The organism is Mesorhizobium sp. WSM4847 (assembly GCF_055811335.1).
This window is the reverse complement of sequence record NZ_JBVVPY010000013.1, coordinates 90928-201519: the sequence shown is the minus strand read 5'-3', so window position 1 is coordinate 201519 and position 110592 is coordinate 90928. Positions and strand designations below refer to the sequence as shown.

Below are 110592 nucleotides of genomic sequence, written 5' to 3'. Positions count from 1 at the left end.
CGGCGACAGCGATTTTTCCAACCAGATCGTTGCCGAAGGCGCAGCCTCGCCGGCCGACGTGTTCCTGACGGAAAACTCGCCCGCCATGGTGCTGGTCGAGTCATCAGGCCTGTTCGCGCCGGTCGACGCCGACACGCTGGCGCAGATTCCCAAGGAGTACCAGCCGGCCAGCGGCAAGTGGGTGGGCATCGCCGCGCGCAGCACCGTCTTTGCTTACAACAAGACCAAGCTGACTGCCGAGCAGTTGCCCAAGTCGCTGCTTGAACTCGCCGATCCGAGCTGGAAGGGACGCTGGGCCGCTTCGCCGTCCGGCGCCGATTTCCAGGCGATCGTCAGCGCGCTTTTGCAGCTCAAGGGTGAGACCGCAACGGCCGACTGGCTGAAGGCGATGAAGGAAAACTTCACCGCCTACAAAGGCAACAGCACGGTGATGAAGGCGGTCAATGCCGGCGAGGTCGATGGCGGCGTGATCTATCACTATTATTACTACGGCGACCAGGCCAAGACCGGCGAGAACAGCAAGAACGTCGGGCTGCACTATTTCAAGAACCAGGATCCGGGCGCCTTCGTCTCGGCTTCCGGCGGTGGCGTGCTGGCCTCCAGCAAGCACCCGAAGGAAGCCCAGGCCTTCCTGAAATGGGTGACCGGCAAGGGTGGTCAGGATGTGCTGAAAACCGGCAATTCCTTCGAATACGCGGTCGGCAAGGGCGCGCAGTCCAATCCGGCGCTGGTGCCGCTGGCCGATCTGCAGGCGCCGAAGGTCGACGCGACGACGCTGAACTCCAGGAAGGTGACCGACCTGATGACGGCAGCCGGCTTGCTTTAGTTCGCGTTCGTCCTAAAACGGCAGCCGACTGCGCTCCTGCGGGAATTCGCTTCCGCAGGAGCGCTCTGTTTTTCGAGGTGGCATTCGTCCATGACGACAAGCTGCATTTTTGGCCGTGTTTGCGGCTGTGCGACCGTTTCCGCCAGCGGGCGGCAACGGCTCGGCGTCTGAGCTGATGCTGCCTGCGGCCGACCTTGCACGTTCAGGCTTGCCGACCGGCATGGTGGCTGCGCATTGGAGGCGCCAGCGGCCGATATCCTGGATTTCGCTCGCCGCCCTCCTGGTCTCACTTTTCTCGCTGCTGCCGCTCGCCTTCATCATCTGGATTGCCCTGCAGACCGGCTGGGACACCGTATCGGCACTGGTCTTCCGGCCGCGCGTAGGCGAGCTCCTGGTCAACACCCTGCTTTTGGTGGTGCTGGCGGTACCGATCTGCATCGTGCTCTCGGTGGCGCTGGCCTGGCTGACCGAACGCAGCAGCCTTCCCGGTGCCCGGCTGTGGGCCTGGCTGTCAGTGGCGCCGCTCGCCATCCCCGCCTTCGTCCACAGCTACGCCTGGATTACCCTGGTGCCGGGACTGCACGGGCTGTGGGCCGGCGTACTGGTTTCCGTCGTCGCCTATTTCCCGTTCCTCTATCTGCCGGTGGCGGCAGCCTTGCGCCGGCTCGATCCTGCTCTCGAAGATGCCGCTGCAGCCGTCGGCCTCGGGCCATGGCGCGTGTTCCGGCGGGTGGTGCTGCCGCAGCTCAGGCTCGCCATTTGCGGCGGCTCGCTGCTGGTCGGCCTGCATCTCCTGGCCGAGTACGGCCTCTACGTGTTCATCCGCTTCGAAACCTTCACCACGGCGATCGTCGACCAGTTCCAGTCGACCTTCAACGGCCCCGCCGCCAACATGCTGGCTGCGGTGCTGGTGACATGCTGTTTCGTGCTGCTCGGGATCGAAGTGCTGGTGCGCGGCGAGGAGCGCTATGCCCGCGTCGGCTCGGGCGCCGCACGGCAGCAGCAACGCACAAGGCTCGGCCGCGCCACCATCCCGTGCTTGGCTCTGCCCGTTGTCACCGCGCTGCTGGCGCTCGGCGTGCCGTTAGTCACCATCGGCCGCTGGCTTGTGGCCGGCGGCGCCGATGTCTGGCGCCTCGATGAGATCGGCCTGGCGCTCGGCCAGACCCTGTTCCTGGCGCTCGCCGGCGCCCTGCTCGCTACTATCGCCGCCATGCCGATGGCCTGGATCTCGATCCGCGCGCCGGGGCCGCTGCAGCGCCTTCTGGAGGGCTGCAACTACATCGTCGGCTCGCTGCCAGGCGTCGTCGTGGCGCTGGCACTGGTCACCATCACGGTTCGCATCGCTCTGCCGCTCTATCAGACCCTGTTCACGATCCTCGTTGCCTATACGCTGATGTTCCTGCCGCGCGCCCTGATCAGCCTGCGAGCGTCGATCGCGCAGGCGCCGGTCGAGCTCGAGCGCGCCGCCGCCAGTCTCGGCCGGTCACCGCTCAGGGCGCTGTGGTCGACGACGATCCGCCTGTCGGCGCCGGGTGCCGCGGCGGGCATGGCGCTGGTGGCGCTCGGCATCATGAACGAATTGACCGCCACCCAGATGCTGGCGCCCAACGGCACCCGCACGCTGGCGATGGCGTTCTGGGCCCACAGCGGCGAGATCGACTATGCGTCCGCCGCACCTTACGCGCTCATCATGGTGGCGATGTCGATGCCGCTGACCTGGCTGCTCTACATCCAGTCGAAGCGGATGGCCGGACGATGAGCTTCCTCGAACTCACCGATGTGCACAAGCACTACGGCCCGGTGGCCGCACTGGCCGGCGTCGACCTCAGCGTGGCCAGCGGCAGCCGCACGGCGATCGTCGGACCGTCAGGCTGCGGCAAGACGACCCTGCTGCGGTTGATCGCCGGCTTCGAAGCGCCAGACCAGGGTCGCATCGTGCTCGACGGCGAGGTGCTGGCCAATGGCGACGCCGCGGTGCCGGCATATCGGCGCGGCATCGGCGTGGTGGCGCAGGACGGCGCCCTGTTCCCGCATCTGAGCATCGCCGCCAATATCGGTTTCGGCATGCGGCATCACGAGGACAAGCGCAGCGAGCGTATCGCCGAGCTCGCCTATATCGTCGGGCTCGACAAGGCGATCCTGAAACGGCGGCCGCACGAGCTCTCAGGCGGCCAGCAGCAGCGTGTGGCGTTGGCCCGCGCCATGGCCATGAAGCCGCGGCTGATGCTGCTCGACGAGCCGTTCTCGGCGCTCGACACCGGCCTGCGCGCCTCGATGCGCAAGGCGGTGGCCGAGCTTCTGGAGACCGCCGGCATCACCACGATCCTGGTCACGCACGACCAGGCCGAGGCGCTGTCCTTTGCCAGCCAGGTCGCGGTGATGCGCGACGGCAAATTCTCGCAGGTCGGCACGCCGCGCGAGCTTTATCTCAAGCCGAAGGACCGGATGGTCGCCGAATTCCTCGGCGACGCCATCATCCTGCCGGCCAGGATCGCGGACGGCTTCGCCAGCTCGCCGCTCGGCCGCATCGCCGTCGACAGCACCGAGCGGCGCGATCTCGTCCGCATCATGCTGCGGCCGGAACAGGTGCTTTTGAAACGGACATCGCGCGAAGGCATGTCGGGCACGCCGGACATGCTGTTCGGCGAGGTCACGGAATCCGAATTCGCCGGCTCGATGTGCACCATCGCGGTGCGGCTCTTGAACAGTCCCGATCCGCCGGACGCAGCCGCGATCGGCAACACGCCACTGGTCCTGCGCAAGCCGGGCATGGACACACCGACGGTTGGCGAGATCGTCCGGCTGACGGTGTCGGGCAAGGCGCATGTGTTCGCCTGAACGGTCTTGCGTCTGGCGCGGTTCGCCGGTCAGGCCGACAGGCCAGCTTCAATCGACCCGCTTGCCGGCCTGATCGAACCAGTGCAGCTTTTCGGACTTGGCCACGACACGCAACTGGTCGCCAGGCTTTGCGGTGGCGCGCCCTGAGACGCGCACGATGATACGGCTGCCGGCTGCGGCGCAGTGAAGAAAGCTTTCGGCCCCGACCGGCTCGACCGCTTCGACTGCCGCCGGCAGGACGAGCGCACCGGGCAGCGCCTCCGCATTGAAGGTGACGTCGGCATCTTCAGGGCGAAACCCCAGCGTCACGGCTTGCGTTCCGGGAGCCGCAAAGCCGATCGCGGTGCCGTCGGCCAGTATCGGGCCTGAGGAACTTCCGGTCAGCGCCAGAAGATTCATCGGCGGCGCGCCGATGAAGGAAGCGACGAAGATCGACGCCGGCTTTTCGTAGATGTCGAGCGGCGCGCCCGTTTGCTCGACCAGCCCGGCGTTCATGACAACAAGGATGTCGGCCAGCGTCATCGCCTCGAGCTGGTCGTGAGTGACATAGACCGAGGTGACGCCAAGCGTGCGCTGCAGGTTCTTGATCTCGACCCGCATCTGCGCGCGCAATTTGGCATCGAGATTGCTGAGCGGCTCGTCGAACAGGAAGACTTTCGGATTGCGCACGATGGCGCGGCCCATGGCGACACGCTGGCGCTGGCCGCCGGAAAGCTCGCGCGGCCGCCGGTCGAGCAGCGCCGAAAGCTCCAGCACCTTGGCGGTCGAACGCACCCTGCTGTCGATCTCGTCCTTCGGCGTGCCGCGATTGCGCAGGCCATAGGCCATGTTGTCATAGACTTTCATATGCGGGTAAAGCGCGTAGTTCTGGAACACCATGGCGATGTCGCGCTCGGTCGGGCCGATGGCGTTGACCACTTTGCCGTCGATGGCGACCGTACCGGCGGAAATGGTCTCCAACCCGGCGATCATCCTCAGCAGCGTCGACTTGCCGCAGCCGGATGGGCCGACCAGCACGCAAAGCTCCTTGTCGGGAATGGCGATGGAGACCCCCTTCACGGCTTCGACGCCGCTCGGATAGACCTTCTTCACGTCCTTCAGATCGACGGTCGCCATCAGCTTCTCACTTTTCGGATTCGACCAGGCCGCGCACGAACCAGCGTTGCATCAGCACCACCACCAGGATCGGCGGCACGATGGCCAGCATCGCGGTGACCATGACCAGGTGCCATTCGGTATCGGCATCGGCAAAGGAAACCATCTTTCTCAACGCGATGACGATGGTGTTCATGTCGTTGCTGTTGGTGACCAGCAGCGGCCAAAGATACTGCGTCCAGCCGTAGATGAAGAGGATCACGAACAGCGCCGCGATGTTGGTGCGCGACAATGGCAACAGGATATCGAAGAAGAAGCGCCATGGCCCGGCACCGTCGACGCGCGCCGCCTCGACCAATTCGCCCGGTATGGTCATGAAGAACTGGCGGAACAGCAGCGTCGCGGTGGCCGAGGCGATCAGCGGGATGATCAGGCCGGCATAGGTGTCGATCATGCCGAGATCGACCATCACCTTGTAGGTCGGCAGGATGCGCACCTCGACGGGAAGCATCAAGGTGATGAAGATCAGCCAGAAGAAGGTCATGCGCAGGGGAAAGCGGAAGAAAACGATCGCATAGGCCGACAACATCGAAATGCAGATCTTTCCCACCGCAACACCGAGCGCCATGATCGTGGTGTTGAGGAGCAGTTGGCCGACGCTGACACCGCCGATGCGGCCAATGCCGCCGAACAGCGCCTCGCTGTAGTTGTTCCACAGCTGGCCGCCGGGCAAGAGCGGCAGCGGCGGCCTGAGGATGGTTTGCAGCGTGTGTGTCGAGGCAACGAACGTGTAGTAGATCGGGAAAGCCACGATCAATATGCCGAGGATAAGCACGGCATGGGCGATGAATGTGCGGAGCGGGGACTGGCCGATCATCGCTGCCCTCAGCCGTAATGGACTTTGCGTTCCACGTAGCGGAACTGGATAGCGGTGAGCGCAATGACGATTGCCATCAAGATGACCGACTGCGCCGCCGAGTCGCCCAGGATCAGATTGACGAAGCCGTCATTGTAGACCTTGTAGACCAGCGTCTCGGTCGCCTTGCCCGGCCCGCCGCCGGTGACGGCATGAACGATCCCGAACGTATCGAACAGGGCATAGACGGTGTTGACGACCAGCAGGAAAAAGGTGGTCGGCGCGAGCAGCGGGAAGACTATGGTCCAGAAGCGCTTGGTCTCGCCGGCGCCGTCCATGGCCGCCGCCTCGATCAGCGTTTTCGGCACTGCCTGCAGACCGGCGACGAAGAACAGGAAATTGTAGCTGATCTGCTTCCAGGCAGCCGCCGACACCAGCAGGATCATGGCGTGGGTGCCGTTGAGCAGCGGGTCCCAGGCGATGCCGAGGCTTCGCAGCAAATAGGCCAACGAGCCGATTGAAGGATTGAACAGAAAAAGCCACAGCATGCCGGCAATCGCCGGCGCCACGGCATAGGGCCAAATCAACAGGGTGCGGTAGAGGCCTTTGCCGCGCACCGCCTTCTCGGCCATGACCGCAAGCAGCAGGGCCACGCACATCGCGACGATCGCGGTCGCAAGCGAGAACACCACGGTGACCTTGATCGAATTGAGGTACGCCGGATCGGCCAGCACCTTGCGGAAATTGGCAAACCAGACAAACCTGGTCCTCAGCCCGAACGGATCCTGTCTGAGCATCGACTGGTAAAGCGCCTGACCGGCCGGCCAGTAGAAGAAAACCAGTGTTATGGCGAGTTGTGGCGCCACCAGAAGGTAGGGCAGGATCTTGTTGGGAAAGACGACGCGGGGAGACAGGCTGATTTCCTTCGCTATCTCGGGGACGCCCACGCGAACTCGCGTGGGCGATATTCAAACAGACACCAACCGAGATAAACTCGTCAGTTCTCCAGCGCTTCCTTGATTGCGGCGTTGCCGCGCGTAACCGCGTTGTCAAGCGCCTGCTGAGCGGTTTGCTGGCCGGCCAGCATCTTCTCGAACTCCTCGTTCTGGATATCGCGCACCTGCGGCAGGTTCGGCAGGCGCACGCCCTTCGAGTTGTCGGTCGGCGCCTTGCCAGTCATTTGCAGGATGGGTGTCTCACGGCCGGGGTTCTTGTCATAGAAGCCCGATTTCTTGGTCGCCTCGTAGGCAGCAAGCGTCACGGGCAGGTATCCTGACTTCTGGTGCAGATATTCCTGCACATCGGTCTTGGACAAATAGGCGAAGAACGCCGCGACACCCTTGTATTGCTCGTCCGACTTGGCGCCGAACACCCACAGGCTGGCGCCGCCCGGCGTGGTGTTCTGCGGCGCGCCCTTGGCGTCGCTGTCGTAGGGAAGCTGGCCGATGCCATAGTTCATGCCGGACTTGACGATGTCGCCGAGGCCGCCCGACGATTCGGTGAAGATGCCGCATTCGCCGGCAAGGAAGATCTGCTTGGCCTCGGAGGTGCGCCCGCCATATTTGAAGGTGCCGTCCTTGGCGAGATCCGCGAGCGCCTGGAAGTGGTTGACAAAAATCGGCGCGTTGATCTTGAGTTCGACATCGCCGCCGGCCAGGCCGTTTTGCTGGGTCGCCCACGACACATCATTCCACGCCGCAAAATTCTCCAGATGGATCCAGGTCAGCCAGGTCGAGGTATAGCCACAAGGGGCGGCGCCGCTCGTCTTGATCTTCTTGGCGGCTTCCCACACCTCATTCCAGGTCTTGGGCGGATTGTTCACGTCGAGGCCGGCCTTCTGGAAGATATCCTTGTTGTAGTAGAGGATCGGCGAGGAGGAGTTGTAGGGGAAGGACAGCATGGTGCCGTCCGGCTTCGAATAATAGCCGACGATACCGGGCAGGTACTGGCTCTTGTCGAAGGTCATACCGGCACCGGTCATCACCTCGGCAACCGGCTTGATCGCACCCTCGGCCGCCATCATCACGCCGGTGCCGACGTCGAACACCTGGAGGATGTCGGGCGCCTGGCCAGCGCGGAAAGCGGCGATGCCGGCGTTCAGCGTCTCCGGATAGGTGCCCTTGAACACCGGAACCAGTTCATAGTCGCTCTGGCTGGCGTTGAAATCCTTGGAGATCTTGCCGACGACCTCGGCGTTGGCGCCGGTCATGGCGTGCCACCAGCTGATCTGCGTGACGGCGAAGGCGGAGGTGGTGGAAAGCAGGGTCAAGGTGGCGGCGACACCGGCCGCGAAGCCGAAGAACTTCATGTTTCATCTCCCGTTTGTCATTGGCGAAAGGGGCACTCTCGCAAAGCCAATATGTGCCGCCCATGACAATTGGACAACGGTTTTGTTGCGGACCGATGAACTTGATTTCCACTTAAAGTAGCGCACGCTTCCGAATAGGAGCCGGTGGAAAGGAATTGCCAAGCCGGCTTACGAACAAACCGGCAATAATCGCCGGCGCCTAAAAGCGCGTCGCCCTTTGCGCGAAATACATTAGTCCGACTTGCCGAGCGCCGTCTCGACCAGCCGCTTGGCGTCCGGGCTCGACCATTCTGCCGGGCCGTTCATGTGGGCAATCAGGCAGCCTTCACCGTCGATCAGCATGGTGACCGGCAGGCCGAGCGCCAGGCCGCGTGTCTTGAGATCGTTGAACAGCGCCATCGTCGAATCGCGGAAGTAGCCGAGCGCCTTGACGCCGGTCTCCTCGAGGAACTTCTTCGGCTTGCTGTCGTCGCCGGCATCGACATTGACCGCGACGACCTCGAAGGCATCGCTGCCCATTTCGTTCTGCAGCGCGTCGAGCGCCGGCATTTCGGCGCGGCAGGGCGCGCACCATGTCGCCCACAGATTGAGCAGCACCGTCTTGCCGGCATGGTCGGCGAGCGTCATCGGCTTGCCGTCGGGGCTGTTGAAGGCAAGGCCCTTCAGCGATTGCGGCGGATCGGCCGGCAAAAGTGCGGCAACCTGACCGGTGGCAGCCGCCGCGACCGCCTTGGCGCGGTCGGCCTTGGCGGCGCAGGCGACATCGTCCTTGCTGTCGCCAACCGCGACTTGAGCGGGGGCGTTGTTGCCAGAACCGCTTTCGCTGACATATACCGCGACCGCGCCGGCAAGCACGCCTGCCACCAAAGCGGCGAGGATGAGGCGCGGGGCCGGGAAAAATCGATTGCCGTCTGCCATTTTTTAAAACTGCTCCGGAGCACGGGTTATAGCGATGAGCGACAAGAAGGCCAGCAACCAGATGTGGGGCGGACGTTTTGCCTCGGGTCCGGCCGCGATCATGGAAGCGATCAACGCGTCGATCTCGTTCGACCGCAAACTCTACGCGCAGGACATCCGAGGCTCGATCGCCCATAGCGAGATGCTAGCGCAAACCGGCATTATTTCGGCGGCCGACCAAGAAAAAATCGCTCACGGGCTGAACACGATCCTGGCAGAGATCGAAGCCGGCGCGTTCGAGTTCTCGACCAGGCTGGAAGACATCCACATGAATGTCGAGGCCCGCCTTGCCGAGCTGATCGGCCCGGCTGCCGGCCGCCTGCATACCGCCCGTTCGCGCAACGACCAGGTGGCGGTCGATCTCAGGCTATGGGTCAAGGACGAGTGCTTTCGCGTCGCCGAGGCGCTGAAGGGCCTGATCACGGCGTTCCTGGAGCGGGCCGAGGAGCATGCGGCAACGGTGATGCCGGGCTTCACCCACATGCAGGCGGCGCAGCCGGTAACCTTCGGCCATCACTGCATGGCCTATGTCGAGATGTTCTCGCGCGACCTGTCGCGTGTTCGCGACGCTATCGAACGGATGGACGAAAGCCCGCTCGGTGCGGCCGCGCTTGCCGGCACCAGCTTTCCGATCGACCGGCACCAGACGGCCAGGGCGCTCGGCTTCCGTGAGCCGATGCGCAATTCCCTCGACAGCGTTTCGGACCGCGATTTCGCGCTCGAGTTTTTGGGGCTGGCGGCGATCTGCGCGACGCATCTGTCGCGGCTGGCCGAAGAAATCATCATCTGGTCGACGCCGCAATTCGGCTTCGTCAGGCTGTCGGACTCATTCTCCACCGGCTCCTCGATCATGCCGCAGAAGAAGAACCCCGACGCCGCCGAGCTGGTGCGCGGCAAGACCGGCCGCGTCACCGGCCATCTGGTCGGCCTGCTGACTGTGATGAAGGGCATGCCGCTGACCTACGGCAAGGACATGCAGGAAGACAAGGAATCCGTGTTCGACGTCGCCGAGACGCTCGACCTGATGCTGGCTGCGATGACCGGCATGGTGCGCGACATGACGGTGAATGCCGCCGCCATGAAGAAGGCCGCCGGGTCAGGCTATGCGACCGCGACCGATCTTGCCGACTGGCTGGTGCGCAGCCTTGGCTTGCCGTTCCGCGAGGCGCACCACGTCACCGGCCGCGCCGTGGCGCTGGCCGAAGAGAGGAAGATCGGGCTCGACAAGCTGCCGCTGGAAGACTTGCAGTCCATTCACCCCGGCATCACGGCGGACGTGTTTTCGGTGCTTGCCGTGCAGAACTCGGTGAAGAGCCGCACCAGCTTCGGCGGCACCGCGCCGTCGGAAGTGAGGAAGCAGATCCGCTACTGGAAAAAGCACATCGGCAGGGCGTGATTGCCGGGGTGCAATGCCGGATAAACTCGGCTAAAAGCGGCGGGCAAAAGTTTCGGACGGATGGATCAATGACCGCAAGCAGGATTTTGGTGACGCTGACGCTGCTGGCGGCGCTGGCAACCGTAACGGCCTGCGGCAGGAAAGCCGGGCTCGATACGCCCTATGAGGCGGCCGTGCAGGCGCGCAAGGACGCACAAAAGGCAGAGCAGCCCGTGCCGCCGGAGCCGGAAAAACCGGTCGAGGACAAGAAGTTCATTCTCGATCCGTTGATCTAGAGCCGATGAGATCGGCCGATCTCATCGTGCTCCAACTTCCGGAACCACTCTCGTGAACCATTTCGACTACCGCGACGGCGTGCTGCATGCCGAGGACGTGGCGATATCAGAGATCGCCGCAAGCATCGGCACGCCGTTCTATTGCTATTCGACGGCGACGCTGACCAGGCATTTCCGCGTGTTTGCGCAGGCCTTTGCCGGGCTCGACGCGCTGGTCTGCTACGCCATGAAGGCGAATTCCAACCAGGCTGTGCTAAAAATCCTGGCAAAACTCGGTGCCGGCGCCGACGTGGTCTCGGAAGGCGAACTGCGCCGCGCGCTGGCCGCCGGCATTCCGGCCAACAAGATCCTGTTTTCCGGCGTCGGCAAGACCGCGCGCGAAATGGATCTTGCGCTCTCGGCCGGCATTCTGTGCTTCAACGTCGAATCCGAGCCGGAACTGGAATTGCTGTCGGCCCGCGCCACGGCGCTGGGCAAGGTGGCGCCGATCTCGCTGCGCATCAACCCGGATGTCGATGCCAAGACCCACAAGAAGATCTCCACCGGCAGGGCCGAGAACAAGTTCGGCATTCCCTGGCAGAAGGCGCGAAAGGTCTATGCCCGCGCAGCTGAGTTGACTGGCATCAAGGTCACCGGCATCGACACTCATATCGGCAGCCAGATCACCGAGTTGCAGCCCTTCGACGACGCCTTCGCGCTGCTGGTGGAACTGGTCGGCGTGCTGCGCGCCGACGGGCACGCCATCGAGCATATCGACCTCGGCGGCGGCCTTGGTATTCCCTACCGTGTCGACAACAGCCCGCCTCCCCTGCCGGACGCTTATGCCCAGATCGTCAAGAAGCACGTCGCCAAGCTCGGGCTGAAGGTGATGTTCGAGCCGGGCCGGCTGATATCAGGCAATGCCGGCATCCTGGTCTCGCAGGTGATCTTCGTGAAGGAGGGCGACGCCAAGAACTTCCTGGTCGTCGACGCCGCGATGAACGATCTGATCCGGCCGACGCTCTACGACGCCTTCCATGACATCAAGCCGGTGGTGCAGCAGCCGGCAGCGGCGCCACGCATGATAGTCGACGTCGTCGGCCCGGTCTGCGAGACCGGCGATTATCTCGGCCTCGACCGCGACCTGCCGCGGCTCAAGGCCGGAGACCTGATCGCCGTCGCCACCGCCGGCGCCTATGGCGCCGTGCAGGCCGGCACCTACAACACCCGCCTGTTGGTGCCTGAAGTGCTGGTCGACGGCGACCGTTTCCATGTCGTGCGCCGGCGCCAGACCTATGACGAGCTGATCGGCCTGGATTCGCTGCCTGATTGGCTGGAATAGACCCATGATCCCGAAAAAGGCGATTTCGGAAAGGATCATGGTCAAACAAGAATGGATCGTCTGCAGCGCTACAGCCGGTGCTGAATCAGCGCCCTGGTCTCGGCGATCCTGCCCTCGTCGCGGCGATAGAACGTCCACTGCTTGATACGTTTGCTGCGCAGAAGGCCGGCCTGGGTCAGCACCCGCATATGCTCGCTGAGCGTCGCCTGGGTAATCCCCAGCTTTTCGGCGATCAGCAGCGCGCAGACGCCGTCCTCGACCAGATCGCCATCGGTCTGCGGCGGAAAATGCGCGCGCGGATCCTTCAGCCAATCGAGGATTTGCAGCCTGCGCTCGTTGGCGATCGCCTTGAAGACATCAATCTCTTGCATTTAGCCATTTTGCTAAGTTACTAAGTGATGTCAACCCTTGGGAGCAGACCATGCTGAACGGCAATAGCATCACCCGCGAACGCATCGCCGCAATGGAGCCGCGCATCCGGCCCTTCGTGCGCCACACGCCGGTGCTGCGCGTCGACATGGCCGATTTCGGCCGTCCGCCTCTTGGCGTCGACCTGAAGCTCGAATGCCTGCAGCATTCTGGCTCGTTCAAGGCGCGCGGCGCCTTCACCAATCTTCTCGAGCGGCCGGTTCCCAAGGCTGGCGTCGTCGCCGCATCGGGCGGCAATCATGGTGCCGCGGTCGCCTACGCTGCCATGCGGCTCGGCCACAAGGCGACCATCTTCGTTCCCGAAGTCAGCCCGCCGGCCAAGCTCGAACGCATCCGCGGCTATGGCGCCGAGTTGGTCGTCGGTGGCGCGCGCTATGCCGAAGCGCTGGCCGCCAGCGAAGACTTTGCCGAAAGGTCCGGCGCGCTGCAGATCCATGCGTTCAACCAGGAGGAAACGCTGATCGGGCAAGGCACGCTCGGCCTTGAGATCGAGACCGACCTGCCTGAACTCGACACGCTGCTGGTCGCCGTAGGCGGCGGCGGCCTGATCGGCGGCATCGCCGCCTGGTTTGCCGGCCGCATCACGATCATCGCCGTCGAGCCGGAGGGCGCGCCGACGCTTCATCGCGCCTTCGAGGCCGGCCGGCCCGTCGATGCGCCGACTGAGGGCATCGCCGCCGATTCGCTGGCGCCGAAGCGCGTCGGCGAAATGATGTTTCCGATCGCCGAGGCCTTCGTCGAGCGTTCCATACTGGTCAGCGACGACGAGATCATCGCCGCGCAGGCGGCGCTTTGGGACCGGGTGCGAATCATCTCCGAGCCGGGCGGCGCCGCGGCCTTCGCGGCGCTCCTGTCCGGCCGCTATGTGCCGGCTGCGGGCGAGCGTGTCGCCGTGCTGGTCTGCGGCGCAAACGCCAATCCGGCTAAATTCTGACGATAGCGGGGGCAGTCCTGTTCACGTTTTAGGGAACTGCCTCGCCTTCGCCGTGTTTCTTGGTATGTTTGGAGCGACGTGCATCTAAGACTTTGAGTCCTTCGCATCCGATTTTCGGGCCGGTGCGATAGATTTGTGAGGTTCGGGTTATCCCGCCCGAACAGGAAGGGCCGATGACGCAACGACCCACCATCACCAGCGATCGCAGCCTGGCCGGGCGCCTTGCCGTGAGCCGGCTGGCGACGCGGGTCTCGATGACGGTCGAGCGTGGCTGGCCGTTGCTGCTTCCACTCGTCATCGTCGCCAGCCTGTTCCTCAGCGTCTCGTGGCTCGGCCTCTTCCTTTTGCTGCCCGACATGGCGCGCATCGGTCTTGTGGCTGTGTTCGCCATCGCAGCCCTTGTCGCGCTCTATCCCCTGCGTTTCTTCCGGGTGCCGTCCAGTGCCGAGATCGATCGGCGCATCGAGGCCGCCAACCTATTGCTGCACAGCCCGGTGCTGGTGCAGACCGACCGGCCGAGCGGCAGGGAAAGCATTTTTTCGCAAGCGCTGTGGCGCGAGCACCAGAAACGCATGGCCGAAAAACTCGGCAACCTCGGTGGCGACCTGCCACGCACCCGGGTGCCGGAGCGCGACCCGTGGGGGCTGCGCGCCGTGGCGGCGCTTGTGTTGGTCACCGCTTTCGCCTTCTCGTTCGGACCGTCGGGCGGCCGCATCGCGGACGGGTTCAGTGCCCACGCGGCGCGCGACGCCGTGCCGCCGCGCATCGACGCCTGGGTGACGCCGCCGGCCTACACCGGCAGGGCACCGGTCTTCCTCACTTCCCCAGCCTACGCCAACCCGGCCCTCGCCAGAAATGACAATCAGGCTGCGTCCACCTTCACCGTTCCGGAAGGCAGCGACGTCTCGCTGCGCGTCACCGGCGGCTCGGGCGAGGAAACGCTGAGCTATGCCGACGCCGACGGCAACGCCCGCACTATCGAGCCAGCCGGGCAGCAGGCCGACGCGGCCAAGCCGGCGGCGGCAACGCCCTCCACGGCAACGCCCTCCACGGTGCGCCAGTTCACCGGCAAGCTGACGGCCAACGGCACGCTGACGCTGAACTCGGGCGGCGACGAACTTGGCAGCTGGGCCTTCGCGGTGATCCCGGACAAGCCGCCACAAATCCGCTTCGTCGGCGAGCCGAAACGCGCCGTCAACGGCTCCTTCGAACTCAACTACCAGATCGACGACGACTATGGCGCGGCCTCCGCCAAGGCGGATTTCGTATTGGCCGACCCACCGGCGCCGAATGCGCATCCGCTCTATGGCCCGCCCGAAATGCCGCTGACGCTGCCGCGCCGCGGCGTCAAGGGGAATGCCGCCAAGACCACGAAGGACCTGACCGAGCATGTCTGGGCCGGCGGCGACATCAAGCTCAGGCTTGTCGCCACCGACGATGCCGGACATACCGCAACCAGCGAAACCAGGACCCTGGTGATGCCGGAGCGGCCATTCTCCAATCCGCTGGCCAGGGCCGTGATCGAGCAGCGCCGCGCGCTGGCGCTCGACGCCAACGCCAAGAGCCGCGTGCTCGACCTGATGGATGCGATCACGCTCAGGCCCGAAGACACGTTCGACAATATGGCGCACTACCTCGCCATCATGAGCGCCCGCACCCGGCTGAAGATGGCCGACAACGACGACAAATTGCGCGACGAAGTCGCCTATCTCTGGGAGATCGCGCTCGGCATCGAGGAAGGCAATCTTTCGGACGCCGAGCGGCGGCTGCGCCAGGCGCAGCAGGCGTTGCAGGACGCCATCAAGAACGGCGCCAGCGACGAGGAAATCGACAAGGCGATGAAGGAACTGCGCGAGGCGATGAACCAGTTCCTGCAGGAATTCGCCCAGCGTGCGCAGCAGAATCCGAACGCGCCGCAGATGCAGCAGAACGGCCAGGAACTGCGCCAGAGTGATATCGAACGGATGATGGACCAGATCGAGAATCTGGCGAAGTCCGGCGATCGCGACAGCGCGCAGCAATTGCTTTCGCAACTGCAGGACATGATGAACAACCTGCAGGCCGGACGTCAGCAGCAGGGCGGCCAGCAGAACAGCGAGATGCGCCAGCAGATGGACAAGCTCGGCGAGATCATGCGGCGCCAGCAGGAGATGATGAACGAAACCTTCCGCATGGACCAGATGCAGCGCGGCCAGCAACAGCGTGGGCAGAACCGAGACGAGCAGCTCGGCGAGAACGGCGAGCAGGGCCAAATGGGCGAACAGGGCGAGCAGCCCGGCCCAGGCGAGGACCGCGATCCGCTCGGCCGGCCGAAGCCGATGACGCCGGAGGAATTCGCCGACGCGCTGAAGCAGTTGCAGGAAGGCCAGGGCAAACTGCAAAGCGAGCTCGACCAGTTGAGAAAGGGTCTCGAAGGTATGGGGCTCGAGCCCAATGAGGGATTTGGCGAGGCCGGCAAATCCATGGGCGATGCCGAACAGGCGCTTGGCGACAGCGATGGCGATCAGGCGGTCGGTCACCAGGGCCGCGCGCTGGAGGCGTTGCGCAAGGGCGCCAAGGACATGATGAAGCAATTGCAGGCCATGCAAGGCGACGAGGGCGACGGCCAGCGCGGCGGCCGCCAGCAGAATGCCGACCGCGATCCGCTCGGTCGGCCACGCGCCACCGAGGGTCCAGATTTCGGCGATTCGGTGAAGGTGCCGGACGAGATCGACGTGCAGCGCGCCCGCCAGATCCTCGACGCGATCCGCAAGCGGCTCGGCAACGCGCTCAGCCCCGATATCGAGCGCAGCTATCTGGAGCGGCTGCTGGAGTTGAAGTAAAGCCGGCCTGCTCTAACGGTTGGTGAACGCCTCGCGGATCGCCTCTTCCATGCTGACGATGGCCTCGCCGGAAGCGTTCGGATTGCGCCGCAGCACCACATTCGAGGAATCGATGTCGCCGAATCCATCGGCGGCGGTAAGCTCGCGGCAGCCGGCCGGGATGTTGCTGCGCGAGATCGGCGCAATCGCCAGCCCGGAGGTGACGGCAAGCCGTAGGCCGCCATTGGTATCGCTGGTATAGGCGACACGATAGGCGAGACCACGCTGTTCCAGCGACTTGATCGCAAAATCCTTGCACCAGCCGGCGCGATTGTAGAGCGCGATCGGCACCGGCCGCTCCTCATGCATATGGTGCAGCTCCGACGTCACCCACACGGTCGGATCATGCATCAGCACCTCACCGCCGGAGAGGTCCTGCCATTCGAACACCACCGCCAGATCGAGCTCGCCGGCGGCGAGCGCCGCGATCTGCGCGCCGGAATGCGCGTAGCGGACGGTGATGTCGACCTGAGGATGGCGCTTGGCAAAGGCGCCGAGAGCGCGCGACAGGATCGCGTGGCCATATTCCTCCGGAATGCCGATGCGCACCGGTCCGCCAAGCGGCGCCGCGACCATCGATGCCGCCGTCTCGTCCAGCAGCGACACGATGCGGCGGGCGTTGACGATGAGTTCGCCGCCGCGGCGCGTCAGCGCCACACCCCGCGAGCCGCGCTCGAACAGGCTGTCGCCGACCATATCCTCGAGCTTCTTCATCTGCATCGAAACCGCCGACTGGGTACGGCCGGCCTGCACCGCAGCCTTGGTGAAATTGCCGGCGTCGGCGACCGCGACGAAGGTGCGCAGCAGATCGCTGTCGAGCGTGGGCTTCATTTGTCCGCCATAAGAAAATCTGATCGCTGGCATCATTCCAATTCGTTTGCAACATGTCAAACGGCGGATAATAGTCGCTTCACCCATTGGATATGCGGCTGCGAAATCGGCTGCGGACCAAAAAAGTCCTCACTCGTACCCGCTGCCCGAAATGGTGGCGGGTTCTTTTTGATGTAGGTCGCCCAAAAGCATGTCCTCGGGCCTGACCCTGGGCCTGACCCGAGGGTGCGAAGCGGTTTTGGGCGATCTGCATAAAACAAAGTTACGCGGGCCCGGCTCTCGGGCCGCGCACGCAAGGAGCCGTCGAACGACATGCAGAACCGGATCGTCCTCGGCATGGCAAGCCTTTGCCTCGGCGTTCTGGTGTTCTCGCTCCAGGATCCGCTGATCAAGGCCGTATCGGGCACCTATCCGGTGACCGAGGTGATGGCGATCCGCTCGATCGTCGCCCTGCCCATTCTTCTCGTGCTGGTTCATGCCGATGTCGGGCTCAGGGCGATCTTTTCGAAGCGGTTTCGCATGCTGACGATGCGCGCCTTGATCCTGTTCACCTCCTACACGCTCTACTACCTGGCGATCGCCGCCCTGCCGCTTGCCGACGCGGTGGCGCTCTATTTCATGGCACCGCTGTTCATCATGGCGCTTGCCGGCCCCTATCTCGGCGAACGGGTAGCGGGGCAGACGCTGGTCACCGTCATGGTCGGCATGCTCGGCGTGCTGGTGATGCTGCGACCCGGCGCCGGGCTGTTCGACTGGGCGGCGCTGCTGTCGCTGGCCTCGGCGGTGCTGTACGGTTTTTCGCAGTTGATGGCCCGCAAGATCGGCGACACCGAATCATCCACGGTCATGGCGTTCTATCAAAACGGCGTCTATCTCCTGGGCGCTGCAGCGGTCGCCGGGCTGTTCTGGCTGGCAGGAATAGCTCATGCCACGCATCCGAGCCTCGAATTCCTGGTGAGGCCATGGATCTGGCCGACGTCAATCGACTTCCTGACGATGGCCGCCTGCGGCGTCGTGGCTTCGGCCGGGATGATCTTGTTGTCGCAGGCCTACCGGCTGGCGCCGGCCAACGGCGTCGCCACCTTCGAATACACCGGCATCATCTGGTCGCCGCTGTGGGGCTTCCTGTTCTTTGCGGAAGTGCCGCGATCGACCACCGTCATCGGCGCCGCCCTCATCATCGGCGCCGGTCTGTTCGCGCTCAACGCCAGCCGGCGCCGGAGCAGCGCGCCGGCAATCGCAGCGACCTGCGATCCGGCCTGACCGCGCGGAATCTTAAGCAAAACAGGCGAGCGCCTGTTCGACGCGCGCGCGGATTTCGGCCAGCGTGAACGGCTTCTGCACGACGTCCACAATGACGCCGTTCAATTCCTCGGCGCGCTCGCGCTGGTCGGCATAGCCGGTCATCAGCAAGATCTTCATCGCCGGGAAAAGCGATGCAGCCGCCTTGGCCATTTGGATGCCGTCCATCTCCGGCATCCGGATATCCGAGACGACAAGGTCGTAGCCGCCACGTGCAGCGCGGATCAGGGCAAGCCCTTGCGCGCCGTCGGCGGCGATGTCGATCATATGCCCGGCGCGTTCGAGCGCGCGAGCGGCGAGGGTGCGGACGGACTCATCGTCCTCAACGATCAGGAGCTTTGCCATAGCCGAATGTTGGCGTGGAAAAGTTGACTTTTCCTGAACCGCAACCGCATCGAAGATAAATCTAGGCGTCGCCCTTTACGACGCCGACAAACGGCAGTTCGCGAAAGGCGTGGGCCACATCCATGCCGTAGCCGACGACGAAATAGTCGGGGCAGTCGAAGCCGACATAGTCGGCGTTGAGCGTGGTCTGGCGGCGCATGCGCTTGTCGAGCAGCACGGCGATGGCGCAGCTTTTGGCGCCGCGCGACAGCATCAGGTCGCGGGTGAAGGACAGCGTCTTGCCGGATTCGAGGATGTCGTCGATCAACAGCACGTCTCGGCCGGCGACCTCATTGTCGATGTCGCGCAGCACCCTCACCTCGCCGCTGGTGGTGCCGGCGCCGTAGCTGGAGATGAAGATGAACTCGACCTCCGGCGACAGGCCGACATCGTGCATGGCGCGGATGAGGTCGGCGGCGAAGATGAACGATCCCTTCAGCACCGAAATCACCAGAAGGTCGTGATAGTCGTGCCCGGCGATCTCCTTGGCGAGCTCCAGATTGCGGCGGGCGATCGCCGACGCCGAAAACAGGACCTCGATATCCTTGCCGCGCACAATTGGCATTGGCTGCCCTTCCAGAAATGATCGCCGCTAATTGGCGAAGGTGACCGAGACGGTCTTGACCCCGTTTCTAGGCACGTCGAGCCGGCTGGAAAAGCCAAATCTTTCGCCGGGCGCCAGCGAACGGTTAAATGTCGCCAGCCTATAACGGGTTGTGCGCCTGTCATTGCCGGTGACCCGGACTTCCAGCGGTGGCAATGGCGACGGGCTGGCGCCGTCATTCGCGGCCTCGCCACCGACGAACAGGACAGGTTGCGGCCCGGACGCATCGATACGCGACGTAACGCCTGAAATGGTCAGGGCAGCGCCCGCTTGTCGCGCCGCCAGAAGAAGCGGCGTCTGGCGCACCAGCGCGTGCCCGCCCGAGATCCAGAAGGCTGCAAACGCGGCACTGAGGCCGGCGATCCAGAAGATCGGCCCGCCGCGCGACGCCCGCAGCCGTTCCATCGCCGCTACCGGCTTGCGCAGCATGTCCATGCCTTTGAGCGATGGCGTGGTGATCACGCGCAAAAGCGGCGGTGAAACGCCCGTGCTGGCGGTTAAACGCGGCAGCACCTCGTAGTCGGCGTCGACGATGTCACCAGGCGGATCACGCATGATGCGTTCCGGCGCAGGATTTGCGGCCGTATCGGTCATGATTTCGCCGGAAACCGGGCGCGCGGTTCGATCGTCAGCCATCGCGGCCTCAGCACTTCGCACTTGTTCGCTCTTCGTTTCTTATGCGTAAACGGAAATGGTTAACGTTTCCCCCGGAAACCCCTTGTGACGCGCCCAAAAAACCCCAAAATTAACCGCCGGTTAACCATGCCGGCCGATGGTCTTTTCTCAGAGAAGGCTGCCTCGTCGCCGCCGCAAGTTTCAGGTCGTCGAACGTGATCCGCTTCGAAAATGTCGGCCTCCGCTATGGCATGGGTCCGGAAATCCTCCGCGACATTTCCTTGCACATACCGGAGCGCTCCTTCCAGTTCCTGAGCGGCCCTTCGGGCGCCGGCAAGACGACGCTGCTGCGGCTTTTGTTCATGTCGCTCAAGCCGACGCGTGGGCTGATCACCATCTTCGGCAAAGACCGCTCGCGCATCTCGCGCGCCGAGCTGCCGCATCTGCGGCGGCGCATCGGCGTGGTGTTCCAGGACTTTCGCCTGCTCGACCACATGACGACCTATGAGAATGTGGCCTTGCCGCTGCGCGTGCGCGGGCGCGAGGAGGCCAGCTACCGCACCGATGTGACCGAGCTCTTGAAATGGGTCGGCCTTGGCGAGCGCATGCATGTGCTGCCGCCGGTGCTGTCGGGTGGCGAGAAGCAGCGCGCCGCAATCGCCAGGGCGCTGATCGAGCAGCCCGAAATCCTGCTTGCCGATGAGCCAACCGGGAATGTCGACCCGCCGCTGGCGCGACGCCTGTTGCGGCTGTTCATCGAACTCAACCGGCTGGGCACCGCCGTGGTGATCGCAACGCACGACCTCGGCCTGATGGAACAGGTCGACGCACGCCGCATGATCCTGTCCGGCGGAAGGCTGGATATCTATGACTGACCTTTCCGCTCGCCATGTCGAAGACCAACACGCTGACAGGGCTGGGACGCAGCGCGTTCAGCGCAAGATGGCGCCGATCGTGCCCGCCCAGAACATCGCCGGCCGGGCGCTGGTCCTGGTGATCGCCATCATGACATTCCTCTCCTGCCTGACCTTCGGCGCGGTGACGCTGGTGCGCGACACCGCCTCGGTCTGGGAGAACCAGATCTCACGCGAGGCGACGATCCAGATCAAGCCGATGGACGGCCTCGACATCGAGGCAGCACTTGCCCAGGCCTCGCAGATCGCCGGCGAATTCCCTGGCGTGAAGAGCGCCAGGATCGTCGACCGCGATGCCACGGCGCGGCTTTTGGAACCCTGGCTGGGTTCGGGTCTCAACATCGACGAGCTGCCGGTGCCGCGTCTGATCATCGTCACCATAGACGAGACCAACCCTCCCGATTTCGCCGCAATGCGCGCCGCGATCACGCCGAAACTGCCCAGTGCCTCGCTTGACGACCATCGCACCTGGGTCGACCGGCTGGTCGCCATGGCCCGCACCACGGTGACCATCGGCATCGCCGTGTTGGCGCTGATGCTGGCGGCAACCGTGCTGACCGTGGTGTTCGCGACGCGCGGCGCCATGGCCGGCAACGGCCACATCATCGAGGTGCTGCATTTCGTCGGCGCCGAAGCGCGCTTTATCGCGCGCGAATTCCGCCACCACTTTCTCGTCACCGGCATGAAGGGCGCCGCCGCCGGGGGTGCGGCGGCGGTGTTCGTCTTCATCGTCTTCTCGTGGTGGTCGTCGCGAAACATGGCGACGCCGCAGGCCGATCAGGCGACCGCCCTGTTCGGCAATTTCGCCATCGGTTCGGCGGGCTATCTCGGCGTTGTTCTCATGGTGCTGGTCATCGGTGCGCTGACGGCGGCAACCTCCCATGTCACCGTCGTCACCTATCTCAGCGACATCGATGTCCGCCAGCCGGACGCAGGGTGATCACGAATAGAGAATTAGCGTAACGAAATTTGTGCTTTCCGACCTACTAAACGCCGTATTTCGGAGTTAACGATAAGGACGATGGACGCGCGCGACTCGACCGGAATGGCTGGACAGTTGCCCTTGGTGATCACGCGTTCTAGCGAGCGCGTCAAGCCCCGCCGATTGGCGAGCGCGCTACGCATCTCAGCTTTCTTTCTGCTCGTGCTGGCAACGTTGTTTGCCGGCGGCTTTGGCTGGTTCGCCAGCACCGTCAGCCGTCTCGCGACGCCCGCCAATCCGGCAAGGGCCGATGCCATCATCGTGCTGACCGGCGGCCATTCGCGTCTCGACGCGGCCATGGGCCTGCTGGCGTCCGGCAAGGGCGAGCGGCTGCTGATCAGTGGCGTGCATCCTTCCGCCAGCCGCCGCCAGCTTCAGGTCGCGACCCGCGGCGACAAGGAATTGTTTTCCTGCTGCGTCGACATCGACCGTGCCGCGCTCGACACGATCGGCAATGCCGAGGAAAGTGCCAAGTGGGTGGAAGACCACGCCTATGGCACCGTGATTCTCGTCACCAACAACTATCACATGCCGCGCAGCCTGCTGGAAATGGGCCGGCTGCTGCACAAGGCCAAGCTCGAGCCCTATCCGGTGGTCAACAGCAATCTTGGCAATGGCGGCTGGCTGACCAAGCCGAGAGCCTTGCGCGTGCTGTTCACCGAATACAACAAATATCTGCTGGCGCTGGCGCGCGGCATCGTGCCGGTCAAGCCAACGCCAACCGGCATCGCGCTGGCCGAGGTTGTTGCGCCGAACTGAGCCGATCTGGAACCGGCAGCGCTATCATTCCTTGAGCGTGGCGCTTGAGACGCTGCGCAGCCGCGCGATCTCGTGTTCGAGACGTTCGATACGCTTGTCCCGCTCAGCCAGCGCCGCCGCCGCATCGGCCGCTTCGAAACGCTGTGGAATGTGCTGCGGGCAATTGGAATCCCAGGCCGAAACCGTGAACAGGATGATCTGCTCCGGGCGCGCCTTGTAGCCTTCCGGCATCAGCTTCGCCATCAGTTCGGCGTCCTGCTCGACGACCCGCGCGGTGCCCCAAATCTTGATGCGCTGCCGATGCGCATAGTCGATCAGGAACAGGAAAGCGCGCGGGTTGTCGTCCAGATTGCCCTGGGTGATGAATTGCCTGTTGCCAGAGAAATCGACGAAGCCGATCGTCCGCTCGTCAAGCACCTTGAGGAAGCCGGCCGGCCCGCCGCGATGCTGGATGTAGGGCTGGCCCTCACCATTGGCCGTCGACAGGAAGACGCTGGTCTGCGCCTCGATGAAGGCGGCGAGATCGGGCGTGATATCAGCTTGCCAGCTGCCGCGCTGTTCGACGCGGGCATAGGCCTCGCGTGAGCCTTTGCGGGCCTGGATCGCCTTGACGGTTGGCGTAAAGGCGACATCGCTGGTGAAGACTTGAGCATTCATCGAAAGCCTCCTTCAAAGGCCGAGTTCCGATAGAGAGGGATGACCGTCCGGCCGGCGGCCAAGCGGCCAATGATATTTGCGGTCGGCCTCGAGGATCGGCAGGTCGTTGATGCTGGCGATGCGCAGGCGCATCAATCCAAGCTCATCGAACTCCCAGTTCTCATTGCCGTAGCTGCGAAACCACGAGCCGCTGTGGTCGTGCCATTCATAAGCGAAACGCACGGCGATACGGTTGTCGCGGAAGGCCCAGACCTCCTTGATGAGCCGGTAGTCGCGTTCGCGACCCCATTTGCGTGTGAGGAATGTCTGGATAGCCTCGCGCCCTTGCAGGAACTCGGCCCGGTTGCGCCAGCGGCTGTCGATTGTGTAGGCAAGCGCGACCCGTGCCGGATCACGGGAGTTCCAGGCATCCTCAGCCATGCGTGCCTTCTGTGCGGCGGTCTCGGCGGTGAATGGCGGGAGCGGCGGGCGGCTTTCAGACATGGGAACTCCTTGCGACTGACTCAGGCTGCCCTGCGGGCAGAAACGACCGGAAAGTCGATTTCCGTCCTGGCGACCTCATTGACATAGTTGGTCCAGACATTGAGAGCGACATGCTGGACGATCTCGATGATCTGCGCATCGTCGTAGCCTGCGAGCCTGACGGCGCTGAGATCCTCGTCACCGATATGGCCGCGGTCGCGCGCAATCTTGGTGGCGAAACGCACGGCTGCGGCGGCCTTGGGATCGTTGGAACTGCCCGCGCGATTGGCGACCATTTCGGCATCATCAAGCTTGGCGAGATTCTTGCCGAGATAGGTGTGAGCGGAAAGGCAGTAGTTGCAGCCATTGACCTCGGCAACCGCCAGAGCAATGCGCTCGCGCGTCGGCGCGGGCAGTCGGCCTTTGGCAAGCGCTCCAGACAGGCTGAGATAGCCTTCAAGCGCAGCCGGGCTATTGGAAACAAGCCTGAAGAGGTTAGGCACGACGCCGAGTTGCTTCTCGACGGCATGTAACATCGGCTGCGACGCAGCAGGCGCGGCCTCTATGGACGCTGGTGTAGGGATACGGGGCATCGGCATTCCTTCTCGTTGATCAGCTCGCCGCCAAAACATGGCCCCTTCCATCGCTCGGATGTAGATGCCATATTTGCAACCTATCCTTCCATTTTCCGTGAGAAATATGGATCGCCTCGAGGCCATGTCGCTTTTTGTCGCCGCGGCGGAGGCCGGCAGCCTTTCGGCCGCCGGACGCCGTTTCGGCATCCCGCTTGCAACGGTCAGCCGCAAGGTCTCCGACCTGGAGCGGCATCTGAAGACGCGTCTTCTGAATCGCTCGACGCGGCAGCTGACGCTGACCGACACAGGTCACGCCTACCTCGCTGCCTGCCGTCGCATTCTCGACGAGGTCGGCGAGGCCGAGCGGACTGCCGCCGGCGAATACAGCGCCCCGACAGGCGAACTGATCATCACCGCACCGATCGTCTTTGGCCGCCTGCATGTGCTGCCGGTCGTCACCGGCTTTCTCGCTGCCTACCCCGACGTGGCTATTCGGCTGATGCTTGCGGACCGGATAACCCAGTTGACCGAGGAGCACATCGATCTCGCCGTCCGCATCGGCCAGCTTCCCGACTCCAGCCTTGTGGCCACCCGCATCGGCTCGATCCGGCGCGTTGTTTGCGCGAGCCCGGCCTATCTGGCCGAGCACGGCACGCCGGAGGCGCCGAAAGACCTCGCAGCACACAACTGCGTCACCTTCGAGGGGCTCACCGCTCCCGCCGCATGGACTTTTGCCACGGGCAAGACCGACCTCACCGTTCCGATCCGCTCACGACTTCGGGTCAACACCGCGGAAGCGGCGATCGATGCCGCGATTGCCGGCATCGGGTTAACAAGGGTGCTTTCCTACCAGATCGCAGCTGCAGTGCGGTCGGGCACCCTCCGCACCATGCTGGAGGCATTCGAGCCGCAGCCATGGCCGGTCAGCCTGGTGCATGCCGGCAATGGCCTGCTGCCGGTGAAACTGCGTGCGTTTCTCGATTTCGCCGCCCCACGCCTGAAGAAACGGCTGGTGCAAGAGACGTGGCAGGCCTGACGAACGGGCCGCGGCTTCATCAAGGCGGATCGATCTCCGGCCATCGCACGGTTTCCTTTTTGCCCGCGCTTGGTGTAACCAACGCACACCTCCTCACCGGGCTCTTCCTGCATGCTTTATGTCCGCTCGCTGGCGTTCAACTTCGTCTTCTACGTCAATCTGATCGTCCAGATGATCCTCTGGACCCCGTACTATTTCCTGTCTCCGCGCCACCGTGCCTGGTTCGTGCCGAAATTCTGGTCACACACCAGCATGTGGCTCTATGACAAGATCGCCGGCACCAAAAGTGAGATCACCGGCCAGGAAAACCTGCCCGAGGGTTCCTTCATCCTGGCGCCGAAGCACCAGTCCTTCTGGGACGCGATCGCCTTTTTCCCGTTCCTGCAGGATCCGATCTACATCCTCAAGCGGGAACTGACCTGGATCCCGTTCTTCGGCTGGTACATCCTGAAAATGCGGATGATCCCGGTCGACCGCGGCAGCCGCTCGAAGGCGCTGAAAGCGGTGGTCGCCGCGACCAGGCAGGAGCTGGCGCGCAATCCCCGCCAGCTGATCATCTATCCCGAGGGCACGCGCCGGGCGCCGGGCGACGAGCCGGCCTATAAATACGGCATCGTCGAGCTCTATACCCAGCTTGGCATTCCGGTGGTGCCGGTCGCCCATGTCGCCGGCCTCTACTGGCCGCGGCGGAAATTCCTGCGCTATCCCGGCACGATCAAGGCCCGCTTCCTGCCGCCGATCCCGGCGGGTTTGGGCAAGCAAGAATTCATGGAACGGCTGATCGGCGAGACGGAAGCCGCCTGCGACCAGCTGCTCATCGAGGCGTCCCAGGCGCCAAACCCGCCGCCAATGCCGCCGACGGCGGTGAAGCGGCTGGGGGAACTTGGCTCCGATACCCCGACCTGACCATCTAAGCTTGCGGCACTGTCCCCTAGCGAATCACAGCCAGCGCCGTGGTCAACACCAGTGTTGCCGCGAACGTCAGATTAATGATCCGCGAGGCCAGCGGCTTGCGCAGGAACCGCGCAAACGCTGCCCCGGCGAGAAGCCACAGGACATGGATGGCGACGATCATCGAAGCGAGGACCGCCAACCTGAGCCCTGCATCGAGCTCACCGGCGGACGACGTGCCGGCAAATACGGCGGCAATCGCCACATAGGCTTTCGGGTTGGCGACGGCCAGAAGAAACCCGCCGAGGAATGTGGGACGCGCCGCCCCGCCGCTACGCACGGCCAGAGGCGGGGCCGTTGCTATCTTGAAGGCGAGGTAGAGGATGTAGGCTGCGGATGCCACTGCCAGGAGCGGTGTGAGCGTCGGCACAGAGGCGAGCATGGTCGTAATGCCCGTCGCCACGACCAAAAGCACGGCGACCGTACCAAGAATGATGCCCGAGGCATAGCGGAGCGCATCGCGCAGGCCGAAGGCGGCGCCGACGGCGGTGACGCTTATCGTCGCCGGCCCCGGACTGCCCATCACAACCGCCGATGCCAGCACAAGCGCGAGCAATTGCTGCCATAGTTCCGGATGGGAAAAGACCTGTTCGGCCATCTGTATACCAGTATCCAGGCGCGATGCCGGCAAGGGTATGGCAGGGCACACCAGGGCGTCTTGAACGATCGTGCAGGGAGCCTTCCGGCGCAGGCCACGCAGGGTTCTTGGCTGCTGTTTGATCAAGCCGCCGCTTCGCGCTGGCGTCTATGCGCTCGCGCTGTCGAGCTCGGCGATATCGTCCGGACTGAGCACCAATGATGCGGCGCGGACGAGGCTGTCGACCTGGTCCAGCGTCGTGGCGCTGGCGATAGGCGCGGTGACTGCGGGCCGCGCAGTCACCCAGGCGAGCGCCACTTCCGCCGGCTTGGCCGAGTGACGCGCCGACACAGCGTCGAGTGCCGCCAGGACGCGCGTGCCGCGCGCGTTGAGATAGTTCTTCACGTCGTCGCCACGCGCGCTTTTGCCGAGATCGGCTTCGCTGCGGTACTTGCCACTCAAAAACCCCTTGGCGAGGCTGAAATAGGTGATGACGCCGATATCCTCGGCCATGCACAGATCGCGCAGCGGTCCATCGAAAGAGGCGCGATCGTAGAGATTGTATTCCGGCTGCAGCACCGAATAGCGCGGCAGGCCCCGCAAGCTTGCCACGTCGAGCGCGGCGCGCAACTGGCCGGCATCGAGATTGGAGGCGCCGACGTGGCGGATCTTGCCCTTGTCGAGCAGCTTCTGATAGGCGCCAAGCGTTTCCTCGTAAGGGGTGGCCGGGTCGGGCCAGTGCGACAGATAGAGATCGACGACATCGGTCTGCAGCCGCTTCAGCGACGCATCGATGGCCTTTTCGATATAGGCCGCGGAGAGATCTTTCCTGCCCTGCCCCATGTCCGACCCGACCTTGGTGATCACCACAACCTTGTCGCGATTGCCGCGGCTTTTCATCCATTTGCCGATGATCGTTTCGGATTCGCCGCCTTTGTTGCCGGGAACCCAGCGCGAATAGGCATCGGCGGTGTCGATGGCGTTGAGGCCGGCGCCGACGAACCGGTCGAGCAGGTCGAAAGAGGTTTTCTCGTCGGCGGTCCAGCCGAAGACGTTGCCACCCAGAACCAGCGGCGCGAGGGACAGGTCGGTTTGACCGAGACGACGTTTCTGCAAGACTGATCTCCGTGGGGAATGGAAAGAAGCGGGCGAAAAGCCCCGTGACCGGCTTAACCTATGGCGGGCCGCACCAACGTCAAAGGGCCGGCCGACTTTTCCACCGACCAGCGCTTCACAAAGGCGCGATCCGTTTCGCCACCTCTTCCAGCCAATGGTCGCGGATCCCCAGCGCCTCGAGGTGCTCCAGCGTGCTGGACACATAGTCCTCATTCTTTCCCGACTGGCCGACGGCGCCGCGAACGACGCTCGCCGCATCGGCCGCATCGAGCGCACCGGCATATTGCTCGTGGGTACGGTCGACGACATAGGCGACAGCCTCGACCGTCTCGCCTCCGTCCGTCTCGCCGCCATTCTCGCCCCAACCCTTGTCGGCCTCACGCGTGCCCCCCTTGTCGAGGCGAATGCTAAGCATGCGCTCAAGATAGACATTGGTGACCAGTTCGCGCTCGCGCAGATAGGTGATGACCTCGTTGCGCAGATCGCCGGGGACGCGGAAAGCCAGCCCGATGCAGGAGCCGCCACGGTCGAGGCCGAGCACCAGGCCGGGCCGTTCGCGCGTGCCGCGATGCACGAAGGAGTAGACGCACAGCGAGCGGCGATAGCCATGGAGGCGGGCCCGCCGCGTCTCGACATGCGCAAATCCCGGCCGCCAGATCAGCGAGCCGTAGCCAAAAACCCAAAAATCGCCCATATCGCCAAGCCTGGTTGCAGCACCGCACTGGAATCGGTGTTTTTTCAATCCGTCTCCGTCTACCCGATCTTGCCGGAAACGACACCTCTGCAACACGCGCCAACGAGAGCCGCAGCATGACGTCAAATGACGAACGCCCGCCGAATTTTCTCCGCCGGCTGTTCTGGCTCGGCGTTTTCATCGTCGTGCTGTTTGGCCTCTACAGCGCCGGCTGGTTCTACCTGGCAGACAAGGTCAAGAGCGAAGCCGGCAAAGCGGTGGCCGAGTTCAACGGCAATGGCATCGAGGCTGACTGCGTCAATCTCACGGTCAGCGGCTACCCCTTAAGCTTCGCCGTTACCTGCGACAGCCTGGCTTATCAGGACGACAGCAGGAACGTCGCCGCCTCGCTCGGCAGCCTCAAGGCAGTCACGCACATCACCCAGATCCTGTCCCCTGGCGCCGACCTGCAGGGGCCGCTCAGGACCGCCGTGCCGGGGATGGCGCCGCTGTGGATCGACTGGGATAATCTGCGAGCGAACGTCAAACTGTCCTGGCCCCTGCCCCGGCGCGTTTCACTGGAGGCAGAGGCTCTGTCAGCCCAGACCGATCCCGCCGATGGCACAGACCCGGTCGAGCTGTTCAGCGCTGGGACAGCGGTCGGAGAATTGCGTCCGAACGGCCAGGACATCGACTATGCCGGGGGTTTTACCGATCTCGAAATCGATCCGGGCGCGATCGATGGCCGCGTGCTGCCGCCGCTCGACGGCAGCGGCGACGTGACGCTGAAGAACGGCGTGGCGCTGATCAAGACACAAACAGAGAGCCTGCGCGGCCAGGCGGTGGATATCGGCAAGCTCGATCTGTCGTCGGGAAGCGCGCGCGTCACCGTTTCCGGGCCGGTCTCGGTCGATGCCGACGGGCTGATCGACGCCGATTTGATGATCAGGCTCAGCGATCCGAAGGCGGTGGCGGAAATCCTCGGCAAAGCCATTCCCGAGCAGAAGAGCCAGATCAAAACCGGCTTTGCCGGGCTGGCGCTGCTTGGCAACGAACCGTCGATGCCGCTCAAGATCGTCAAGGGCAAGGCCTCGCTCGGTTTTATCCCTCTGGGCAGCATCAAGCCGGTCGATTAGGCGATGATTGCGAACCTCCAGTTCGGAAAGACTATGGCCAAACAGGAAGATAGATGAACCGCCCGGTGAAGCTCCTGAGTGTTGGCGCGCTGACGCTCGATACGATCCTTCGCGTCGACACGCTTCCGGCGCGTCAGGGCAAGTTCATCGCGTCCGACGGCGTCCAGATCGCCTCGGGCATGGCTTCGAGTGCGGCCTGCGCCGCACGCCGCCTCGGCGCGGAGGTATCGCTGTGGGCGAGCGCGGGAGACGACCTCGTCGGCGATCAGCTGGTCGCAGGCATTGAGGCCGAAGGCGTCGATTGCAGCTTTGTCCGGCGCGTCGCCGGGGCGCGGTCGGCACTGTCGGCCATCCTGGTCGACACGCATGGCGAGCGCATTATTGTTCCGTTCTATGACAAGCTCGCGCAGGCCGACCCCGAAGCGCCCCCCACTGAGGATCTCACCGCATTCGACGCCGTCCTGGTCGACGTGCGCTGGCCGGGCGCGGCAGCTCTGGCCCTGACGGCGGCGCGCGCAAACGGCCGTCCAGCCATACTCGATGCCGACACCGCGCCACGGGCCGTGCTGGAACGGCTGTTTCCGCTCGCCTCGCACATCGTCGCGTCGGAGCCGGCGGCGTTCATCCTCTGCGGCGAGGAGCAAGGCCCGCAGGAGGCCTGTGAAGCGCTGGCCAGACGCACCGATGCATTCGTAGCGGTGACCGGCGGCGCAGCGGGAAGCTGGTGGTTCGACCACTCGGTGGCGTCGGTGCGCCATGTCGCGGCGCCAAGGATCAAGGCAGTGGATACACTTGCCGCCGGCGACGTGTTCCACGGCGCCTTTGCCGTCGGGCTGGCCGAGGCGATGCCGATCGAACGGACATTGCGGTTTGCCAGCACCGCCGCCGCGCTCAAATGCCTGCGCTTCGGCGGCAGGCTGGGCGCGCCGGACAGGGCCGAGACACTGGCGATGATGGCAGCTCACTGGCCGGATTGAGCGCGAGGCGGCCTTCAAATCGGATGGTACCGCCCTCTATCTTTTGCTTGAGCATCGGATTTCACCTAAAACCGGTACGGGGTCCGATGCTCTATCCCTTGGCCGGATGCTCGACTGCCTGCCGGCCAAAGTCCGGCACGTCGATGTCCTGGCCGGCCTCGATGATCGAGCGGCGCACGGCGCGGGTGCGGGTGAACAGGTCGAACAGCTTTTCGCCGTCGCCCCAGCGGATCGCCCGCTGCAGCGAGGCCAGATCCTCCGAGAACCGCGCCAGCATTTCGAGGATGGCATCCTTGTTGTGCAGGCAGACGTCCCGCCACATCGTCGGGTCGGAAGCGGCAAGGCGCGTGAAGTCGCGAAAGCCGGAGGCCGAATATTTGATGACCTCGGACTTGGTCACCGACTCCAGGTCGTCGGCGGTGCCGACGATGTTATAGGCGATGATGTGCGGCAGGTGCGAGACGATGGCCAATGTCATGTCGTGATGCTGGGGATCCATCGTATCGATGTTGGAGCCGCAACGGCGCCAGAATTCCGAGAGCTTTTCCAAGGCGGCCGGATCGGTGCCGGGCAACGGCGTGAAGATGCACCAGCGGTTTTCGAACAGTTCGGCAAAGCCGGCGTCCGGACCCGATTTTTCAGTGCCGGCCAGCGGATGGCCGGGAATGAAATGCACGCCGGCAGGCACATGCGGCTGCATCTGCGCGATGACGGACGCCTTGGTCGAGCCGACATCGGTGAGGATGGCGCCCGGCTTCAGCGCCGGCGCGATTTCCTCGGCGACCTCGCCTGAAGAACCGACCGGCACCGAAACGATGACCAGGTCGGCATCGCCGACCGCCTCTTTCGCATCAGTCGTGTAGGAGGAGCCGAGGCCGAGTTGCTTCGCCCGCGCCAGCGTCGTTTCGCTGCGCGTCGAGATGGCGACGTGACCGGCAAGGCCTCCCCGATGGATGACGCGGGCCAGCGACGAGCCGATCAGGCCGATGCCGACCAGCGCGATCTTTTCGAACATCGGTGATGTCATGGTGTTCTAGCTTTTCAGAAATGTCGCGAGGGCGGCGACAACGCCGCGATTGGCCTCTTCGGTGCCGATGCTCATGCGCAGCGCATTTGGGAAGCCGTAACCGGAAACGCGCCGCAATATGTAGCCGCGCGCACAGAGGTAATCGTCCGCGGCTGCCGCAGAATGTTTTTTGTCCTCGGGAAAGTGGATGAGGACGAAATTGCCGACGCTCGGCGTCACCCGCAGTCCGAGCCTGGTCAATTCCTCGCTGACCCAGGTCAGCCAGGTCTCGTTATGCGCCACGCTTCGCTCGACATGGGCGCGGTCGCGGATCGCGGCAATGCCGGCCTCGATTGCCGTCGCGTTGACGTTGAAGGGACCCCGCACCCGGTTGATCGCATCGATGACATGCATCGGCGCGTACATCCAGCCGATCCGCGCACCGCCAAGGCCGAGCTTGGAGAAGGTGCGGGTCATAACCACGTTTTCCGCACCAGCCACCAGTTCGACGCCGGCTTCATAATCGTTGCGGCGGACATATTCGGCATAGGCTGCATCCAGCACCAGAAGCACGTTTCGAGGCAGGCCAGCATGCAGGCGGCGCACCTCCTGGAACGGCAAATAGGTGCCGGTTGGGTTGTTGGGATTGGCGAGGAAAATGATCCGCGTACGCGGCGTCACCGCAGCGAGGATCGCATCGACGTCGGCGCGCTCCTTGGTTTCCTTGACCGAGACCGGGACAGCACCTGCCGACTGGATGTAGATCTTGTAGACCATGAATCCGTGTTCGGTGATCACAGCCTCGTCGCCCGGCGCGAGATAGGTCTGCGCAAGCAGGCCCAGAATCTCGTCGGAACCATTGGAACAAACTATGTTCGCCGGGTTGAGGCCATGCACCTCGGCGATCGCCTCCCGCAGGCGCCTGGCGGTGCCGTCGGGATATATGTCGAGCTTGGCCGCGACGTCGCGCGCGGCTTCTATTGCTTTCGGCGAGGGGCCGAGCGGGTTCTCGTTCGACGACAATTTGTGGACCTTGGCAACGCCGGCCGGCGCCGTGCTTTTGCCCGGCACATAGGCTTCGATGTCCATGATCCCCGCGCGGGGCGTTGGACGTGCCTGATCCGATACTTGGTTCATATTGCAAAAATCCGTCGAGAACGCTTCCGCTGCTCCAACGCGATGCGAATTTCGGATCCGCCACACTGGAAGCCGCCGCGGAAATACAAGCCGTGGCCTGGAATGTCGAGAGGCGGCAATGATCGGTGCGTGGCTGGCCGTTGACGGCGAGGCGCGCCGGTCCTAGAAGAAGGCGAAATCCCGTGGTGATTTGGCCGGTCGGCTTGCAGCCACGTTAAACAACTCGCTAAAGGGCCGTTTGCATCTTGTAACCGGCTTTGCGAAGGCAATGCCGGTTTTTTTGTTGTCCGCAGCCGGCCGGACAGTCGCATCGACCCGAAAATCTTAATCGACTTTCGGAAAACACGATGGGTTAATGTAAGAGGATGCGATGGTCGCGCTGCGCACGAAAAGAACCAACAACGAGGCCGACGAGCCGTCGAGCCCGGTGTTGCGGTTCGGCGCCGACAAGCCGCTCAAGCTCGATGCCGGCACGCTGCTGTCGCCGTTCCAGATCGCCTACAAGACCTACGGCACGCTCAACGACGCCCGCTCCAACGCCATCCTCGTCTGCCATGCACTGACCGGCGACCAGCATGTCGCCAGCACCAATCCAGTGACCGGCAAGCCGGGCTGGTGGGAAGTGCTGATCGGCCCCGGCAAGATCATCGACACCAGCCGCTTCTTCGTCATCTGCTCGAACGTCATCGGCGGCTGCCTCGGCTCGACCGGCCCCGCCTCGACCAATCCCGCCACCGGCAAGCCGTACGGGCTCGACCTGCCGATCATCACCATCCGCGACATGGTGCGGGCGCAGTTGATGCTGGTCGACCATTTCGGCATCGAAAAGCTGTTCTCGGTGCTCGGCGGCTCGATGGGCGGCATGCAGGTGCTGCAATGGGCGTCGAGCTATCCGGAGCGCGTTTTCTCGGCGCTGCCGATCGCCACCGGCGCGCGTCATTCCTCGCAGAACATCGCCTTCCATGAGGTCGGCCGGCAGGCGGTGATGGCCGATCCCGACTGGCATGGCGGCAAATATTTCGAGCAGGGCAAGCGTCCAGAAAAGGGGCTGGCCGTGGCGCGGATGGCCGCTCACATCACCTATCTGTCGGAGGCGGCCCTGCACCGGAAGTTTGGCCGCAACCTGCAGGATCGTGAAGCACTCACCTTCGGTTTCGACGCCGATTTCCAGATCGAGAGCTATCTGCGCCATCAGGGCATGACCTTCGTCGACCGCTTCGACGCCAACTCCTATCTCTACATGACCAGGGCGATGGACTATTTCGACCTTGCCGCCGACCATGGCGGCCGGCTCGCCGACGCCTTTGCCGGCACCAAGACCCGTTTCTGCCTGGTCTCCTTCACCAGCGACTGGCTGTTCCCGACCGAGGAGAGCCGCTCGGTCGTTCATGCGCTGAACGCGGCCGGCGCCTCGGTGTCTTTCGTCGAGATCGAGACCGATCGCGGCCACGACGCCTTCCTGCTCGACGAGCCGGAGCTGTTCGCGGCCATCAACGGCTTCATCGCGTCGGCGGCCCGCGCCAGAGGGCTCAGCGCATGACCCCGAAAAGTTGCAGACTTTTCGGGTCAAGGTCATGCGCCAGTCAAGAGGCACGATCATGAGTGTCAACCACGCCCAGCGCGTCGACCTCGAAGTCGTCGCCGATCTCATCCCGCCGCAGTCGCGGGTGCTGGACGTCGGCTCCGGTGATGGCCTGCTGCTCGAATTGCTGCAGGCAACGAAGCAGGTCGACGGCCGTGGGATGGAACTGTCGCAGCGCGGCGTCAACGAATGCGTGGCGCGCGGCCTGTCCGTCATCCAGGGCGACGCCGACAAGGACCTCAAATTCTATCCCGACAAGGGTTTTGATTTCGTCGTCCTGTCGCAGACCTTGCAGGCGACCCGCAACCCGAAGCTGGTGCTTGACGAGTTGCTCAGGATCGGCAAGCACGCCATCGTCTCCTTCCCCAATTTCGGCCACTGGCGGGTACGCCTTTCGCTGTTCATCGAAGGGCGGATGCCGGTGACCAAGGACCTGCCCTATTCCTGGTACGACACGCCCAACATCCATTTCTGCACCATCCGCGACTTCGTCAATCTCTGCGAAGAGCTCGGCGCAACGGTGGAAAAGGCAACCGCGCTCGACGCCAATGGCCAGAAAATCGGCCTGTCGATGCCATGGTGGTTCTGGAATTTCTTTGGCCAGCAGGCGGTGTTCCTGCTGAAGCGATAACGGCGACCCGTCGCTTCGGCCAGCCGGCCCGAGTCCGGAGACATCTGGGACTGATCGCCATTCGTTGAGGTCTAACGATCAAGTTCCGGAAAATACGGATCGGAGAAAAACCGCCGACCGCGCTCGCCTTGCAAACAGTCGACCGGTGCTGCCGCGTCGACCGGGACGGACCCGGGATCGGCCCCGGGACCGGCATTAGGATCGGTAACACCGCTGACCTCGAGGACCAGCTTGCGGCGTATGGCGGTCACGAATTCCGAAGCGGCATAGACCGGCAGCACGAAGGAGCCTGGCCCGCCTGTGACGCACTCCGCATAGTATTGGTCGAGATGGCTGAAGCTGGGCGACGGGCTGATCAGGATCGGCAGGCCATTGATGACGATGCCCTTTGCTATCGCGGCGTCGCGTGTCGTGGCGACGGGCATCCCGATATTGTTGGGGCCATCGCCTGAGATGTCGATGACGCTGCGCGTCGCGTCGAAGGCGGCTCCATCCAAAAGCTTCGCGCCGAAGGCGAGCGCACTGGAAATCGAGGTGCCGCGAAAGCTCCTGAACGGGCGCGCCTCGATCTTGCCGGCGAATACCTCGGCGCTCTCGGCATCGTCGATGACCTGCCAGGCAATGACGGCGTCGTCGCGGACGGTGCCTGCCCATTCGAAATAGGCCAGCGCAATGCGGCCGTTCACGCCCGAACGCACCGCATTGATGAAGTCGGGGTGGCGCAGCGCCTTGACATAGCCGGCGCGCTGCAGGGCGAATTCCTTTTCGTCCATCGAGTGCGAGATGTCGACCGCCAGCACCAGTTCGACGTCCACGGCAATGGTGTCGGCAGGCGCGGCCAAAGGTGCTGCCTGGGCACGGGCAAGGCAGGCAAGCAGGCTGACGCAGGTCGCCCAAAAGCGCGCAGCGGTTTTGGGGTAACGACAAGCATCGAAGCAAAGACTCAAAGCGTGTCGCATGAATCCAACGCCGCAGGCTTCCGAACGATGCCGGCAATCTTTCGCCGCGATCACGGCAAAATAAAGCTTGCGGCCGGCTATGCCTGTTGGCGGGCTTTGGCGACGGCCGGGGGTGGTTCGATCGCGCCGGCCCTGACACGGACTGGCTTGAGAGCCGGTCGCTCGAAATCTTTCACGATCGCCAATGAGCGCGGGAAGAATTCAATGTTGTGCTGGCCACGGCCGATATTGAGGATCGCGGCGTCGGCAAGACGCGCCTCCAGCATCGACAGCACCCGCCGCAGCGTCGCGCCGTCGAACGTGTCCAAAGCCTCGTCGATGATCACCCATTTCGGCTGCCGCAAGACCAGCCGGGCAAAGGCAAGCAGGCGCTGCTCGTCATCGCTCAATTCGCGCTCCCAGCGCGCCGACCGGTCGAGCGAGGATGACAGCCGCCCGAGACCGACCTCGGCAAGCACCGCCGAGATCTCGGCGTCGCTGACCGCGGCATCGGCGTGGTCGAGCACCTCGCGCAGCGTGCCGAGCGGGAAATAGGGTTTTCGGGGAACGAAGGCCGGCACCTCTCCGGCCGGCATGCCGATCCGCCCGCTTCCCCACGGCCACAGACCGGCAATGGCGCGGAAGAACAGCGTCTTGCCGGCGCGCGGATCTCCGGTGATCATGACGCGCTCGCCGGCGCGGATCTCGACTTGGGGCTCGGCGAGCTTGGTGCATCCATCCCGCGACGCAATTTCGAGCTTGTCGAATGTCAGCCTGCCGTCCGGATTTTCACCGAACTCGATGCGCCTCTCGCTGTGGTGGAGCACATCCGTTTCAGCAAGCGCGATGCGGAAATCGGCGACGCGCATCAGCGTGGCGCGCCAATCGGCGATGCCGCCGATATTGTTGATGAACCAGCGCAACGAGGAATGCACCTGGTTGAAGGCGCCGACAGCCATCATCAGCCCGCCGAAGCTGATGTCACCGGCGAAATAGACCGGCGCGGCGACGAGGATCGGCGCGACGACAGTGATCCAGCCATAGGTGTCGGTCACCCAGGAAAGATTGATCTGGGCGCTGTAGATGCGCCGTATCGCGCCCAGCACCGTGCCGAGGTCGAGCTCAAGCCGCCGTCGCGCGTCGGCCTCGCCGTGCGCAAGCGCGATGGCATCGACATTCTCGTTGACGCGGACCACCGAGGAGCGCAGCTCCGCCTCGCGCGTATAGCGGTCGCTGTTGAAGCGGATGAGCGGCCGTCCGACCAGCCAGCTCAGCCAGGAGGCGGTGCCGGCATAGAGGATTGCGGCCCACACCATGTAGCCCGGAATCGCCAGCGAATAGCCGCCGACATGGAAGACGAAGCCGGAAGACAGCGACCAAAGGACGCCGACGAACGAAACAAGCAGAATGAACGACTGCAATAGCCCTATGCCGAGACCTGTCGAAAGATCGGAGAGATGCCCGGCATCCTGCTGCAGGCGCTGGTCGGGGTTGACGCCGATGGCGCCGGCGTTGGCGAGCCGGAAAGCCCGCGCCGGCCGCATCCATTCACCGATCAGATCGACGGTCAACGCCTCACGCAGCTTCAGCCGGATCGTCTGGTCGAGCCAGGTCTGGCCGACATTGAGCACCACAAGCCCGCCGGCGATGGCGGAAAACACCAGCAGCTGGTGCAGGAAACCCTGCATGTCGCGCCGAGCCAGCGCGTCGTAAAAGGGCTCGTTCCAGCGATTGAGCAGAACCTGCCCGATCGAGGTTGCCACAATGACGGCGACTATGCCGAGGCAGGCCCAGAGCAGTTGTTTGCGGATCGGCGACTTCGCCAGCGCCAGCCTGATTGTCGCCAGCTGGTCGCGCAGGCTGCTGGCTTCGACCGACGCGGCAATCGGCTTGGCGCTGGCCTCGAAATCCGGATGATCAGCCATTGATGAAGACCCTTCGCAAGCGGTGCTGAAACCGGTGAGCAAGTCGAATCAATCGGGTAGCAAACCCGCCCACGACAGATAGGTGGGAAAAAGCGTGATTCCGATCACGAAAACGTCATCGACGGCCCGGCGACGGCGCGTTCCCGGTCGGCGATATCCGGCCGAGCCTTGTGGCGCCATGCGGCGAGAAAACCGGCACGAAGACGCGGCGAGAGGCGCGCTGGACGACCGGCACACCCTGATAGAGCCGCTTCTGCGCCTCGACGACGATGACGCCGGAAAAGATCGGCCAGAACCTGCGGCCGGCGCGCTCCAGCACATTGTGGAACCGCATCATGAAGCGTCGCCGCGATGGCGGGAAGAACAGGGCGTCGGACCAGGCCGCGGGCGTGAAATTCGCTTCGCGCAGCAATTCGGTGAGCTGGCCGCGCGAGAAAGGCCGGCCGCTGCCGAACGGCGTATGCTCGAAACGGGCCCAGACACCGCGCCGGTTGGGCACGACGATGACGACGCGGCCTGCGGGCGACAGCACCCGCCAGATTTCGTTCAGCGTCTCGCGCGGGTTCTCGGCATGTTCGAGTGAATGGACGAGCAGCATGCGGTCGATGGAGGCATCGACCAACGGCAATTCCTCATCGAAGACCAGCGCGGTCGCGGTCGGCCCGGTGGCCGGCCAGACCACCGCGCCTTGTGTCGCCGGCATGAAGGCAAAGACACGTTCGGCATCGGTGCCGAACCGCTCCAGCCACGGCAAGGTGTAGCCGAGGCCGACCAGCCGCTCATTGGGCACGACAGCCCATATCGAGGACAACGCCATGGTGATCGAGCGTTCGGCCAATCGCCCGAGCGTGGTCGAATAAAAGGAGCGAAGGTCGACGATATCGGAATGCATGCGCGGCACGCTATCTTCGATGCTGTCCAAGTTCAACAAAGGCGCCCAGTTCTACAAAGACGGATGACATCCGCGGGCAAGCGCCCTATGTCTGCGGCGACTGCTGCATCGGCCAGAAATCGGTTTCGATTTCGGATGACACGATGCAGCAGGTAAAAAGTGTCAGAAGCGTCCTTTGTGCGTCCAACTGGACGCGCGGCGCTCTCGTGGAGAGATGCGATGCCGGTTGAAATCGAACAATTCATGTGCCGCAGCGACAATTTCGGTGTGCTGGTGCATGACCCGAAAAGCGGCCAGACCGCGATCATCGACGCGCCCGAGGAGGCGTCGATTCTGGCCGCGATCGAGCGTACCGGCTGGACGCCGACGATGATCCTGACCACCCATCACCATGTCGACCATGTCGAGGCCAATCTGGCGCTGAAGGAGCGCTTCAAGCTGCGCATCGTCGGACCGGAAGCGGAAAAGGCAAAAATCCCCGGCATCGACGAAACCGTCGAGCAGGGTTCGGTCATCCACCTCGGCGAGGAGAGGATAGACGTGATCGCCACGCCCGGCCACACGGCGGGCCATGTCTCCTATCATCTGCCGGCGTCCAAAGTGGCGTTCACCGCCGACACGCTGTTCGCACTTGGCTGCGGCCGGCTGTTCGAATGCAAGCCGCCGGTGATGTACGATTCGTTGAAGAAGCTCGCGGCGCTTCCGGCCGAGACGGTCGTCTATTGCGGCCATGAATACACGCTTTCCAACGCCCGCTTCGCGCTGACCGTCGACCCGACCAATTCGGCATTGAAGGAGCGCGCCGCGAAAATCGAAGCGCTGCGCGCCGACGGCAAGCCGACGCTGCCGACCACGATCGGTGAGGAACTGTCGACCAATCCGTTCCTGCGCTGGCACGATCCGGCAATCCGCAAGCATCTCGGCATGGAGAACGCCTCCGACGCCGAAGTGTTCGCCGAAATACGCAAGCGCAAGGATAATTTCTGAGCACCGTTGATGGTCTGGCATCCATGAAGGTCTGAGGAAAATGACCAGTTCCGCCGAAATCATCGCGGCGCTCGGCCTGAAACCGCATCCGGAAGGCGGCTGGTATGCCGAGACCTTTCGCGATGGCGCGGAAGGCGCTCGCGGCCATTCGACCGCGATCTATTTCCTTTTGGAGCAGGAGCAAGTGTCGGCCTGGCACCGCGTCAAGGACGCCGCCGAGGTCTGGCATTTCTATGCCGGCGCCCCGCTGGCACTGTCGATGCATCGGGAAAACGGGCCGGTGATCGAGCAGGTGCTCGGCACGGCATTGGCGGCGGGCGAGCGGCCGCAGATCGTTGTGCCGGCAGGCTGGTGGCAGTCGGCGCGCAGCCTGGGCGAGTGGACGCTGGCCGGCTGCACCGTGGCGCCGGGCTTCGATTTCGCCACCTTCGAGCTGGCCGAACCGGGCTGGAGTCCTAGCCCAGCAGGAAACCCATCGTGATCGCCAGCTGGGCGGCATAATACAGCACCCAGACCGCGCGGCGCGTCCAGTCGCGGTGCGGCGAGATGGCGCTCAGCAGGAACTTTTCCGAGGCGAGCAGCCCGTCGGACGCCATGAACAGCACGGCGCCGCCGACGACCCAGAAATTGCTCAGGGTCAGCGCCGAAATGCCCATGGCAAAAATTGTCGCGATATAGACGCTGATGGGAAGGCGCAGGGCGGGGCCGACACGGCGCCAGAGCGCAAAAAGCATGGCGAGCGCCAACACGGCCATTGCCACGGCAATCGCCGCGCGCCACGGCTCGGCCGAGAGCAGCCCGACCCCCTCGCCGGAGCGCAGGAACAACGCGATGTAAAGCCCATGCGCCACGAGAAAACTGGCCAGCCCGCCGACAAAAACCTTTTCACCGTCGCGCGACAGCAATGCGTCGCCGATGGCGCTGAGCGCCAGCGCAGCGATGAGCAGCCACGGACCGCCCTGCAGCGATGCCAGCACCGCAAGCATTGCCACGGCCAGCGTCTTGACCGCGGAACACGCAAGCTTCGGCGGCATGTCGATGGTGAAGGCGTAGATCACCGCGGCGGCCAGCGAAAACAGCAGCGTCGCATTGGCGTTGGCGTCGATGCCGCCGGGAAACGGCATCACGCCCCTGCCTCGCTCGCAGCCTGCTTGCGCAAGAACAGCGATTTCGCCGCAAGGGCTGCGCCGCCGGTGATCAGCACGCAGGCGGCGAGGATGCGCAGGGACGGTTCGGCGAAACCGGCTGATGTCAGCACCAGCGTCGACAGCAGCGGCGCGGCATAGCTTGCCGCGCCCAGCACCTGGATGTTGCCGCGCTTGACGCCGATATCCCAGGCATAGAAGGCAGCGCCCACCGGCATTAGCCCGAGGCCGAGCACGGCCAGCCATTGGCCGGCGCCGACAGGCAGCACCGTTTCTTCCAGCATCAGATGGCAGACAAGCGAAAGCGCTGCCGTGGCCGCACAGAACCAGGTGACAATGCTGGTCGGCACCGACGGAAAGCGGCGCGACAACAGCGAATAGGACGACCACAGCACGGCGCAGACGCCGGCCATCGCATAGCCGAAGGCATAGCGCGCGTCGAAGGCAAGCCCGCCGCCCTTGGTGACGATCAGAAAAGTGCCGGCAAGGCCGAGCAGTGCGCCGACGACATGGTTCCAGGCCAGCCGCTCGCCCGGCATCAGCGCCGATCCGAGCACGATCAGCAGCGGCCACAGATAGGCGATGAGGCTCGCCTCCACCGCCGGCGCGTTGCGCAGCGCAGTGAAATAGAAGAAGTGATAGCCGAACAGGCCGGCAATGCCGATCAGCCACACTTGCGGCGGTATTCTCTCGCTCCCGGCGGTGGCCGGCATGAACAGCCGCGCGACGAGCCCGACGCCGGTGCCGATCGTGAAGGTGATCGCCGAAAGCAGGAATGGCGGCACCGCGCCGGAAGCGTCCGTAAGCAGCGCCAGCAGCGCCCACATGGCGACCGCCGAGAAGCCGATCAGTGTTGCGCGCCCCATGTCCGTCTCCGGCGGCGCGCGATCGCGCCTATTCTGTCGCTTCGAACCGCTCCGCGCTGACGGTGAGAGTGCCGATTTTCGTGCCGACCGTGGCGTGGATCGGCGCATATACGCCGGTTTGGCCGACCGGTGCAAACGTCACCATGATGCGGCTGCGCTTTCTCAGGTAATCCAGGGATTTGCGGTTCTTGCGATAACCCGCCACCGGCTCAAAATCCAGCCGGCAAGTGACGGTATCGCCCTCGTAGCCGCGCACCGACGTCGAGCCTTTCGACTCGTAGGTCAGCCTCAGATCGGCGCGCATCTCGCCGTCATAGAGCTTCACCGTGCGGCCGCAGACCTTGTCGAGGCTATCGGCATGGATGACGGTGGCGGCCATTGGATCGAGCACCGAGGCGAGATGGCTGGCGGCCAGCGGTATCCATTTCTTGGAATTGCGCTTCTTCGGCGCAGGCACGACCTTGGTCGCGGTAACAGTGCCGTTGGCGAACTGGATATCGATCATCGATGCCTTGTCGCCCGATTTGTAGTCGGCGCGGAACGCCTGCGGCTGCAATTGCTTGCCCAAAATCTTGCCCTTCGACGAGACCGTGCCACGCGTGTCGTCGAATATTGTGGCGAGGCCGGCGCTGGAGACGCTGCCTTCGATCGAATAGGTATCGCCTTCGTAACTGCTGGAAAAGCTTGCCTTGGCCACCGAGAAGCCGTGGACCGAAACCGTATACTCGCCCTTGAAGGATTGTTGCGTGGCGGCAGAAATTGTCGTCGGCAGCGCCACGGCGAGCGATGCAAGGAGAGCATGAGACGAACGAAGCATGGCGGGAACGATCCTCGATTTCAGCAGAAGCGCGCAACTCCAGCCTGGCATCTCCTTGTGCGACCGCTTATAGACTGAATTTCGGCCTTTATGTGAAAGACGTCGTCACACCCGGGCGCAAGCCGGAGCTTGACGCATCGCCGAAATGCAACTATGGAACGCCAACTTTTTCCATAAGGCCGCCTGACCGAAACCGCGCGCCACCCGGCGCGGGTTGAATGTTTGGCCAGACCGAGAACTGAAGGTTTAGAACCATGTCCCGCACCTGCGAACTCACTGCCAAGGCAGTCATGTCCGGCAACAATGTGAGCCACGCCAACAACAAGAGCAAGCGTCGCTTTCTGCCCAATCTCGTCAATGTGACGCTGATCTCGGAAGCGCTGAACCAGAATGTGCGCCTGCGCATTTCGGCCAACGCGCTGCGTTCGGTCGAGCATCGCGGCGGCCTTGATGCGTTCCTGGCCAAGGCCGACGCCAAGGAGCTGTCGCAGCGCGCGCGGCTGCTGAAGAAGCAGATCGCCAAGAAGCTCGCCGAACAGCCAGCCGCTTGATTTCTCAGGCAGCCGCCTTCGGCATCGGACCGAAAAGTGCGAAGCGGTTTTCGGAGAAATCCGATGGCCAAACAGCAATGGAGTGTCGTCCGAACTCGGCATGACGCCCCGCTGGTTCCATTACCCAGGATAAAAAAATGAGCTTTTTCTCCCGATATCTGCCCTTTGTTGCGGCCATGGCGCTTGTCGTGGTGGCGTCGAACGTCCTCGTGCAGTTCCCGCTGCAGGGTGCAATCGGCGGCCTCTCGCTGGCCGACATTCTGACCTGGGGCGCCTTCACCTACCCGTTCTCCTTCCTGGTCACCGACCTTGCCAATCGCCGCTACGGCCCGGCTGTGGCGCGCCGGATCGTGTTTGTCGGCTTCACGGCGGCAGTGATCTGCTCGGTCGTCATCCCGCCCTTGCTGTTCCGCTGCGGCCTGATCGAATTCGAAACGGCTGCCGACCGGCTGGTGCGCATTGCGGCGGCTTCCGGCACCGCGTTCCTGATCGCGCAGCTGCTCGACGTGACCGTGTTCAACCGGTTGCGCCGGCAGAGCTGGTGGCGGGCACCGATCGTCGGCACGCTGGTCGGCTCGGTGTTCGACACCGCGGTGTTCTTCACGATCGCCTTTTCGGCGGCTTTCGCCTTCGCTGGGCCGAACGATGGCTTTGCGCTCGAAACCGCGCCGCTGATCGGCGTGCTGCCGGTCGAGGCCATGCGCTGGGTGTCATGGGCGTTCGGCGACCTCGGCGTGAAGCTGATCATCGCCGTGGTGGCGCTGATCCCCTACCGGCTGCTTGCCGCCCGCTGGAGCCAACCGGCGCTGGCGGCATAGCATGATCCCTGAAAGTGGGAACCGGTTTTCGGAAAAGATCATGCTCACAGGCTCTCAAGCATGATCCCATGGGTCCAACTCGATACCGCGAAAGCGACTGACGGCGGACATGAGCTGCGCCTGAAACAACGCGGCGCTGAATTCTCGATCATGCTCGGCTCGAACGAGCTGATGAACAGTCGCCTCAGCGGTTCCGAGGAAGCGCTGGCGAGGCTGTCCTGCCAAAGGATTGCCGGCCGCAGGCAGCCGAAAATCCTGATCGGCGGGCTGGGCATGGGTTTCACGCTGCGCGCCGCGCTCGCCGAGCTTGGCGCCGATGCCGGTATCGTTGTCGCCGAGTTGGTGCCCGCCGTGGTGGCGTGGGCGCGCGGCCCGATGGCGGCGGTGTTCGGCGGCTGTCTCGACGATCCGCGCGTGACTGTTCGCGAGGCGGATGTCGGGCAGATCATACGATCGGAAGCCTCGGCCTGGGATGCCATCCTGCTCGACGTCGACAATGGGCCGGAAGGGATCGTCCACAAGGCCAACGATGCTCTTTACAGCATAGCCGGGCTGATCAGCGCAAGAGCAGCGCTCAAGCCCGGCGGCGTGCTGGCGGTGTGGTCGCAGGGATCCGACAGCGGTTTCACCCGCAGGCTCAAGCAGGCGGGCTTCGCCGTCGACGAAGTCAAAGTCCGCGCCAATGGCAAGCGCGGCGCACGCCAAATCATCTGGATCGCGACCAACGGACCCCGGCCTGCCGCAACCGGCGCCAAGCTGTAGCCTGTTATCGACCGTCCTTGGCCGACCGCCTCTCAATCCTCGTGCAGCAGAAATTCCAGATACAGATTACGCTGTAGCATCGAGTGGTTGTCGTCCGAGACCAGCGACACCATCAGCGCGCCGTCGTCGCGGGTCCAGACGTCGAGCCCCTCCATATTGTCGATCTGGTAGCCCATGTCGGCTTCCATCAGCACCGGCCCGTCGGCAACGGCGCCCTTCTCGACGCTTTCGCCATAGATGCGCCGCAGCCGCATCTTGACGCCGCCGGCCATCGAAAAGCTGCGCTCCAAAAGCAAGAGGTCGCCGTCCGGCAGGAAGGCGCCGTCGGCTATGTCGAAATTGCCGTTGCGCTTGACGGTGAAGACGCCCTTGTGCGGCCCTTCGATAACAGCCGCATAGATGTTGCCTGCCTTGTCGAGGCTCTTTTCCGACACCACGACCAGCCCGCCTTGGTGCTGGCCGTCAGGATTGGCGTGGGTGACGGTCTCAAAGCCGCGATTGCGGCGAAGTTCCCAGGCTGGAACCAGGAAGTCCAATTGCCTGAACGGCGGCTTCATGTCGTCCGGGTCTATTCTGAACTGGGCGACGCGGTGGTTGCGCTCGAAGCCGACCGTGGCAATGCCGTCCTTGAGCGCAAGGCCTTCGGCGTCGACCTCCCATTTCTCGTCGATCAGCTGGCCCGCCTCGTCGGCCATCTGCTGCATACGGAAATTCCGGATGCCGGATGGGCGCTTGTCGGCATCACGGGTGACGGTACCGAAGAACCAGAAACCGGTATCGGCGACGCCGATGAAATCACTGCCGGGCTTGCGGAAGCGAAACGCCGACAGCGCGCCGAAATCGCGTGACGGCGAGGTCATTTCCAGCCCGCCGACGAATTCGAGCGGGCCGAACCGCTTTTCGTCACCGCCGATATGAAACCGGTTTATCAGCCGTGCCGAGATTTCGATCGGCTCGACCGCAACGGTGCCGGCAGCGATGGGAGGCGACAAGGCGATGCCGGCAACGAACAGGGCTGTGGCGGCGAAAAGCGTCTGCCGAAAGCCGCCCCGCGAAAAAATCATCCGGCGCGCCGCATGCCGCCGCGTCGCGTGTCGCGCGTACTTTCCTCGCCAAACAGCGAGGCCAGTTGCTCGGTCATGGCGCCGGCCAGTTCCTCGGCATCGACGATGGTGACGGCGCGGCGATAGTAGCGGGTCACGTCGTGGCCGATGCCGATGGCCAGGAGCTCGACCGGCGAGCGCGTCTCGATCAATTCGATCACCGCGCGCAGATGCCGTTCGAGATAGTTGCCCGGATTGACCGACAGCGTCGAATCGTCGACCGGCGCACCGTCCGAGATCATCATCAGGATCTTGCGCTGCTCCGGCCGGGCGATCAGGCGGTTGTGCGCCCACAGCAGCGCCTCACCGTCGATGTTTTCCTTGAGCAGGCCCTCGCGCATCATCAGGCCGAGATTGCGCCGCGCCCGCCGCCATGGATGGTCGGCGGATTTGTAGATGATGTGGCGCAGATCGTTGAGCCGCCCAGGATTTGGCGGCTTGCCTTCCTTCAGCCATTTCTCGCGTGCCTGCCCGCCCTTCCAGGCGCGGGTGGTGAAGCCGAGGATCTCGACCGAGACGCCGCAGCGTTCCAGCGTGCGCGCCAGAATGTCGGCGCAGGTGGCGGCGACGGTGATCGGCCGGCCGCGCATCGAGCCCGAATTGTCGAGCACCAGCGTCACCACCGTGTCGCGGAATTTGGTGTCGCGCTCCTGCTTGAAGGACAGCGGCTGCATCGGGTCGATGACGACGCGCACCAGCCGCGCCGGATCGAGATAACCCTCTTCGAGATCGAAATCCCAGGACCGGTTCTGCTGCGCCATCAGGCGGCGCTGCAGCCGGTTGGCCAGCCGGCCGACGACGCCGGACAGGTTGGCAAGCTGCTTGTCGAGGAAGGCGCGCAGCCGATCCAGCTCTTCCTCTTCGCACAGATCCTCCGCACCCACCGTCTCGTCGAAGGCGGTGGTGAAGACCTTGTAATCGATCTCCTTCGACAGATTGGAGAAGGGATTGTCGTTGCGGCGCGCCTCGCCGGGCGTCTCGGCATCGGCATCGTCATCGTCGGACAGCTCATCGGCGGTAGCATCGGATGCCTCCGTCTCGGCCGATTGCTCGTCGTCGGACGACGCCTCGGTATCGTCCGACTGCGACTGCTCGGAGCCGGAATCGTCCTCGCCGCCCTCCTCGCTCTGCTCCTCGCCTTGCGGCTGGTTTTCATCGTTGTCTTCGGAGTCTTCGGTCTCCTGGTCGTCGCCGAGTTCCTCGGCCATTTCCATGGAAGCCAGCATCTCGCGCACGACACGGGCGAAGGCCTGCTGGTCGTCGAGCTTTGCCGACAGTCCGTCGAGATCGGCACTTGCCTTCTCCTCGACCCAAGGGCGCCAGAGGTCGACCAGCCGCTCGCCACTCTTCGGCACGGCGCGGCCGGTCAGCTTTTCGCGCACCATCAGGGCCAGCGCCTCCTCGATCGGCGCATCGGCCTTGTCCTTGACGTCGATGAGGTTGGCCCTGGCGTATTTGTCCTCGAGCATCGAGCCGATATTGTCGGCCACACCCTGCATGGCGCGGGAGCCGATCGCCTCGACGCGGGCCTGCTCGACCGCATCGTAGATGGCGCGGGCCTGCTTGCCCTCCGGCGCCAGCCTGGTGTGGATGCGCGTGTCGTGGCAGGCGCGCTTCAGCGCCATGGAATCGCCGAGCCCGCGGGTGATGGCGATGTCAGCCTTCGAGGCTTTCTTCGGCAGTTCAGGCAACCGGGCGCGGCTGCCGGCGAGCGCCGGCCGATCCTTGGCGAAACCGACTTCGAGGTCCTTGTCGCCGGCAATCGCGCGCATGCAGACGGTGACGGCGCGCTTGAAGCTGTCGGCTTCAGACCCCGTCTTCGACTTGTTGCGCGTGTTGTCGCCCGGACCCGCCACTTACAGTACCTCTTCTCCTGCCGCTAGTATCAGCTTCTTCACCGCAGCCTGCTGAATATCTTTGAGCCGCGCTGGATCGCCCGCACAGTCTTCCTGATCTAGCGCTCCTGGACTAGCGCCTTTCGGCGTCGAGATGGTCCCGGTCCGGATATCGATCTGCCAGGCACTCGACCACGCACCGCCATTGTGACAAATTGAGTAGACGCAAACCACTCGAACCGTTTTACCGCTGTTACGTGCATCCCCGCAGGACGCGCCGCGCTCGGTCATCTCGCGGGTGAAGAAACTCTGCGATTGGCTTAGCTGTTTAAGACGCGCGCTCCCGTCAGCAGCGTCAAGGTTCCGAAAAAAATCTCGATCAGTACCGGGTCGGATCGTCTCAATCGAACAACCAACCAGGGTTGCGAGAAAGATGCCTGCAATCAGGGACGATCGAGCACGCCCGTCCAAATCGTTAGCCCAGAACCACGTTGGCGGCGCTCTCCGGCAAATCCTGGCCGAAGGCGCGTTGGTAGAACTCGGCCACGAGCGAGCGCTCCAGCTCGTCGCACTTGTTGAGGAAGGTCAGCCTGAACGCCATGCCGATATCGCCGAAGATCTCGGCATTCTCGGCCCAAGTGATGACCGTGCGCGGGCTCATGACGGTCGAAAGGTCGCCATTGATAAAGGCCGAACGCGTCATGTCGGCGACACGCACCATCTTGTTGACGATCTCCTTGCCCTTGGCATCGCGATAGTGCTTGGCCTTGGCCAGCACGATGTTCACCTCATTGTCGTGCGGCAGATAGTTCAGCGTGGTGACGATCGACCAGCGATCCATCTGCGCCTGATTGATCTGCTGGGTGCCGTGATAGAGGCCGGTGGTATCGCCGAGACCGACGGTGTTGGCGGTCGAGAACAGCCGGAACGCCGGATGCGGGCGGATGACCCGGCTCTGGTCGAGCAGCGTCAGCCGGCCGGACGATTCCAGCACGCGCTGGATGACGAACATCACGTCCGGACGGCCGGCATCGTACTCGTCGAAGCACAGCGCGACATTGTGCTGGTAGGCCCAGGGCAGGATGCCGTCGCGGAATTCGGTGATCTGCAGCCCTTCCTTGACGACGATGGCGTCCTTGCCGACGAGGTCGATGCGGCTGACATGACTGTCGAGATTGACGCGCACCATGGGCCAGTTGAGGCGGGCGGCGACCTGCTCGATATGTGTCGACTTGCCGGTGCCGTGATAGCCCGACACCATGACGCGGCGGTTGTAGGCAAAGCCGGCGAGGATCGCCATCGTCGTGTTCTTGTCGAACAGATAGTCGGGATCGATGTCGGGCACATGCTCGCTCGACACCGAATAGGCCGGCACCACCATCTTGGACTCGAAGCCGAATTTCTCCTTCACCGGCACGGTGGTGTCGGGCAGGTTGGCGATGTCGCGATCGACCTTGTTCATCTTTATCAACGTCTCCACGGGCGAAGCGCCTGATTTCGCCGGCAATCGATTTTGTCCGGGGGCGGTCTTAGAGCCTTTTCCAACCTTATGAAAGTTGGAAAACGACACGGACCGTAAGGTCGCTCAGCACAATCCTGCCTGCTTGAGCACGCGATAGGCCTGGAGCACATCGCGGAACCGGTCTTCCGAACCTCTGTCGCCGCCATTCGCATCCGGGTGGTGGCGTTTCACCAGTTCCTTATAACGCGCCTTGATGTCCTTGCCAGTCGCCTTTGTATCAAGACCAAGCGTTTCCAGCGCCTTGGCCTCAAGCGGCTTGGCCTTGCGCTCACGCGCCTCGCGCGGATCCTTCGGGCCTTTGAACAGGTCGAACGGATCGCGCATGCGGTTGTAGTAGCCGGCGCGGCCGGAACGCTGCTGGGCGAAATCGGGCGAGGAGTGCGTCGAGGCGCCGTTGACGCCCATCTTCCATGTCGGCCGGTGGCCGGTCATCGCTTCCTTCTGGAAGCGGGCGATCTCGGTATCGGGGACACCGGAGAAATAATTGAAGCCCTTGTTGTACTCGCGCACATGATCGAAGCAGAACTGAAAATACTCGCCCTCCTTCATGCGCCCGACCGGCGCGCGATGGGTGCCGGCCTCCTTGCAACCGTCCCACTGGCAGATCGGCGAACGAGACTTCAGCTCCGCATCCTTCTCCGGGCGGATGCGAATTTTCTCGAAATATTTGGGGTACGGTTTCATCTCACCCATTTATGGGCTGTTCGCCGGTGCGAAACAAGAATTGACATTTTCGCGATGATCGCCCTAACCGCTGAATCGCGGCATAAAGCGGGCGATCGGCGAATTTTGTCGCGACGGCGGCGCCGCGCGTCCTTCCGGACGCGCAAACGGCACCGATTTTCGGGGGTCATGCGCCAGCCATATGTGGTGAAGGGAAGTACGAATGTCCATACAGTCGACGATGGAAGGCAAGTTGAAGAAGGCGTTTTTGCCGGAGCGACTGGTCATCATCAACGAAAGCCATCTGCATGCCGGTCATCACCATCAGGACTCCGATCATCACGGCACCTATGACGGCACCGGTGAGACGCATTTCCGCGTCCGCATCGTCTCCTCAGCCTTTGCCGGCATGAGTCGCATCGAGCGCCACCGCGCGGTCAATGCATTGCTGGCCGACGAATTGAAGGCTGGTGTCCATGCGCTGGCGATCGAGCCGGCCGCGCCGGACGAAAAGACCAGGTGGTAGATCTCAGACGAGCGCTGCCTTCAGGAAAATCATCACCGCACGGGTCAAGGCGTCGCCTTCGTCGCCGAAATCGCGGTTGATCGACATGTGCGAATAGGCGCTGCCATCGAACAGTGTCACCTCCGTTCCAGTCGCCCGCAGGCGCTCGGCGAAGGCCCGTGAGGCTGCCGCACGACCCGCTGCGCGCGAATAGGCGATGAAGGTCGCCGGATGTTTGCGGCTCCCGACATGGGTGGCGGGCGACAGCGCTCGCCACTGCGCCGGGTCGGGAAAGGCCTTTGCATAGGCCCGTGTCATGCCGCCGCTCCGCGCAAGCGCTTCCAGGTCATAAGCCCTGGTATCGTTCAGAACCAGCGCCGCGACGCCGGGCAGACCGCCGCGCAGCCCGGTCAGTGCGGCGAGATGGCTGCCGGCCGAATGGCCCATCACCGCTATCCGGTTCGGATCGCCGCCGTATCCGGCGATGTTGGCGCGCACATAGCGATAGGCCTGCTCGACATCGTTGGCCTGGGTGGCGACATCAGCCTCAGGCAGCATCCGGTAGTCGATCGAGACGAAGCAGAAGCCATTGTCGAGCAGGAAGTCCGGCTTGACGTCGACGTTGGTGCGATTGCCGGCTCGCCAGGCACCGCCATGGATGAAAAGGATCACAGGCAGGGAACTGGCGCCGGCACGCGCGTGGATGTCGAGCCTGGCCGGACCGTAGTCGACAGTTTGCGGAGAGGGCGAAAGCCGGCGCGACGCCGCCGCAGCGCTGGCCGTCGACAAAGCCATCGACATCAAAAGCAGGGTTCGCCGATCGATCACCGTCACCTCCAGACAGCCCGGTCGAAAGTGCACGCCGGCGCGGCGAACGTCCAGGATTGATTAGCCGCGAAAGAACCTATCAGAACTAAATCTCGCCGGCCGGCCTGATCCTCAGCCTTGCAATCCGGTTCTTGTCGCGCTTCATGACGACGAAGCGCTTGCCGTGAAAGGTGAAAGCCTGCTTCTCGTCCGGGATCAATTGCGTCTCGTGGATGACGAGACCGGCAATGGTGGTGGCTTCTTCGTCCGGCAGGTCCCAGTCGAGCGCGCGGTTCAGGTCGCGGATCGACACAGTGCCGTCGACGACGACGGAGCCGTCGGCTTCCTGCTTGACGCCCTGCATGTCGATATCGTGCTCGTCGGCGATCTCGCCGACGATCTCCTCGATGATGTCCTCCAGCGTCACCAGCCCCTCGACCTCGCCATACTCGTCGACGACGATAGCGAAATGCGCCTTGCGCCGCAGGAAGGCGTTGAGCTGTTCCTGCAGCGTCGTGGTATCGGGCACGAACCACGGTTTTGAAGCGATCTTCATCACATCGATCTTGGAAAAGTCGTTGCCGACATCGTTCAACGCGCGCAGCAGGTCCTTGGCGTGCAGCACGCCGACGATGTTGTCGAGCGAGCCCTTCCACAAGGGCATGCGGGTATGCGGGCTCTGCAGGATCTCACGGACCACCGCTTCCGGCGGATTGTCGGCATTGACCGAGCGCATGTTGGTGCGATGGACCATGACATCGGACACTTCGAGCTCATCGAGATCGGACAGGCGACCGATGCGGGCGCGATCCTCGCGCACCACCTGTCCGTCGCGACGAAAATCGTCGACGGCGCCCCGCGATTCATCATGGTTCGAATGCTGCGGCTCGATGCGCTGCAATTCATAGCCGAAGGCGGCGAGCAGGCGCGCGCGAAAGGCAAAGGCAAGCAGGCCGAGCCCGGCAAGGACAGCAGCGACAATCCAGCCGGCCTCGCTCATCCCGGTCGGCCTCTCGGCTGACCCGGTCGGCCTCTCGGCTGACCCGGTCGGCCTCCCGGCCGACTCGGGCGGCTGTTCTGCTGACCCGGATGGTTCTCCCTCAGAAACGACAGCACTTCCGACGCCGGCACATCCTTGGCGATGAAGGCCTGGCCGATGCCGCGCGTCAGGATGAAGTTCAGCGCGCCGCGCGACACCTTCTTGTCCTGGGCGATAAAGGCAAGCAGCGCCTCGGCGTCAGGCAATTCACCCGGAATATCGGCCATGCGCCAGGGCAGGCCAACGGTGCGAAGATGCGCCTCGACGCGCGCCGCATCGTCGGGACTTGCCAGGTTGAGGCGTGACGAAAAGCGATAGGCCAGCGCCATGCCGATGGCGACGCCCTCGCCGTGGACGAGACGGGCGCTGTCATACCGGGTGGCAGCCTCGAGCGCGTGGCCGAACGTGTGGCCGAGATTGAGCAGCGCGCGGTCGCCGGTCTCGAACTCGTCGCGGCCGACGACATCGGCCTTGGCGCGGCAGGCCTCGGCGATGGCCTCGGTCCGCTGCGGGCCGCCGGCGAACACCTTGCCCCAGTTTTCCTCCAGCCACGCGAAGAAGTCGGGGCGATCGATGAGCCCGTACTTGGCGAGTTCGGCGTAACCCGCCCGGAATTCCCGGATCGGCAGCGTGTCGAGCACTTCGGTGTCGGCCAGCACCAGTTTCGGCTGATGGAAGACGCCGACGAGGTTCTTGCCGCGCGCACTGTTGATGCCGGTCTTGCCGCCGACGGAAGAGTCGACCTGCGCCAGCAGCGAGGTCGGGATCTGCACGAAATTCATGCCGCGGCGCACGATGCCGGCGGCAAATCCGGCCAGATCGCCGATGACGCCGCCACCGAGCGCGACGACGACATCGCCGCGTTCCAGTCTTGCGGCGAGCACGCCGTCCACCACCTCTTCGAGATGCGCGAAACTCTTGGTCTTTTCCCCTGCCGGCAGCGCGATGACGGCGGGCCGAATGCCGCCCTTTTCAAGGCCGGCCCTCAACGTCTCAAGGTGGGCGGCGGCGACATTGACGTCGGTGATCACCGCGGCGCGCGTGCCGGGCAGGCGGCGCGAAATCTCGGTGCCGGCGCGCAACAGCAGGCCGGAGCCAATCAATATGTCATAGGCGCGATCGCCGAGCCCGACTTCGACGGTGACTGTCGCATTGCTGCTCACGAGCCCACCTCGCCTGTCGCGGCTGCCACGCCGAAATACCCGCAAAGCGCGTTCACCACCTCGGCGGCGATGACCTCCTTGCGATCGTCGCGGGTCGGCACGGTAACATCGGCGCTTGCGTAGACCGGATAACGCTCGGCCATCAACCGCTCGATCACTGCACGGGGATCGGCGCTTTTCAGGAGCGGCCGGTTCTGCTTCTTGGAAACGCGGTCCATCAACAGGTCGATCTCGGCCTTCAGCCATACCGACACGCCATGGCCGGCGATGGCCTCCCGCGTCGGCGCGCTCATGAAGGCGCCGCCGCCCGTCGACAGCACCTGCGGGCCGTGTTCCAATATGCGCAGGATGACGCGCTGCTCCAGCGCCCGGAACTCGGGCTCGCCATAGCGTTCGAACAGTTCCGGGACGCTCATCCGCGACACGCTTTCAATTTCCTGATCACTGTCCATGAAAGGCAGTCCCAGCATCCCCGCCACCTTGCGGCCGATTGCCGTCTTGCCGGCGCCCATAAGACCGACAAAGACGATGGAACGGCTGCCCAGCCGGCCGAGCAGCGCGGCATGGCTCTCATCGGGAGGATTGGCTGGCAACGCGTTCATGACACCATGATGTTTCTAAGCAGGTTCAGCAAAGCTATCCCAGGTTTTGCGACAGAACCTGCGACAAGCCAAAGAATCCAGGCAGGCATTTTCGGGCTAGCCCACGAATGCCTGCTTAGACCCCTCTTTGCCGGCGTATCGACATCAAAAGCCTGATTGCGTCAAGCGTGGCGCCGCCGCACGTCGTCCGCGCTTCGCCCTTGAATTGGCCGGATTGGCGTCTCATAAGGGCACTGGGTTTGGAAACGCAGAACAACAAGACGGGCGAGAATTGATGCCGACACTGTTCCGCTTTGTCGTGACGCTCACGATTCTGGCCGGCATTGTCTATGGCGCGATGTTCGCTCTGGCGATGTTCGTCGAGCCGAGAAAGGCCGAAATGAGCGTGCGCATCCCTCCCGAAAAGCTGAATCCCAAAAAAACTGACCCGAAGCAATGAACAGCGCGGCCCGCATCGAAGCCTTTCTGGAAATGATGAGCGCCGAGCGCGGCGCTGCCGAAAACACGCTTTCCAGCTATCGCCGCGACCTCGAAGACGCGTCAGCCGAGATCGACGGCGGGCTCGCTGGTGCCGCCGCTGCCGATATCCGCAACTATCTCGACGAGATAGCCGCACGTGGTTTTGCCGCCACCTCGCAGGCACGCAAGCTGTCGGCGATGCGCCAGTTCTTCAAGTTCCTCTACGCCGAGGGTCTGCGCGGCGACGACCCGACCGGAACCCTAGACAGTCCGAAGAAGGGCCGGCCGCTACCGAAGACGATGAGCGAGGCCGACACCGGCCGGCTGATCGACCGTGCGGCGCAAGAGGCAGCTGGCGCCTCGCTGAACGATGGCGACGGCCTGGCGGCGCTGCGCCTGCATGCGCTGGTCGAGGTGCTCTACGCCACCGGCCTGCGGGTTTCCGAACTGGTCGGCCTGCCGGTGACGGTGGCGCTGCGCGACGATCGTTTCTTCATGGTGCGCGGCAAGGGTGACAAGGAACGCATGGTGCCGCTGTCGGCAAAGGCGCGCATCGCCATGCGGGCCTGGCTCGCTGCCCGGGCCACGGTGCCGGCTTTGGCGGATAGCCCGTTCCTGTTTCCGGCGGCAAGCGACAGCGGCTATCTCTCCAGGCAGGTCTTCGCCCGCGACCTGAAGGGCCTTGCCGCACGGGCCGGCATCGCCTCGGCGAAAATATCGCCGCATGTGCTGCGCCATGCTTTTGCCAGCCATCTCCTGCAGAACGGCGCCGATCTCAGGGCCGTGCAGCAGTTGCTTGGCCATGCCGATATTTCAACGACGCAGATTTACACACATGTGCTGGAGGAGCGGCTGGTGCGGCTGGTCAACGATCATCATCCGCTTGCCGACTAGGCGTCATATCGCTATGTGAGGACGACGTTCCACCGCCCGGAGCCTCTGTTTCCCAGGTTCCGTCAGTCATTGCCTCCCGGCTTATCGGTCCGCTCAAGAATGTACAATTACCTCGATTTCGAAAAGCCGGTCGCCGATCTCGAAGGCAAAATCCTCGAGTTGAAGAAGCTCGCCGAGAATGGCGAGGCGGTCGATGTCGGCGATGAGATCGGCCGTCTCGAGAAACGCGTGCGCGACGCATTGCGCGACACTTACAAGGCACTGACCCCGTGGCAGAAGGTGCAGGTGGCGCGCCATCCGGACAGGCCGCATTGCGTCGACTACATCAAGGGGCTGTTCAACGATTTCACGCCGCTTGCCGGTGATCGCAATTTCGGCGAGGACCAGGCGATCGTCGGCGGCTTCGCCCGCTTCCGCGGCGAGCCGGTGGCGATCATCGGCCAGGAAAAGGGCTCGGACACGGCCAGCCGGCTGAGGCATAATTTCGGCTCGGTGCGGCCGGAGGGCTATCGCAAGGCGGTGCGGCTGATGGAACTCGCCGACCGCTTCAATATCCCGTTGCTGACGCTGGTCGACACGGCCGGCGCCTATCCCGGCGTCAATGCCGAGGAGCGCGGCCAGGCCGAAGCCATCGCCCGCTCGACCTCGGCCTGTCTTCGCCTGAAGGTGCCGTCGATCTCGGTGGTCATCGGCGAAGGCGGCTCGGGCGGTGCCATCGCGATCGCCACCGCCAACCGCGTCTACATGCTCGAACACGCCATCTATTCGGTGATCTCGCCGGAGGGCGCCGCCTCGATCCTGTGGCGCGACACCACCCGCTCGAAGGATGCGGCGACCAACATGAAGATCACCGCTCAGGATCTGCTGGAGCTCAAGATCATCGACGCCATCGTTCCCGAACCGCTCGGCGGCGCCCATCGTGGCCCGGATACGGTGATTGCCGCCACCGGCGATCTCATCGCCAAAACGATGAAGGAATTCTCCGGCGCCAACACCGATTTTCGGGAGCAGCGCCGCGAGAAATATCTGACTATGGGGAGAAACCTCTAGACTATGATCCCGAACCGAGGCTCAGCGCAGCAAAAAGTGGGTACCGGTTTTCGCAAAAGGCGTGGTCGAACAAGAGGATTCAGGCCGGCCGATTTCAGTCGGACGGACCGCAAGACGGTTGTCAGTGCCGCAATGTGGCGAGATTAAGCACCTTCGCCACAAAAATGCCGCTGCGCTCGTTTCAATCGGATTGCCGTAAGGCCCGGCGCTGCGGTAAGGAATTTTCAAGGTTAACGGGCTTAGGGTTGGGCCTGTCGGCCCTGATGCCTGCGGTCCGAAAGAAAAGACATAGCCATGTTTGCCAAGCTTGCCCGCACCGCACTTGTGATTGCCGCGATAGGCGTCGCTGGCTGCAATGATTCTTCGATGAAGGATTTTGCCCCCCACGCCAACAAGCCGTTGCCCGAAAAAATCCTGGCCAGCATGAAGGCCAAGGGCATGACCCGCACCTCGCCGGTGATGGCCCGCATCTTCAAGGAAGAGGGCAAGCTCGAAATCTGGAAGGCCAAGACCAACGGTCGCTATGACTTGGTGGCCAGCTACGACATCTGCAAATGGTCGGGCAAGCTGGGCCCCAAATACACCGAAGGCGACCGCCAGGCGCCGGAGGGCTTCTATACGGTCCGTCCGGCCCAGATGAATCCGCGGTCGAGCTACCACCTTGCCTTCAACATCGGCTATCCCAACGTCTACGACCGCGCCAATGGCCGCACCGGTTCCCATCTGATGGTCCATGGCGCCTGCTCGTCGTCGGGCTGTTATTCGATGACCGACGCGCAGATCGAGCAGATCTACGCCTTCGGCCGCGACGCTTTCCAGGGCGGGCAGACCGAGTTCCAGATCCAGGCCTTTCCGTTCCGCATGACCGCCGCCAACATGGCGCGCTATCGCAAAGATCCGAACTACGAATTCTGGAAGATGCTGAAGGTCGGCTACGACAATTTCGAGATCACGAAAGTGCCGCCGAAGGTCGATGTCTGCGAGAAGCGCTATGTCTTCAATCAGGTCGCGCCTGACGGCGAGAGCTTCGATCCGACCGGCGCCTGCCCCGCGACGACGCAGCCGGATTCGCTGAAGAGCGCCTTCAATGCCTACCAGAGCACCTACGAGGCGGCTTTCAACGGCGCGGTCAAGGCCAGCGTGCCGGCGCCCAAGCCGACCATCGGCGGGATCAAGGAAGCCAGCATCGTTTCCGAATGGTCGAAGAAACGCGCCCGTGGCGAACGCGTACCGATCGATCCGCCTTCGTTCAACGCCGACGGCTCGGTGACCGAGACGGCGCGCATGGGCCGCATCGATTCGCCGGCGGGCCGCAAGATGGCCGCGCTCGACGCGGAGAAGGCCGCCAAGCAGAAGGCCGAGGAGCAAAGGCTTGCCGCGCTAGAAGCGGCCAAGGCCGAGAAAGCGGCGGCCAAGGCTCAGGCTCTGGCCGAAAAGCAAACCGCCAGGATCAATTCGCTGGCCGAAGAGGAGGAGGCCAGGGCCGCTGCCGAAGCGCCTGTCGCTACCGCGACAATCGCGTCGTCCCCCGATGCCGCCCCGGCCGCAACGCAGGCGGCGAATACCGGTGAAAGCAGGACGACAAGGCTGAAGAAGAAGCTGCTCGGCATGTTCGGCGGCTGAGCTTCATGCCTGAACACGGAGATGGGGGCCAGGAAGACAGGCCCTCAACCAGCCCCGCCCCTGTCTACGACCTCAAAGGCCTGAACTGCCCGTTGCCCGTGCTCAAGGCAAAAAAGCGGTTGGCCACAATGCGGCCGGGCAGCCGCCTGTGGCTCGAAACCACTGACCCCCTCGCCGTCATCGACATTCCCGCCTTCTGCACCGAGAGCGGCCATCGATTGATCGAAACGGCAGCGGTTTCCGGCGGCCATCGCTTTCTGGTCGAGCGCGGCGGCGGCTGAGCACAATTCCGCGCTGTCTGCGCTGCCCCTCATTGTCCTGCCGGACATTTCTCCCCGTAAACGGGGAGAAAGAAGCTGGCCGCAACCTTGGCGCTCTTTCTGCAATGTTGCTGAGTGGCGAAAGCGTCGATGAGGGCGCCCCCTCTCCCCGTCACTATACGGGGAGAGGATGCCGGCAGGCAGGTGAGGGGCAGCGCTACGTCTGCAAGACGAGAAGCCTACCGCCCGGCGATGGCCAGCGGATTGTTTTCCAGCGCTGCGCGGTCCGGTGTGTCGATCGACGGCCGGTTGGTGAAAGCGGCAAACAGCCGGCGGACGTAGTCTTCCGGCATGTCGAGCGTGATCAGCACCAGCCTTGTGCCGCGTTGGCCATCCGGCCAGGACGGCAGCCGCGCCGGCGGATGCAGGATCTTCTGCACACCGTGGACGACGAGCGGCCGCGACGGGTCTTCCAGCAATTCGATGACGCCCTTCATGCGCAACAGGCGCTCGCCATGTGCTGATCGCAACAGGTCGAGGAACATCTCGATCGCCGAAAACGGCACCGGCCCCTCATGAACGAGCGAGTAGGAGCGCACGCGGGAATCGTGCCGATGGTCGTGGTCGTGGTCATGGTCGCCGTGGTCACCATGGTGGTGGTGGTGATCATGGGCGGCTTCCTCGCCCAGCCAGCGCCGCACGTCGGCGGACTTGGTGGCTGGGTTGTAGAGGCCGCAATCGAACAGCGCCGCTGCATCGGTCCTTCTGTCACCCGCATAGAGCAGCTCGGCACCCGGATTGATCTGCTGCAGCCGCGCCCGCAAGGCCTCGACATCGCGCGGATCGGTGGCCAGATCGGCTTTCGTCAGCACGATGCGGTCGGCGACCGCCGCCTGCTTCACGGCCTCGACATGGCCGTTTAGCGTCGCATCGCCGTTGACCGCGTCGACCAGCGTGATGACCCCGTCGAGCCGGAAGGCCTCGACCAGCGCCGGATGCGCCATGATCGACTGCAGCACCGGCGCCGGATCGGCGAGGCCGGTGGTTTCGATGACGACGCGGCCAAGCCGGGCGATGCGGCCGGTCTGCAGCCGGTCGACGAGATCGGCAAGCGTGTCGACCAGTTCGCCGCGCACCGTACAGCAGAGACAGCCGTCGGAAAGCTGGATGATGCCGTCGGAGGCCTGTTCGACCAGGAGATGGTCGATCGCCACCTCGCCGAACTCGTTGATGATGACCGCGGTGTCGGCGAGCGCGGGATCCCTGAGCAGCCGGTTGAGTAGCGTCGTCTTGCCGGCGCCGAGAAAACCGGTCAGCACCGAGACGGCGATGGGAAAGCCGCTGCTCATCAGACTAGTTCACCGCCTTGGCGGGCTCCTGGGCCGCAGTGGCGGAACCGATCACTGCCGGCTCGGCGCCGGGCGGCGGCGGCAGGTCGGGCCGCCAGCTCGGCAGCGGCACGTCGGCATATTCCCGGCCCATTGCGTCGAGCATGGCTTTCGGTACCGGCCCGGTGGCGCCGCCAAGGCCGACTGCGACCAATGTCGGCGCGTGATCGAGCTTTTCCCGATAGCGCGATTTTGCCGCATTTTTATCGCCGACGGGGGGAGCTTCCGACTGCTCTTTAGCCGGCTTCTTCCTGCAAATCTCGTCATTCAGATTGTTGACCGATGTGGTGTCGCCATAGGAAGGCAACGCCGCCACCGTCAGCCAGCCCGGTGTCGGCGTGGCAAAGCCGTGGTCGAGCAGCCTGGCGACGGTCTCGGCGCGGGTGATGGCCGACTTCTCGCCAAGCACCACCGCCACCAGCGTGCGCCCGTCGCGTGTTGCCGAGCCGATCATGTTGAAGCCCGAGGGACAGACGAAACCGGTCTTCATGCCGTCGGCGCCGGGATAGCGGCCGATCAGGAGATTGTAATTCGAGATCTGCTGCTTGCCGATGGCCAGGCCCTCAATCGAGAACCATGAGGCATATTGTGGAAACTCCGTGCGGATCGCCATCACCAGCAAGCCGAGATCGCGCGCCGTCGTATACTGGTCCGGCGAGAACAGCCCGTTCGGGTTGACGAAATGCGATCCGCTCATGCCGAGCCGGCGCGCCTCGGCGTTCATGCGTTCGGCGAAAGCTGCCTGCGAACCGGCGATGTTCTCGCCGACGGCCATGGCGACGTCGTTGGCCGATTTGACCAGCATCATCTTCAGCGCGTTATCGAGCCGCATCACCGAGCCCGGCTTGAAGCCCATCTTGCTCGGCGGCTCGCTGGCGGAACGCTTGGTGACCTTGATCGGCGAATCGAGCCGGGCCTCGCCGGCGGCAATCGCGCGGAACGCCACATAGGCGGTCATCAGCTTGGTCAGCGAGGCAGGATACCAGCGCTTGAAAGCGTCCTGGTGCTGGAGGATCTTGCCATTCTCCAGGTCGAACACGATCGTCGGATTGGCGAGAGCCGGACCGGCCAGCGCCGGCAGCGCCACAGCGCCCGCCAGCAATGCATGTCGCGCAAAAGTGCGCAGCGGTTTTGCGATAACGACATGCATAAAAACAACAACGCTAAAGCGCGTCGCATGAGGCCGGTCAAACGCGACGCGCTTTAGTTTGAGGAAATGCCTGTACCGCATGGTGGAATCCGAAATCGCCTCTTGCCGCAGTCGCCTCTGGCTCCGTAAGATTTGTTACGCGATCGCCAGCGTGGTGATCCGGTCCCTCTATCCGGATCACTATCTTGCGGTGCTATTTAGCCTATGTGACGTCAAGATGGCAAAGTGCCTGAATGACAATTCTAAAACAGCAGGCACAATTGCAAAGCAGCAGGCTGAGCCCGTCTGCTCCAACAGCGAGATGGAACATCATGCCGATCCTGAACCGCGCCGCCGAAATGCAAGACGAGGTCGCCGGCTGGCGACGCCATCTGCACCAGACGCCAGAGCTGAATTTCGACGTCTTCGAGACCGCCGCCTTCGTCACCGAGAAGCTGCAGGCCTTCGGTTGCGACGACGTGGTGACCGGGCTCGGCAAGACCGGTGTCGTCGGCATCATCCGCGGCCGCCTGGGCGAAGGCACGAGCATCGGCCTGCGCGCCGACATGGATGCGCTGCCGCTCAACGAGATCACCGGGAAACCCTACGCCTCGACCATTCCTGGCAAGATGCACGCCTGCGGCCATGACGGCCACACCGCGATGCTGCTCGGTGCCGCCAAATACCTTGCCGAGACGCGCAATTTCGCCGGCTCAGTCGCAGTGATCTTCCAGCCGGCCGAAGAAGGCGGCGGCGGCGGCAACGAGATGGTCAAGGACGGCATGATGGAGCGCTTCGGCATCTCCAAGGTGTTCGGCATGCACAACATGCCGGGCCTGCCAGTCGGACAATTCGCCATCAAGCCGGGCCCGATCATGGCGGCGACAGCCGAATTCACCATCACCGTCAAGGGCAAGGGCGGGCATGCGGCGATGCCGCACGGCACCATCGACCCGATCGTCATCACCAGCCAGCTCGTCGGCGCTCTGCAGACGATCGCCTCGCGCAGCACCGATCCGGTCGAGGCTGTCGTGGTGTCGGTGACGAAATTCCACGCCGGCGACGCCTACAATGTCATTCCCGAGAGCGCCGAGATCGCCGGCACCGTGCGCACGCTGAAGAAGGAGGTCGCCAGGAAGGCTGAGCAGCGTGTGCGCGCCATCTGCGAGGGCGTGGGCGCGGCCTTCGGCGCAACGATCGAGGTCGATTACAAAGCCAATTATCCCGTCACCTTCAACCATCCGGAGGAGACGGTCTTTGCCAGCGATGTCGCCGCTGAAATCGCCGGCGAGGCACAGGTGCAACGCGCCATCCAGCCGGTGATGGGCGGCGAGGATTTCTCCTACATGCTGGAAGCGCGGCCGGGCGCCTTCATCTTCATCGGCAATGGCGACACCGCCGGTCTCCACAACCCTGCCTACGACTTCAACGACGAGGTCATCCCGCACGGCATGAGCTATTGGGTGAAGCTCGCGGAGACGGCGCTGGCCGCTTGATGCGTCGGCCATAAAACCGCCCTGCGGCTTGATCCGAGGGGTGCGCTGCGATTGGGATGGCTACAAGGCGGTCGGGCGCGGGACGTGGCGATGCTCCGATCGTCACTTCCGACCGGACCGCCTCCGCGCAAGACCCAAGGCAATGCCCAGGGCGATACCGATTCCGATACCCGCAATGATATTGTCCAACGCGACGCCGATAGCCACGCCGATCACAACGCCGAGTGTGATGTGTTTGGCATCTATCATGCCGGGTCATGTAGATTGGAAGGGGAGAGCTGCAACCGCTGGTCGGCTACCATCCGATGTTGCCTGGGATCGCTACGGCCCGCTCTTCGGGTCGTCGACCTCCAGCGCCTCCATGACGGGCGCCAGATCACTCTCTTCGGCCGGATCGGCAGCCTGCGGCTGTTCGCCTGTCCTGGCCTTCCTCAGAGCTTTCTCAATGGCCTCTTCGATGTCGCCGATCTCGTCTTCGCGCACCTCGTGACCATAGCCGGCCGCGTCGGCATCCTGCTCGAATTGCTGAACCAGGACGGCCACGCTCACTTCGCTTTCCGCGGGCAGGTTACCGACGTTCTCCTGCAGCCAGGTTTCAAAGAACTCTTTCGTGGCACTCATGCGGCATCTCCTTCGGCACACTAAAGCGCGGCGGTGGTCCGAAGTTCCGCTATTTCTGGCTCATCTTTGCGGTCCACTCGCGACCGGCCGATTGTGTCAAGCTTGCTGCAACCTTGCCTCTTGGCGAAACGATCCGAAGCGGTTATGTGTCGGCCGCGTGGTCCCGTAGCTCAGTAGGATAGAGCGGCAGATTCCTAATCTGTAGGTCACAGGTTCGATTCCTGTCGGGATCACCACGTTTTTCAATTACTTAGCGAGCCATCGCCGTAACCGGGGCAAAACCGGTGGCGGACGCGGCGTTATAACTCGGGTGTATCGGGTTAGAGCGGGTGGCGGTTTGGCGGGCGGCGTGATTCTGTCGGGCTACGGCGAAGCCACCGCGGGCAGCATGAGCGGATTTTTCACGACCATAGCCGTGGCAAGAGCGAAAACCAGCAGCAGCACTGAAATTAGGACGAGGCCGCTGCCACCGATCAGCAACGGCACCACCGCCACCGGCGCCTGCGGCATCGGAGAGACGCTTTCGCGGACGTTGCAATAGGCCCGAGCAGTGCAATTCGGACGCTTGCGACCGATGTGGCGGGCGCTCCGACCGGCCGGCTATCTGTGGCCATCACAAGATTGCCGCGGCAAGTGACTAGCGGAACAGATATTTTGATACCTCTGGATTGCCTCGTCTCCACATAACGTTATCCAGAAAGTAGTGGTGCACGTTGATGAATATCCACGCTATGAAGAGGAACAGCGACGAGCCGAGTACCTCTTTATTATAAGGAATCAAAGCAGACAACGCGATCGGGACCAGCCAGAAACCGAGAATCCCAAGAATACTGCCAATGATGATAAAGCCCAGCACTCGCAACCTATACATCGGGCCAAGAATGGACAGAACCTTGAATTCGGGTTCTGTAGCAGCATCTGAACGGTCGCGCTCAACATTGGTCTGATAACGCCAGACCACCGCCAGGTACTGCAACGAATGGAGCGCCGGCACCACAAGCAACCAAAGCGGGTTTATCCTCACAAATAGAATCCAGGCGTATAGAGACACGACGTAGGCGACGACGCCGTTGTACGGCAGCGTGCCACCATGCTTGTGCCAGCGATTGATCAACATCACGGCCGTGGCCGCGGTGGAAGCAGCGGCGGCAAAGACGGCAATGTTGGTGACCCACGAGGGGGCGGCAAATGTGTAGTAGTCCAAGCCCCAGTATTGCCTTTCGGTGATCACCGCATTTGTCTGAAGCCATGCGAACAGCCATACGGCATAGCCGTTGAACAACAGCACTTTCTTGTCTTGCTCGTTGAAGAATTTGCGCTTCAATACGGCGTCCACCATCAGCATGCCGTAGCCTTGCTTGACATAGTGCCAGCCCACAAAAAAGGCCATCGCATTGCCAGCATACCCCAGCAGGCGCGCATTCCCCGCTATTGAACCGTAAGCAAAAAAACCGCCCATGATCAGCGGGACGACAATGCCCGCGAAGATGTAACGGACCTGAAGGTTCTTGTCATATCCGTCTCCGCGCACCTTCCGCCCAAAATTGCGATAGAAAAGTTGATACGAGTGAGCAAAGTGCGGATGGTTTATCAGATGAGCCAGCAACAACATCGTTGCGCCCACGAAACCTTCGTACTTAAGAGGGACAAAAAACAAGACCGGCAGGATGAGGAAGGCGCTCCCGCCAAGCATGAGAAAGTCGGCGACTGGACCAAAAAGATACTTCTGTGGGGCCGCCGCCACAGGAACCGCATCCGCCGAAAGGTGAAGTGCCATATTTATGCCCCCTTGGGGAGACTCATTTAACAAGCCCGTCGTTTCCTAACGGTTAACGTGAAACGGTTGTGATCACGATAATTGTTGGTCGTTCCATCGCTGCGGCATTTCTTCATCTTATGCCCGTCGCGATAGCGTTCCAGGCAAAGCGCATTGTGGGATTCGCAATCGCGTGCTTGCCGACGATCTCGTCGGCATGCGCCAACCCGAATGCGATGGCGATCTCGTCACGATAGTCCTGGATTGGTGCCGCGGCCCGACGGAGTAAGTCGGCGCGCTCCACAGGCTCAGGGGTACGGCAACGGTGACAACTGCCCTGACGCCACGGTCGCCATGATCCTATACCCAAATGGGTCATGCGCGGCCCATGGAACCACTCTATTATCGATGAGGGGTAGCTTGCTGCGAGAAAAATCGCACTTGGCAATTGGTGGGGCAGGGGGAAACTACGATCATTCCTACGACGGCGCTGATGTCAAAGCTCAGTGGGTGGCGAGCGAATGCCTCAGGGGCCTTGCTTCATGCTGGAGGGCAACATGCGCGCCTCTTTTCGACGTATGTTCATCAATCTGGATCGAGTACTCCTTAAGCTCGCGTCAGCTGTACTTCTCTTTTGCGCGTGGAGCGGGGATATCCATGCCGGAGAGTTCAAGAAAACGAATTGCTGGTTCGAGGTTCCGCGCGACCGTGGAATGACGTGCGGGACTCTCAATGTCCCTGAAAACCGCAAAAAAGCTTCTGAGACTGAAATCACTCTATCGGTGGTGGTCTTCGAGCCCGACCGCGAGCGGCATGAGCCCATTGTGTTTCTCACGGGCGGGCCTGGCCAGCCCACTGATATCGGCGACAGGGAAGACATAGCGGCATGGTGGCAGTTCATAAGCGATCAAAATTGGATGATCGGGCGCCGAGTGGTCGTGGTCGACCAACGAGGGATAGGAAAGTCAATTCCCAGGCTCAGCTGTTCGCGATACTTCAAGGCCGATCATTGGAACTCCATTTCGCTAAGCGTCGATGCTGAAATCAGCTTTGACAAGCTCATGAGAGATGAGGTGGTCGCGTGCCGAAGCGCGCTGATAGCAAAGGGCATTGACCTCTTCGCCTACAACACCGCCGAAAATGCAGCAGACGTCAACGACGTTCGCATGGCTCTTGGCATAAAGAAGTGGGTACTCTACGGCGTCTCTTACGGCACAAGAGTTGCCTTGGAAGTGATGAACGAGCATCCAGAGGGCGTCTCGGCGAGCATTCTGGATTCCGTTCTTCCCCTTGATATCGACTACCTCAAGGAAGATGGGCGAAATCTGGATCGTTCTTTGCGACTGCTGGAACGAGATTGCCAAAAATCAAAAAATTGCATGCGCGGGCTGGGAGACGCGGTGCGAGCGATCGTAAAGCAGCTGGACAAACAGCCGGTGCTTTTGCGGAGCGATGACGGAGAAAACGCTCCCGCTCAGTACAGATATGTCTCCGGCGCAGATTTTCTTGAGCTTATATTCGGGCTGCTATATGATCGTTACGCTATCGAAGATCTCCCAAAGCTAGTCGAGAAAACATACCAAAACGATTTCAGACCGCTTGCGGATATGATCTTTGAGCATGACGATACCGAGATTGCGCAGGGCATGGATTTTCGGTCACTTGCTCTGAGACCAACAGATCCGAGTTGCCTGACAAGCGCCTCGAATACTGGACGAAGTGGATCGGAGAGGCCGACTATACCTGGGTTTGCCCGCTTTGGTTTCCCCAGGGAATGACGGTTTCGCAAAAGCATCCTCGCCGCCTGGATATCCCGACCCTGCTGTTGTCGGGCGAGTATGATCCGGCAACACCAACTCACTGGCATATCGTGCGGCCAAAAGCCTTCCTTTTGGGCAGGTCGTCGTGCTTCGCGGGATTGGCCATGATGTGATCGATTCCGACCCTTGCGGATCTGAGGTTGTCGCCGATTTCCTGGCGAACCCCAGACGCAAGCTGAAGACTGGGTGCATTGGGCGGATGCAGGCCCCGCAGTTCACCGCCGCGGCGGAGGAGCAGTGGCAGGAGCCAGCAACACAGCGGCCTGCGGCGATAAGGTCGCCAAAGCAGATGAGGTCGCCGTTCCGGTTCAGGCATCGCTCTTCAACATTGCCCAGAAAACACTAGTTCTCCTGGCGGCAAGCACCGCCAAGCTGCATCACGATCGCGGGCGGCCCTGAGGGCGGCCCGACTCGCTACTCGAGATTCGGTGTGTTTAGATAGGTGCCTACCAAGGGGCTAGCGGTGGGCGCTGCTTTCGATTTTGACGCGATCGGTGTTGCCTTTGTCGAGGCAGCCCTCGATCCATCACGCTGGGATGCCGCGATGGAGGTGGCCGAAAAGGCCACCGGGAGCGCCGGAGCGCTTCTCTTCGACATAAAAGGGCATCTGCCACTCGTGCCTTGCAGCCGCACTATGGCCCCTGCTCTCGACACCTATGTCCGCGACGGCTGGATAAACCGCGACGAGCGGTATCGCCTCGTCAACTTCCTCGATCGGAAAGGCGTCACCTCGGAGTTCGACCTCCTGACTTCAGACGATATCGCCAAGCATCCATACTACCAGGAATTCCTCGCGCCTTTCGGCCTGCGATGGTGCGCGGCCGTCAAGATCGCTGCAGGAGACGACTTCTGGGCACTGTCGCTGCAGAGGTCGATCCAACAGGGTCCGTTCACGCCAGACGAAATGAGACAGCTGGCGGACCTTTCGAAACAGCTGGGCTCTGTGGCCGCAGTTGCGCGGGCAATAGGTTTCGGGAGGGCCGACGCGGCACTGGATGCGTTTAGCGCCACCGAAACGCCTGCCGTCATGTTGGATAGGAGCGGCAATGTCCTCTGGTCCAATGCTCCGGCGGAAAGGCTTCTGGGGCGAGGCCTGCAGATTACGCGCCGGCGTCTGGTCTCCTTTGACCGAACCGCGACAGATGCTCTCGACCGATCGCTGAAAGCGCTGCTGTGTTCGCCGGACACGGCCGCATCGATGCCACCCGTGCCGCTGCCCAGACTGCAAGGGCGGCCGCTCCTTGCCTATCCGTTGCGACTGCCGAAAGTCTCCTACAACGCGCTGGCGCCGTGCCAGGCAATCGTCATCCTCATTGATCCTGACGCGAGACCTCCTGCTGCCGAAGCCGTGCTGCAGTCCTGCTTCAGGCTGACAGCGTCCGAAGCGAGGCTGGCGAGAAAGATTTGCTCGGGACACGGCGTTGAAGCGGCAGCCGACGAACTTGGCGTTTCCTATGAGACCGGGCGCAACCAGCTGAAATCGGTCTTCGCGAAGACGCAGACGCATCGGCAGTCGGAGCTGGTCGCGCTTCTCACAAGGCTCTCGAGCGGCCGATAGTTCGGGCATGACCGTTCTGTCCAGTGCCATCGGGCACGTTATTGTCGGTGGAAACGCGTTTGGCGACAGGCGCCGCAATTGGTACTGCGGCGCTTTTGCGTGAGTATCGTCTTGGCGTCGGCGAACCCGCCGCGCAGGCCACGCCAATCACATACGCCGGCCGGTTTTCGCTTCGAACAGGTGGGCGCAGGCGCGATCGACTTCGATCCGTATCGGCGCGCCCTGCTTGAGCGGCAGCCGCTCGCGGAACAGGCAGGCGATTTCCTCGCCGGCGCAGTCGACCTTGGCGAAGATTTCCGAACCCGTGGCTTCCAGAAGCGTGACCGTGCCCGGCATGCCCTGGGCAGTTGCGCGGATGTGCTCGGGACGGATGCCGTAGACAAGTTCGCGTCCTGCAGCGTCGGTCGGACGGGCGCCTTCCGGCAGCGGCAGGATCAGCCCGCCGGCGCTGCGGAACACGCCTTCCTCGATGCGGCCGGCAATAAAATTCATGGCGGGCGAGCCGATAAAGCCGGCAACGAAGAGGTTGGCCGGCTGGTCGTAGAGGTCGAGCGGCGCGCCGATCTGCTCGACCAGGCCGTCGTGCAGCACGACGATCTTGTCGGCCATCGTCATGGCTTCGATCTGGTCATGCGTGACGTAGATGGTTGTGGTGCCGAGCCGCTGGTGCAGCGCCTTGATCTCGCCGCGCATCTGGACGCGCAGCTTGGCGTCGAGATTAGAGAGCGGCTCGTCGAACAGGAAAACCTGCGGGTCGCGCACGATGGCGCGGCCCATGGCAACGCGCTGGCGCTGGCCGCCGGAGAGCTGACGCGGGTAGCGCTCAAGCAGTTTTTCCAGGCCGAGGATGCTGGCGGCATTCCTGACGCGGCCAGCGGTATCGGCCGGATCGGCTTTCTTGATCTTGAGGGCAAAGCCCATATTGTCGGCCACGGTCATATGCGGATAGAGCGCGTAATTCTGGAACACCATGGCGATGTTGCGGTCCCGCGCCCGCAGATTGTTGACCATGCGTTCGCCAATGGTGATCTTCCCGCCCGAGATCGTTTCAAGTCCGGCGATCATGCGCAGCAGCGTCGACTTTCCGCATCCCGACGGGCCGACCAGGATGACGAATTCGCCGTCGGCGATATCGACGCTGACGTCGTGAATGATCTTGGTGGCTCCGAAAGCCTTCTGCACGTTATTGATGGTTACCGATGCCATTGGATTTCTCCGGGAGAAAAATTGATGTCGAGCTGGAGTGCGTCTTCAGCCGCCCTTGACCGCGCCGGCGGTCAGTCCCGCGACGATCTGCTTTTGCGCGAACATGGTCAGCACCAGCACCGGCAGCGTCACCACCAGTGCGGCGGCGGCGAGCGGCCCCCAGCTCACCTGCTCGTAGGAAAGCATGTTGTAGACGGCGACCGGCAGCGTCCGCGTCTCACGGCTGGCGAGCACCACGCCGAAGACGAAATTGTTCCACGAAAAGATGACCGACAGGATGAAGGCGACAACGATGCCCGGCTTGGCGATGGGCAGGGCGACCAGCCGGAACACCTGCCAGGAGCTGGCGCCGTCGATATTGGCCGCCTCTTCCAGTTCCATCGGCGTGGTTTCGAAATAGCCGATCATCACCCAGACCACGATCGGCACCGTCACCACCAGGTGAATGATGATCTGCGGCCAGAGCGTGCCGAGGATCCCGATCCATTGGAACAGCAAAAACAGTGGGATGAGATAGGACAGTCCCGGCGTCATGCGGGCGATCATGATGACGACCGCCGATTTTTCGGCCTTGAGCCGCGCTATGCCATAGCCGGCCGGTACGCCGATCAGCAGCGCCAGCAGTGTCGCCGTGCCGGTCACCAGAACCGAATTCCAGAGATAGAGCAGGAAATTGTTCTCCTCGAACACTTTTATATAGTTCGACCAGGCGAAGCGTTCGGGGATCAGGATCGGCGGATAGGCGCCGTTGTCGATCTCGAATTTCAGCGAAAGCGAGATCATCCAGAGAAAGAAAAGAATCGCCGGCGAGACGATGACCAGAGCCGCGAAAAACAGGCCGATCTGGTTGAGCAATCGTGAGCTCATCTATTTGCCCTCCGCGTCGTTCCACTGCGAGCGCTGGCGCAGCATCAGGAGGATGAAGGACAGCGCCACGATGACAATGAAGAACACCACGGCCATGGCTGAGCCATAGCCGATGTCGTATTAGGAGAAGGCGGTGTTGTAGAGATAGATGTTGATGGTTTCCGACGCCGTGCCCGGCCCGCCCTGCGTCATCGCATAGATGATGTCGAAGCTCTTCAGCGCATCGATGGTGCGGATGATCAACGCAATCATCAGGAACGGCGCGATCATCGGCAAAGTGAGGTAGCGGAATTGCTGCCAGGCATTGGCGCCGTCGATCTCGGCGCTCTCGAACGGCTCGCGCGGTACCGAGGCCAGCCCGCCCAGCACGATCAGCATCACCAGCGGCGTCCACTGCCAGGTCTCGACCGCGACCAGCGAAGGGATGACCGTGTTGGCGTTGAATATCCATTCCTGCGCCGGGATGCCGACCAGCGACAGAAGGTAGTTGAGCACGCCGAGCTGGGGATGGAACATCATGGTCCAGACCAGCGCCACGGCAACCGGCGTTGCCATCATCGGCATGACGAAGACGCCGCGCAGCAGGCCTCGCAGCGGAAACCTGGCGTCGAAGATCAGGGCGGCGACGGTGCCCAAGAACATCGGCGCTGCCACCGAAAGCGAGGTGTAGGTCAATGTATGAACAAGCGATTCCCAGAATCGCGGGTCGCTGGCCAGGCGGAGATAGTTTTCCATCCCGGCAAAGCTCCGCGACTGGCCGAGCGTCCAGCGGTTGACGCTCATCCAGAGCGTGAACGCCCAGGGAAAGACGATCACGGCGCTAACGACGACGAGCGCCGGAACGACGAAGGGCCAGTAGTTGGGAGCCAGCCGAATCGTCTGGCTCCCTTCGATGGCCTGTTCAGTCGTCACCTCGGTGCGACCTGTCGTCACCCCGGTGCGTTCTGGGGCAATGGCGGACATCAGCCCTGCTCGCTCCTGTCGAGAACCGGCTGGAACTGCGCAGTGGCCTTCTTCAGCTCTTCGGCAGGATCGGCACCGGCAATCATGTTGGTCAACGCCACGCCGTAGATGTCGCGGAACTCGGTGACCGGGATGATCACCGGCAGCGCCAGCCTGCTGATATTGCCGGACTGAACCACCGCATCGAGCCAGCTTGCCGGCATGGTGACGCCTTCGCGCACCTTGGGATCTTCCAGCACCGACTTGCGGAACGGCACGCCGGCGCCGGCCTGGAGCAGGCGTGCGCCCATCGCCGGGGAAACCGCCCACTGACAGAACAGATAGGCGGCCTCCTTCTTTTCACTGGAGGCGGTCACGCCGAGGCCGTCGCCAAACGTCCCGGAGGCATGCGCCTTGGGCCCCTTGGGCATGACGCCGTAGCCGACCTTGCCGACCACGCGCGACTTTTCGGGATTTTCCATCGGCGGGGCAAAACCGACGCCATCGAACCACATGCCGATCTTGCCTTGCAGGAAGGCGGACTGCGCTTCCGCCCAATTGAAGCCGGTGACGCCCGGAGGGGCGGACTTGGTCATCAGCCTCTGGTAGAGGGCAGCGGCCTCGATCGCCTCGGGCGTTTCGGTGCGCAGCTTTCCCTTGTCGTCGAGCGGCGTCATGTCGTAGCCGAGCATCAGCGACGTCCACACCGGCGTGTTGGCATTCTTGAGGCCGCGGGCGACGAAACCGAACGTGTTGGTCGATGGATCGGTCAGCGCTTCGGCGGCGGCCACCAGCTGGTCGAACGATTCAGGGTACTTTAGGCCCTTGGCCTCGAACAGCTCCTTGTTCCAGTAGACGATCCAGTAGTCCACCGAGAAGGGCAGCGAACGCAGCACGCCCTGGTTGTCCTTGGCGAAAAGCATGCCGGCCTCGGCGAAATCGCTTTCGACCAGGCCGGGATCGGTCAGTGTCGGATCGGCGAGATAGCCGGCGATGTCGGCCAGCCAGCCACCCTTCTCGAATTGGCGCTTCTGCACGTGATAGCTCAGATGCACGACATCGAAGCTCGGCCTGCCGGAGCTGAGCTCGATCACCGTCTTCTGTCGCTGCTGCTGTTCCGGCGTCGCTTCGGCATTGACCTTGATGCCGGTCAGTTCCTCGAATTCGGCGATGTATTTCAGGATGGTGTCGCTGCGCGGGCTTTTCACCAGATTGACGTCGAGCGTGGTGCCGGCAAAGCGCTTCCAGTCGACGCTGGCGGAAAAGCTCGGGCGAAGGCCGGCCAGGCCCGCGGCGGCGAGCGCCGTGGTTCCTGCAAGGACTTGCCTTCTCGTTGGCTTGAACGGATTGGACGACATTTCTTCCTCCCTTGGGTTGCTGTCGTTGTGGATAGCGTCGCGGCAGCCGCGAACCATACGTCCTCAGATCTGGAGCGCCAACCGGCGCGCATTGTCGATATGCCGACTGATCGCCTCGACCGCCTTTTGCGGATCGCGGCTCTCGAGCGCTTCGATCACCGTCAGGTGCTCCTGCATCACCGGCACGACGCGCCCATCGATGCGGAAACGCTCCTGGTGGATCAGCCTGATCTTTACCGAATTGACCAGATACGCCTTGGCGATGATCTCGTTGCCCAGCGCATCGATGAAGGTGTCGTGCATGGCCCAATCGATGTTCTGGGCCTTGGTTTCCATTTCCGGCGTGGGCGTCTGCGACAAGGCTTGAGCCAGCATGTCCTCATGTTCGCGCCGCAGGCGGGCGAGCACGGCGTCGGAGGCGTTGACGGTGAACAGCGCCACCGCCTCGCGTTCCATGAACAGGCGAAACTGGAAGGCCTCGCGGATCAGGTTGATGTCGATATGGGCGATCTGCATGCCGCGCTGCGGGATGGTCGTCAAAAGCCCCTCGGCCTCGAGACGCGGCACGATCTCACGGATGGCGCCTAGCGGCAGCCCGGTAAAGGCAACCAGTTCGCGCTGCGACACGAACTGTCCCGGCCGCAGATCGCGGGCCAGCAAATGCCGCGTGAAGCTGGCATAAGCTCTTTCCCTGAGGGTTGCCGGTTCGCTGCTGTCGTCCATTTCAGCGCGCTTCCCTTTGCCGGTCAGGCCGGCTCTGTCGCAAACAGCCTGTCATAGGCGGCAGCAAGCTGTTGCCGCCCCTGCGAACCGATCGGCTCCAGCGGCGGACGGACCGCCAGCCAGCGCTCGTCGCCGGTTTTGCGCGCCACCATGACCTTCACCGCCGGGATGACCGAATATCTAAGCAATTCGAGCACGAAGCTCTCGACACGGGCATCGTCGCGCCCATCCTCGGCCATGGCGCGGATTTCGCCGGTCACGAAATTGGCCATGCCGGAAATGGCGCCCTGCCCGCCCAGGCGCACGCTTCTGGCCAGGTGCCGCTCGTCGCCGATCAGGATCACCATGTCGCCATGGGCTCTTAGCAGCGCCTCGCTGTAACTCCAGTCGCCACCCGAATCCTTGACACCGGCGATCACGCCGGGGAAGGCCGCACACAGCCGACCGATCAGGGTAAGCGGGAGCGGCACCATGGTGACAGAGGGGATGTTGTAGAGGAGGATGCCGCGAGCCAGCGGCCCGAGCGCAGCGAAGACGGCGGAAAACCATCCGAACAGCCCGTCCTCGCCGACATTCTTGAAGTAGCTCGGCGGAGCCAGCAGGATGTTGCGGACGCCGCACTGCAAGGCATGCCGCGCCTGTTCGGCAGCGTCTTCGGCCGCATCGACCAGCACGCCGGCGACAAGCTGATGTGCCGGAATGCCGGCGGCCAGCATGGCCTCGGTGACGGTCCGCCGCTCTCCCGTCCCTACGGAAGCGCCTTCCCCGGTGGTGCCGAACAGCGTGGCGCTGCTGCAGCCGGCGCCAAGGCAAGCCCGGGCCTGCGTGACCATGGGAAGGATGGCGATTTGCCCGGACGCATCGAATGGCGTGGCGAGGGCAACCGAAAGACCAAAGCGCGAGGCCACTATTCTCTCCAGATGTCGATGTGCAAGCAGTACTAGCACACTAACATGTTAGTTGTAAATTGGGCGACCACCTTTTCGAGTCGGCGTCGACATCGGACGAATATATGATGCGGATTTTGGGCGGCTGCCGTCTTTCCGGCAGCGCGATCCCTACTGTCCCGTCGCGTCCGCGTAGATATCGAGGACACGGGTGATGCTGCCGATCAGAAGCTCGCGAGCGAGGGGCTTGACCCGGCCTGCCGCAACCTCGGCGTCGAGTTGCCCCAGATACTGGCTGATCAGCGGCCGGGGTATATCCTTCTCGCCCAATACGTCCAGCAGCGTCCGTGTTGCGCGCTGCGCCTCCGGCGTCGGCCAATAATAGCGGATGCGGTCGCTGAACGAGAAATGCCGCTGCATGCGCTGCTCGTCCGGCGTGCCCGGATAGTATTGCTGCCAATTGTCCGGCGACGCCAGCATGATGCGTTCCATCGCGGCAGGCAGGCTTTCGCGCGAAAAGTCCGGCGCCAGGATATCGGCGATATGGCTGAGCCCATACAGCGCTTCGCGAAGCGCGAAGGTCAGCCAGGGGCCGACCTTGAGGATGGCAAAACCGTCGCGAACGAGAGCATTGAGCGCTTCGGCCGGCTGGTAGTCGGTCGAATGCGCCTCAAAAACCAATTGCGGCATACGGTCGAGCACAGCCACCAGTTCAGTCGCCTTGGCCGGTGCATAGGGCACGATCTCGGTGTTGCCGAACTCGACGCCGGGCTGGACGACGACACCGACCGCACGGTCAAATGCGGCTTCGAGGCCGGCGCGGGAAAACGCTCGGGCGTGGATTTCTACGGTGCGCAATGCATCGCCGGGCGCCGTCACATGCAGGTGGTCCAGCGCCTCCAGCGCCCCGCCCGGCACCGGCACTTCGGTGCCAATGACGTAGACCGGTTTTTCGCCGCCTGCCCGCTCGACCGCCGCCTCGGCGATTTCAGCAAGTTCAGCCGCGCGCGCGGCGATCGTTTCATCGGCAAGCACGGCTGGATCGTCGGCGCAGGCCATGCTCGTATCCAGATGCATTTTGGTGAAGCCGGCGCTCGCATAGGCATCGATCATCGCCGCAGCCTTCTTCATCGCAGCGGCCGCAGCCATGTGCTTCCACGGATTGGGCCCGAGATGATCGCCGCCGAGGATCAGGCGATCGATGGGGAAGCCGACTTTGTGCGCTTGCGCCTCGACGAAGCTGCGGAACCCCGCAGGTGTCATCCCGGTGTAGCCGCCGTCGTGGTTGACCTGGTTGCAGGTGGCCTCGATCAGCACATCCGCGCGCCGCGCCGCGCCATGGCGCAGGGCAGCCTCGATGACCAGCGGATGCGCCGAGCAGACCGAGGCGATGCCGCTTTTCTCGCCTGCGGCGCGCCTCGCCGCAATGTTCGCAAACCTTCGCGTCGCGTCACTCACTGCGTGTTCCCCGTGGCAATGAAGGCCTCGACCGCTTCAAGCGGGAAAATGCCTTCCATCGGCCCCTTGCGGGTGACGGCAAGCGCACCGCAGGCATTGGCAATCCGCAGGGCTTCGGCAGGAGCCGCCCCGCGCAGCCAGAACGAGACGAAAGCAGCACCGAAGCAGTCGCCCGCACCGGTCGGATCGACCTCGTCGACGGCAAAGCCGGACGAGGCGACCGCACCGTGATGATCATGATAAACGGCGCCGGCGGCGCCTTTCTTCAGGACGATGCAGGACAGGCCACGGGCCAGCAGTTCGTCGACTGCACCCTCCTCGTCCCTGGCGGACGAAAACAGGAAGAGCTCCTCGCCGCTCGGCAGGAAGATGTCGGCTCGCGCCAGCACGTGGTCGAGTGCTGCGCGCATGCCGGATGCCTGCATGATCTCGCGGCGGATGTTCGGATCGAAGGACACGGTTCCGCCTTTGGCCTTGACGGTCTCGATCGCCGATAGCGCCACCGCGATGGCGCGGTCGGAAAACAGCGACGAGCCCATGACATGGACATGATCGGCACCGGCGAGCAGCTTTGTCGCCGCCGCGTTTGTCTCGATCAGGCCGGCGGCGCTGTTGCGGATGTTGAAGACGAAATGCCGGCTGGCGTCGGCCCGGTAGGTGACGAAGGCCGTGCCCGTCGCATGGCCCGTGTGAACCGCGATCGCCGACACGTCGGCGCCCAGTGCCCGCAGCCGATCGATGTTCAGCCTGCCGAAATCGTCGTCGCCGACGGCGCCGATGAGACCGGCCGGCTGGCCGAGCGCCGTCGCCTGGCCGATGAAGATCGCGGGCGCGCCTGACGGGTAGGGTCCAAGCAGCGGACCAGGCTCGAGAAAGCTCTGGCCGATCCGCTCGGCAATGATCTCGACCAGAATCTCGCCGGCACCGACCAACTTCTTCATCTCGCGGAATCCCTCAAATTCGCCCTACTGCAAGTGAATACGGCTTGTGCTTTTTCGCGTCAATTAATAAATTTACGCATGGAAACTATACAATTTTACTGTAAAGTTTCGCCTTGCATTCGAGGGCTTTGATGTCGATGACGCACAAGACGATGGAGGATTTTGCTCGCTCTTGCGGCGTCTCCAGGCCGACACTGTCGAAATATTTCGACGATCCGACCAGCGTCAAGCCGGCGACACGTCAGCGGATCGAAGTGGCGCTGCGCTCGTCCGACTACCAGCCCAATCTGTTTGCGCGCAATCTCAACCGCAAGCGGACCCGCAGCATCGGCATTGTCGTGCCGACGCTCGCCGATCCCTTCTATTCCGAGATGGTCAGCCGCATCGAACTCAGGCTGCGCGACGAAGGCTACTGGCCGATCGTGATCTCCTCGCACGGCTCGCGCGAGCTCGAAGTGGAAGCGACGCGAACCATTCTTTCGCTAAAAGTTTCCGGCGCGCTGATCGCGCCGCTCGGCCTGTGCTCCGACGAGCGCACGCTGGAGAAGCTGACACAGACCATACCGATCGTCTATTTCGACACATATCTCGAGGGCGACACGCCATTCGTCGGCAACAACAACAGCCAGAGCGTCTCGACCATCGTCGATTATCTCTGCCGCTCCGGCGATGCTCCGGTCTATTTCGATATCCCGCACGTCAACCACAATTCGCGCGAGCGCCTGAACAGCTATGTCGGCGCCATGCAGCGGCTCGGGCATGAGCCGGTGCTCATCGGCACCCCTTATGACTACACTTGGGATTTCGAACGGATCGGCTATGAGCAGATGGAAGCGATGCTCGCGCGTGGCGGTCTGCCGGGCAAGACCATTCTGTGCGCCAACGACCGTCTCGCCTTCGGCGTGATGGCAGCCGCCTACTCGCAAGGCCGCAAGGTCGGCCGCAAGGGCGATTGCGACCTGCGGGTCGCAGCCCATGACGACCATCCGCTGAGCCGCTACACCTGCCCTGCCCTCACCACCATGGCGCAGGACTTCGCTTCGATGGCCGGACGCAGCGTCGAGACGCTGCTGGCCTTGCTGGATGAGGACGACGCGACAGTTGCACGCAAGGTCAGTCTCGACGCGACGCTGGTCATGCGTCAGTCGGCCTGAGCGTTTCCAAACACAGGATCGAAGCCGCGCCATGCGGCAACTGCCGCGCCGACCGCTTGCCGCGCCGCCGGACCATGGCGGCCCATCGAAACGAAGCCGTGGATCTGGCCGGGCCAGCGCCGCAGGACGACCGGCACCTCGTCATCTTCCAGACGCTTCGCGTAGGCCTCGGCTTCGTCGGCGAGGATATCATGGCCGGCGATTGCGACGAAAGCCGGCGCTGCGCCGGCAAGGCTTGCGGCCTTGAGCGGCGACACGCGCCAGTCATCAATATCGCCAGCATGGTTGATATAGTGGTCGCGGAACCAGGCCATGGTCGCCAAAGTCAGGCCATAACCGTCGGCAAAGCGGCGATAGCTGTCCGCCGCCTGCGAGGCGTCCGTGTTCGGATAGAACAGCAGCTGCGCCGCCGGCGGCTTCTTGTCGCCGCGCGCAAGCAGGCAAAGCACGGTAGCGAGATTGCCGCCGGCGCTGTCGCCGGCGACAGCGATCCGTTCGGCGTCAATGCCGAGATCGCCCGCGCCGTCCTGCATGAAGGAAAGTACGGCGCGGCAATCTTCGATGGCCGCCGGAAATTTGTGTTCCGGCGCCAGCCGGTAGTCGGGAGAGACGACGACGCAGGCCGCCATATTCGCAAGCCAGCGGCAGATCTCGTCATGCGACTCGAGATTGCCGATCACCCAGCCGCCGCCATGCAGATAGAGCAGCGCCGGGGCAGCGGCCCCGACCGCGCCCTGTCCGCGATAGATTCTGAGCGTCAACGGGCCGCCGGGTCCGGTGATGGTGCGCTCGGTCAATGAGCCGACCGGCTCGCGCTCGCCCTGGAGTGCCGGGAAGCCCTCCTCATAGGCGCGGCGCGCCTCTTCAGGCGTGCCGGCTTCGAAAGGCGGGGCGGCCGCCTGCCGGTCAAGGTCGAGCACATGCCGGGCCTCCGGATCGAGCAAGGGTGAAAGCAATGTCGTCATCGTAAGTCCTCCGATATCAGACGAGCAGGCTCGCCGCTTCGGCGTCCTGGAAGAGCGGCGGCTGATCGACCGTTGCGTTGACGGCGACGGACTCGCGACTCTCACCCGAAGCGAGGATCGCCTCCATGATTTCCAGCACATGAAGCGCAAGGTCGCCGGACGCCCGCGGCTTTCTTCCTGTTGTCAGCGCGCGCGAAAGATCGGCAACGCCGAGCATGCGGTAATTCGCGCGGTCGGGCGCGGCGAAGGGCCAATTGCGCGCGCCATAGAGTTCGCTCTCACTGTGGAAGTCGGCCCAGTCGGCCCCTCGTTCCGACAGCGAGACGGTGCCGCCGAACGTATCCGGATCGGGCAGCCTGAGCGAGCCTTCCGTCCCATGCAGCTCGATCGGGTGGTTGGAGTGCCTGAAGACATCCCACGAGGCGCCGAAGGTGACGGTGGCGCCTGATCGAAACTCCAGCAGCGACAGGATGTTGGTCGGTGTGCCGACCTTGAAGCTGGTGCTCCGGTAGGGGCCTTCGGCGGTGATCAGCCGCTCCTCCTGGCCCCGCGTCGCCATCGCCATCACGCGGGCCACCGGCCCGAGCAAATTGACCAGCATCGTCAGGTAGTAGGGACCCATGTCGAAGACCGGTCCGCCGCCGGGCTGATAGTAGAATTGCGGATTGGGATGCCAGTGCTCCATGCCGCGCCCCATCATGAAGGCGGTGCCGGTCACCGGCCGGCCGAGCGCACCCTCGTGCATGAGGCGGCGTGCCCGCCGTCCGGCGGCGCCAAGGAAGGTGTCCGGGGCCGAGCCCAGCAGCAGCCCGCGCTCCGCCGCCTCGGCGACAAGCCGCCTGCCGTCCTTGGCCGAGGTCGCCAGCGGCTTTTCGGTGAAGACGTGCTTGCCCGCCGTAAGCGCTGAAAGCGAAACGTCGAAATGCGCCACCGGGATGGTCAGGTTGAGGACGAGGTCGATCTCCGGGTCGGCCAGAAGCGCATCGACGCTGACCGCGCGGATGCCGTATTCGCTGGCGCGCAGGGCCGCCAAATTGGGCGATATGTCGGCGCAGGCGCGTAGCTCGACCTCGCCGAACAGGGCCGCATTGCGCAAATAGGTCATCGAGATATTGCCGCACCCGACAACGCCGATGCCGAGCTTAGCTCCTGATTTTCCTGGCATTTTCCACTCTACCTCCCGACGTCGCAACGCTCTGGTTGAATTATTGCACCAGCAACGGATCACATTCGAAAGCCGCTTTACAGCATTTTAAATGTTGACGCGCGTAAAATTATTATAGAACATGCGAAAATGATGGCGCAACATTGGAGGCCGCCAGCCTTGAGGAGGAGAACATGACTGACGGCCAACAGCCGATGCGAAGCCCGTGGGTCATGCGCGCATTGGATCTTTCCGTCGCGGTCAGGGACCGAGATGGGTTCAGGCATAGATCACCTTGGCTCCGGTCATCTCAAGCTGGCTGCGTATTGGACCGGGCAGGCCATCGTCGGTGATCACCACATCGACGGCCGACAGCGAAAATGCCTTGGAGGTCCCGCTGACGCCCCATTTGCTCGAATCGGCGAGGAGGACAACGCGCCGGGCCATGCGAACGAGGTTTCGCTTCGTTCGCGCCATGTCTTCGTTCACGTCAACCACATCCAGTGACGAGTCTATCGCATGCGCTCCAACAAAGACCTGATGCGCTACCAAGCCGCCGAGAGCCGTATCGGCATCGGTGATCAGCGTGCTCACCGTGTCGGGATAGACCCGGCCGCCGATCATATGAACGTCGAGCCCGGGACGATGCATAAGATGCTGCACGATATTCATGGCCGTGGCCGCGACCACGACATTGCTGAGCGGCGGTAACTGCATGGCAACCTGCATCAATGTCGAGCCGCCGTCGAAGATGACCGATTGGTTGTCCTCGAACAGGTCTAGCGCCGCCCGGGCGATGCGCTTCTTTGCGTCGAGGTTCGTTTGCATCCGCCGGGCGAACGCGGCCGTAGTCGAATCGGTGGTCCGGGTCACCGCCCCTCCACGGGTCTTGGTCAGTAGTCCCTTGCGGTCAAGTATCTCGAGGTCGGAACGCACCGTGACCTCCGACACGCCAAACCCGTCTGACAGGTCCTTCGTGCGCACCTGTCCGCTGCGCTGCACCTCACCCAGGATCGATTGGCGTCTCTGCTCCGACAACATTGCCCTGCCCTTCCCTGCGCCAAGCAACCGCTCTGGCCTCGGTTCAGCTTACCAAAATATGCAAATTCGAAAGCTTTCGAAAGATTGTATTTCTTGTTTCTTTCGGAAACACTGGGTCCAGGATTTTGAAATCAAACGATTGGGGAATTTTGCACTCATGAGCCTAGGAACCAAGGTGCGTCTTGCGCGCCTCTTCTCGCATCCATCGGGGAAACTTTTTGGCGGCGCGGTCGACCACTTCGTCGGCTATGGCGACGTGCGCAAAGGCGGCCTTGCCGACCTGCCGGGTGCGCTCGCACGCGTCATGGTGGGCAAACCCGACTACGTCAGCATCCAGCCTGGCACCGCGCGCCATCTGTGGCCGCAATATGCGGGCAAAGCTTCCCTGGTGATTCAGGCGGGCTGCTTCACTCCGGACGATCGCATCAGCGAGTTGATCGCAACGCCCGAGGATGCGGTGCGCGCGGGGGCCGATGCGTTGGCCGTGGCCATTCCGGTACGCGGCGCGACCGAGGGCAAATACATACGCTGGCTGACCGATTCGGTAAATGCAGCGGCCCGCTACGGCATGCCTGTGGTGGCGCATATCTACCCTCGCGATTTCACCGACGGAGCCAAAATCGTCTTCACCCCCGACGAGATCGCCTATGCGGCGCGCATCGGCTACGAGTCCGGCGTCGACGTGATCAAGATCGGCTACACGGGCGATTTCGAGTCGTTCCGAGAGACCGTCCGGACCTGCCCGGTGCCGGTTGTGATCGCGGGCGGTCCAAAGACCGATACGCTGCTCGGCGCGCTTCAGCAGACGGCGGACGCCATCCGTGCCGGCGCACGCGGCGCCGTGGTAGGCCGCAATCTTTGGGGGCATGGCGATCCGGAGAAGGCAGCGCTTGCCTTTCGGGGCGTCATCCATGACGGCCTTTCGGCGCAAGACGCCCTGGCGAAGGCGGGTGCCTGAACGATGCCCACCGTCCCCGCGATCCTCGGCTTCGGCGCTATTGCGATTGACGACATCGTCTACGTCGATCAGCCGTTGTCGGCGGGCAAGGGGAAGGTTCTGCAAAGTGCCCGCGCTTTCGGGGGAAATGTTGCGACGGCGCTGGCCGCCGTCGTGCGACTCGGCGGAACCGCCGGGTTCGCCGGATGGCTGGGCAGTGCCGCGGACGACGCCGTGCTGCGCGATCTCGTTGCGAGCGGTGTTGAAACCGCATTCGCGCCGCGCCACCCCGACGCGCGCCCGGTGCGCTCGCGGATCACCGTCGGCTCGGACGGGGAACGGTTCATCGCGTATGACGACGATGCGATGCTGGGCACCGCTCCGGATTTTCCGGACGATATCCTCAGCCGCGCGACCGTCCTGATCGTCGATAGCTACGCGATCCGGTCCCTGGATGTCGTGGCTCGGGCTCGCGATCTCGGCCTTGCGATCCTCGGCGATATCGAATGGAGCAGCGGCCCAGCCACGGAGCGGCTGATCGCGCTCTGCGACCATCTCATTCTTCCACTCGGCTTTGCGCGGACTGCCACGGGGTGCCGATCGCCCGCCGAGATGCTCGATGCATTGTGGTTGCCGTCGCGGTCCGCAGTGGTTCTGACCGACGGTGGCAGGGGCGTGTACTATCGCGGGCGTGAAGAGACAGGTCTCTGGCACCTGCCCCCGCACAGGATTGTGGTCGTCGACTCGACCGGTGCGGGTGACTGCTTTCATGGCGCCTATGCCCATGCGTTGACGCGCGGAGCCGGCACCGCAGGCCGGGTGGCATTCGCGGCCGCGGCGGCAGCCCTTTCGATAACGGGCCGTGGCGGGCGCGAGGCGCTTCCGACCGACGACCAGGTTACGGAACTCCTGGCATCGACGAACGCGCCGTCAGCAGTCGAACTGAAAAAAACGCATGTCAATACTGGAACATAGCTAGAAACTATACGATGAAATATTTCGCAGGTGAACATGATCCGAGGAGAGTTATAAAAATCAGAGGCTTATACTTGCGGAGGGAGGAATATGGCAGAAGTCATTCTTGAGAATATCTGCAAAACCTACGGTAACAATTTTCGCGCAATCGACCAATTGAACCTATCGGTCGAGGACGGCGAGTTCTTGATTCTCGTCGGGCCGTCCGGCTGCGGCAAATCCACCGCGTTGCGAATGATCGCGGGGTTGGAGGACATCACCAGCGGCAGCCTTCGGATCGGCGGAGTCGACGTCGTCGACATGCCGCCCAAGGACCGCGACATCGCGATGGTCTTCCAAAGCTACGCGCTCTACCCGCATATGACGGTGTTCGAAAACATCGCCTTTTCGATGCGGCTGGCAGGCAAGCCGAAGGCCGAGCGCAAGAAGCGCGTGGACGAGATCGCCAAAACCCTTCAGCTGACGTCTTTGCTGGACAGCAAACCCGCGAACCTTTCAGGCGGACAGCGTCAACGGGTTGCCATGGGCCGCGCCATGGTGCGCGAGCCAGCCGCCTTTCTCATGGACGAACCCCTTTCCAATCTGGACGCGAAACTGCGCGTGCAAATGCGCGCCGAAATCACCAGTCTGCAAAAGCAGCTCGGCGTAACGACCATATACGTGACCCACGATCAAATCGAAGCGATGACGATGGGGGACAGGGTCGCGGTGTTGAAAGGCGGCGTGCTGCAGCAGGTCGATACACCCAAGAGGCTCTATGAATCGCCGGTGAACGCCTTCGTTGCCGGCTTCATCGGCTCTCCTTCGATGAACCTTTTCGAGGCGACCCTGACGGGCGACGAACTGATGTCCGGCACCTTCGCCATCCGGCTGCAGGAGGCAGCCTTCGAGCGCAGGCCGGGCTTGAGGTCGTTTGCGGGGCGCAAGGTCGTGTTCGGCATACGACCGGAGGATCTTTATGACAGCAGCCTCGAATCCGGTCGCAAGTATCAGACGATACCGGCCAAGGTGACCTCGATCGAAGAACTCGGATCCGAACATATTGTCCATCTGGACATCGACGCGGTCCGGGTGGACTCCGGCGATCCGGACGCGGTGGACGATTTTGGCCTGGCATCGAACGCGGTGGCGAGATTCGAGCCGATCAGCGCCGTCCACTCCGGCTCGGAAATCCGGTTGGCCCTGGATGATGCCAAGTTCCATTTCTTCGATCCCGAGACGCATCTGGCGATCTGAAGATCTGCGGCAGACCGCAGGCGAGAGCGAGGCGCCTGCGAAACGCAAGAAGGCTTCTGAGTAGAGCAGACGATCGTCCGCATTGTGCGGTCGATCTTAAAGAAGGAGGAGAAAATGATGTTTCGGATACAACCCGCGATGCTGAAAATAGCCGCGGCCGCATGGTTGCTTGGCGCAACCGGCGCCATGGCGGACACGACGCTGGAATTCACCCAATGGTGGGAGCCCGAATTGCCGGCCGGCTCGCTCAGGGCAATCATGAATGACTTCGAGGCTGCAAACCCCGGAATCAAGGTGACGCTGGTCAGCGGCCCCTATGCGACCACGCGAGACCAGATCTCGGTTGGTGCTGCAACTGGAACGCTTAGCGACGTCGTCGGTCTCGACGGCGCCTGGGTGAACAATCTGAACGCGCAGAATGCGCTGGCCGACATGAACCCGATGATGGATGCGAGCGAGTTCGACCAGACCCAAGTCGCGGATATCATCAAAGTGGACGGCAAGGCGGTGATGTTTCCCGTGGCTTCGTTCGTCTATCCGGTCTTCGTGAACATGGATCTCGCCGCCCAGGCAGGCGTGACCAAGCTGCCGTCGACCCGCGCGGAGTTTCTCGAAGCCGCCAAGAAGATGACCCATGCCGACAAGAACCAGTATGGCTGGGTGCTGCCCTTGTCGCTGCAAACGCCGTCCGGTGTCCAGAACGACCTGATGTCGTGGGTCTGGGCCTCGGGTCAATCGATGATGGCTGACGGCAAGCCGGCTCTCGAGGGCAAGGCGGTCGTCGATATGCTCACCTTCGTCAAATCGCTGAACGACGCCGGCGTCATTTCGCCCGGCATTGCCACCAAGACCGAGCAGGAAAAGGTCGAGGAATTCGTGAACGATCGGGTCGGAATGATGATCGACTCGCTCGCGCATGTGAACCTCATTCGCAAACGCAATCCCAAGCTGAACTTCGACCTCATCCCCGTCCCGGTCGTGGAGAATTACAACGGCAAGCGCGGCCTTCCCTACGCCTCCTGGGGCATCGGCATCTCTGCGGCCTCAAAACATCAGGAGGAAGCCTGGAAGCTCGTCCAATATCTGATGAGTGAAAAGGTGAACGCCAAGCTCGTGACGCTTGCAAACGCCTTCCCGGGCAACGTCAATGCCAAGCCCGATTTCGTGACCTCGGACAAGGCTTTCGCCAAGGCTTTCGAAATCTTCAAGACCGGCTATCTCGCCAACGAGTTCACGGGTCTGCCGGTGGCTGAAGACCTGATGACCCAGTTCGACGTGGAAGCCCAGAAGATGCTCGCCGGCGAGCAGTCTCCGGAAGAAGCCGCAGCCAACGCTCAAAAGGGCTGGATGGCGAAATTCTGAGCGACCTGTTCCCCGTTGCTATCTTCCACCGGGTAGCCTGACTTAGGGCAGGCCACCCGTCAACAACGGATCGGCAGTTTGAGATGGACCTCTTTCCGAAGCGCACCTTCCTGTTGAAGGCACATCCCAAGGGTGGCACATGACTCGGCAGAAGCGCTCCCACCATCGACTGAAACGAGCGGTCGCACCCTATCTCTATCTGTCACCCTCGCTCCTCATCATCGGCCTTCTGATGCTACTGCCGATGGTGACGGTGATTGGCTATTCGTTCCAGAACAGCGCGGTGCTGCGTCGCGACCCATCCTTTGCCGGACTGAAACACTACCACGCGATCTTTGCCGATCCGGTGTTCTGGGCCTCGCTGTGGCACACGCTCTACTTCACCTGCATGAGTGTCATCTTCCATATGACCATCGGCATGGTCTTCGCACTCATGCTGAACAGCGACCGCATCAATCCGACGCTGCGCAACATTCTGCGCGTGCTCTACATATTGCCTTGGCTGTTCACCGCGGTGATTATCGCCGTGATCTGGCGCCTCCTGCTCGAGCCGAACGGTGTCGTGAACAGCGTTCTCATGCAGATGGGCATCATCGGTTCCAAGGTCGAGTGGTTTTCCTCGACGGCGACCGCGCTGCACGCCGTCACCTTCGCCAATATCTGGGCGGGCTACCCGCTTTTCATGGTCAGCTTGCTCGCAGGCTTGCAGGGCATTCCCAAGGATTTCTACGAGGCCGCCGATATCGACGGGGCGAAGGCCTACCAGAAGCTGATCTTCATCACCATCCCGCAGCTGATGCCGATCATCATCAGCATCTCGCTGCTCGACTTCATCTGGACCATGCAGGTCTTTCCATTGATCTGGATAACGACGGGCGGCGGTCCGATCTACTCGACCGAGGTCCTCAGCACCTACACGTACAAGCTGGCGTTTTCGAGCTACAACCTGTCGCAGGCGTCGGCGAGCGCCGTGGTCATCCTGCTGATCTCTCTCGGCCTGACGCTGTTCTACATCCGCTATCAAAAGGCTCGGTAGTCACCATGAGGAAAAGGCACACACCGAAAGACAGACTGATCACCGTCGCGCTCCATGTCGCGCTTGCCGCAGGGCTCTTTTTCGCGGCCTTCCCGATCTACTGGATGCTGAGCAGCTCGTTCAAGTCGAATACCGAAATCTTTGCCCTGCCACCAACCGTCCTGCCGAAGGCCTTCACGCTGGAAGCGTATGCGGCCATCCTTGGCGACCCGGTAAAGCTGCGCTTCTTCTTCAACAGCTACTTCGTGGCCGGAGCGGTGACCGTGCTGACGGTCCTGATCGCCTTGCTGGCGGCTTATGGGTTCAGCCGTTTCAATTTCCGCGGAAAGGGCAGCCTCAACACACTCATCATCAGCACGCAGACGATTCCGCCGATCACGCTTTTGATCCCCTTCTTCGGGCTTGTCGTCTCGTATGGCATCTTCGACACCTACGTCGCACTGATCCTGACTTACCTGGTGTTTACGCTGCCCTACGCGATCCTGCTGATGACGGGATATCTGAACACCTTGCCCCGCGATCTCGATGAAGCGGTGGCTGTCGACGGCGGCACCAGCTGGACCGCACTCTGGCGGGTGATCGTCCCGATTTCACTGCCTGGTATCGTGGCGACGTCGGTCTACACCTTCCTGTTGTGCTGGAACGAATTTCTCTTTGCGCTGACGCTGACGAAGTCAACGTCCATGCGCACCGTCCCGATCGGCATCCAACTTTTGATGGGGCAGCACGCCTTCGAATGGAACCAGATGATGGCGATGAGCGTGCTGGGCTCGCTACCGCTCTTGCTCATCTACCTCGTTGCCCAGAGGTTCTTCCTCGCCGGCATGACCGCGGGCTCGGTCAAGTAGGATGTCCCTCCCACGGAGAACCGATGGGGAAGGCCGCGCGTCGAAATCGATGGATTGGACCTTCTCTGCTGGCAGGCGATATCGCCGCGGCCTCGGGCGTCTTCATAGCGCCGCTGAATCGTGCTCGTGCTGTTCATCCAGCGCCACATCAACAAAGAGCTGACGCAGTGCGGCATCAAGGAATGAAAGCATGAAAGACCTGAAAGTCGGTTGCCAGACCTTCACCTGGGAAATGTTCGGAGAGCGTTTTACCGATAGTCCCGACGATCTGCTTAAGGTGATCGCCGATGGCGGCTATGCCGGCATCGAGATCACCGACACGATGATCGGCCGCTATGCCGACAGGCCGGCGGAATTCGCCACGGCGCTGAGATCGGCCGGCCTCACCCTTGTTTCTTTCGCCTTCGGCTCGAAGAGCGGCTTTACACTGAAGGAGAGCATCGGCGCCGACCTCGAGACAGCGAAACGCTGGATCGATTTTGCCGCTGTCTTTCCAGGCGCGCTGGTCTCGATGGGCTCGGCCACCGTCGTGTCCGACGGCCCGCGCGACGACAAGTTCCCTATTGCTGCCGAGTTCTACAACAAGGCCGGCGAATTTGGACGCAAGGCGGGCGTCGAAATCGCTGTCCATCCCAGCTCCCACCACAACACGCTGCTGTTCGACCGTGCCGACTACGACTGGATCTTCGCACTGATCGATCCCGCGCTTGTCGGCTGGGTGCCCGACACCGGACACATCTTGCGCGGCCATCAAGACATGATCGATACGCTTACCACCTACCGCGACCGCATCCGCTACGTGCATCTGAAAGACGTCGACGCCAGCGGCACCTGGGCTATGCTCGGCAAGGGCGTCTGCGACACCCAAGCGGTGATCGATATCGCCAGCGCCGCACCTCGTTTCAACGGCTGGCTGGTGCTGGAAGAGGAATCCGAGACCGCCGCCGGCGATCCGGCCGCCGCGGTCAAGACCAACCGCCAGACGATGCGCGGCTACGGCGCGTGAGGAAGAGACCATGATCCGGAAGCAAGACCGTCGCCTTCGTGTCGGCGTGCTCGGCTGCGGGCCGATCGCGCAATTCGCGCATCTCGAATCCTGCGTGAAGGCCGGCAACGCCGATCTCTATGCGATCTGCGATGCCGCCCCCGATCTTCTGGCGCGCATGGCCGCGACCTATGAACCCGAAAAAGTCTATGGCGATTACGATGAGATGCTGGCAGACCCGCAACTGGAAGCGGTGATCGTGGCGACCTCCGACGCCTATCACGTGCCGATGTCGATCAAGGCGCTCAAGGCCGGCAAGCACGTGCTGTGTGAAAAGCCAATCGGCGTCTCGGTCGAGGAAGGCGAGATGCTCGCCGATGCGGTCCGGCGCTCCGGCACGGTGCTGCAGGTCGGCCATATGAAGCGCTTCGACCCGGCACTGGAAGCGGCGCGCGATTTCGTCCGCGATGAGATCGGCGAGATCCTGGCGCTAAAAGCCTGGTATTGCGATTCCACGCACCGCTACACCAACACCGACGCGGTCCAGCCGCTGCCCGTCACCAGCAAGCTGGCACGCAAGCCAAGTGGCAATCCGAAGTCCGATCTCAGACAGTATTTCATGCTCGCGCACGGCTCGCACCTCGTCGACACCGCGCGCTTCCTGTGCGGCGAGATCGTTGCCGTGCGCGCCCGCCTCAACCAACGTTTCGGCGCCTATTGCTGGTTCGTCGAAACCGAGTTCGCCAATGGCGCGCTTGGCCATCTCGACCTCACCGTGGCTGTCCGCATGGACTGGCACGAGGGTTTTCAGCTCTATGGCGAACACGGCTCGGTGATCGCGAAGACCTTCAATCCCTGGTATTTCCGGGCGAGCGAGGTCGATATCTTTCACGAGAAGGATGCAACGTCGCGAAAGCCGCTCGGCGCCGACGGGCATTTCTTCAGGCGCCAGCTCGAAGGCCTCGCCGAGACAATCCTTGACGGCAAGCCGATGCGCGGCGCCAACGTCGAGGACGGCCTTGCCTCGATCCGCGCCATGGTGGCGATCGCCCGTTCGGTCGAAACCGGCGATCGCGTCGAGACCGCTTCCGTAACGGGAGCGGTCTGATGCAGATCGGGGTGTTCGCCAAGACCTTCCCGGGCAGCGAGCCGGCTGGCGTGCTGGCAGCGGTCCGCGACGCGGGATTTGCCGTCACCCAGTTCAACCTTGCCTGCGCCGGGCTGCCGTCGATGCCGGGAGCGGTGCAAAAAGACGCCATTGATGCCATCGCGGACGCATCGAAGGCTTGCGGTGTCGCCCTGGCAGCGCTCTCGGGAACCTACAACATGGCCCATCCCGACAGGACCGTGCGCGACGACGGCCTGCGCCGGCTTGGCGTGGTCATCAAGACCGCGGCAGAGCTTTCCGTTCCGCTGGTCACCTTGTGCACGGGAACACGCAACGCGGACGATCAGTGGGCATACCATCCCGACAATAGCGAGCCCTCGGCATGGGAAGACATGGCGGGCGAGATGGAAAAGGCGCTTCAGCTCGCGGAGCGTCACGGCGTCGATCTTGGCATCGAACCCGAACAGGCCAACATCGTCACCTCGGCCTCGGACGCGATGCGCCTGATTGCCGAGATGGGCTCGACACGGCTGCGCATCGTGCTCGATCCGGCCAACCTGTTCGAGCAGGCGAGCCCCGAGGAAGCACGCGCCATCGTCGCCGCCGCCGTCGAACGCACAGCGGACCACGTCGCCATGGCCCATGCCAAGGACCGTTTCGCTGACGGCCGCTTCACGACGGCCGGCCGGGGTGTCGTCGACTTTGCGGATTTCGTCGCCAGGCTGAAAGCATCGGGCTTTGATGGGCCGCTGGTCACGCATGGCCTCTCGGCCGAAGAGGCACCCAGCGTTGCCCGCTTCCTCAAAGGGCTGGTATGATGGCGCGCCTGGCCACGCTGCTTTGCGATGACGCCACGCTTCGGATTTCCGATAGTGGCGACGGCATTGCGGTCATCTTTCAGCATGGGCTGGGCGGTGGCGACGCGCAGGTCGCCCAGGCCTTCCCTTCCGGGCCGGGCTTGCGGCGCATCACGCTGGAATGCCGCGGGCACGGCGCCTCCGGACTGGGCAGCCGCCGGCCGTTTTCCCTGGAGATGTTCGCGGACGATGTTGTTGCCGCCGCCGATCAGGCCGGTCTCGATCGTTTCGTCGCCGGCGGCATTTCCATGGGCGCGGCGATCGCCATGCGCCTGGCCTGCCGTCATCCGGACCGCGTCGCGGGTCTTCTCCTGGTGCGGCCGGCCTGGATTTTCGACGACGCGCCGGTGAATCTACTGCCGATCGCCGAGGTTGCCAGGCTTATCCTGGACCACGGCCCCGACAAGGCGAGGTCGATCTTCGCGCAATCGGAAACCGCCGCGCGCCTGCAGCGTGAAGCACCCGACAACCTTGCCTCGCTGATCGGCTATTTCGACCGGCCGGACGCCGCGCCATTCGCGCAGGTCCTCGCCGACATTGCCGCCGACGGTCCGGGCGTTTCGGCGAGTGACGCCGCCGTGCTTGGCATTGCCACGCTGGTCATCGGCAATGCCATGGATGCGGTGCATCCGCTCTCGGCGGCCCATATGCTCGCCGCAGCCATTCCCGGCGCGACCTTTGCCGAAATCCATTCCAAGGCGCTCGACAGCGTCAGGCATTTCGCCGAGCTGCAGGCTGAGATCACGACCTTCCTTCAGGCCTACTCGAACTTCCGGAGCCTCGTTCCGTCATGACGACCAAATCCCTGTCCGGCCCCGCTGCCATCGCCGCCCTGCCGCGCAACCGGCTGCTCGGCGAGTTTTCGCTGTGGTCGGCCGACCTTGCCAATATGGAGCGCGACCTCGAGCGCATAGAATCTCATGTCGACCTCCACCACATCGACGTCGCAGACGCCCGCTTCACCCCCGGCTTCCTGTTCTTCCCGGATCTGGTAGCGCGGATCGCCGGGCTGACGGCAAAACCGATCCATGTTCATTTGATGGTCGAAGCCGAGATCGTCGAGGAGCAAACGCGCCAGTTCATCGAGGCCGGTGCCGACCTGGTCAGTGTCCACGCCGAAAACGGCGAAGCCGGCCTGCGCGCCGTGCGGCTGGCGCATGCGCTCGGCGCCGAGGCCGGCGTGGTGCTCAGGCTGGAAACGCCGGTGGCCGCGGTCACGCCTTTTCTGTCGCAAGTGGCGTTTGTGACGCTTCTCGGCACATCCATCGGCGTCAAGGGCCAGAGCCTTTCCGAGCAGGCCTGCCCACGTTTGATCGAAGCACGCGCACTGATGAGAAAAGCCGGTCGCGAAACCGACATCATCCTGGCTGCCGACGGCGGCATCCGCCACGAGACGGTGCCCCGCCTGCGCGCCTCTGGCGCCGAGACGGTGGTGCTCGGATCGCTGGCGTTCGGCGACCCCGACCTCGCGCAGCGCATTCGCTGGCTGCATGGGCTGAAGGTCGCCGTCTGATGACAAGACTGGCCCTCGCCTTCGATCTCGGCGGAACGGAGCTGCGCGGCGCGCTGGTCGAGAGCGACGGCGGCGTTGTCGCGCAGGTCTCGGCGCCGACGATGGCGATCGCGGGATCGGATGCGGTGATCGGCCAGATCATCGCACTGGCCGGGGCTCTTCTGAGACAGCGCCCACAGGCGGATGTCGCCGGGATCGGCATCGGCGCGCCGGGACCGCTCGATCCCAAGGCCGGTATCGTGATCGCGCCGCCGACGCTGGCCGGCTGGCACGACGTGCCGTTGATCGACATTCTTGGCAAGCATTTCGGCCTGCCGGTGCGGCTGGAAAACGACGCTAACGCGGCCGCCCTTGGCGAATGGCGCTTCGGCGCCGGCCGAGGCAGCGACTCCCTGGTGTTCGTCACCGTGTCGACCGGCATCGGCGGCGGGGTCGTCGCCGACGGCCACATCTATCACGGCCGGCGCGGGCTGGCGGCCGAGATCGGCCACATGACCATCACCGGCGAGGGCGACCGCTGCTTCTGCGGCGCCGTCGGCTGTTTCGAGGCGGTCGCCTCCGGTACCGCGCTCGGGCGGCGTGCCACGGCGCTGACCGCGCCGGGCGACGGCTCCCTGCTTAGGCGCCTTTCGGCTGACGGCGACGTTTCGGCCAGGCAGGTCGTCGAAGCCGCACGTGCCGGCGATATCAGCGCGCTCGAATTGATCGAGGCTGAGGCGAAGTGGCTCGGCATCGGCTTCACCAATCTGCTTCACCTCTATTCGCCGGATCTGATCGTCATGGGCGGCGGCCTCGCCAACGGTTTCGACTTGTTGGCTCAGACCATCAGGGCAACCGTCGAGCAGCGGGCGATGCCGGCCTACAGGGATGTACCGATCGTGCCGGCGCAGCTTGGCGACCGCGCAGGACTGATCGGCGCGGCCAGCCTGATCCTGTGGGAAGGCGAACCGGGCGTATCTACTTGACCAGTGGCCGAATGCGCCATGGTGCAAAACCCTTGAGATGCCGGCGGGACAGCGCCCCCCCTCTGTCCGGCAGGACAGAGGGGGGCGCCAAGGATCGCTGCAGTCTTCATTCTGCGCCGCTGCATCGCCCGACTGAGCTTGGCGGGCGCGCAGCCTGCCGCCTACTTCCCGCAATGGTGATCGTTGATCTTGTTCAAGGCATTCGCGTCGGGTCCGACCCTGTGGTAGGAGCAGGCTCCTGCGGCTGTCGTGAACAACTGCCGATCATAGTAGCGCGGGCCGCCGAACAGAATGTCGATGATGTTGCCTTCGGCGGGGACGTAGCGATCACGGTCAGGCCGATCATCGCGATCTCCAGCCAAGGCCGCGACAGACATGCTGCACCCCATTGCGAAAACGAGAGCGCGGATCGCAAAACGTTTTGTTGTCATCGGGGAATGCCTTTCTGGCCGTTCGGCTTCTCACCATACATCCAAAATCGCCAGCCGGACAAAAGTTCCCTCACCCTGGCAGACCAGCTCAACCATATGACCTGTCACAATAGGTTTATCCTGCGGCGCTGCGCGGCAATCTATCCCGCAATCTCCAACAAGGACGATATCAGCAACCGGCGTTCGTCGACCGAAAGAACGTCCGAATCGAAGAGATTCATGCTGCGAAGTCCTTCGATGGCGAGGTAGCAGACCAACAGCGCCTTGAGGTCCGGCGTCTCTCCCTTGAGCCGCTCGAAAACCTGCCGCCTGAACGCTTTTATCGGCGTCAGGAAATCGGGGTCCTCGGCGATCGCCGAAAATATCCAGGAAGCTGACGGTTTCGATTCCGCGGCATGTTCGGCCGAAAGCTTGATGTAGGTCGCAAGCGGGCTCTCGCCGCTGACGCCGGCAGTGCGGGCGGCGTCCAGCGCCTGCTCGAAGGCGCGCAGATAATCCTCAACCAGCGCCTGCATCAGTTTCGCCTTGGTCGGGAAATTGTACAGCAAGCCGCCTTTCGACACCCCGGCCCGGCTGGCGACGGCGTCCAGCGACAGGCTGCCGGGCCCTGTCTCGCGTGCCACATCAGCGGCGGCGGCGAGAATTTTATCACGCGAATTTGCTCTGCGGGCTTTCATCAATCGTTCCCCCATACATTAGCCTACGCGGAATTGACAAGACCGTCCAGACGGTACAGTAAGGTCGCCGTCATTTGATATCGGGACCAGTCACAGATATGTGTTTGGGTCATCCGACTGTTGTGCCGGGCCATGGCCAAGGGGACTGTTCGTGATCAAGCGTTTTATCATTGCCTTCATTCTGCTCGTGCTGGTCTGCGGCGGCATCGTCGGCTTCAATTTGTTCCGCGACAATGCAATGCAGCAATTCTTCGCCACGATGAAACCGCCGGCCGCGACCGTGTCGACGACAATCGTCAAGCCGACGGAGTGGAGGCCGGGCGTCGAGGCGATCGGCACTGTCAGCGCGGTCCGCGGCGTCGACCTGACCGTCGAAACCGCCGGCATCGTCAAGGACATCCTTTTTCACGCCAATCAGAAGGTTGAAGCCAACGCGAGTCTCCTTCAGCTCGACGATGCCGCCGAACGCGCCGATCTCGATGCGACGAAGGCGCAAGCAGCGCTCGACCAGACGGCGTTGACACGCGCCCTTGAATTGCAGAAACGCGATGTCGGCTCGGAATCGACGCTCGATACGGCGCGGGCAGCCGCATTGGCTTCCGCTTCGCGGGTCAACAGGCTGCAGGCGGTGCTCAAGCAGAAGCTGCTGACAGCGCCGTTCGGCGGCACCGTCGGTATCCCCAGGATCGACCTCGGCCAGTATCTCTCACCCGGCACTTCCGTAGCGACCCTGCAAGATCTGGAGACGATGCGGGCCGATTTCTCGGTTCCCGAACAGCAGCTTCCGCTGCTGAAGATCGGCCAGACGGTGCGGCTGGGCATTGGTGACGGCGAGCTGCCGTTCGCCGGCACCATCCGCGGTATCGACCCGAAGATCGATCCGACCAGCCGGCTGGTGACGGTCAGGGCCGAGGTCGCCAACCCCGAAGGCAAGCTGACCCCTGGCCAGTTCGTGCAGGTGCGCGTCGAACTGCCCGAGGAAAACAACGTGCTGACGGTGCCGCAGACCGCGCTGACCTCCAGCCTCTACGGTGACTTCGTCTTTGTGGTGCGTCCAGCGAAGCCAGCCGCAGCCAATGGCGCCGCCCCTGCCGCCGCGGCCAACGCGGAAGAAAAGCCGACCACGGATAGTGCGAAGCCCGCGACTGAAGCGCCCGCGGCAAAACCCGAGGAACAATCGGCTGCTGCGCCGGCCGAACCGACGGCGGAAGAACAGAAGCCGCAGCTCGTGCTTGCCCAGGTGTTCGTCAAGCCAGGCCGCCGTAATGCCGGCCTGGTTGAGATCCTGGATGGCATCGCGCCCGGCGACGAAGTCGTTACCGCCGGCCAGAACCGCCTTTCCAACGGCATGTCCGTTGCCGTCGACAACACCATCGATCCGACCAAGCCGGCAAACCAGCAGGCAGCCCAGAAATGAGCTTCTCCGACATCTTCATTCGCCGTCCGGTCCTTTCGACCGTGCTCGCCTTGATGATCCTGCTTCTGGGTTTCCAGGGCATCTTCAGCCTCTCGATCCGGCAGTATCCGGAAGTCGAAGAAACGGCCATCACGATCACCACAGCCTATCCCGGCGCCAGCGCCGACCTGATCCAGGGGTTCATTTCCGCGCCGATCGCCCGTGCCGTCGCCTCGACCGAAAACATCGATTACGTCACGTCGGCGAGCCGGCCGTCCTCAAGCACCGTGACGGTGCAGATGAAACTCGGGTCCAACCCCGACGTCGCGCTGAACGAAGTCTTGTCGAAGGTACAAAGCGTGCGCGGCGACCTGCCGGACGAGTCCGAAGACCCGGTGATCGTCAAGGGCACCGGCGAGCAGTTCGCGATGATGTATATCTCGATGCAGAATCCGAACATGACGCCGGAACAGCTCACCGAATATATCGAGCGCGTCGTGCGGCCGCGCATGTCGACGGTCGAGGGTGTCGCCGACGTGCAGATTTTCGGGGCCGCCGAATATTCGATGCGCGTCTGGATCGACCCGATCAAACTGGCGGCGCGCGGCGTGACGGCGTCGGACGTGCTGACCGCCATCAACGCATCGAATTTCCTCTCAGCACCCGGCAATACCGAAAACGAGTACGTCGCCTCCTCGATCACCGTCCGCTCGACGCTGCAGACGCCGGAGGCTTTCGCCGCTCTTCCGCTTCGTTCCACAGACGGCAATGTGGTGAGGCTGCGCGACGTGGCGCGCGTCGAGCTCGCCGCGGCGAACACCGACACCAGGGTTACTTTCAACGGCAAGCCCGGCATCTTTCTCGCCATCTTCCCGACGCCGGCCGCCAATCCGCTGACGACAGCGGAGGCGATCCACGAAATTGTGCCGACGATCCAGGAGACGCTGCCGCAAGGCATGACGATCGAGATCGTGTACGATTCGACCGAGCAGATCAGCGCTTCGATCGAGGAGGTGTTCAAGACCATCGGCGAAGCGGTCGCCATCGTCATCGTCGTCATCCTGCTCTTCCTCGGCTCGTTCCGCTCGGTGCTGATGCCGATCGTGACCATTCCGCTGTCGCTGATCGGCGTCTGCTTCCTGTTGTTTACGCTGGGCTATTCGATCAATCTCTTGTCGTTGCTGGCCATGGTGCTGGCGATCGGCCTTGTCGTCGACGATGCCATCGTGGTGGTGGAAAACATCCACCGCCACATGGAGGAAGACGGTTTGTCGCCGATGCAGGCGGCCTTCAACGGCATGCGGGAGATCTCGTCCGCCGTCATCGCCATGACGATAACGCTGGCCGCCGTGTTCGCGCCGCTGGCCTTCACCGGCGGCCTGACCGGCGCACTGTTTCGCGAATTCGCGGTGACGCTTGCCGGCTCAGTGGTGCTTTCGGGCGTCGTCGCCCTCACCGTCACGCCGATGATGTCGGCACGCATCCTGCGGGCCGGCTCGCACAGCCGCTTCCAGCGCATTGTCGACAACACGTTCAGGCGCGTCGAAAACGTCTATGAGCGGCTGGTCAGCGGCTCGCTAAAATATCGTCCGGTGACGCTGATGATCGTCATCGCACTGGTCGCCACTACCGGCTTCATGTTCACCAAGACCGCCGGCGAACTGGCGCCGGAAGAAGACCAGGGCTTCTTGCTGTCTCTTGTGAACGCGCCGCGCTACGCGACGTCGGACTACACCGAGACCTATGTGAACCAGATTCTCGGGCTGATGAATGATATTCCCGAAACCAGGGCGCGGTTCTCCGCCGTCGCCTTTCAGGGCCCGACGAACAGCGCCTTCGTCGGCTTCGCATTCAAGGACTGGGCCGAGCGCGAGCGCAGCTCGAAGGAGCTTCAGGAAGACATCACCGCCCGCCTTACCAAGGTGGCGGGCGTCGAGGCTTTCGTCTTCGCCCCACCGACGCTGCCCGGCTCCGGCGGCGGCCTGCCGGTCACCATGGTGGTGCGCTCGACCGGCGATGCCTCCCAGGTGTTCGAGGCGGCCGAGGACATCAAGAACAAGGCGCAGGCCTCCGGTCGCTTCCTCGCCGTGCAGAATTCGATGTCCTTCGATGCGCCGCAAGTGACGGTGACGATCGACCGCGACCGCGCCGCGGCGCTCAACCTGCCGATCGCCGACATCGGCCGGACGCTGACCCTTTTGGTCGGTGGCGCCGAGGTGGCGCAATTCGACCGCGAGTCCAACAGCTACGACATCATTCCGCAGGTGCCGCAGAACTTCCGCGACAACCCTGAAAAGCTGGCCGAGTATTTCGTCCGCAGCGCGTCGGGCGAGATGGTGCCGCTCTCGGCGGTGGTGAAGATCTCGACCAACGCCTCGCCGGCCGTGATCGAGCAGTTCAACCAGTTGAACTCCGCGACGATTTCCGCTCTGCCATTGCCCACGCTGACCACCGGCGACGGGCTGAGGACCATCGAGGACATCGCCAGAGAAAGCCTGCCCGACACGTTCTTCATCGACTATACCGGCCAGTCGCGACAGGAGAAGGAACAGGGCTACACGATCATCATCGCCTTCGCGGCAGCTGTTCTCGTCATCTATCTGGTGCTGGCGGCGCAGTTCGAAAGCTTCCGCGATCCGTTGATCATCATGATGTCGGTGCCGCTGTCGATCTTCGGCGCAATCGTGCCGCTCAATCTGGGGCTGGGAACGCTCAACATCTACACGCAGGTCGGGCTGATCACGCTGATCGGCCTGATCACCAAACACGGCATTCTTCTGGTCGAATTCGCCAACCAGCAGCGCGAGCTCCACGGGATGCGGCGGCGCGATGCGATCGTCGCCTCGGCCAGGGTGCGGCTAAGACCGATCCTGATGACGACGGCGGCGATGGCGCTCGGCGTGGTGCCGCTGATCATTTCCAGCGGCGCTGGCGCCGCAGCGCGCTATTCGATGGGCCTGGTGATCTTCACCGGCATTCTGGTGGGAACCATGTTCACCCTGTTCGTGGTGCCGATGTTCTACACCTTCATCGCCAGCAAGGACCTGCCGCATCACGCCGAGAAGCCGGACCCGAAGCTGATGCCGGTGCCGGTTGATTGATTGACAAAAAGGCCGGAAACTTCCGGCCTTTTTTCTTGGGCAGTGATGTCCGAATCGCCTTCTTTATCTATTTGACGATGACGATCCTGGTGTTGGTCGGACCGAACATCTCGACAAGCTGGTAGAAGTCGGCGGCGTTGTCCGGATGCAGCCGCACGCAGCCATGCGAGGCCGGCTGGCCGAGGCGCCTGACGAAATTGGTCGCATGCACGGCGTAGCCACCCTTGAAGAAGACCGAATGCGGCATCGGCGCGTTGTCATATTTCCTCGAATACCACATCTGGTGCATGCGGGTCGGCTTGAACGACCCGGTCGGGGTGAGATGCCCCCTACCGCCGGTCGAGACTTTCCACGCGAAGGTCGGCCGGCCGTCGACGAGGACTTCCATCGTCTGCTGCGAAAGCGAAATCCGCGCCACGATCTGATTGGCCGCCCGATTGGCGGCCTGATTGGCAGCATCGGCAACGCCGTTGCCGGCGCCGAACAGAAGAACCGTGCCCGCGGTGACGGCGGCGGCGATGTTGATAAGCTTGGCGGAAATGGCAGTGTACATGATATCCCCCTGTCTGCCGGGTATGGCCCGGCTCCAATTCGATGACTGGGCTTGTCGTTGGGTCACGTTTCGAATTGATTTCGCACGGCCGACGTTTCTGTTTCGAAACTGTTTCCTCTGGTTAACGGCCGGAGGCCCATCCGAGGCATTTGCAGGGGTGAAACCAAGGACAGGACGGTTTGCCTGGTCGAGCTCGGACCCGCGAAAAGGTACTGTCGTCTCTGGGGAAAGTGCGATCTTGCCTCACATGAAAGAAATTTGACTTGGCTCGAAACCAATCGGCAACAAAGCGCGGACTCGAGCGGCATGATCTGGATACAGGCCGCCCGCAGAGTTGACCCAACGAAAACAGCCGGCACAAACGAAGATGAACATGCAGTCTAACGCGATCTCCTGGCTGTTCAGGATAAGCATAGCCGCAGTGTTGATTTGCATGCCGCACTGTTTTCGCCACGGTCTGGATCGTCTCCAGCCTGCGCATAACCGGCTCAAGGCCCTCTGGCGGGTCGGTTTTGGGCTGAAGAAGATGCGCGGCACCTCCGGCAACTTGCAGCCGAGAGGACCGAAGGCCCGCGCCGCAACGGGGGGCTCCGATGGCGGCGCGGGCACTTCGGGGTTTTCCCTGAAGCGAACCTGAAACCAAATTTGGGGGACGAAAACGATGAACACGAAATTTGCAGCTTCGGTACTTTCCGCACTGCTCTACGCACAGGGCCTGCTCGGCTTTGCCGGCCTCGCCACCGTGCTTCTCAGGGATCGTGCCCATGCCAGCGAATTCGTCGCGGCCAGCGAAATGCCGTCAGGTCCGTCGCTTCTCGTGGTGCGCTGAGCGCCTGGGCCTGTGGACAGTACGGTGAGGGCCGCGGCCTCAGTCGAAGAACTGCGTCGGCGGATCGAACCGGTAGCCCGCACCCCGTATGGTGGTGATGGTTTCGGTGTCGAGCTTGCGGCGCAGTCGCACGATGCGCGAATCGATCGAGCGATCGAAGGCATCGGCATTTTCGGCGGGCGCGGCGGCAATGATATCGTCGCGCGTCAAGACCTTGCGCGGACTGGCCAGGAACAATCTGAGCAGCGCCACCTGACCCGGCGACAACTGTTCTTCCGTGCCGGAGCGATGCATGACCATGGCCGACCGGAGGTCGACCGTCGCGTTCTCCAGCACGACCAATTCCCCGGCGTTCCGGCCGCGCCGTGCCAGCAAGCCGCCGATACGGGCGGCGAGTTCCCTGACGTTGAGCGGGCTCTCGACGACGTCGGCGGCGCCGAGTTCGAGCGCCAGCACCTTGTCGACGAGATCGGCCGGCCGGCAGATCAGGATGAAATCCGGCCCGCCCTCGCCGCCATGGCGCTTGAGCAGATCACGCCCTTCCGCCTGGCTGAGGCTGTCGCCGACGACAACGACATCGATGCCGTTTCCGGAAAGCAAGGATTCGGCCTCCCACGGCTGCCGCACTGCGCGCACGTCATGACCGCGCCGTTCGAGATGGTCGGCCAGATCGGTTGCGACCACTTCGGCGACGGAAACAAGCGCGATGATGGATCGTGCAGCCATTTTTTTCTACCCTGCAACCCGGCAACCCAAGATGAGTGCTGGACATGATGTTTATACCCAATCTACTTTCCGCTGAAAGTGGGAGCGAGAGCATCGTGCGGGCACGAATTGTCGTCGTCGAGGACGAGCCGGATCTGAGGGACGCGGTTGCCGAGTATCTCGACGCCAGCGGCTACGATGTCGCTACGGCCGAGAGTGCCAGCGCTGCGCGAACCTTGCTGGAAACGCAGTCGTTTCACCTGGCCATCCTCGACATCGCCATGCCGGGCGAGGACGGCCTGTCGCTTGGCCGCTGGATGCGCTCGAAAACGCCGATCGGCATCATCTATGCCACTGCCGCCGGCACCGCGCTCGACCGCATCGTCGGGCTGGAACTCGGCGCTGACGACTACATCGTCAAGCCCTACGAATTGCGCGAGGTGCTGGCGCGGGTCCGCAGCGTGCTGCGCCGCGTGCCGCAGCCGGCCGAGCCGCAGGCCGCCAAGGCCGAAACAACTGCCAACCGCCGTTCCATGAGCTTCGGACCTTTCCATGCCGATCTCGACGGTCGGTTCGTCACCGGCACCAATGGGACGGTCATCGACCTGGCCAAGAGCGAGTTCGACGTGCTGGAGGTCTTCCTGACGCGTGCCAACCGCTTGCTGACGCGTGCGGCGATCTCCGAGGCGATCGGCTTCGCGGAAGATCCTGAATCCTCACGTGCAGTCGATATCCGCATCATGAGGCTGAGGAAGAAGATCGAGGCGGACCCGGCCAATCCGAAATTCCTGCGCACAGTCCGCGGCGAAGGCTATATCTTCTCGCTGCCGACCGGCGAAGGCAACTGAGCGGCGCGACCAACCACTCTCGGTGGCACGACTGTGAAATGACGGCTGACCATGACGGCTGAAGCACGCGGCGATAGGCACGGCGTCAGGCAGGGCGCGGCGATGGCCGCTGTTCACATCGTTCGCCGGCTTCACGAAGCTGGCGACTGGCAGCGCGAGATGGGCAGCATCCTTGAAAGGCTGTGCGAGGCCATGGATTGCCAGCGCGGCATCCTGTTTCGGCTGCGCGAGCTGCCCGGCCAGGGCTTTGCCCAATCGGTGGCGGCCTACTGGATCGACCCCCGATATGGTGGCGAACTGGCATCGCCGACGGTGATCATGCAGTCGGTTGTCAATTCGGACCCACTGCTGGAACGGTTGGCGGAGGACGAGCGGCAAGGCAAGATCTTCGCGGGACACACGCGCGACCTCGAAGGCTTTCTGAGAACCGACTTCGAAAAGCAGCACATCAAGTCGTTCCTGTCGGTGTCGGTCTTTGCGCATGGCCATCTGTGGGGCACGCTGGCGGTCAACGACTGCGTGAACGAGCGCGAATGGACCGACGAGGAAGTGGCGACGCTGCACATCGTGGCGCTGGCCATCGGCGACGCCATCGAACGATCGCTTTCCGATGCCCACGCCAGCGAAGTCATCCGCCGCACCATGCTGCAGGCCTCGCTCGACGCGATCATCGTCATCGACGAGACCGGTTCGATCATCGAGTTCAATCCGGCCGCCGAAAAGATGTTCGGCTACCAGCGCAGCGACATCCTCGGCAAGGACCTGCTCGACACCGTCGTTCCGGATTATTATCGCAAGGGCTATGTGTCGGGCGCCGAATACATGTCGGGCCGCGGCGCGCCGATGGTCGGGCAGCGGATCGAGACCGTCACCCAGAATGCTGCCGGCGAGGTCTTTCCGATCGAATTGACGGCAACCGAGATGCGGGTCGCCGACCGCCGCCTGATCTTCGGCTCGATCCGCGACCTCCGCGACAAATTGCGTGCCGAGGAGGAGATCGGCCGCCAGCGCGAAAAGCTGCACCAGAACGAGAAGATGGCGGCGATGGGCTCGCTGCTTGCCGGCGTGTCACACGAGCTCAACAACCCGCTTGCCGTGGTCGTCGCCCAATCGACTTTGTTGCACGAGTTCGCTTCAGACCCGCAGACCAAGGTGCGCGCCGAAAAGGTGCGCGCCGCCGCAGAGCGCTGCGGCCGCATCGTCAAGAGCTTCCTCTCGATGGTCCGCCTGCATCCGGCGTCGCAGGCCGAGACCGACCTCAACCAGGTGGTCCGCGCGGCACTCGAAGTGACCGCCTACGGCGCCAGGTCGACCGGCATCATTATCGATACCGATTTCGCCAGCGGCCCGCTGCTGGCCATGGCCGACGCCGACCATGTGACGCAAGTTGCCGCCAACTTCCTCATCAACAGCCAGCACGCTCTGGCCGGCATCGGCGGCGACAGGCTGATCAAGGTTCGCACGTTTCGCAGCGATCGCGGCAATCCCTGTTTCTCGGTCGAGGACAACGGGCCGGGCGTGCCGGAAGCGATACGCTCTCGCATCTTCGAATCGTATTTCACCACCAAGCCGGTCGGCGTCGGCACCGGCATCGGCCTATCGATCTCGAAATCGATCATCGAACGGCATAATGGCAATGTCTGGTTCGAGGAAGTTCTGCCGAGAGGCGCCCGTTTCGTCGTCCAGTTGCCGGCGATCGCCGGCGGCGCGGCCGCCGCCGGCGAAAGCCCGTCGCGCTCGAGCGGATTGCGCCATGCCCTGATCATCGACGACGAGCCGGATGTCGCCGCCTCGCTGTCCGACATTCTGGAGTTGATGGGCATCAAGTCGCGGATCGTGCCGGCCTGGGCGTCAGCCGCCGCGACCTTGTCGGGCCATATGCCGCCGGACATCGTCTTTTCCGATCTGCGCATGCCCGGCACCAGCGGCATATCGATCTATCGCGAACTGCTCGCCGAAAAGCCTGATCTGGCGCGGCGCTTCGTTCTGGTCACCGGCGACCTGATCGGCGCGAAAGCCGAAATCGAGGCATTGCCGGCGCCGCAGCGGCCGCAGATCCTGGAAAAGCCGTTCAGCACGCTGGACGTGCGCGGGGTGCTGTCGGCCATCGCCGAGCAGGCCGCATTGGGCAGCTAGGACTTCGGACTGGTGGAAATCGGTTTTGAAAAAATCCGATGCTCGACAAAGGGGCTTTCCAGAGAAAAAAGACCTCCCGGCCGAGGATGCGGCGGGAGCCTGCCTGGAGCGCTGGAGGGGTCGCTCGGGCATCAAAAAACGTTCGGCGTATCGGTCAGCGGCGCGGCATTGGCGATCACGCGAACCGCGCGGGCCTTGTGAATGCCGGATTGCTCGGCAATGACGCGCAGGCACTCCGCACTCTCGGCGCCCCAGGCCTGCCCCTTGCAGACAAAATCGATCTCCGGCATCGGCAGCCGCGCGGTCTTGGTCGTGGTCGGCGCGCCCTTGACGATGTTTGCCGGCGGGTTCAGTGAAGCAAAGGCGGGACCAACAGTCGGCGCGAACGCCATGCCGGCGAACGCGGCGGCGCCCAGCACCACGAACAGCGCCATCGGATGGTCGTTGGCGCGCTGGCGCAGCGCCAGCTTCGGCCGCCGATCCTTGCCCTTCAGCGCTTGCAGACGGCGGTTATTGCAGGCAGTCCGGATTTTCGTATACATCGCGCTTCCCTTCGTCGATCTTCTTTTTTTGTTGAAACGAACTTAGTCGCACCTTGTAACGGACGAACGACGCACGCAAACTGACCGTGTAACAGCTTTGAAACGGGATTTCGGCGGGCACATCCGGTCATCGCAGGGGCGAGGCAGTTCGTTGCCGAACTGTTTTCGTGCAGTCGCATGTTCACGGGATCAAATCGCGCCGCCGCTCTGGCCCGGCGACGTCCGGTCGCCACTTTGAGACGCCCTCGCCTGCACCATGAGGCGCTGGTGATTACTGCAGATTAAAATCCCTGAGGATTTTCTGTGCCGCAATGCGCCCAGCCACGATTGCGCCTTCGACATAGCCCGGAAACGACGGCGACAATTCCGAAGATGCAAAATACACTGGCGGCGCGCCGGCCAGGATAGTTTGTTCGGCCTCGGTGGCGCTTGTATCGATGATGAGATCGGCGTAGCCGCCGCCGCTCCAGCGATCATCGGTCCAGTCGCGACAGCTGAAATCGGTGAACTTGCCTGCATCCGTGCCGAGCGCCTGCTGCAGCCGCGCCGTAACCTCGGTGCGCAACGCGGCATCTCCAAGTTCCCGCCAGCGGAGGGCAAGCGGCCCGCCGACGAAGACGACCAACGCAGGGTGGCCACAATCCTTGCTGACGTCACAGGCAAAAAGTGCCGGCGGATCGCGCCACATCACCATGCCGCTCAGGCCCTTGGCGCGCCAAAAGGCGGTGGCATAGCGCAGCTGTATTTTGATCACCGCGCCGCTTTGCCAGACGCCGAGAACCTTTTGCAAGACAGCCGGCAGCGGCGGCGCGAAGTCCAGCTTCGAAGCCATCATCGGCGGCATGGCGATCAGCGCTATTCGTGCCGTGATCGAGCCCGTCGTCGACGCGAGACGAACGCCTCCCGGTCTGCACTCGATCGTTCTGACCGGCGTGTTCAATCGCAGGCGGTTGCCGAGATCGCCAGCCAGATCATCCGCCAGGGACTGCATGGTTTCGTGCACGAAATACTGCAGCTCCGACACCTCGTTGGTGATACGGCGGTCATTGTCGATGAGGTGCCAAAGCGGCAGTTTTTCAAGCGCTTGGCACCACAGGCCCTCGATCATCGAGCGGAAAGCCGCCTTGGCCTCGCCGGGATCGTTCTGGCGATCGAGCCATGCGGCGACGGTCAAGCCGGCGATAGCCGGATCGCCCGGTGCGATCGCGTTCATGCGGTCGCGGATCGACATCGAGGCGTGGTAGATTCGCTCGACTTGCTTTGCGCCGGTCAGCGGCTGGGCAACGAACTCGCCCTTAGCATAGGTCTCGACCAACGTCTTGCCGCGCGTTCGCACCAGGGCCATCAGTTCCGGCATGTCCTCGCACAGGAACTGACCGCCGCTGTCGATCCGCTCGCCAAGCCCGTTCCACTGGGACTCGACCCGCCCGCCGACGCGGCCGCGCGCCTCGAGCAGCGCAAGATCGATGCCGGCCTTGCTCAATTCATGCGCGGCTGACAGGCCGGTAAAGCCGGCGCCGACGATGGCGACATCGGTTCGTACGGTCTGGCGCTTCAAGAGCCGGCCCTGAAGGTCTCGAAGTCCGCAATCATCCGCGGCTTGAGCTTCGGAGACAACGGTCCTGTCGAGATCATCAAACCCCGCTCGATCGAATTGCAGGTTGCTGGCTGCTCCGCCGGGCGACCCGCTTTAGCCAATGGTCTTTTCCAGCATGCTTATCCAGTTGCGGTAGGCGATCTTCTCGATCAGCGCGCGACCGAAGCCGCGCGCGGCGAACGCGTCGAGCAGCTTCGGCAGGCCGGTGACGTCGCCGACCACAGCCGGGATCATGGCGCCGTCGAAGTCGGACCCGAGCCCGACGCCGTCTTCGCCCAAAGCCTGCAGCAGTGAATCGACATGGCGCACCATGACGTCGAGACTGGTATCGGCATTCATCCTGCCGTCTTCGCGCAAAAACCCGGTCGCGAAATTCAGCCCGACCATGCCGCCCGAGTCGCGGATCGCGCCGAGCTGCCATTCGGTGAGGTTACGCGAATGGCCGCAGATCGCATGGACATTGGAATGGGTCGCGACCAGTGGTGCGTCGCTGATGTCGGCGACGTCGCGAAACCCCTTCTCGTTGAGGTGCGAAAGATCGACCATGATGCCGAGCTGGTTGCAGGCCTTGACCAGCGCCTTGCCGGCATCGGTCAGGCCAGGTCCGGTGTCGGGCGTCGACGGGAAACGGAACGGCACGCCATGGCCGAAAGCGTTCGGGCGGCTCCAGACGATGCCGAGCGAGCGCAAGCCGGCCGCATGCAGCACGTCGAGCATGGTCAGTTCGGGGTCGATCGCCTCGACGCCTTCGATATGGAACACCGCTGCGATCGACCCTTGCGCCATCGCGTTTCGCACATCGCCGGCGCTGCGGCAGACGGTGAGCGCCGACGCTCGTTCCAGCCTGAACAGGATCGAGGCCATGGCGATGGTGGAAGCAAGCGCGTCGGCGCGCGGAATTTCGGGCGGCAAGGGCTCGATATCGCTTGGCGCGGGAGGAACCGCACTGCGCTTGGATTTCTCGACCGGCGGCGGAAAGATTGCGAACATGCCGCCGGCAAAGCCGCCCTGTTTCGCACGCGGCAGGTCGATGTGGCCACCCGATGTTCCCTCGATGAACAGCTTTTCGACATCCGCGTCTTTCGACTGATAGAGCCTGAGCAGCGTGTCGTTGTGGCCGTCGAAGACGGGAACAAGATCGGTTTCGGTCATCAAGGGATCATTTCGGTTCGATTGGTCGGGCGGGCAATATCCTACTTAGGCAAGGCAATACCCACTAGGCAAGACGACCCAGTGGCCAAGGCTGGCCACGGGGTAAGAATGGCCACTGGCAAGACTGGCAATCTGCGCAAATGAAGCGAGCGCTTGTGGCTGCCCGCCCGCAACCGTCATCGTGCGCCGAGGCTTGGCGCCAGGACCGGCGCTATTGCTTCAGCACGTCGGCCCATTCCTGGTGACGCCGGAACTGGGCGTTGGCGAACGGGCAGAGCGGAATGATCTTCTTGCCCGCCGCGCGCGCGTCCTCGACGGCGCGGGTAACGAGCCTAAGTCCCGCGCCCTGGCCGCGAAACGCATCCGGCACTTCGGTGTGGTCGATGATGATCTGGTGCTCGCCGACCTTGGTAAAAGTCATCTCCGCCTCGGCGCCGTCAGGCCCGCGCAGGAGATAACGGCCCTTGGAACCGCGATCCTCCAGTTCGACCTCCGGCAATTGGTCAGGCATTGCTTACGCTCCTTCTGCCGGCGTAGCGGACAGGAACCGCCGCGCCGCCTCGATCTCGTTCGACTGCACCTCATGGCCGCCGTCGTGCCACTCCACTGTGACATCGGCGCCATCGGCGCGCAAATGGGCTTCTAGCCGCGACGTCAGGTTGGGCGGACAGATCGGATCGCGCCTGCCTGCTGTGACCAGGATGCGGCGGCCGGCGAGACTTCCCTCGATCTCCGGCTCGAATGGGATCAGCGGATGCATCAGCACCGCCGCGTCGAACAGAGAGGGCGCCGCGAACACCACCGAGGCCAGGATGTTGGCGCCGTTGGAATAGCCGAGGCCAAGCACCGACGCGGGCTTTGACGCCTCGACATGCGCCCCGATATGCGCCTTGACGAAGCCAATCATCTTGTCCGTCGCTCGCGCCAGGTCGTCCATGTCGTAGACGCCCTCGCCGGTGCGGCGAAAGAAGCGCGCAGCACCGTCTTCCGAGACATCGCCGCGCGGCGAAACGATAGTCGCCTGCGGCGCGAGATCACGCCCGAGCGACAGAAGCTGGTTCTCGTCGGCCCCGGTGCCGTGGAAGACGAAGAGCAGCGATCCATCAGGCGAACCCGGCAGTGTCCTATAGGTGTAAGCGTCCTTGCTCATGGCCTTGTCCTTAATGCATGTCGCGCAAAAGTGCGCAGCGGTTTTGCGATGACGACATGCACAAAACCAAACTAAAAGCGCGTCGCCCAACCTGGTCAAACGCGATGCGCTTTTAGTCTTCCAGCTTTTGCAGATGTTGCTCGAGATAGGGCCTCAGATGCTGGTGCTGCGACGGCAGCTTCAGCGCCTCGCCGAGATGGGCGGCGTCCTCGTCGCGGTCGAAGCCCGGCTCGTTGGTGGCGACTTCGAACAGCACGCCGCCCGGCGTGCGGAAATAGATCGCCCAGAAATAATCGCGGTCGATCACCGGCGTCACCTGGTAGCCGGTGTCCATCAGCGCCTTGCGCACTTCGAGCTGCTTGGCGCGGTTTTCGACAGCGAAGGCGACGTGGTGGACCGAGCCGGCGCCGAGATCGGCAAAAGCGGCGCCCGGCAGCGATTCGATATCGACGATGTTGGCGCCGTTGCCGTCCTTCAGCGCCAGCCTTTTTACAGTGCCGGACGTGTCGACTTCCTCATAGCCCATGAAATTCAGCAGCTCTTCCGTGGCGCCGCCGTCCTTCAGCCTGAGCGACACCGAGTGAAAGCCGCGGATCGCCTCGTCGGACGGAACATCGCCCTTCGCCCATGGCGCACGGGTGTCGGCCTTGTTCTCGACCAGCGCAAACCCGTCGCCATCGGGACCGGCGAAGCCAAGGCGCTTGTCGCCGAAGCTCTCTTCGCGCGACAGCCCGGCGACGCCCTCATCGGCAAAACGCTTTTCCCAATAGGCAAGCGTGCCTTCGGGCACCGAATAGACCGTGGTGCCGACCTCGCCAACGCCGTGGCGGCCCTTGCCGATGTTGGGGAACGGAAAATAGGTCATCACCGAACCGGGCGTGCCGAGCTCGTCGGCATAGTAGAGATGGTAGACATCCGGCGCGTCGAAATTGACGGTTTTCTTGACCCGGCGCAGGCCGAGCTTTTTTGTGAAGAACTCGTTGTTCTGGCGCGCATCCCTGGCCATCGAGGTGACGTGATGCAGACCCCTGATCTGGTTGAGCATTTTCCTGCTCCTTCCTTGTCCTGTGCGGCCCATGCCGCGGTCCACGCCAATATGAGGAGCCGCCAGCCGGCGGCAAAGGCCGCAAACACAGAATAGACTGTGCTCCATAAGTGAACAATAAAGCGACTTTTGTTCACCATTTTGCAAACACCTGAGGCTTGTGTCGCCACAAAAATTCGGCTCCATGAGCGACAGGTTTTCAATGAAGGACACCAGCATTGGTCAGAAAAGACAGACGCCCGAATGTTCTCCTGATCACCTGCGACCAGTGGCGCGGCGACTGCCTGTCGGCGGCAGGCCACAAGGTGGTGCGAACGCCGAATGCCGATGCGCTCGCCGCCGAGGGTGTGCTGTTTCGACAGCATTTTGGCGGGGCGGCGCCCTGCTCGCCGGCACGCGCCTGCCTCTACACCGGCCTTTACCAGATGAACAACCGCGTCTGCCGCAACGGCACGCCGCTCGACGCTCGCCATGGCAACATCGCACTCTCGGCACGCAGTCTCGGCTATGATCCGACGCTGTTCGGCTATACCGACGTGTCGCCCGATCCGCGCACGCTGGCGCCAGGCGACCCGCGGCTGAAAAGCTATGAAGGCGTGCTGCCCGGCTTCACCGTGCGCCAACTCCTGCCGGAGCACCAGAAACCGTGGCTGTCATGGCTCAAGGCGCGCGGCATCGATAGCAGCGCCGGTTTTCCCGATATCCATCGCCCAGCGGACGAAATCGTTGCTTCGGACGGCGCCGTGACCACCTCACCGCCCGTCTACTCGAAGGACGAGACCCCAGCCGCCTTCCTGACCGGCGAATTCGTCCGCTGGCTCGGCGAACAGGAGCGCGGTACACCGTGGTTTGCGCATCTTTCCTTCCTCAGCCCGCATCCGCCCTTCATCGTGCCGGAGCCTTACAACAAGATGTATGATCCAGCCGACGGAACAACCTTCCGCCGCGCCGCGAACTGGCAGGCCGAGGCGCAGAGCCACCCCTACCTTGCCTATGAACTTGGGCAGCAGCAGCGGGCAAATTTCCGCCCCGGCGCAGAGGGCAAGGTGCGCGACTGGGGCGACGACAATTTTCGCCGCATCCGCGCGCTTTATTACGGCATGATCTCGGAAGTCGACGCGCAGCTTGGCCGCATCTGGCAGGTGGTCAAGGCGGCGGATGCCTGGGACGACACCATCATCGTGCTGACCTCTGACCATGCCGAGATGATGGGCGACCATTTCATGCTGGGCAAGGGCGGCTTCTTCGACGGCAGTTTTCATATTCCGCTGATCATCCGCGACCCGCGTCGCCGCAAGGCGGCCGGCTCCAGCGTCGACCGATTCACCGAAGCAGTCGACATAGCGCCGACATTGCTCGATCTGCTTGGCGAGGTATTCCCGCCGCATCTCGACGGACAATCGCTGAAGCCGTTCCTGGATGCCGGGGAGCCGGCCAATTGGCGCGAGGCCGCGCATTGGGAGTTCGATTTCCGCTCGGTTGCCGACGCTGATGCCGAGCGCTATTTCGGCATCGGTCCGCGCCAGTGCAATCTGGCGGTCATCCGCACGAAACAATTCAAATATGTACATTTCGCCGGCGGCCTGCCGCCGCTGCTGTTCGACCTTGAGAAGGATCAGGACGAACTGAGCAATGTCGCTGCCGATCCGGCCTATCTGCCGGTCCGGCTGGAGCTTGCCGAAAGGCTGCTTGCCTGGCGGGCCGAACATCTCGATCAGTCGCTGGCGCTTGCCGAACTGACCGAGGATGGCGTGGTCGGCCACGTCGCAGGCCTGCCACCTTTCCCATCATGAAAAGGCCCCCCCCCGGGGGCGGGGGGGGGGGGGTGTTTGTTTTTGGAACCAATGGGCAGAAAAATAAGGGGGGGGGGGGGGGTTTTTGGTTATTTTGGGTTTTTATTTGGGGGGGGGGGCGGCGCGGGG

Annotated in this window: 109 protein-coding genes, 1 tRNA gene, 2 pseudogenes and 1 riboswitch (1 of these 113 only partly in view); of the genes and pseudogenes, 53 read left to right on the top strand and 59 right to left on the bottom strand. The window is 63.1% G+C overall.

Translation table 11 applies throughout. The features are described from left to right. The 3 genes from AC0L28_RS20370 to AC0L28_RS20360 form a co-directional block, all read left to right on the top strand. Positions 1 to 826, top strand: partial view of an iron ABC transporter substrate-binding protein gene (locus AC0L28_RS20370; protein WP_473479853.1) — the 3' portion only. It extends 182 nt beyond the left edge of the window; the window shows 826 of its 1008 coding nt (coding positions 183–1008); the start codon falls outside the window, past its left edge; the stop codon is at positions 824 to 826. A 175-nt stretch (positions 827 to 1001) separates the two neighbouring features. Continuing rightward, positions 1002 to 2588, top strand: coding sequence for an ABC transporter permease (locus AC0L28_RS20365; protein ID WP_473479850.1), 1587 nt, complete (start codon positions 1002 to 1004; stop codon positions 2586 to 2588). Beyond that, positions 2585 to 3667, top strand: coding sequence for an ABC transporter ATP-binding protein (locus tag AC0L28_RS20360; RefSeq protein WP_128176056.1), 1083 nt, complete (start codon positions 2585 to 2587; stop codon positions 3665 to 3667). The genes AC0L28_RS20365 and AC0L28_RS20360 overlap by 4 nt, the downstream gene beginning before the upstream one ends. 48 nt (positions 3668 to 3715) lie before the next feature. Here the strand turns inward: AC0L28_RS20360 and AC0L28_RS20355 are convergent, their stop codons facing one another. The 5 genes from AC0L28_RS20355 to tlpA all read right to left on the bottom strand — a co-directional run bounded on the left by AC0L28_RS20355 (position 3716) and on the right by tlpA (position 8844). Next, positions 3716 to 4783 carry a sn-glycerol-3-phosphate import ATP-binding protein UgpC gene (locus AC0L28_RS20355; RefSeq protein WP_473479847.1) on the bottom strand — a complete coding sequence of 356 codons (1068 nt, stop codon included), beginning with the start codon at positions 4781 to 4783 and terminating at the stop codon, positions 3716 to 3718. A gap of 7 nt (positions 4784 to 4790) precedes the next feature. Next, a complete protein-coding gene (gene ugpE, locus AC0L28_RS20350) occupies positions 4791 to 5639 on the bottom strand; it encodes a sn-glycerol-3-phosphate ABC transporter permease UgpE (protein WP_473479844.1) in 849 nt (282 codons plus the stop codon). Positions 5640 to 5647: 8 nt separating this feature from the next. Beyond that, positions 5648 to 6532, bottom strand: a complete 885-nt coding sequence (ugpA, locus tag AC0L28_RS20345) for a sn-glycerol-3-phosphate ABC transporter permease UgpA (protein ID WP_128176137.1) — start codon at positions 6530 to 6532, stop codon at positions 5648 to 5650. Positions 6533 to 6615: 83 nt separating this feature from the next. Then, positions 6616 to 7926, bottom strand: a complete 1311-nt coding sequence (ugpB, locus tag AC0L28_RS20340) for a sn-glycerol-3-phosphate ABC transporter substrate-binding protein UgpB (RefSeq protein ID WP_027153376.1) — start codon at positions 7924 to 7926, stop codon at positions 6616 to 6618. A gap of 231 nt (positions 7927 to 8157) precedes the next feature. Next, entirely contained in the window at positions 8158 to 8844 is a 687-nt protein-coding gene (tlpA, locus tag AC0L28_RS20335; protein ID WP_473479841.1) for a thiol:disulfide interchange protein TlpA, read from the bottom strand. 34 nt (positions 8845 to 8878) lie between these two features. On the opposite strand from tlpA, the gene argH reads away from it, so the two are divergent. The 3 genes from argH (at position 8879) to lysA (ending at position 11875) form a co-directional block, all read left to right on the top strand. Further along, entirely contained in the window at positions 8879 to 10279 is a 1401-nt protein-coding gene (gene argH, locus AC0L28_RS20330) for an argininosuccinate lyase (protein ID WP_473479838.1), read from the top strand. Positions 10280 to 10347: 68 nt separating this feature from the next. Beyond that, a complete protein-coding gene (locus tag AC0L28_RS20325) occupies positions 10348 to 10554 on the top strand; it encodes a hypothetical protein (RefSeq protein WP_023797221.1) in 207 nt (68 codons plus the stop codon). Positions 10555 to 10606: 52 nt separating this feature from the next. Further along, positions 10607 to 11875 carry a diaminopimelate decarboxylase gene (lysA, locus tag AC0L28_RS20320; RefSeq protein ID WP_287290931.1) on the top strand — a complete coding sequence of 423 codons (1269 nt, stop codon included), beginning with the start codon at positions 10607 to 10609 and terminating at the stop codon, positions 11873 to 11875. Between the two features lie 68 nt (positions 11876 to 11943). Here lysA and AC0L28_RS20315 read toward each other — a convergent pair whose 3' ends face one another. Continuing rightward, positions 11944 to 12246, bottom strand: a complete 303-nt coding sequence (locus tag AC0L28_RS20315; protein WP_287054036.1) for an ArsR/SmtB family transcription factor — start codon at positions 12244 to 12246, stop codon at positions 11944 to 11946. A gap of 50 nt (positions 12247 to 12296) precedes the next feature. On the opposite strand from AC0L28_RS20315, the gene AC0L28_RS20310 reads away from it, so the two are divergent. Beyond that, positions 12297 to 13238: a threonine/serine dehydratase gene (locus AC0L28_RS20310; RefSeq protein WP_473479834.1), complete on the top strand. Its 942-nt coding sequence runs from the start codon at positions 12297 to 12299 to the stop codon at positions 13236 to 13238. Positions 13239 to 13411: 173 nt separating this feature from the next. Next, on the top strand, positions 13412 to 16060 hold the full coding sequence (locus AC0L28_RS20305) for a TIGR02302 family protein (RefSeq protein ID WP_473479831.1): 2649 nt from the start codon (positions 13412 to 13414) through the stop codon (positions 16058 to 16060). A gap of 12 nt (positions 16061 to 16072) precedes the next feature. Here AC0L28_RS20305 and AC0L28_RS20300 read toward each other — a convergent pair whose 3' ends face one another. Beyond that, on the bottom strand, positions 16073 to 16930 hold the full coding sequence (locus tag AC0L28_RS20300; protein WP_027153384.1) for a LysR family transcriptional regulator: 858 nt from the start codon (positions 16928 to 16930) through the stop codon (positions 16073 to 16075). Between the two features lie 312 nt (positions 16931 to 17242). Between AC0L28_RS20300 and AC0L28_RS20295 the strand changes: the two genes are divergently transcribed. After that, positions 17243 to 18193, top strand: coding sequence for a DMT family transporter (locus tag AC0L28_RS20295; RefSeq protein ID WP_023797216.1), 951 nt, complete (start codon positions 17243 to 17245; stop codon positions 18191 to 18193). A 12-nt stretch (positions 18194 to 18205) separates the two neighbouring features. Here the strand turns inward: AC0L28_RS20295 and AC0L28_RS20290 are convergent, their stop codons facing one another. The 3 genes from AC0L28_RS20290 to AC0L28_RS20280 form a co-directional block, all read right to left on the bottom strand. Beyond that, the gene (locus AC0L28_RS20290; protein WP_027153386.1) at positions 18206 to 18577 is read right to left on the bottom strand and encodes a response regulator; all 372 of its coding nucleotides are present in this window, start codon (positions 18575 to 18577) and stop codon (positions 18206 to 18208) included. Between the two features lie 61 nt (positions 18578 to 18638). Beyond that, on the bottom strand, positions 18639 to 19181 hold the full coding sequence (gene hpt / locus AC0L28_RS20285) for a hypoxanthine phosphoribosyltransferase (RefSeq protein ID WP_023797214.1): 543 nt from the start codon (positions 19179 to 19181) through the stop codon (positions 18639 to 18641). Positions 19182 to 19208: 27 nt separating this feature from the next. Continuing rightward, a complete protein-coding gene (locus tag AC0L28_RS20280; protein WP_287259194.1) occupies positions 19209 to 19856 on the bottom strand; it encodes a hypothetical protein in 648 nt (215 codons plus the stop codon). Between the two features lie 194 nt (positions 19857 to 20050). Here AC0L28_RS20280 and ftsE point away from each other — a divergent pair, with 194 nt between their 5' ends. The 3 genes from ftsE (at position 20051) to AC0L28_RS20265 (ending at position 22490) form a co-directional block, all read left to right on the top strand. Next, positions 20051 to 20710: a cell division ATP-binding protein FtsE gene (gene ftsE / locus AC0L28_RS20275; protein WP_023797212.1), complete on the top strand. Its 660-nt coding sequence runs from the start codon at positions 20051 to 20053 to the stop codon at positions 20708 to 20710. Beyond that, positions 20703 to 21689 (top strand): cell division protein FtsX, encoded by a 987-nt coding sequence (locus AC0L28_RS20270; protein ID WP_128168726.1) that lies wholly within the window; start codon positions 20703 to 20705, stop codon positions 21687 to 21689. The genes ftsE and AC0L28_RS20270 overlap by 8 nt, the downstream gene beginning before the upstream one ends. Before the next feature lie 81 nt (positions 21690 to 21770). Continuing rightward, positions 21771 to 22490, top strand: coding sequence for a YdcF family protein (locus AC0L28_RS20265; RefSeq protein ID WP_287259196.1), 720 nt, complete (start codon positions 21771 to 21773; stop codon positions 22488 to 22490). 24 nt (positions 22491 to 22514) lie between these two features. Here the strand turns inward: AC0L28_RS20265 and AC0L28_RS20260 are convergent, their stop codons facing one another. Genes AC0L28_RS20260 through AC0L28_RS20250 form a run of 3 tightly spaced genes read right to left on the bottom strand, consistent with a single transcriptional unit; the run spans position 22515 to position 24202 of the window. Beyond that, on the bottom strand, positions 22515 to 23147 hold the full coding sequence (locus tag AC0L28_RS20260) for a pyridoxamine 5'-phosphate oxidase family protein (RefSeq protein WP_287259198.1): 633 nt from the start codon (positions 23145 to 23147) through the stop codon (positions 22515 to 22517). 12 nt (positions 23148 to 23159) lie between these two features. Next, entirely contained in the window at positions 23160 to 23630 is a 471-nt protein-coding gene (locus tag AC0L28_RS20255) for a nuclear transport factor 2 family protein (protein WP_023797208.1), read from the bottom strand. Positions 23631 to 23650: 20 nt separating this feature from the next. Next, positions 23651 to 24202, bottom strand: a complete 552-nt coding sequence (locus AC0L28_RS20250) for a carboxymuconolactone decarboxylase family protein (protein ID WP_023797207.1) — start codon at positions 24200 to 24202, stop codon at positions 23651 to 23653. Positions 24203 to 24308: 106 nt separating this feature from the next. Here AC0L28_RS20250 and AC0L28_RS20245 point away from each other — a divergent pair, with 106 nt between their 5' ends. Next, positions 24309 to 25220, top strand: a complete 912-nt coding sequence (locus AC0L28_RS20245) for a LysR family transcriptional regulator (RefSeq protein WP_128246090.1) — start codon at positions 24309 to 24311, stop codon at positions 25218 to 25220. A 111-nt stretch (positions 25221 to 25331) separates the two neighbouring features. Then, positions 25332 to 26126 (top strand): lysophospholipid acyltransferase family protein, encoded by a 795-nt coding sequence (locus AC0L28_RS20240; protein WP_023797205.1) that lies wholly within the window; start codon positions 25332 to 25334, stop codon positions 26124 to 26126. Positions 26127 to 26151: 25 nt separating this feature from the next. Here AC0L28_RS20240 and AC0L28_RS20235 read toward each other — a convergent pair whose 3' ends face one another. From AC0L28_RS20235 to AC0L28_RS20225, 3 genes are all read right to left on the bottom strand, one after another. Further along, positions 26152 to 26769 (bottom strand): LysE family translocator, encoded by a 618-nt coding sequence (locus AC0L28_RS20235; protein ID WP_473479823.1) that lies wholly within the window; start codon positions 26767 to 26769, stop codon positions 26152 to 26154. 147 nt (positions 26770 to 26916) lie between these two features. Further along, entirely contained in the window at positions 26917 to 27864 is a 948-nt protein-coding gene (locus AC0L28_RS20230; RefSeq protein ID WP_473479820.1) for an aldo/keto reductase, read from the bottom strand. A 115-nt stretch (positions 27865 to 27979) separates the two neighbouring features. Beyond that, the gene (locus AC0L28_RS20225) at positions 27980 to 28558 is read right to left on the bottom strand and encodes a gamma-glutamylcyclotransferase (RefSeq protein ID WP_023797202.1); all 579 of its coding nucleotides are present in this window, start codon (positions 28556 to 28558) and stop codon (positions 27980 to 27982) included. 116 nt (positions 28559 to 28674) lie between these two features. Here AC0L28_RS20225 and AC0L28_RS20220 point away from each other — a divergent pair, with 116 nt between their 5' ends. Both AC0L28_RS20220 and AC0L28_RS20215 read left to right on the top strand, forming a co-directional pair. After that, positions 28675 to 29673 (top strand): DUF2125 domain-containing protein, encoded by a 999-nt coding sequence (locus tag AC0L28_RS20220; RefSeq protein WP_287175418.1) that lies wholly within the window; start codon positions 28675 to 28677, stop codon positions 29671 to 29673. A gap of 53 nt (positions 29674 to 29726) precedes the next feature. Further along, complete coding sequence (locus AC0L28_RS20215; protein WP_287175420.1) at positions 29727 to 30650, top strand: sugar kinase; 924 nt, start codon at positions 29727 to 29729, stop codon at positions 30648 to 30650. Positions 30651 to 30741: 91 nt separating this feature from the next. Here AC0L28_RS20215 and AC0L28_RS20210 read toward each other — a convergent pair whose 3' ends face one another. Then, entirely contained in the window at positions 30742 to 31677 is a 936-nt protein-coding gene (locus AC0L28_RS20210; protein WP_287259204.1) for a prephenate/arogenate dehydrogenase family protein, read from the bottom strand. A 6-nt stretch (positions 31678 to 31683) separates the two neighbouring features. Continuing rightward, positions 31684 to 32793, bottom strand: coding sequence for a histidinol-phosphate transaminase (hisC, locus tag AC0L28_RS20205; protein ID WP_023797198.1), 1110 nt, complete (start codon positions 32791 to 32793; stop codon positions 31684 to 31686). A gap of 172 nt (positions 32794 to 32965) precedes the next feature. Then, a riboswitch (SAM riboswitch) is annotated at positions 32966 to 33043 on the top strand. Positions 33044 to 33163: 120 nt separating this feature from the next. On the opposite strand from hisC, the gene metX reads away from it, so the two are divergent. Next, on the top strand, positions 33164 to 34333 hold the full coding sequence (gene metX / locus AC0L28_RS20200; protein ID WP_077372941.1) for a homoserine O-acetyltransferase MetX: 1170 nt from the start codon (positions 33164 to 33166) through the stop codon (positions 34331 to 34333). Positions 34334 to 34391: 58 nt separating this feature from the next. Next, positions 34392 to 35006, top strand: coding sequence for a methionine biosynthesis protein MetW (metW, locus tag AC0L28_RS20195; RefSeq protein ID WP_202367362.1), 615 nt, complete (start codon positions 34392 to 34394; stop codon positions 35004 to 35006). A 71-nt stretch (positions 35007 to 35077) separates the two neighbouring features. Here the strand turns inward: metW and AC0L28_RS20190 are convergent, their stop codons facing one another. The 3 genes from AC0L28_RS20190 to AC0L28_RS20180 all read right to left on the bottom strand — a co-directional run bounded on the left by AC0L28_RS20190 (position 35078) and on the right by AC0L28_RS20180 (position 38761). Continuing rightward, on the bottom strand, positions 35078 to 35848 hold the full coding sequence (locus tag AC0L28_RS20190; protein ID WP_245277581.1) for a DUF1194 domain-containing protein: 771 nt from the start codon (positions 35846 to 35848) through the stop codon (positions 35078 to 35080). 194 nt (positions 35849 to 36042) lie between these two features. Further along, positions 36043 to 37869, bottom strand: a complete 1827-nt coding sequence (locus AC0L28_RS20185; RefSeq protein ID WP_473479815.1) for an ABC transporter ATP-binding protein/permease — start codon at positions 37867 to 37869, stop codon at positions 36043 to 36045. 115 nt (positions 37870 to 37984) lie between these two features. Beyond that, a complete protein-coding gene (locus AC0L28_RS20180) occupies positions 37985 to 38761 on the bottom strand; it encodes a class I SAM-dependent methyltransferase (RefSeq protein WP_023797194.1) in 777 nt (258 codons plus the stop codon). 219 nt (positions 38762 to 38980) lie between these two features. Between AC0L28_RS20180 and gloB the strand changes: the two genes are divergently transcribed. Both gloB and AC0L28_RS20170 read left to right on the top strand, forming a co-directional pair. Then, complete coding sequence (gene gloB / locus AC0L28_RS20175) at positions 38981 to 39748, top strand: hydroxyacylglutathione hydrolase (protein ID WP_287218382.1); 768 nt, start codon at positions 38981 to 38983, stop codon at positions 39746 to 39748. A 40-nt stretch (positions 39749 to 39788) separates the two neighbouring features. Beyond that, positions 39789 to 40229, top strand: a complete 441-nt coding sequence (locus tag AC0L28_RS20170) for a cupin domain-containing protein (RefSeq protein WP_287238205.1) — start codon at positions 39789 to 39791, stop codon at positions 40227 to 40229. On the opposite strand, the gene AC0L28_RS20165 is transcribed toward AC0L28_RS20170, so the two are convergent. Genes AC0L28_RS20165 through AC0L28_RS20155 form a run of 3 tightly spaced genes read right to left on the bottom strand, consistent with a single transcriptional unit; the run spans position 40204 to position 42576 of the window. After that, positions 40204 to 40872 carry a lysoplasmalogenase family protein gene (locus AC0L28_RS20165; protein ID WP_473479812.1) on the bottom strand — a complete coding sequence of 223 codons (669 nt, stop codon included), beginning with the start codon at positions 40870 to 40872 and terminating at the stop codon, positions 40204 to 40206. The genes AC0L28_RS20170 and AC0L28_RS20165 overlap by 26 nt on opposite strands. Then, positions 40872 to 41759: an aromatic amino acid exporter YddG gene (yddG, locus tag AC0L28_RS20160; RefSeq protein ID WP_473479809.1), complete on the bottom strand. Its 888-nt coding sequence runs from the start codon at positions 41757 to 41759 to the stop codon at positions 40872 to 40874. The genes AC0L28_RS20165 and yddG overlap by 1 nt, the downstream gene beginning before the upstream one ends. Before the next feature lie 28 nt (positions 41760 to 41787). Further along, the gene (locus AC0L28_RS20155) at positions 41788 to 42576 is read right to left on the bottom strand and encodes a DUF3108 domain-containing protein (RefSeq protein WP_128181749.1); all 789 of its coding nucleotides are present in this window, start codon (positions 42574 to 42576) and stop codon (positions 41788 to 41790) included. A 254-nt stretch (positions 42577 to 42830) separates the two neighbouring features. Between AC0L28_RS20155 and rpmB the strand changes: the two genes are divergently transcribed. The 3 genes from rpmB to AC0L28_RS20140 all read left to right on the top strand — a co-directional run bounded on the left by rpmB (position 42831) and on the right by AC0L28_RS20140 (position 44707). Beyond that, positions 42831 to 43127 (top strand): 50S ribosomal protein L28, encoded by a 297-nt coding sequence (gene rpmB, locus AC0L28_RS20150; protein ID WP_023797188.1) that lies wholly within the window; start codon positions 42831 to 42833, stop codon positions 43125 to 43127. Positions 43128 to 43264: 137 nt separating this feature from the next. After that, positions 43265 to 43945 carry a queuosine precursor transporter gene (locus AC0L28_RS20145; RefSeq protein WP_473479806.1) on the top strand — a complete coding sequence of 227 codons (681 nt, stop codon included), beginning with the start codon at positions 43265 to 43267 and terminating at the stop codon, positions 43943 to 43945. A gap of 60 nt (positions 43946 to 44005) precedes the next feature. Then, positions 44006 to 44707: a spermidine synthase gene (locus tag AC0L28_RS20140; RefSeq protein WP_473479804.1), complete on the top strand. Its 702-nt coding sequence runs from the start codon at positions 44006 to 44008 to the stop codon at positions 44705 to 44707. A gap of 32 nt (positions 44708 to 44739) precedes the next feature. Here AC0L28_RS20140 and AC0L28_RS20135 read toward each other — a convergent pair whose 3' ends face one another. The 4 genes from AC0L28_RS20135 to AC0L28_RS20120 all read right to left on the bottom strand — a co-directional run bounded on the left by AC0L28_RS20135 (position 44740) and on the right by AC0L28_RS20120 (position 49860). Beyond that, positions 44740 to 45771, bottom strand: a complete 1032-nt coding sequence (locus AC0L28_RS20135) for an esterase-like activity of phytase family protein (protein WP_473479801.1) — start codon at positions 45769 to 45771, stop codon at positions 44740 to 44742. Continuing rightward, positions 45768 to 47666, bottom strand: a complete 1899-nt coding sequence (cobT, locus tag AC0L28_RS20130; RefSeq protein ID WP_473479798.1) for a cobaltochelatase subunit CobT — start codon at positions 47664 to 47666, stop codon at positions 45768 to 45770. Before cobT ends, AC0L28_RS20135 begins: the two co-directional genes overlap by 4 nt. 454 nt (positions 47667 to 48120) lie before the next feature. Next, complete coding sequence (gene cobS / locus AC0L28_RS20125; RefSeq protein WP_128168748.1) at positions 48121 to 49107, bottom strand: cobaltochelatase subunit CobS; 987 nt, start codon at positions 49105 to 49107, stop codon at positions 48121 to 48123. A 123-nt stretch (positions 49108 to 49230) separates the two neighbouring features. Continuing rightward, positions 49231 to 49860, bottom strand: a complete 630-nt coding sequence (locus tag AC0L28_RS20120) for a J domain-containing protein (protein WP_128168749.1) — start codon at positions 49858 to 49860, stop codon at positions 49231 to 49233. A gap of 193 nt (positions 49861 to 50053) precedes the next feature. Here AC0L28_RS20120 and AC0L28_RS20115 point away from each other — a divergent pair, with 193 nt between their 5' ends. Further along, positions 50054 to 50356 carry a BolA family protein gene (locus AC0L28_RS20115; protein WP_091593128.1) on the top strand — a complete coding sequence of 101 codons (303 nt, stop codon included), beginning with the start codon at positions 50054 to 50056 and terminating at the stop codon, positions 50354 to 50356. Between the two features lie 3 nt (positions 50357 to 50359). Here the strand turns inward: AC0L28_RS20115 and AC0L28_RS20110 are convergent, their stop codons facing one another. From AC0L28_RS20110 to AC0L28_RS20095, 4 genes are all read right to left on the bottom strand, one after another. Then, a complete protein-coding gene (locus AC0L28_RS20110; protein WP_287229586.1) occupies positions 50360 to 51163 on the bottom strand; it encodes an alpha/beta hydrolase in 804 nt (267 codons plus the stop codon). 85 nt (positions 51164 to 51248) lie between these two features. Further along, positions 51249 to 52142 carry an HlyC/CorC family transporter gene (locus AC0L28_RS20105; protein ID WP_027153417.1) on the bottom strand — a complete coding sequence of 298 codons (894 nt, stop codon included), beginning with the start codon at positions 52140 to 52142 and terminating at the stop codon, positions 51249 to 51251. Further along, complete coding sequence (gene aroB, locus AC0L28_RS20100; RefSeq protein WP_128168751.1) at positions 52139 to 53344, bottom strand: 3-dehydroquinate synthase; 1206 nt, start codon at positions 53342 to 53344, stop codon at positions 52139 to 52141. Before aroB ends, AC0L28_RS20105 begins: the two co-directional genes overlap by 4 nt. After that, positions 53341 to 53946, bottom strand: a complete 606-nt coding sequence (locus AC0L28_RS20095) for a shikimate kinase (protein ID WP_023797178.1) — start codon at positions 53944 to 53946, stop codon at positions 53341 to 53343. Before AC0L28_RS20095 ends, aroB begins: the two co-directional genes overlap by 4 nt. A 274-nt stretch (positions 53947 to 54220) precedes the next feature. Between AC0L28_RS20095 and AC0L28_RS20090 the strand changes: the two genes are divergently transcribed. From AC0L28_RS20090 to AC0L28_RS20070, 5 genes are all read left to right on the top strand, one after another. Then, on the top strand, positions 54221 to 54385 hold the full coding sequence (locus tag AC0L28_RS20090; protein WP_128168784.1) for a histidine kinase: 165 nt from the start codon (positions 54221 to 54223) through the stop codon (positions 54383 to 54385). Further along, complete coding sequence (locus AC0L28_RS20085) at positions 54382 to 55299, top strand: site-specific tyrosine recombinase XerD (protein ID WP_128176117.1); 918 nt, start codon at positions 54382 to 54384, stop codon at positions 55297 to 55299. Before AC0L28_RS20090 ends, AC0L28_RS20085 begins: the two co-directional genes overlap by 4 nt. Positions 55300 to 55398: 99 nt before the next feature. After that, complete coding sequence (locus tag AC0L28_RS20080) at positions 55399 to 56349, top strand: acetyl-CoA carboxylase carboxyltransferase subunit alpha (protein WP_128168753.1); 951 nt, start codon at positions 55399 to 55401, stop codon at positions 56347 to 56349. A gap of 294 nt (positions 56350 to 56643) precedes the next feature. Then, the gene (locus tag AC0L28_RS20075; protein ID WP_287229590.1) at positions 56644 to 57972 is read left to right on the top strand and encodes a L,D-transpeptidase family protein; all 1329 of its coding nucleotides are present in this window, start codon (positions 56644 to 56646) and stop codon (positions 57970 to 57972) included. Positions 57973 to 57977: 5 nt separating this feature from the next. Next, positions 57978 to 58253: a sulfurtransferase TusA family protein gene (locus AC0L28_RS20070; protein ID WP_128176121.1), complete on the top strand. Its 276-nt coding sequence runs from the start codon at positions 57978 to 57980 to the stop codon at positions 58251 to 58253. Between the two features lie 218 nt (positions 58254 to 58471). Here AC0L28_RS20070 and AC0L28_RS20065 read toward each other — a convergent pair whose 3' ends face one another. Together AC0L28_RS20065 and AC0L28_RS20060 are read right to left on the bottom strand one after the other, a co-directional pair. Then, the gene (locus AC0L28_RS20065; protein WP_128176123.1) at positions 58472 to 59581 is read right to left on the bottom strand and encodes a CobW family GTP-binding protein; all 1110 of its coding nucleotides are present in this window, start codon (positions 59579 to 59581) and stop codon (positions 58472 to 58474) included. Positions 59582 to 59585: 4 nt separating this feature from the next. Next, complete coding sequence (locus AC0L28_RS20060; protein ID WP_287229592.1) at positions 59586 to 60770, bottom strand: D-alanyl-D-alanine carboxypeptidase family protein; 1185 nt, start codon at positions 60768 to 60770, stop codon at positions 59586 to 59588. A gap of 311 nt (positions 60771 to 61081) precedes the next feature. Between AC0L28_RS20060 and AC0L28_RS20055 the strand changes: the two genes are divergently transcribed. After that, complete coding sequence (locus AC0L28_RS20055) at positions 61082 to 62245, top strand: M20 aminoacylase family protein (protein ID WP_128176127.1); 1164 nt, start codon at positions 61082 to 61084, stop codon at positions 62243 to 62245. A gap of 102 nt (positions 62246 to 62347) precedes the next feature. Here the strand turns inward: AC0L28_RS20055 and AC0L28_RS20050 are convergent, their stop codons facing one another. Beyond that, positions 62348 to 62494, bottom strand: a complete 147-nt coding sequence (locus AC0L28_RS20050) for a glycine zipper domain-containing protein (RefSeq protein WP_023797168.1) — start codon at positions 62492 to 62494, stop codon at positions 62348 to 62350. 72 nt (positions 62495 to 62566) lie between these two features. Continuing rightward, positions 62567 to 62866, bottom strand: a complete 300-nt coding sequence (locus AC0L28_RS20045) for a DUF768 domain-containing protein (RefSeq protein ID WP_128176129.1) — start codon at positions 62864 to 62866, stop codon at positions 62567 to 62569. A gap of 159 nt (positions 62867 to 63025) precedes the next feature. Here AC0L28_RS20045 and AC0L28_RS20040 point away from each other — a divergent pair. Beyond that, positions 63026 to 63102, top strand: a tRNA-Arg gene (locus AC0L28_RS20040). A 127-nt stretch (positions 63103 to 63229) separates the two neighbouring features. On the opposite strand, the gene AC0L28_RS20035 is transcribed toward AC0L28_RS20040, so the two are convergent. Both AC0L28_RS20035 and AC0L28_RS20030 read right to left on the bottom strand, forming a co-directional pair. Then, positions 63230 to 63376, bottom strand: a complete 147-nt coding sequence (locus AC0L28_RS20035; RefSeq protein WP_287176506.1) for a hypothetical protein — start codon at positions 63374 to 63376, stop codon at positions 63230 to 63232. Between the two features lie 127 nt (positions 63377 to 63503). Then, positions 63504 to 64643, bottom strand: a complete 1140-nt coding sequence (locus tag AC0L28_RS20030; RefSeq protein ID WP_473479789.1) for a hypothetical protein — start codon at positions 64641 to 64643, stop codon at positions 63504 to 63506. 521 nt (positions 64644 to 65164) lie between these two features. On the opposite strand from AC0L28_RS20030, the gene AC0L28_RS20025 reads away from it, so the two are divergent. The 3 genes and pseudogenes from AC0L28_RS20025 (at position 65165) to AC0L28_RS20015 (ending at position 68000) form a co-directional block, all read left to right on the top strand. After that, the gene (locus tag AC0L28_RS20025) at positions 65165 to 66400 is read left to right on the top strand and encodes an alpha/beta fold hydrolase (RefSeq protein ID WP_473479786.1); all 1236 of its coding nucleotides are present in this window, start codon (positions 65165 to 65167) and stop codon (positions 66398 to 66400) included. After that, a pseudogene (locus tag AC0L28_RS20020) lies at positions 66397 to 66788 on the top strand (alpha/beta hydrolase). Before AC0L28_RS20025 ends, AC0L28_RS20020 begins: the two are co-directional and overlap by 4 nt. 117 nt (positions 66789 to 66905) lie before the next feature. Further along, entirely contained in the window at positions 66906 to 68000 is a 1095-nt protein-coding gene (locus tag AC0L28_RS20015; protein ID WP_473479783.1) for a helix-turn-helix transcriptional regulator, read from the top strand. A 147-nt stretch (positions 68001 to 68147) separates the two neighbouring features. On the opposite strand, the gene AC0L28_RS20010 is transcribed toward AC0L28_RS20015, so the two are convergent. From AC0L28_RS20010 to AC0L28_RS19975, 8 genes and pseudogenes are all read right to left on the bottom strand, one after another. Next, positions 68148 to 69206: an ABC transporter ATP-binding protein gene (locus AC0L28_RS20010; protein ID WP_473479781.1), complete on the bottom strand. Its 1059-nt coding sequence runs from the start codon at positions 69204 to 69206 to the stop codon at positions 68148 to 68150. A gap of 45 nt (positions 69207 to 69251) precedes the next feature. Then, the gene (locus AC0L28_RS20005; protein ID WP_128246062.1) at positions 69252 to 70073 is read right to left on the bottom strand and encodes a carbohydrate ABC transporter permease; all 822 of its coding nucleotides are present in this window, start codon (positions 70071 to 70073) and stop codon (positions 69252 to 69254) included. Then, positions 70074 to 71036: pseudogene (locus AC0L28_RS20000) on the bottom strand (carbohydrate ABC transporter permease). It lies immediately after the preceding gene. Beyond that, a complete protein-coding gene (locus AC0L28_RS19995) occupies positions 71036 to 72373 on the bottom strand; it encodes an ABC transporter substrate-binding protein (RefSeq protein WP_128175454.1) in 1338 nt (445 codons plus the stop codon). Before AC0L28_RS19995 ends, AC0L28_RS20000 begins: the two are co-directional and overlap by 1 nt. A 63-nt stretch (positions 72374 to 72436) precedes the next feature. Further along, the gene (locus AC0L28_RS19990; protein ID WP_473479778.1) at positions 72437 to 73096 is read right to left on the bottom strand and encodes a GntR family transcriptional regulator; all 660 of its coding nucleotides are present in this window, start codon (positions 73094 to 73096) and stop codon (positions 72437 to 72439) included. A gap of 23 nt (positions 73097 to 73119) precedes the next feature. Then, a complete protein-coding gene (locus AC0L28_RS19985; protein WP_128175452.1) occupies positions 73120 to 74004 on the bottom strand; it encodes a dihydrodipicolinate synthase family protein in 885 nt (294 codons plus the stop codon). A gap of 150 nt (positions 74005 to 74154) precedes the next feature. After that, positions 74155 to 75441, bottom strand: coding sequence for a D-tagatose-bisphosphate aldolase, class II, non-catalytic subunit (locus AC0L28_RS19980; protein WP_473479776.1), 1287 nt, complete (start codon positions 75439 to 75441; stop codon positions 74155 to 74157). Further along, entirely contained in the window at positions 75438 to 76382 is a 945-nt protein-coding gene (locus AC0L28_RS19975) for a sugar kinase (RefSeq protein ID WP_287175454.1), read from the bottom strand. Before AC0L28_RS19975 ends, AC0L28_RS19980 begins: the two co-directional genes overlap by 4 nt. 131 nt (positions 76383 to 76513) lie before the next feature. Here AC0L28_RS19975 and AC0L28_RS19970 point away from each other — a divergent pair, with 131 nt between their 5' ends. Further along, positions 76514 to 77536, top strand: a complete 1023-nt coding sequence (locus AC0L28_RS19970) for a LacI family DNA-binding transcriptional regulator (protein WP_473479772.1) — start codon at positions 76514 to 76516, stop codon at positions 77534 to 77536. Here AC0L28_RS19970 and AC0L28_RS19965 read toward each other — a convergent pair. The 3 genes from AC0L28_RS19965 to AC0L28_RS19955 form a co-directional block, all read right to left on the bottom strand. Next, the gene (locus AC0L28_RS19965) at positions 77524 to 78501 is read right to left on the bottom strand and encodes an alpha/beta hydrolase (protein ID WP_128175446.1); all 978 of its coding nucleotides are present in this window, start codon (positions 78499 to 78501) and stop codon (positions 77524 to 77526) included. The two genes, AC0L28_RS19970 and AC0L28_RS19965, sit on opposite strands and share 13 nt — an antisense overlap. Positions 78502 to 78517: 16 nt before the next feature. Beyond that, complete coding sequence (locus AC0L28_RS19960) at positions 78518 to 79666, bottom strand: Gfo/Idh/MocA family protein (protein ID WP_473479769.1); 1149 nt, start codon at positions 79664 to 79666, stop codon at positions 78518 to 78520. 258 nt (positions 79667 to 79924) lie between these two features. Further along, a complete protein-coding gene (locus tag AC0L28_RS19955) occupies positions 79925 to 80686 on the bottom strand; it encodes a DeoR/GlpR family DNA-binding transcription regulator (RefSeq protein WP_023797150.1) in 762 nt (253 codons plus the stop codon). 157 nt (positions 80687 to 80843) lie between these two features. Between AC0L28_RS19955 and AC0L28_RS19950 the strand changes: the two genes are divergently transcribed. The 12 genes from AC0L28_RS19950 (at position 80844) to AC0L28_RS19895 (ending at position 92508) form a co-directional block, all read left to right on the top strand. Further along, positions 80844 to 81644 carry a beta/alpha barrel domain-containing protein gene (locus tag AC0L28_RS19950; protein WP_023797149.1) on the top strand — a complete coding sequence of 267 codons (801 nt, stop codon included), beginning with the start codon at positions 80844 to 80846 and terminating at the stop codon, positions 81642 to 81644. Positions 81645 to 81647: 3 nt separating this feature from the next. Then, entirely contained in the window at positions 81648 to 82598 is a 951-nt protein-coding gene (locus AC0L28_RS19945; RefSeq protein ID WP_023797148.1) for a PfkB family carbohydrate kinase, read from the top strand. 90 nt (positions 82599 to 82688) lie between these two features. Continuing rightward, positions 82689 to 83834 carry an ABC transporter ATP-binding protein gene (locus AC0L28_RS19940; protein ID WP_023797147.1) on the top strand — a complete coding sequence of 382 codons (1146 nt, stop codon included), beginning with the start codon at positions 82689 to 82691 and terminating at the stop codon, positions 83832 to 83834. Between the two features lie 114 nt (positions 83835 to 83948). After that, entirely contained in the window at positions 83949 to 85196 is a 1248-nt protein-coding gene (locus AC0L28_RS19935; RefSeq protein WP_128246049.1) for an ABC transporter substrate-binding protein, read from the top strand. Between the two features lie 139 nt (positions 85197 to 85335). Continuing rightward, a complete protein-coding gene (locus AC0L28_RS19930; RefSeq protein WP_027153440.1) occupies positions 85336 to 86232 on the top strand; it encodes a carbohydrate ABC transporter permease in 897 nt (298 codons plus the stop codon). 5 nt (positions 86233 to 86237) lie between these two features. After that, entirely contained in the window at positions 86238 to 87080 is an 843-nt protein-coding gene (locus AC0L28_RS19925; RefSeq protein WP_023797144.1) for a carbohydrate ABC transporter permease, read from the top strand. Between the two features lie 190 nt (positions 87081 to 87270). Then, on the top strand, positions 87271 to 88086 hold the full coding sequence (locus AC0L28_RS19920) for a sugar phosphate isomerase/epimerase family protein (protein ID WP_473479765.1): 816 nt from the start codon (positions 87271 to 87273) through the stop codon (positions 88084 to 88086). 10 nt (positions 88087 to 88096) lie between these two features. Continuing rightward, a complete protein-coding gene (locus tag AC0L28_RS19915) occupies positions 88097 to 89173 on the top strand; it encodes a Gfo/Idh/MocA family protein (protein ID WP_473479762.1) in 1077 nt (358 codons plus the stop codon). Next, the gene (locus AC0L28_RS19910) at positions 89173 to 89991 is read left to right on the top strand and encodes a sugar phosphate isomerase/epimerase family protein (RefSeq protein WP_473479759.1); all 819 of its coding nucleotides are present in this window, start codon (positions 89173 to 89175) and stop codon (positions 89989 to 89991) included. Before AC0L28_RS19915 ends, AC0L28_RS19910 begins: the two co-directional genes overlap by 1 nt. Next, a complete protein-coding gene (locus AC0L28_RS19905) occupies positions 89991 to 90824 on the top strand; it encodes an alpha/beta fold hydrolase (RefSeq protein WP_473479757.1) in 834 nt (277 codons plus the stop codon). Before AC0L28_RS19910 ends, AC0L28_RS19905 begins: the two co-directional genes overlap by 1 nt. Next, positions 90821 to 91543 carry a ribulose-phosphate 3-epimerase gene (locus tag AC0L28_RS19900; RefSeq protein ID WP_473479754.1) on the top strand — a complete coding sequence of 241 codons (723 nt, stop codon included), beginning with the start codon at positions 90821 to 90823 and terminating at the stop codon, positions 91541 to 91543. The genes AC0L28_RS19905 and AC0L28_RS19900 overlap by 4 nt, the downstream gene beginning before the upstream one ends. Further along, positions 91543 to 92508: an ROK family protein gene (locus tag AC0L28_RS19895; protein WP_473479751.1), complete on the top strand. Its 966-nt coding sequence runs from the start codon at positions 91543 to 91545 to the stop codon at positions 92506 to 92508. Before AC0L28_RS19900 ends, AC0L28_RS19895 begins: the two co-directional genes overlap by 1 nt. A gap of 161 nt (positions 92509 to 92669) precedes the next feature. Here the strand turns inward: AC0L28_RS19895 and AC0L28_RS19890 are convergent, their stop codons facing one another. Further along, positions 92670 to 92885, bottom strand: coding sequence for a hypothetical protein (locus AC0L28_RS19890; RefSeq protein WP_306454928.1), 216 nt, complete (start codon positions 92883 to 92885; stop codon positions 92670 to 92672). Between the two features lie 194 nt (positions 92886 to 93079). After that, on the bottom strand, positions 93080 to 93616 hold the full coding sequence (locus AC0L28_RS19885; protein ID WP_128175426.1) for a TetR/AcrR family transcriptional regulator: 537 nt from the start codon (positions 93614 to 93616) through the stop codon (positions 93080 to 93082). Positions 93617 to 93767: 151 nt separating this feature from the next. On the opposite strand from AC0L28_RS19885, the gene AC0L28_RS19880 reads away from it, so the two are divergent. After that, entirely contained in the window at positions 93768 to 95033 is a 1266-nt protein-coding gene (locus AC0L28_RS19880; protein ID WP_473479747.1) for an efflux RND transporter periplasmic adaptor subunit, read from the top strand. Further along, positions 95030 to 98113 carry an efflux RND transporter permease subunit gene (locus tag AC0L28_RS19875; protein ID WP_287066559.1) on the top strand — a complete coding sequence of 1028 codons (3084 nt, stop codon included), beginning with the start codon at positions 95030 to 95032 and terminating at the stop codon, positions 98111 to 98113. Before AC0L28_RS19880 ends, AC0L28_RS19875 begins: the two co-directional genes overlap by 4 nt. A gap of 67 nt (positions 98114 to 98180) precedes the next feature. On the opposite strand, the gene AC0L28_RS19870 is transcribed toward AC0L28_RS19875, so the two are convergent. After that, complete coding sequence (locus AC0L28_RS19870) at positions 98181 to 98666, bottom strand: L,D-transpeptidase (protein ID WP_473479744.1); 486 nt, start codon at positions 98664 to 98666, stop codon at positions 98181 to 98183. 661 nt (positions 98667 to 99327) lie between these two features. On the opposite strand from AC0L28_RS19870, the gene AC0L28_RS19865 reads away from it, so the two are divergent. Further along, positions 99328 to 99495 carry a hypothetical protein gene (locus tag AC0L28_RS19865; protein WP_023797130.1) on the top strand — a complete coding sequence of 56 codons (168 nt, stop codon included), beginning with the start codon at positions 99328 to 99330 and terminating at the stop codon, positions 99493 to 99495. A 39-nt stretch (positions 99496 to 99534) separates the two neighbouring features. Here the strand turns inward: AC0L28_RS19865 and AC0L28_RS19860 are convergent, their stop codons facing one another. Continuing rightward, positions 99535 to 100221: a winged helix-turn-helix domain-containing protein gene (locus AC0L28_RS19860; protein ID WP_473479741.1), complete on the bottom strand. Its 687-nt coding sequence runs from the start codon at positions 100219 to 100221 to the stop codon at positions 99535 to 99537. A 47-nt stretch (positions 100222 to 100268) separates the two neighbouring features. Here AC0L28_RS19860 and AC0L28_RS19855 point away from each other — a divergent pair, with 47 nt between their 5' ends. Further along, on the top strand, positions 100269 to 101048 hold the full coding sequence (locus AC0L28_RS19855; protein WP_063830524.1) for a response regulator: 780 nt from the start codon (positions 100269 to 100271) through the stop codon (positions 101046 to 101048). A gap of 51 nt (positions 101049 to 101099) precedes the next feature. Then, positions 101100 to 103184 carry a GAF domain-containing sensor histidine kinase gene (locus AC0L28_RS19850; protein ID WP_473479738.1) on the top strand — a complete coding sequence of 695 codons (2085 nt, stop codon included), beginning with the start codon at positions 101100 to 101102 and terminating at the stop codon, positions 103182 to 103184. Positions 103185 to 103315: 131 nt separating this feature from the next. On the opposite strand, the gene AC0L28_RS19845 is transcribed toward AC0L28_RS19850, so the two are convergent. From AC0L28_RS19845 to AC0L28_RS19820, 6 genes are all read right to left on the bottom strand, one after another. After that, positions 103316 to 103726, bottom strand: a complete 411-nt coding sequence (locus AC0L28_RS19845; protein WP_473479735.1) for a hypothetical protein — start codon at positions 103724 to 103726, stop codon at positions 103316 to 103318. Positions 103727 to 103997: 271 nt separating this feature from the next. Next, positions 103998 to 105284, bottom strand: coding sequence for a flavin monoamine oxidase family protein (locus AC0L28_RS19840; protein WP_473479732.1), 1287 nt, complete (start codon positions 105282 to 105284; stop codon positions 103998 to 104000). Between the two features lie 132 nt (positions 105285 to 105416). Continuing rightward, a complete protein-coding gene (locus tag AC0L28_RS19835; RefSeq protein WP_473479730.1) occupies positions 105417 to 106475 on the bottom strand; it encodes a dipeptidase in 1059 nt (352 codons plus the stop codon). A gap of 211 nt (positions 106476 to 106686) precedes the next feature. After that, entirely contained in the window at positions 106687 to 106986 is a 300-nt protein-coding gene (locus AC0L28_RS19830) for a GNAT family N-acetyltransferase (protein WP_023797123.1), read from the bottom strand. A gap of 3 nt (positions 106987 to 106989) precedes the next feature. Then, positions 106990 to 107625 (bottom strand): alpha/beta hydrolase, encoded by a 636-nt coding sequence (locus AC0L28_RS19825; RefSeq protein WP_023797122.1) that lies wholly within the window; start codon positions 107623 to 107625, stop codon positions 106990 to 106992. 112 nt (positions 107626 to 107737) lie between these two features. Continuing rightward, on the bottom strand, positions 107738 to 108670 hold the full coding sequence (locus tag AC0L28_RS19820) for a VOC family protein (protein ID WP_128168773.1): 933 nt from the start codon (positions 108668 to 108670) through the stop codon (positions 107738 to 107740). A gap of 218 nt (positions 108671 to 108888) precedes the next feature. Here AC0L28_RS19820 and AC0L28_RS19815 point away from each other — a divergent pair, with 218 nt between their 5' ends. After that, complete coding sequence (locus AC0L28_RS19815; RefSeq protein ID WP_473479726.1) at positions 108889 to 110463, top strand: alkaline phosphatase family protein; 1575 nt, start codon at positions 108889 to 108891, stop codon at positions 110461 to 110463. The last annotated feature ends 129 nt before the right edge of the window (positions 110464 to 110592 follow it).

Excerpts from the sequence above, each read along its gene's own strand:
- AC0L28_RS19990 (WP_473479778.1), bottom strand. The coding sequence starts at position 73,096 with ATGGACGACAGCAGCGAACCGGCAACCCTCAGGGAAAGAGCTTATGCC.
- AC0L28_RS19930 (WP_027153440.1), top strand. The coding sequence starts at position 85,336 with ATGACTCGGCAGAAGCGCTCCCACCATCGACTGAAACGAGCGGTCGCA.
- metW (WP_202367362.1), top strand. The coding sequence starts at position 34,392 with ATGAGTGTCAACCACGCCCAGCGCGTCGACCTCGAAGTCGTCGCCGAT.
- ugpB (WP_027153376.1), bottom strand. The coding sequence starts at position 7,926 with ATGAAGTTCTTCGGCTTCGCGGCCGGTGTCGCCGCCACCTTGACCCTG.
- AC0L28_RS19935 (WP_128246049.1), top strand. The coding sequence starts at position 83,949 with ATGATGTTTCGGATACAACCCGCGATGCTGAAAATAGCCGCGGCCGCA.
- rpmB (WP_023797188.1), top strand. The coding sequence starts at position 42,831 with ATGTCCCGCACCTGCGAACTCACTGCCAAGGCAGTCATGTCCGGCAAC.
- AC0L28_RS20180 (WP_023797194.1), bottom strand. The coding sequence starts at position 38,761 with ATGCATTCCGATATCGTCGACCTTCGCTCCTTTTATTCGACCACGCTC.
- AC0L28_RS20255 (WP_023797208.1), bottom strand. The coding sequence starts at position 23,630 with ATGTCTGAAAGCCGCCCGCCGCTCCCGCCATTCACCGCCGAGACCGCC.
- AC0L28_RS20360 (WP_128176056.1), top strand. The coding sequence starts at position 2,585 with ATGAGCTTCCTCGAACTCACCGATGTGCACAAGCACTACGGCCCGGTG.
- AC0L28_RS19950 (WP_023797149.1), top strand. The coding sequence starts at position 80,844 with ATGAGCCTAGGAACCAAGGTGCGTCTTGCGCGCCTCTTCTCGCATCCA.
- AC0L28_RS20220 (WP_287175418.1), top strand. The coding sequence starts at position 28,675 with ATGACGTCAAATGACGAACGCCCGCCGAATTTTCTCCGCCGGCTGTTC.
- AC0L28_RS20210 (WP_287259204.1), bottom strand. The coding sequence starts at position 31,677 with ATGACATCACCGATGTTCGAAAAGATCGCGCTGGTCGGCATCGGCCTG.
- ugpE (WP_473479844.1), bottom strand. The coding sequence starts at position 5,639 with ATGATCGGCCAGTCCCCGCTCCGCACATTCATCGCCCATGCCGTGCTT.
- tlpA (WP_473479841.1), bottom strand. The coding sequence starts at position 8,844 with ATGGCAGACGGCAATCGATTTTTCCCGGCCCCGCGCCTCATCCTCGCC.
- AC0L28_RS20315 (WP_287054036.1), bottom strand. The coding sequence starts at position 12,246 with ATGCAAGAGATTGATGTCTTCAAGGCGATCGCCAACGAGCGCAGGCTG.
- AC0L28_RS19975 (WP_287175454.1), bottom strand. The coding sequence starts at position 76,382 with ATGAAGAAGTTGGTCGGTGCCGGCGAGATTCTGGTCGAGATCATTGCC.
- AC0L28_RS19915 (WP_473479762.1), top strand. The coding sequence starts at position 88,097 with ATGATCCGGAAGCAAGACCGTCGCCTTCGTGTCGGCGTGCTCGGCTGC.
- AC0L28_RS20035 (WP_287176506.1), bottom strand. The coding sequence starts at position 63,376 with ATGCCGCAGGCGCCGGTGGCGGTGGTGCCGTTGCTGATCGGTGGCAGC.
- AC0L28_RS19845 (WP_473479735.1), bottom strand. The coding sequence starts at position 103,726 with ATGTATACGAAAATCCGGACTGCCTGCAATAACCGCCGTCTGCAAGCG.
- AC0L28_RS20145 (WP_473479806.1), top strand. The coding sequence starts at position 43,265 with ATGAGCTTTTTCTCCCGATATCTGCCCTTTGTTGCGGCCATGGCGCTT.
- AC0L28_RS20270 (WP_128168726.1), top strand. The coding sequence starts at position 20,703 with ATGACTGACCTTTCCGCTCGCCATGTCGAAGACCAACACGCTGACAGG.
- AC0L28_RS20090 (WP_128168784.1), top strand. The coding sequence starts at position 54,221 with ATGCCGACACTGTTCCGCTTTGTCGTGACGCTCACGATTCTGGCCGGC.
- AC0L28_RS20140 (WP_473479804.1), top strand. The coding sequence starts at position 44,006 with ATGATCCCATGGGTCCAACTCGATACCGCGAAAGCGACTGACGGCGGA.
- AC0L28_RS19910 (WP_473479759.1), top strand. The coding sequence starts at position 89,173 with ATGCAGATCGGGGTGTTCGCCAAGACCTTCCCGGGCAGCGAGCCGGCT.
- AC0L28_RS20080 (WP_128168753.1), top strand. The coding sequence starts at position 55,399 with ATGTACAATTACCTCGATTTCGAAAAGCCGGTCGCCGATCTCGAAGGC.
- yddG (WP_473479809.1), bottom strand. The coding sequence starts at position 41,759 with ATGGGGCGCGCAACACTGATCGGCTTCTCGGCGGTCGCCATGTGGGCG.
- AC0L28_RS20030 (WP_473479789.1), bottom strand. The coding sequence starts at position 64,643 with ATGGCACTTCACCTTTCGGCGGATGCGGTTCCTGTGGCGGCGGCCCCA.
- AC0L28_RS20005 (WP_128246062.1), bottom strand. The coding sequence starts at position 70,073 with ATGAGCTCACGATTGCTCAACCAGATCGGCCTGTTTTTCGCGGCTCTG.
- AC0L28_RS19865 (WP_023797130.1), top strand. The coding sequence starts at position 99,328 with ATGAACACGAAATTTGCAGCTTCGGTACTTTCCGCACTGCTCTACGCA.
- AC0L28_RS20025 (WP_473479786.1), top strand. The coding sequence starts at position 65,165 with ATGCTGGAGGGCAACATGCGCGCCTCTTTTCGACGTATGTTCATCAAT.
- AC0L28_RS20105 (WP_027153417.1), bottom strand. The coding sequence starts at position 52,142 with ATGAGCGAGGCCGGCTGGATTGTCGCTGCTGTCCTTGCCGGGCTCGGC.
- AC0L28_RS20070 (WP_128176121.1), top strand. The coding sequence starts at position 57,978 with ATGCCTGAACACGGAGATGGGGGCCAGGAAGACAGGCCCTCAACCAGC.
- AC0L28_RS20250 (WP_023797207.1), bottom strand. The coding sequence starts at position 24,202 with ATGCCCCGTATCCCTACACCAGCGTCCATAGAGGCCGCGCCTGCTGCG.
- hisC (WP_023797198.1), bottom strand. The coding sequence starts at position 32,793 with ATGAACCAAGTATCGGATCAGGCACGTCCAACGCCCCGCGCGGGGATC.
- AC0L28_RS19885 (WP_128175426.1), bottom strand. The coding sequence starts at position 93,616 with ATGAAAGCCCGCAGAGCAAATTCGCGTGATAAAATTCTCGCCGCCGCC.
- AC0L28_RS20185 (WP_473479815.1), bottom strand. The coding sequence starts at position 37,869 with ATGGCTGATCATCCGGATTTCGAGGCCAGCGCCAAGCCGATTGCCGCG.
- cobS (WP_128168748.1), bottom strand. The coding sequence starts at position 49,107 with ATGAACAAGGTCGATCGCGACATCGCCAACCTGCCCGACACCACCGTG.
- AC0L28_RS20215 (WP_287175420.1), top strand. The coding sequence starts at position 29,727 with ATGAACCGCCCGGTGAAGCTCCTGAGTGTTGGCGCGCTGACGCTCGAT.
- AC0L28_RS19960 (WP_473479769.1), bottom strand. The coding sequence starts at position 79,666 with ATGCCAGGAAAATCAGGAGCTAAGCTCGGCATCGGCGTTGTCGGGTGC.
- AC0L28_RS20045 (WP_128176129.1), bottom strand. The coding sequence starts at position 62,866 with ATGAGTGCCACGAAAGAGTTCTTTGAAACCTGGCTGCAGGAGAACGTC.
- AC0L28_RS20165 (WP_473479812.1), bottom strand. The coding sequence starts at position 40,872 with ATGCCGTTTCCCGGCGGCATCGACGCCAACGCCAATGCGACGCTGCTG.
- AC0L28_RS20260 (WP_287259198.1), bottom strand. The coding sequence starts at position 23,147 with ATGAATGCTCAAGTCTTCACCAGCGATGTCGCCTTTACGCCAACCGTC.
- AC0L28_RS20325 (WP_023797221.1), top strand. The coding sequence starts at position 10,348 with ATGACCGCAAGCAGGATTTTGGTGACGCTGACGCTGCTGGCGGCGCTG.
- AC0L28_RS19825 (WP_023797122.1), bottom strand. The coding sequence starts at position 107,625 with ATGAGCAAGGACGCTTACACCTATAGGACACTGCCGGGTTCGCCTGAT.
- AC0L28_RS20240 (WP_023797205.1), top strand. The coding sequence starts at position 25,332 with ATGCTTTATGTCCGCTCGCTGGCGTTCAACTTCGTCTTCTACGTCAAT.
- AC0L28_RS20265 (WP_287259196.1), top strand. The coding sequence starts at position 21,771 with ATGGACGCGCGCGACTCGACCGGAATGGCTGGACAGTTGCCCTTGGTG.
- AC0L28_RS20065 (WP_128176123.1), bottom strand. The coding sequence starts at position 59,581 with ATGAGCAGCGGCTTTCCCATCGCCGTCTCGGTGCTGACCGGTTTTCTC.
- AC0L28_RS19835 (WP_473479730.1), bottom strand. The coding sequence starts at position 106,475 with ATGACCGAAACCGATCTTGTTCCCGTCTTCGACGGCCACAACGACACG.
- AC0L28_RS20300 (WP_027153384.1), bottom strand. The coding sequence starts at position 16,930 with ATGAAGCCCACGCTCGACAGCGATCTGCTGCGCACCTTCGTCGCGGTC.
- argH (WP_473479838.1), top strand. The coding sequence starts at position 8,879 with ATGAGCGACAAGAAGGCCAGCAACCAGATGTGGGGCGGACGTTTTGCC.
- AC0L28_RS19965 (WP_128175446.1), bottom strand. The coding sequence starts at position 78,501 with ATGACGACATTGCTTTCACCCTTGCTCGATCCGGAGGCCCGGCATGTG.
- AC0L28_RS19925 (WP_023797144.1), top strand. The coding sequence starts at position 86,238 with ATGAGGAAAAGGCACACACCGAAAGACAGACTGATCACCGTCGCGCTC.
- AC0L28_RS20155 (WP_128181749.1), bottom strand. The coding sequence starts at position 42,576 with ATGCTTCGTTCGTCTCATGCTCTCCTTGCATCGCTCGCCGTGGCGCTG.
- AC0L28_RS20170 (WP_287238205.1), top strand. The coding sequence starts at position 39,789 with ATGACCAGTTCCGCCGAAATCATCGCGGCGCTCGGCCTGAAACCGCAT.
- AC0L28_RS20075 (WP_287229590.1), top strand. The coding sequence starts at position 56,644 with ATGTTTGCCAAGCTTGCCCGCACCGCACTTGTGATTGCCGCGATAGGC.
- gloB (WP_287218382.1), top strand. The coding sequence starts at position 38,981 with ATGCCGGTTGAAATCGAACAATTCATGTGCCGCAGCGACAATTTCGGT.
- AC0L28_RS19905 (WP_473479757.1), top strand. The coding sequence starts at position 89,991 with ATGGCGCGCCTGGCCACGCTGCTTTGCGATGACGCCACGCTTCGGATT.
- AC0L28_RS19955 (WP_023797150.1), bottom strand. The coding sequence starts at position 80,686 with ATGTTGTCGGAGCAGAGACGCCAATCGATCCTGGGTGAGGTGCAGCGC.
- AC0L28_RS20010 (WP_473479781.1), bottom strand. The coding sequence starts at position 69,206 with ATGGCATCGGTAACCATCAATAACGTGCAGAAGGCTTTCGGAGCCACC.
- AC0L28_RS19995 (WP_128175454.1), bottom strand. The coding sequence starts at position 72,373 with ATGTCGTCCAATCCGTTCAAGCCAACGAGAAGGCAAGTCCTTGCAGGA.
- AC0L28_RS19920 (WP_473479765.1), top strand. The coding sequence starts at position 87,271 with ATGAAAGACCTGAAAGTCGGTTGCCAGACCTTCACCTGGGAAATGTTC.
- AC0L28_RS20355 (WP_473479847.1), bottom strand. The coding sequence starts at position 4,783 with ATGGCGACCGTCGATCTGAAGGACGTGAAGAAGGTCTATCCGAGCGGC.
- AC0L28_RS19855 (WP_063830524.1), top strand. The coding sequence starts at position 100,269 with ATGTTTATACCCAATCTACTTTCCGCTGAAAGTGGGAGCGAGAGCATC.
- AC0L28_RS19940 (WP_023797147.1), top strand. The coding sequence starts at position 82,689 with ATGGCAGAAGTCATTCTTGAGAATATCTGCAAAACCTACGGTAACAAT.
- AC0L28_RS19875 (WP_287066559.1), top strand. The coding sequence starts at position 95,030 with ATGAGCTTCTCCGACATCTTCATTCGCCGTCCGGTCCTTTCGACCGTG.
- metX (WP_077372941.1), top strand. The coding sequence starts at position 33,164 with ATGGTCGCGCTGCGCACGAAAAGAACCAACAACGAGGCCGACGAGCCG.
- AC0L28_RS19830 (WP_023797123.1), bottom strand. The coding sequence starts at position 106,986 with ATGCCTGACCAATTGCCGGAGGTCGAACTGGAGGATCGCGGTTCCAAG.
- AC0L28_RS20305 (WP_473479831.1), top strand. The coding sequence starts at position 13,412 with ATGACGCAACGACCCACCATCACCAGCGATCGCAGCCTGGCCGGGCGC.
- AC0L28_RS20095 (WP_023797178.1), bottom strand. The coding sequence starts at position 53,946 with ATGAACGCGTTGCCAGCCAATCCTCCCGATGAGAGCCATGCCGCGCTG.
- hpt (WP_023797214.1), bottom strand. The coding sequence starts at position 19,181 with ATGCCAATTGTGCGCGGCAAGGATATCGAGGTCCTGTTTTCGGCGTCG.
- AC0L28_RS20245 (WP_128246090.1), top strand. The coding sequence starts at position 24,309 with ATGGATCGCCTCGAGGCCATGTCGCTTTTTGTCGCCGCGGCGGAGGCC.
- AC0L28_RS19970 (WP_473479772.1), top strand. The coding sequence starts at position 76,514 with ATGTCGATGACGCACAAGACGATGGAGGATTTTGCTCGCTCTTGCGGC.
- AC0L28_RS19890 (WP_306454928.1), bottom strand. The coding sequence starts at position 92,885 with ATGTCTGTCGCGGCCTTGGCTGGAGATCGCGATGATCGGCCTGACCGT.
- AC0L28_RS20120 (WP_128168749.1), bottom strand. The coding sequence starts at position 49,860 with ATGGGTGAGATGAAACCGTACCCCAAATATTTCGAGAAAATTCGCATC.
- AC0L28_RS19895 (WP_473479751.1), top strand. The coding sequence starts at position 91,543 with ATGACAAGACTGGCCCTCGCCTTCGATCTCGGCGGAACGGAGCTGCGC.
- AC0L28_RS19820 (WP_128168773.1), bottom strand. The coding sequence starts at position 108,670 with ATGCTCAACCAGATCAGGGGTCTGCATCACGTCACCTCGATGGCCAGG.
- AC0L28_RS20115 (WP_091593128.1), top strand. The coding sequence starts at position 50,054 with ATGTCCATACAGTCGACGATGGAAGGCAAGTTGAAGAAGGCGTTTTTG.
- AC0L28_RS19850 (WP_473479738.1), top strand. The coding sequence starts at position 101,100 with ATGACGGCTGAAGCACGCGGCGATAGGCACGGCGTCAGGCAGGGCGCG.
- AC0L28_RS20060 (WP_287229592.1), bottom strand. The coding sequence starts at position 60,770 with ATGCATGTCGTTATCGCAAAACCGCTGCGCACTTTTGCGCGACATGCA.
- AC0L28_RS19860 (WP_473479741.1), bottom strand. The coding sequence starts at position 100,221 with ATGGCTGCACGATCCATCATCGCGCTTGTTTCCGTCGCCGAAGTGGTC.
- AC0L28_RS20295 (WP_023797216.1), top strand. The coding sequence starts at position 17,243 with ATGCAGAACCGGATCGTCCTCGGCATGGCAAGCCTTTGCCTCGGCGTT.
- AC0L28_RS20365 (WP_473479850.1), top strand. The coding sequence starts at position 1,002 with ATGCTGCCTGCGGCCGACCTTGCACGTTCAGGCTTGCCGACCGGCATG.
- AC0L28_RS19945 (WP_023797148.1), top strand. The coding sequence starts at position 81,648 with ATGCCCACCGTCCCCGCGATCCTCGGCTTCGGCGCTATTGCGATTGAC.
- AC0L28_RS20280 (WP_287259194.1), bottom strand. The coding sequence starts at position 19,856 with ATGGCTGACGATCGAACCGCGCGCCCGGTTTCCGGCGAAATCATGACC.
- AC0L28_RS20290 (WP_027153386.1), bottom strand. The coding sequence starts at position 18,577 with ATGGCAAAGCTCCTGATCGTTGAGGACGATGAGTCCGTCCGCACCCTC.
- AC0L28_RS20235 (WP_473479823.1), bottom strand. The coding sequence starts at position 26,769 with ATGGCCGAACAGGTCTTTTCCCATCCGGAACTATGGCAGCAATTGCTC.
- AC0L28_RS19900 (WP_473479754.1), top strand. The coding sequence starts at position 90,821 with ATGACGACCAAATCCCTGTCCGGCCCCGCTGCCATCGCCGCCCTGCCG.
- AC0L28_RS20085 (WP_128176117.1), top strand. The coding sequence starts at position 54,382 with ATGAACAGCGCGGCCCGCATCGAAGCCTTTCTGGAAATGATGAGCGCC.
- AC0L28_RS20135 (WP_473479801.1), bottom strand. The coding sequence starts at position 45,771 with ATGATTTTTTCGCGGGGCGGCTTTCGGCAGACGCTTTTCGCCGCCACA.
- AC0L28_RS19870 (WP_473479744.1), bottom strand. The coding sequence starts at position 98,666 with ATGTACACTGCCATTTCCGCCAAGCTTATCAACATCGCCGCCGCCGTC.
- AC0L28_RS20310 (WP_473479834.1), top strand. The coding sequence starts at position 12,297 with ATGCTGAACGGCAATAGCATCACCCGCGAACGCATCGCCGCAATGGAG.
- AC0L28_RS20225 (WP_023797202.1), bottom strand. The coding sequence starts at position 28,558 with ATGGGCGATTTTTGGGTTTTTGGCTACGGCTCGCTGATCTGGCGGCCG.
- AC0L28_RS20050 (WP_023797168.1), bottom strand. The coding sequence starts at position 62,494 with ATGATAGATGCCAAACACATCACACTCGGCGTTGTGATCGGCGTGGCT.
- AC0L28_RS20055 (WP_128176127.1), top strand. The coding sequence starts at position 61,082 with ATGCCGATCCTGAACCGCGCCGCCGAAATGCAAGACGAGGTCGCCGGC.